The organism is Candidatus Filomicrobium marinum, from assembly GCF_000981545.1.
GTDB classification, from domain to species: domain Bacteria; phylum Pseudomonadota; class Alphaproteobacteria; order Rhizobiales; family Hyphomicrobiaceae; genus Filomicrobium; species Filomicrobium insigne.
This window is the reverse complement of the sequence record NZ_LN829119.1, coordinates 3,833,998-3,949,340: the sequence shown is the minus strand read 5'-3', so window position 1 is coordinate 3,949,340 and position 115,343 is coordinate 3,833,998. Positions and strand designations below refer to the sequence as shown.

General features: G+C 57.2%; 93 protein-coding genes, 1 tRNA gene and 2 other RNA genes (2 of these 96 only partly in view). 41 read left to right on the top strand and 55 right to left on the bottom strand.

The annotated features are described in order from the left end of the window. The 8 genes from YBN1229_RS18805 to YBN1229_RS18350 form a co-directional block, all read left to right on the top strand. Window positions 1-1,782: the 3' portion of an indolepyruvate ferredoxin oxidoreductase family protein gene (locus tag YBN1229_RS18805; protein ID WP_152025044.1), read on the top strand. 108 nt of this gene lie to the left of the window's left edge; 1,782 of the gene's 1,890 nt are visible here — the last part of the coding sequence; its start codon lies off the left edge, out of view; the stop codon is at window positions 1,780-1,782. After that, on the top strand, window positions 1,779-3,347 hold the full coding sequence (locus YBN1229_RS18800) for a DUF6537 domain-containing protein (RefSeq protein WP_160298739.1): 1,569 nt from the start codon (window positions 1,779-1,781) through the stop codon (window positions 3,345-3,347). The genes YBN1229_RS18805 and YBN1229_RS18800 overlap by 4 nt, the downstream gene beginning before the upstream one ends. Window positions 3,348-3,487: 140 nt before the next feature. Next, window positions 3,488-4,792, top strand: a complete 1,305-nt coding sequence (locus YBN1229_RS18375; RefSeq protein WP_046479669.1) for an MFS transporter — start codon at window positions 3,488-3,490, stop codon at window positions 4,790-4,792. A gap of 177 nt (window positions 4,793-4,969) precedes the next feature. Further along, complete coding sequence (locus YBN1229_RS18370; RefSeq protein ID WP_082101212.1) at window positions 4,970-6,019, top strand: Bug family tripartite tricarboxylate transporter substrate binding protein; 1,050 nt, start codon at window positions 4,970-4,972, stop codon at window positions 6,017-6,019. Window positions 6,020-6,076: 57 nt separating this feature from the next. Then, entirely contained in the window at window positions 6,077-6,574 is a 498-nt protein-coding gene (locus YBN1229_RS18365; RefSeq protein ID WP_046479666.1) for a tripartite tricarboxylate transporter TctB family protein, read from the top strand. Window positions 6,575-6,657: 83 nt separating this feature from the next. Continuing rightward, complete coding sequence (locus YBN1229_RS18360) at window positions 6,658-8,187, top strand: tripartite tricarboxylate transporter permease (RefSeq protein WP_046479663.1); 1,530 nt, start codon at window positions 6,658-6,660, stop codon at window positions 8,185-8,187. A 187-nt stretch (window positions 8,188-8,374) separates the two neighbouring features. Then, complete coding sequence (locus tag YBN1229_RS18355) at window positions 8,375-9,874, top strand: CoA-acylating methylmalonate-semialdehyde dehydrogenase (protein ID WP_046479660.1); 1,500 nt, start codon at window positions 8,375-8,377, stop codon at window positions 9,872-9,874. A 90-nt stretch (window positions 9,875-9,964) separates the two neighbouring features. Continuing rightward, entirely contained in the window at window positions 9,965-11,749 is a 1,785-nt protein-coding gene (locus YBN1229_RS18350; protein WP_046479656.1) for an SLC13 family permease, read from the top strand. A 91-nt stretch (window positions 11,750-11,840) separates the two neighbouring features. Here the strand turns inward: YBN1229_RS18350 and YBN1229_RS18345 are convergent, their stop codons facing one another. Then, entirely contained in the window at window positions 11,841-13,040 is a 1,200-nt protein-coding gene (locus tag YBN1229_RS18345) for a pyridoxal-phosphate-dependent aminotransferase family protein (RefSeq protein ID WP_152025042.1), read from the bottom strand. A 442-nt stretch (window positions 13,041-13,482) separates the two neighbouring features. Between YBN1229_RS18345 and YBN1229_RS18340 the strand changes: the two genes are divergently transcribed. The 5 genes from YBN1229_RS18340 to YBN1229_RS18320 all read left to right on the top strand — a co-directional run bounded on the left by YBN1229_RS18340 (window position 13,483) and on the right by YBN1229_RS18320 (window position 18,240). After that, a complete protein-coding gene (locus YBN1229_RS18340; RefSeq protein ID WP_046479651.1) occupies window positions 13,483-14,625 on the top strand; it encodes a TRAP transporter substrate-binding protein in 1,143 nt (380 codons plus the stop codon). Window positions 14,626-14,793: 168 nt separating this feature from the next. Continuing rightward, a complete protein-coding gene (locus YBN1229_RS18335) occupies window positions 14,794-15,330 on the top strand; it encodes a TRAP transporter small permease subunit (protein WP_425284155.1) in 537 nt (178 codons plus the stop codon). Next, on the top strand, window positions 15,327-16,682 hold the full coding sequence (locus tag YBN1229_RS18330) for a TRAP transporter large permease (RefSeq protein ID WP_046479645.1): 1,356 nt from the start codon (window positions 15,327-15,329) through the stop codon (window positions 16,680-16,682). The genes YBN1229_RS18335 and YBN1229_RS18330 overlap by 4 nt, the downstream gene beginning before the upstream one ends. Before the next feature lie 13 nt (window positions 16,683-16,695). Then, window positions 16,696-18,048, top strand: a complete 1,353-nt coding sequence (locus YBN1229_RS18325) for an amidase (RefSeq protein ID WP_046479643.1) — start codon at window positions 16,696-16,698, stop codon at window positions 18,046-18,048. Window positions 18,049-18,057: 9 nt separating this feature from the next. After that, complete coding sequence (locus YBN1229_RS18320; RefSeq protein ID WP_046479640.1) at window positions 18,058-18,240, top strand: hypothetical protein; 183 nt, start codon at window positions 18,058-18,060, stop codon at window positions 18,238-18,240. Between the two features lie 89 nt (window positions 18,241-18,329). Here YBN1229_RS18320 and YBN1229_RS18315 read toward each other — a convergent pair whose 3' ends face one another. After that, on the bottom strand, window positions 18,330-19,289 hold the full coding sequence (locus tag YBN1229_RS18315) for a 2-hydroxyacid dehydrogenase (protein WP_046479637.1): 960 nt from the start codon (window positions 19,287-19,289) through the stop codon (window positions 18,330-18,332). A 237-nt stretch (window positions 19,290-19,526) separates the two neighbouring features. Between YBN1229_RS18315 and YBN1229_RS18310 the strand changes: the two genes are divergently transcribed. Next, window positions 19,527-19,901: a hypothetical protein gene (locus tag YBN1229_RS18310; RefSeq protein WP_046479634.1), complete on the top strand. Its 375-nt coding sequence runs from the start codon at window positions 19,527-19,529 to the stop codon at window positions 19,899-19,901. Between the two features lie 252 nt (window positions 19,902-20,153). Next, the gene (locus YBN1229_RS18305) at window positions 20,154-21,176 is read left to right on the top strand and encodes a hypothetical protein (protein ID WP_160298738.1); all 1,023 of its coding nucleotides are present in this window, start codon (window positions 20,154-20,156) and stop codon (window positions 21,174-21,176) included. Here YBN1229_RS18305 and YBN1229_RS18300 read toward each other — a convergent pair. Continuing rightward, entirely contained in the window at window positions 21,148-22,080 is a 933-nt protein-coding gene (locus YBN1229_RS18300; protein WP_052744077.1) for a hypothetical protein, read from the bottom strand. The two genes, YBN1229_RS18305 and YBN1229_RS18300, sit on opposite strands and share 29 nt — an antisense overlap. Window positions 22,081-22,396: 316 nt before the next feature. On the opposite strand from YBN1229_RS18300, the gene YBN1229_RS18295 reads away from it, so the two are divergent. Beyond that, entirely contained in the window at window positions 22,397-23,257 is an 861-nt protein-coding gene (locus YBN1229_RS18295; protein ID WP_244464968.1) for a sensor histidine kinase, read from the top strand. 46 nt (window positions 23,258-23,303) lie between these two features. Then, complete coding sequence (locus YBN1229_RS18290) at window positions 23,304-25,283, top strand: ATP-binding protein (protein ID WP_046479622.1); 1,980 nt, start codon at window positions 23,304-23,306, stop codon at window positions 25,281-25,283. 43 nt (window positions 25,284-25,326) lie between these two features. Here the strand turns inward: YBN1229_RS18290 and YBN1229_RS18285 are convergent, their stop codons facing one another. From YBN1229_RS18285 to YBN1229_RS18250, 8 genes are all read right to left on the bottom strand, one after another. Beyond that, a complete protein-coding gene (locus tag YBN1229_RS18285) occupies window positions 25,327-26,040 on the bottom strand; it encodes a phosphatidylserine decarboxylase (RefSeq protein WP_046479618.1) in 714 nt (237 codons plus the stop codon). 159 nt (window positions 26,041-26,199) lie between these two features. Continuing rightward, window positions 26,200-27,690, bottom strand: a complete 1,491-nt coding sequence (locus YBN1229_RS18280; RefSeq protein WP_052744076.1) for a Do family serine endopeptidase — start codon at window positions 27,688-27,690, stop codon at window positions 26,200-26,202. 192 nt (window positions 27,691-27,882) lie between these two features. Next, window positions 27,883-28,071: a DUF2065 domain-containing protein gene (locus tag YBN1229_RS18275; protein ID WP_244464967.1), complete on the bottom strand. Its 189-nt coding sequence runs from the start codon at window positions 28,069-28,071 to the stop codon at window positions 27,883-27,885. A gap of 14 nt (window positions 28,072-28,085) precedes the next feature. After that, the gene (hflC, locus tag YBN1229_RS18270) at window positions 28,086-29,027 is read right to left on the bottom strand and encodes a protease modulator HflC (protein ID WP_046479613.1); all 942 of its coding nucleotides are present in this window, start codon (window positions 29,025-29,027) and stop codon (window positions 28,086-28,088) included. A gap of 5 nt (window positions 29,028-29,032) precedes the next feature. Continuing rightward, window positions 29,033-30,202, bottom strand: coding sequence for an FtsH protease activity modulator HflK (gene hflK / locus YBN1229_RS18265; protein WP_046479608.1), 1,170 nt, complete (start codon window positions 30,200-30,202; stop codon window positions 29,033-29,035). Window positions 30,203-30,451: 249 nt separating this feature from the next. Further along, the gene (locus tag YBN1229_RS18260) at window positions 30,452-30,961 is read right to left on the bottom strand and encodes a dihydrofolate reductase (protein WP_046480864.1); all 510 of its coding nucleotides are present in this window, start codon (window positions 30,959-30,961) and stop codon (window positions 30,452-30,454) included. Between the two features lie 51 nt (window positions 30,962-31,012). Further along, window positions 31,013-31,807: a thymidylate synthase gene (locus YBN1229_RS18255; RefSeq protein WP_046479606.1), complete on the bottom strand. Its 795-nt coding sequence runs from the start codon at window positions 31,805-31,807 to the stop codon at window positions 31,013-31,015. A gap of 60 nt (window positions 31,808-31,867) precedes the next feature. Further along, on the bottom strand, window positions 31,868-32,608 hold the full coding sequence (locus YBN1229_RS18250) for a CPBP family intramembrane glutamic endopeptidase (RefSeq protein WP_052744075.1): 741 nt from the start codon (window positions 32,606-32,608) through the stop codon (window positions 31,868-31,870). Window positions 32,609-32,814: 206 nt separating this feature from the next. Between YBN1229_RS18250 and ssrA the strand changes: the two genes are divergently transcribed. The 6 genes from ssrA to YBN1229_RS18215 all read left to right on the top strand — a co-directional run bounded on the left by ssrA (window position 32,815) and on the right by YBN1229_RS18215 (window position 37,784). Further along, window positions 32,815-33,206: a transfer-messenger RNA gene (ssrA, locus tag YBN1229_RS18245) on the top strand. A gap of 58 nt (window positions 33,207-33,264) precedes the next feature. Beyond that, window positions 33,265-33,951: an SspB family protein gene (locus YBN1229_RS18240; protein WP_046479602.1), complete on the top strand. Its 687-nt coding sequence runs from the start codon at window positions 33,265-33,267 to the stop codon at window positions 33,949-33,951. A 176-nt stretch (window positions 33,952-34,127) separates the two neighbouring features. After that, window positions 34,128-35,537, top strand: coding sequence for a class II fumarate hydratase (gene fumC / locus YBN1229_RS18235; protein WP_046479599.1), 1,410 nt, complete (start codon window positions 34,128-34,130; stop codon window positions 35,535-35,537). 641 nt (window positions 35,538-36,178) lie between these two features. Next, window positions 36,179-37,123 carry a CysB family HTH-type transcriptional regulator gene (locus YBN1229_RS18225; RefSeq protein ID WP_046479595.1) on the top strand — a complete coding sequence of 315 codons (945 nt, stop codon included), beginning with the start codon at window positions 36,179-36,181 and terminating at the stop codon, window positions 37,121-37,123. A gap of 134 nt (window positions 37,124-37,257) precedes the next feature. After that, window positions 37,258-37,509: a DUF4169 family protein gene (locus YBN1229_RS18220; protein WP_046479592.1), complete on the top strand. Its 252-nt coding sequence runs from the start codon at window positions 37,258-37,260 to the stop codon at window positions 37,507-37,509. After that, the gene (locus tag YBN1229_RS18215; protein WP_076605360.1) at window positions 37,509-37,784 is read left to right on the top strand and encodes a ribbon-helix-helix domain-containing protein; all 276 of its coding nucleotides are present in this window, start codon (window positions 37,509-37,511) and stop codon (window positions 37,782-37,784) included. Before YBN1229_RS18220 ends, YBN1229_RS18215 begins: the two co-directional genes overlap by 1 nt. Before the next feature lie 12 nt (window positions 37,785-37,796). Here the strand turns inward: YBN1229_RS18215 and YBN1229_RS18210 are convergent, their stop codons facing one another. Continuing rightward, complete coding sequence (locus tag YBN1229_RS18210) at window positions 37,797-41,786, bottom strand: AsmA family protein (RefSeq protein ID WP_046479591.1); 3,990 nt, start codon at window positions 41,784-41,786, stop codon at window positions 37,797-37,799. A 369-nt stretch (window positions 41,787-42,155) separates the two neighbouring features. On the opposite strand from YBN1229_RS18210, the gene YBN1229_RS18205 reads away from it, so the two are divergent. Continuing rightward, a complete protein-coding gene (locus YBN1229_RS18205; RefSeq protein WP_046479590.1) occupies window positions 42,156-44,636 on the top strand; it encodes an ATP-dependent helicase in 2,481 nt (826 codons plus the stop codon). Between the two features lie 38 nt (window positions 44,637-44,674). On the opposite strand, the gene YBN1229_RS18200 is transcribed toward YBN1229_RS18205, so the two are convergent. Further along, window positions 44,675-46,054, bottom strand: a complete 1,380-nt coding sequence (locus YBN1229_RS18200; RefSeq protein WP_152025041.1) for a J domain-containing protein — start codon at window positions 46,052-46,054, stop codon at window positions 44,675-44,677. Window positions 46,055-46,490: 436 nt separating this feature from the next. On the opposite strand from YBN1229_RS18200, the gene YBN1229_RS18195 reads away from it, so the two are divergent. The 3 genes from YBN1229_RS18195 (at window position 46,491) to YBN1229_RS18185 (ending at window position 50,873) form a co-directional block, all read left to right on the top strand. Next, window positions 46,491-47,987: a TMEM143 family protein gene (locus YBN1229_RS18195; RefSeq protein ID WP_052744074.1), complete on the top strand. Its 1,497-nt coding sequence runs from the start codon at window positions 46,491-46,493 to the stop codon at window positions 47,985-47,987. After that, window positions 47,987-48,940, top strand: coding sequence for a 50S ribosomal protein L11 methyltransferase (locus tag YBN1229_RS18190; RefSeq protein ID WP_082101211.1), 954 nt, complete (start codon window positions 47,987-47,989; stop codon window positions 48,938-48,940). Before YBN1229_RS18195 ends, YBN1229_RS18190 begins: the two co-directional genes overlap by 1 nt. A 118-nt stretch (window positions 48,941-49,058) precedes the next feature. Continuing rightward, on the top strand, window positions 49,059-50,873 hold the full coding sequence (locus YBN1229_RS18185; protein ID WP_046479584.1) for an aminopeptidase P family protein: 1,815 nt from the start codon (window positions 49,059-49,061) through the stop codon (window positions 50,871-50,873). Between the two features lie 27 nt (window positions 50,874-50,900). Here YBN1229_RS18185 and YBN1229_RS18180 read toward each other — a convergent pair whose 3' ends face one another. From YBN1229_RS18180 to dctP, 4 genes are all read right to left on the bottom strand, one after another. Then, window positions 50,901-52,070 (bottom strand): CaiB/BaiF CoA transferase family protein, encoded by a 1,170-nt coding sequence (locus YBN1229_RS18180; RefSeq protein ID WP_046479581.1) that lies wholly within the window; start codon window positions 52,068-52,070, stop codon window positions 50,901-50,903. A 75-nt stretch (window positions 52,071-52,145) separates the two neighbouring features. Beyond that, the gene (locus tag YBN1229_RS18175) at window positions 52,146-53,462 is read right to left on the bottom strand and encodes a TRAP transporter large permease (protein ID WP_046479578.1); all 1,317 of its coding nucleotides are present in this window, start codon (window positions 53,460-53,462) and stop codon (window positions 52,146-52,148) included. Then, window positions 53,462-53,989 carry a TRAP transporter small permease subunit gene (locus YBN1229_RS18170; RefSeq protein WP_244466781.1) on the bottom strand — a complete coding sequence of 176 codons (528 nt, stop codon included), beginning with the start codon at window positions 53,987-53,989 and terminating at the stop codon, window positions 53,462-53,464. Before YBN1229_RS18170 ends, YBN1229_RS18175 begins: the two co-directional genes overlap by 1 nt. Before the next feature lie 177 nt (window positions 53,990-54,166). Further along, window positions 54,167-55,165, bottom strand: a complete 999-nt coding sequence (gene dctP, locus YBN1229_RS18165; protein ID WP_046479572.1) for a TRAP transporter substrate-binding protein DctP — start codon at window positions 55,163-55,165, stop codon at window positions 54,167-54,169. 243 nt (window positions 55,166-55,408) lie between these two features. On the opposite strand from dctP, the gene YBN1229_RS18160 reads away from it, so the two are divergent. Then, a complete protein-coding gene (locus YBN1229_RS18160) occupies window positions 55,409-56,080 on the top strand; it encodes a GntR family transcriptional regulator (RefSeq protein ID WP_046479570.1) in 672 nt (223 codons plus the stop codon). 531 nt (window positions 56,081-56,611) lie between these two features. Here YBN1229_RS18160 and YBN1229_RS18155 read toward each other — a convergent pair. The 21 genes from YBN1229_RS18155 to YBN1229_RS18055 form a co-directional block, all read right to left on the bottom strand. Continuing rightward, the gene (locus YBN1229_RS18155; protein WP_052744073.1) at window positions 56,612-58,396 is read right to left on the bottom strand and encodes a histone deacetylase family protein; all 1,785 of its coding nucleotides are present in this window, start codon (window positions 58,394-58,396) and stop codon (window positions 56,612-56,614) included. A gap of 105 nt (window positions 58,397-58,501) precedes the next feature. Next, on the bottom strand, window positions 58,502-60,622 hold the full coding sequence (ligA, locus tag YBN1229_RS18150; protein ID WP_046479568.1) for an NAD-dependent DNA ligase LigA: 2,121 nt from the start codon (window positions 60,620-60,622) through the stop codon (window positions 58,502-58,504). A 59-nt stretch (window positions 60,623-60,681) separates the two neighbouring features. Then, window positions 60,682-61,164, bottom strand: coding sequence for a DUF962 domain-containing protein (locus tag YBN1229_RS18145; protein ID WP_046479565.1), 483 nt, complete (start codon window positions 61,162-61,164; stop codon window positions 60,682-60,684). A gap of 199 nt (window positions 61,165-61,363) precedes the next feature. After that, on the bottom strand, window positions 61,364-62,251 hold the full coding sequence (locus tag YBN1229_RS18140) for an outer membrane protein assembly factor BamD (protein WP_046479563.1): 888 nt from the start codon (window positions 62,249-62,251) through the stop codon (window positions 61,364-61,366). A 542-nt stretch (window positions 62,252-62,793) separates the two neighbouring features. Beyond that, window positions 62,794-63,738 (bottom strand): UDP-3-O-acyl-N-acetylglucosamine deacetylase, encoded by a 945-nt coding sequence (gene lpxC / locus YBN1229_RS18135; protein ID WP_046479560.1) that lies wholly within the window; start codon window positions 63,736-63,738, stop codon window positions 62,794-62,796. 322 nt (window positions 63,739-64,060) lie between these two features. Further along, complete coding sequence (ftsZ, locus tag YBN1229_RS18130) at window positions 64,061-65,695, bottom strand: cell division protein FtsZ (RefSeq protein ID WP_052744072.1); 1,635 nt, start codon at window positions 65,693-65,695, stop codon at window positions 64,061-64,063. A gap of 124 nt (window positions 65,696-65,819) precedes the next feature. Then, a complete protein-coding gene (ftsA, locus tag YBN1229_RS18125; RefSeq protein ID WP_160298737.1) occupies window positions 65,820-67,091 on the bottom strand; it encodes a cell division protein FtsA in 1,272 nt (423 codons plus the stop codon). Window positions 67,092-67,148: 57 nt separating this feature from the next. Further along, window positions 67,149-68,048 (bottom strand): cell division protein FtsQ/DivIB, encoded by a 900-nt coding sequence (locus tag YBN1229_RS18120; protein ID WP_152025040.1) that lies wholly within the window; start codon window positions 68,046-68,048, stop codon window positions 67,149-67,151. Window positions 68,049-68,062: 14 nt separating this feature from the next. Further along, window positions 68,063-69,010, bottom strand: a complete 948-nt coding sequence (locus tag YBN1229_RS18115) for a D-alanine--D-alanine ligase (protein WP_046479556.1) — start codon at window positions 69,008-69,010, stop codon at window positions 68,063-68,065. Window positions 69,011-69,127: 117 nt separating this feature from the next. Further along, window positions 69,128-70,108, bottom strand: a complete 981-nt coding sequence (gene murB, locus YBN1229_RS18110; protein WP_046479555.1) for a UDP-N-acetylmuramate dehydrogenase — start codon at window positions 70,106-70,108, stop codon at window positions 69,128-69,130. A 2-nt stretch (window positions 70,109-70,110) separates the two neighbouring features. Beyond that, the gene (murC, locus tag YBN1229_RS18105) at window positions 70,111-71,541 is read right to left on the bottom strand and encodes a UDP-N-acetylmuramate--L-alanine ligase (RefSeq protein WP_046479554.1); all 1,431 of its coding nucleotides are present in this window, start codon (window positions 71,539-71,541) and stop codon (window positions 70,111-70,113) included. Window positions 71,542-71,668: 127 nt separating this feature from the next. Then, on the bottom strand, window positions 71,669-72,793 hold the full coding sequence (gene murG, locus YBN1229_RS18100; protein ID WP_046479553.1) for an undecaprenyldiphospho-muramoylpentapeptide beta-N-acetylglucosaminyltransferase: 1,125 nt from the start codon (window positions 72,791-72,793) through the stop codon (window positions 71,669-71,671). Continuing rightward, on the bottom strand, window positions 72,793-73,977 hold the full coding sequence (locus YBN1229_RS18095; protein ID WP_046479552.1) for an FtsW/RodA/SpoVE family cell cycle protein: 1,185 nt from the start codon (window positions 73,975-73,977) through the stop codon (window positions 72,793-72,795). Before YBN1229_RS18095 ends, murG begins: the two co-directional genes overlap by 1 nt. After that, window positions 73,974-75,449: a UDP-N-acetylmuramoyl-L-alanine--D-glutamate ligase gene (murD, locus tag YBN1229_RS18090; RefSeq protein WP_046479551.1), complete on the bottom strand. Its 1,476-nt coding sequence runs from the start codon at window positions 75,447-75,449 to the stop codon at window positions 73,974-73,976. Before murD ends, YBN1229_RS18095 begins: the two co-directional genes overlap by 4 nt. Window positions 75,450-75,485: 36 nt before the next feature. Further along, a complete protein-coding gene (gene mraY / locus YBN1229_RS18085) occupies window positions 75,486-76,568 on the bottom strand; it encodes a phospho-N-acetylmuramoyl-pentapeptide-transferase (protein WP_046479550.1) in 1,083 nt (360 codons plus the stop codon). A 52-nt stretch (window positions 76,569-76,620) separates the two neighbouring features. Then, on the bottom strand, window positions 76,621-78,105 hold the full coding sequence (gene murF, locus YBN1229_RS18080; protein WP_244464966.1) for a UDP-N-acetylmuramoyl-tripeptide--D-alanyl-D-alanine ligase: 1,485 nt from the start codon (window positions 78,103-78,105) through the stop codon (window positions 76,621-76,623). Further along, complete coding sequence (locus YBN1229_RS18075; RefSeq protein ID WP_046479549.1) at window positions 78,071-79,564, bottom strand: UDP-N-acetylmuramoyl-L-alanyl-D-glutamate--2,6-diaminopimelate ligase; 1,494 nt, start codon at window positions 79,562-79,564, stop codon at window positions 78,071-78,073. Before YBN1229_RS18075 ends, murF begins: the two co-directional genes overlap by 35 nt. Before the next feature lie 131 nt (window positions 79,565-79,695). After that, entirely contained in the window at window positions 79,696-81,384 is a 1,689-nt protein-coding gene (locus tag YBN1229_RS18070) for a peptidoglycan D,D-transpeptidase FtsI family protein (RefSeq protein ID WP_052744071.1), read from the bottom strand. Next, entirely contained in the window at window positions 81,381-81,695 is a 315-nt protein-coding gene (locus YBN1229_RS18065) for a hypothetical protein (protein ID WP_046479548.1), read from the bottom strand. The genes YBN1229_RS18070 and YBN1229_RS18065 overlap by 4 nt, the downstream gene beginning before the upstream one ends. Window positions 81,696-81,720: 25 nt before the next feature. Beyond that, the gene (rsmH, locus tag YBN1229_RS18060; protein WP_046479547.1) at window positions 81,721-82,791 is read right to left on the bottom strand and encodes a 16S rRNA (cytosine(1402)-N(4))-methyltransferase RsmH; all 1,071 of its coding nucleotides are present in this window, start codon (window positions 82,789-82,791) and stop codon (window positions 81,721-81,723) included. Then, the gene (locus tag YBN1229_RS18055; RefSeq protein WP_046479546.1) at window positions 82,788-83,276 is read right to left on the bottom strand and encodes a division/cell wall cluster transcriptional repressor MraZ; all 489 of its coding nucleotides are present in this window, start codon (window positions 83,274-83,276) and stop codon (window positions 82,788-82,790) included. Before YBN1229_RS18055 ends, rsmH begins: the two co-directional genes overlap by 4 nt. 552 nt (window positions 83,277-83,828) lie before the next feature. Here YBN1229_RS18055 and YBN1229_RS18050 point away from each other — a divergent pair. Continuing rightward, window positions 83,829-84,617: an alpha/beta fold hydrolase gene (locus tag YBN1229_RS18050; protein ID WP_160298736.1), complete on the top strand. Its 789-nt coding sequence runs from the start codon at window positions 83,829-83,831 to the stop codon at window positions 84,615-84,617. A gap of 36 nt (window positions 84,618-84,653) precedes the next feature. Here YBN1229_RS18050 and rnpB read toward each other — a convergent pair. The 3 genes from rnpB to YBN1229_RS18035 all read right to left on the bottom strand — a co-directional run bounded on the left by rnpB (window position 84,654) and on the right by YBN1229_RS18035 (window position 86,599). After that, an RNA gene (gene rnpB / locus YBN1229_RS18045) (RNase P RNA component class A) lies at window positions 84,654-85,082 on the bottom strand. Between the two features lie 34 nt (window positions 85,083-85,116). Next, window positions 85,117-85,899 (bottom strand): N-acetylmuramoyl-L-alanine amidase, encoded by a 783-nt coding sequence (locus YBN1229_RS18040; protein WP_244464965.1) that lies wholly within the window; start codon window positions 85,897-85,899, stop codon window positions 85,117-85,119. Continuing rightward, window positions 85,892-86,599 carry a TerB family tellurite resistance protein gene (locus YBN1229_RS18035; RefSeq protein ID WP_046479545.1) on the bottom strand — a complete coding sequence of 236 codons (708 nt, stop codon included), beginning with the start codon at window positions 86,597-86,599 and terminating at the stop codon, window positions 85,892-85,894. Before YBN1229_RS18035 ends, YBN1229_RS18040 begins: the two co-directional genes overlap by 8 nt. A gap of 414 nt (window positions 86,600-87,013) precedes the next feature. Here YBN1229_RS18035 and YBN1229_RS18030 point away from each other — a divergent pair, with 414 nt between their 5' ends. Together YBN1229_RS18030 and YBN1229_RS18025 are read left to right on the top strand one after the other, a co-directional pair. Beyond that, window positions 87,014-90,667, top strand: coding sequence for a hydantoinase B/oxoprolinase family protein (locus YBN1229_RS18030; RefSeq protein WP_046479544.1), 3,654 nt, complete (start codon window positions 87,014-87,016; stop codon window positions 90,665-90,667). Between the two features lie 296 nt (window positions 90,668-90,963). Further along, window positions 90,964-92,409, top strand: a complete 1,446-nt coding sequence (locus YBN1229_RS18025) for a TrkH family potassium uptake protein (RefSeq protein ID WP_244464964.1) — start codon at window positions 90,964-90,966, stop codon at window positions 92,407-92,409. Here the strand turns inward: YBN1229_RS18025 and YBN1229_RS18020 are convergent. Both YBN1229_RS18020 and YBN1229_RS18015 read right to left on the bottom strand, forming a co-directional pair. Next, window positions 92,406-93,590, bottom strand: coding sequence for an FAD-dependent monooxygenase (locus YBN1229_RS18020; RefSeq protein WP_046479543.1), 1,185 nt, complete (start codon window positions 93,588-93,590; stop codon window positions 92,406-92,408). The genes YBN1229_RS18025 and YBN1229_RS18020 overlap by 4 nt on opposite strands. 91 nt (window positions 93,591-93,681) lie before the next feature. Continuing rightward, window positions 93,682-93,936, bottom strand: coding sequence for a zinc-finger domain-containing protein (locus YBN1229_RS18015; protein WP_046479542.1), 255 nt, complete (start codon window positions 93,934-93,936; stop codon window positions 93,682-93,684). 139 nt (window positions 93,937-94,075) lie between these two features. Between YBN1229_RS18015 and YBN1229_RS18010 the strand changes: the two genes are divergently transcribed. The 4 genes from YBN1229_RS18010 to YBN1229_RS17995 all read left to right on the top strand — a co-directional run bounded on the left by YBN1229_RS18010 (window position 94,076) and on the right by YBN1229_RS17995 (window position 97,228). Then, a complete protein-coding gene (locus tag YBN1229_RS18010) occupies window positions 94,076-94,828 on the top strand; it encodes an alpha/beta fold hydrolase (RefSeq protein ID WP_046479541.1) in 753 nt (250 codons plus the stop codon). A gap of 483 nt (window positions 94,829-95,311) precedes the next feature. Continuing rightward, complete coding sequence (locus YBN1229_RS18005; protein ID WP_076605359.1) at window positions 95,312-95,980, top strand: extensin-like domain-containing protein; 669 nt, start codon at window positions 95,312-95,314, stop codon at window positions 95,978-95,980. Window positions 95,981-96,096: 116 nt separating this feature from the next. Further along, window positions 96,097-96,648 carry a TIGR00645 family protein gene (locus YBN1229_RS18000; protein ID WP_076605358.1) on the top strand — a complete coding sequence of 184 codons (552 nt, stop codon included), beginning with the start codon at window positions 96,097-96,099 and terminating at the stop codon, window positions 96,646-96,648. A 37-nt stretch (window positions 96,649-96,685) separates the two neighbouring features. Further along, window positions 96,686-97,228 carry a hypothetical protein gene (locus YBN1229_RS17995; RefSeq protein WP_046479539.1) on the top strand — a complete coding sequence of 181 codons (543 nt, stop codon included), beginning with the start codon at window positions 96,686-96,688 and terminating at the stop codon, window positions 97,226-97,228. On the opposite strand, the gene sugE is transcribed toward YBN1229_RS17995, so the two are convergent. Both sugE and YBN1229_RS17985 read right to left on the bottom strand, forming a co-directional pair. After that, the gene (gene sugE, locus YBN1229_RS17990; protein ID WP_046479538.1) at window positions 97,197-97,529 is read right to left on the bottom strand and encodes a quaternary ammonium compound efflux SMR transporter SugE; all 333 of its coding nucleotides are present in this window, start codon (window positions 97,527-97,529) and stop codon (window positions 97,197-97,199) included. The genes YBN1229_RS17995 and sugE overlap by 32 nt on opposite strands. A gap of 188 nt (window positions 97,530-97,717) precedes the next feature. Then, the gene (locus tag YBN1229_RS17985; RefSeq protein WP_052744069.1) at window positions 97,718-100,114 is read right to left on the bottom strand and encodes an arylsulfatase; all 2,397 of its coding nucleotides are present in this window, start codon (window positions 100,112-100,114) and stop codon (window positions 97,718-97,720) included. A 362-nt stretch (window positions 100,115-100,476) separates the two neighbouring features. Between YBN1229_RS17985 and YBN1229_RS17980 the strand changes: the two genes are divergently transcribed. Next, complete coding sequence (locus tag YBN1229_RS17980; RefSeq protein ID WP_046479537.1) at window positions 100,477-100,767, top strand: GlsB/YeaQ/YmgE family stress response membrane protein; 291 nt, start codon at window positions 100,477-100,479, stop codon at window positions 100,765-100,767. 581 nt (window positions 100,768-101,348) lie between these two features. Beyond that, a complete protein-coding gene (locus YBN1229_RS17975; RefSeq protein ID WP_046479536.1) occupies window positions 101,349-102,578 on the top strand; it encodes an alanine--glyoxylate aminotransferase family protein in 1,230 nt (409 codons plus the stop codon). A gap of 78 nt (window positions 102,579-102,656) precedes the next feature. Here the strand turns inward: YBN1229_RS17975 and YBN1229_RS17970 are convergent, their stop codons facing one another. Genes YBN1229_RS17970 through YBN1229_RS17960 form a run of 3 tightly spaced genes read right to left on the bottom strand, consistent with a single transcriptional unit; the run spans window position 102,657 to window position 105,785 of the window. After that, on the bottom strand, window positions 102,657-103,835 hold the full coding sequence (locus tag YBN1229_RS17970) for an ABC-type transport auxiliary lipoprotein family protein (RefSeq protein WP_046479535.1): 1,179 nt from the start codon (window positions 103,833-103,835) through the stop codon (window positions 102,657-102,659). 9 nt (window positions 103,836-103,844) lie between these two features. Beyond that, window positions 103,845-104,621, bottom strand: coding sequence for an ABC transporter ATP-binding protein (locus tag YBN1229_RS17965; protein ID WP_046479534.1), 777 nt, complete (start codon window positions 104,619-104,621; stop codon window positions 103,845-103,847). Window positions 104,622-104,630: 9 nt separating this feature from the next. Beyond that, on the bottom strand, window positions 104,631-105,785 hold the full coding sequence (locus YBN1229_RS17960; protein WP_046479533.1) for an MlaE family ABC transporter permease: 1,155 nt from the start codon (window positions 105,783-105,785) through the stop codon (window positions 104,631-104,633). A 295-nt stretch (window positions 105,786-106,080) separates the two neighbouring features. Here YBN1229_RS17960 and YBN1229_RS17955 point away from each other — a divergent pair, with 295 nt between their 5' ends. After that, entirely contained in the window at window positions 106,081-107,013 is a 933-nt protein-coding gene (locus YBN1229_RS17955; protein ID WP_244464963.1) for a DMT family transporter, read from the top strand. Between the two features lie 14 nt (window positions 107,014-107,027). On the opposite strand, the gene YBN1229_RS17950 is transcribed toward YBN1229_RS17955, so the two are convergent. From YBN1229_RS17950 to yghU, 3 genes are all read right to left on the bottom strand, one after another. Further along, on the bottom strand, window positions 107,028-107,729 hold the full coding sequence (locus tag YBN1229_RS17950; protein WP_046479531.1) for a class I SAM-dependent methyltransferase: 702 nt from the start codon (window positions 107,727-107,729) through the stop codon (window positions 107,028-107,030). A 79-nt stretch (window positions 107,730-107,808) separates the two neighbouring features. Next, window positions 107,809-108,720: a hypothetical protein gene (locus YBN1229_RS17945; RefSeq protein ID WP_046479530.1), complete on the bottom strand. Its 912-nt coding sequence runs from the start codon at window positions 108,718-108,720 to the stop codon at window positions 107,809-107,811. A 158-nt stretch (window positions 108,721-108,878) separates the two neighbouring features. Beyond that, window positions 108,879-109,766, bottom strand: a complete 888-nt coding sequence (gene yghU / locus YBN1229_RS17940; protein WP_046479529.1) for a glutathione-dependent disulfide-bond oxidoreductase — start codon at window positions 109,764-109,766, stop codon at window positions 108,879-108,881. A 114-nt stretch (window positions 109,767-109,880) separates the two neighbouring features. Here yghU and YBN1229_RS17935 point away from each other — a divergent pair, with 114 nt between their 5' ends. Further along, on the top strand, window positions 109,881-110,468 hold the full coding sequence (locus YBN1229_RS17935) for a TetR/AcrR family transcriptional regulator (RefSeq protein WP_046479528.1): 588 nt from the start codon (window positions 109,881-109,883) through the stop codon (window positions 110,466-110,468). A gap of 46 nt (window positions 110,469-110,514) precedes the next feature. Here the strand turns inward: YBN1229_RS17935 and map are convergent, their stop codons facing one another. Beyond that, window positions 110,515-111,264 (bottom strand): type I methionyl aminopeptidase, encoded by a 750-nt coding sequence (map, locus tag YBN1229_RS17930; RefSeq protein ID WP_046479527.1) that lies wholly within the window; start codon window positions 111,262-111,264, stop codon window positions 110,515-110,517. Window positions 111,265-111,399: 135 nt separating this feature from the next. Here map and YBN1229_RS17925 point away from each other — a divergent pair, with 135 nt between their 5' ends. Next, on the top strand, window positions 111,400-111,609 hold the full coding sequence (locus YBN1229_RS17925; protein ID WP_046479526.1) for a hypothetical protein: 210 nt from the start codon (window positions 111,400-111,402) through the stop codon (window positions 111,607-111,609). Between the two features lie 72 nt (window positions 111,610-111,681). Here YBN1229_RS17925 and YBN1229_RS17920 read toward each other — a convergent pair. The 3 genes from YBN1229_RS17920 to aspS all read right to left on the bottom strand — a co-directional run bounded on the left by YBN1229_RS17920 (window position 111,682) and on the right by aspS (window position 114,486). Next, window positions 111,682-111,768, bottom strand: a tRNA-Leu gene (locus tag YBN1229_RS17920). An 83-nt stretch (window positions 111,769-111,851) separates the two neighbouring features. Further along, entirely contained in the window at window positions 111,852-112,613 is a 762-nt protein-coding gene (locus YBN1229_RS17915) for a ceramidase domain-containing protein (protein WP_046479525.1), read from the bottom strand. A 79-nt stretch (window positions 112,614-112,692) separates the two neighbouring features. Next, window positions 112,693-114,486: an aspartate--tRNA ligase gene (gene aspS / locus YBN1229_RS17910; RefSeq protein ID WP_046480833.1), complete on the bottom strand. Its 1,794-nt coding sequence runs from the start codon at window positions 114,484-114,486 to the stop codon at window positions 112,693-112,695. A 226-nt stretch (window positions 114,487-114,712) separates the two neighbouring features. On the opposite strand from aspS, the gene rnd reads away from it, so the two are divergent. Next, window positions 114,713-115,343 carry the 5' portion of a ribonuclease D gene (gene rnd / locus YBN1229_RS17905; protein WP_046479524.1) on the top strand. The gene runs 539 nt beyond the window's last position, so 631 of the gene's 1,170 nt are visible here — the first part of the coding sequence; it begins with the start codon at window positions 114,713-114,715; the stop codon falls past the right edge of the window.

Genomic DNA, 115,343 nt, shown 5'->3' with positions numbered 1-115,343 from the left:
AGAGATCAGGAAAACGGCCTGAACACAGCTGGTTATGTGACGGGCTATCGCGGCTCTCCCATCGCAACAATCGAACAAGCATTTGCGGCAGCAGGGCCGATCGTTCCCGCAAACGACATCGTCTTTCAGCCGAGCATTAATGAAGATCTTGCCGCGACGGCAATCTGGGGCTCGCAGCAGGCCGAGTTGCGCGGCGAAGGCCTCTTCGATGGCGTGTTCTCCATATGGTACGGAAAAGGCCCCGGCGTCGACCGCTCTGGGGACGCACTCCGTCACGCCAATCACGCAGGGACCTCCGCCAACGGCGGCGTGATCGCACTTATGGGCGACGACCATACGTGTGAAAGTTCCACCTCGGCGCACCAGTCCGAATTCGCTTTCGTCGACGCGATGATTCCGATCCTGGCACCGGCAAACGTTCAGGAGATTCTTGATTTCGGCCTGTTTGGATTTGCACTGTCTCGCTACGCAGGCGTCTGGGTCGGCCTGAAATGCGTAAAGGATAACGCCGAGAGCACCGCATGCGTCGACGGGCGACCCAATCGCGTTGTCATACGCCATCCAGCTCCAACCGAATTTGATATGCCGCCTGATGGCTTAAACATCAGGCTGGGCGATAGTCCGTTGGCGAAGGAGGCACGTCTTCACGAATTGAAACTCGATGCGGTGCGTGCGTTCGTCCGAACGAACGGACTAGATCGAATCATTTTTGAAGGGGGACCAGCTCCACGAATTGGTATCGTCACGGCAGGCAAAAGCTATCCTGAAGTCCGTCAGGCTCTCCACGATCTCGATATAGATGAAACGCGCGCTGAAGAGCTGGGCGTGGCTCTATATAAGGTCGCCATGACATGGCCCCTCGAACCCAAAGCCATGCTGAGATTTGCCGCCGATCTCGATCTCATCATCGTCGTCGAAGAAAAGCGCGCGCTCATAGAACCTCAAATAAAGGAGTTGCTTTATGGGCGCGACGCACGCCCCGTCATAATCGGCAAGCGGGATGAAGATGGCGCCCCCCTGTTCAAGTCATCCGGCGCCCTGGAAACACTGCAAATCGCGCTGGCCATCGGCGAACGTTTGTCAGAACGCACAGGCGACCGCCAGATCTGGAACCGCGTCGCTGAGCTCCATCGATTTGCCACCAACCGCGCGACAGAACCCGAAGCTTTTGAGCGCACGGCCTACTTCTGTGCCGGCTGCCCGCACAATACTTCGACACAAGTCCCTGACGGCGCGCGCGCTTATGCAGGTATCGGCTGCCACTACATGGCCCAGTGGATGGACCGTGCGACCGACGGCTTTACCCAAATGGGTGCCGAAGGAGCCAACTGGATCGGCGAAGCGCCCTTCTCAGCGAGAGACCACGTCTTCCAGAACATAGGCGACGGCACCTTCGTACACTCAGGTTCTCTTGCAATCCGTGCAGCCGTTGTCTCAGGCACAAATATCACTTTCAAGGTGCTCTATAACGATGCCGTCGCGATGACGGGCGGACAACCCCTCGAAGGCGGCATGACCGTCAGCCAGATGGCGGCTCTCGCTCTTGCCGAAGGTGTAGCACGCGTCGATGTCGTGACAGACGATCCGGCCCGCTACAGGTCCATTAACTTGCCGCCAGGCGTCGAGCTCCTTCAACGCAGCAAGCTCGACGCGACGCAGCGCGCGCTGGCCGAAACGCGCGGGGTCTCAGTCCTCATCTATGATCAGACGTGCGCCGCCGAAAAACGCCGCCGCCGGAAACGCGGAACGTTGCCTGCGAAGGCTGCGGGGATTGCGGCGTGAAATCAAACTGCGTCGCGATCGTTCCTCTCGAGACCGAACTTGGACGAAAGCGGGCCATAGACCAATCAGCCTGCAACAACGACTTTACGTGTCTTGAAGGCTTCTGCCCCAGCTTCGTGACACTGCACGGGGCAAAGCCCAAATCCCGGTCGTCGTCAGAAACAAAACAAACCGCGACGCCGACACTAAATCCGGTCGCTTTACCAGAACCGCAGCGGCCGAGCCTCGCCGAGCCCTACGCCATTCTCGCGACTGGAATCGGCGGCACGGGCGTCGTCACGATATCTGCTGTTCTTGGCCAAGCTGCGCATCTTGCAGGCCTTGGCTTCGGAGCCATCGACGCTACCGGCCTAGCTCAGAAAGGTGGCGCCGTCGTTTGCCACATGAGGTTCGCCGCTGAACCGGAGGCAATCAACGCCATCCGGGTGGGAACAGCGGACGCGGACCTGATCCTGGGTGGAGACCTCGTCGTAACGGCGTCAAACAAGGTTCTCGATTGTATTTATCCCAACCACACGGCCGTCGCTGTATCGAGCCATGAAGTTCTAACCGGTGCCTTCACACGCCGACCGGATTTGGCCATCCCCAGCCACCGCTTGATGGACCGCATTCGCCGCCGCTTGAATGGAGCGCCACTGATCAGCGTTGATGTGTACGACCTCGCCGTTCGCAACTTCGGCGACAGCATCTACGCCAACATGATGCTGCTCGGCATTGCCTACCAACATGGCTTCATCCCCGTGCCATCAAACTGCATCGAAGCTGCGATCCGGCTCAACGGCGCCAAGGCTGAAACAAACATTGCCGCGTTCCGGTTTGGACGCACCACGGCCACGAGAGATGAACTTCAAACGGAACATGAGGATCCCAATCCCGCACACAAAGCGCTAACGCTTCGCGAAGCCATTGCGCACCGCGCAGCGCACCTTGAAGCCTACCAGAATGTCACCCTCGCCGAGCGCTATCTCGAACGCGTCGACGCTATCGCCAATCTCGAACAGCATAGAATTCCAGGCTCCCAGACACTTACAAAAGCTGTGGCACACGCTTATTTCAACGTCCTCGCCATTAAGGACGAATACGAAGTCGCGCGCCTATTCACGCAGGGCAGCTTCCAAAACCTCATTGGGCAAAACTTCGACAATATCCGCGCAATGACGTTCCATATGGCTCCGCCCCTCCTTCCCCGCAGGGATCGTGCAACTGGCCATCCTCGGAAACTCGCAATTTCTGGCCGCTGGCTAATGCCGATACTGAAGGGACTAGCCAAGGCAAAACGTTTGCGAGGCACATGGGCTGACCCATTTGCCTACACTGTCGACCGTCGCCGGGAACGCGCCTGGATAACGCAGTATGAGGAGGATCTCGATCTTATCGCCCAACGTCTAAACCACGGCAATTATGCAGCCGCCATCGAACTCGCCGGTCTGCCGCAAACTGTGCGCGGCTTTGGCCATGTCAAAATGGCGGCTTTAGACAAAGCCGAACATCGCGCCAAAGAACTCAGGCAACAGCTACGAGATCGCTCACGGTCCGCAAATTTGGATCGCATCCCCGCGCAATAAAAATTCAAATCACTCATAGACAAAAGCCACGCCAACTAATCTGACGTCATAACTGCGCGCTTTTGGCCTGCCCCTCATTTCACAGAAACGACACTTTGAAGGTGGAACGCAGCGAATTATGGCACCTAGGGTTAGCATCAATGACCGGTTTAATACGTCCCATAACGGCTCTTCTCTGCGCGGCGGCAATCGCCATCATGGGTTCAGGCCTCATGGGCGTGCTCGTGCCCATGCGCGCCACCTTGGCGAACTTTTCCAATATTGAGATTGGTATCCTCGGCTCGTTCTATTGGATCGGCCTGACTCTGGGATGCTTCATTTCTCCTTTCGCCATCTTCCGCGTCGGCCATATTCGCGCATTTGTCGCTTTCACCGCGACCGTCACGATCACACCCTTAGTCATGTCATTGATCTCTGATCCGATGGTCTGGTCGGGACTACGCCTCGTCAACGGCATCTGCTTTGCCGGCATTCAGATGGTGATTGAAAGCTGGCTCGCAGCCGCTTCGACCGATACGACGCGGGGCCGCATTTTCGGGATCTATACGTTTTTAAACCTGACCGTCACCACGATCGGGATGCAATTGATCATCCTGGCGCCCCCCTTGGATTTTCAGCTGCTCATTCTCGTCGCAATCCTGTTCTCTCTCGCCGCCGTCCCCATCGCACTGTCATCGTCGATGGCGCCGTCAACGCCCAAGAGCGTAAAGCTTCATCTGCGGTGGTTGATGCAGATTTCCCCGGCATCTGTCGTGGGCTGTTTTTGCACGGGCGTCACCGGAGGCGCTTTTTGGGCCATGACCCCGCTCTATGCGCTTGAAACGGGCTTCACCCCCGTGGAAGGCGGTGCGCTCATGACCCTAGTCGTGCTCGCGGGCGCCATTGGACAGTTACCGATCGGTTGGCTGTCGGATCGCGTGGGGCGACGGCAGACGCTCGTCGCCGTCTCGTTTGCCGCAGCTCTCACTTGCTTTGCTGTTTTTTCTCTATCGACCAACGGCCGGGACTTGGTGTGGCCAGCTGCGGCCATCTTCGGCATGTTCGCCTTCGCCAGCTATCCGCTTGGCGTCGCCCACGCCAACGATCTGGTGGATAAGAGCGATGCCGTTGCCGTATCCGGCGGGCTTCTTCTGATCTATTCGATCGCGGCCATCAGCGGGCCCCTGTTCGCCTCCGCCGCTATGTACGTGTTTGGCCCACACGCACTCTTTCCATTTATGGCCGCTGTTTACGCACTAACTGCTGTTGTCATTCTGCTGCGGGTTCAAGTTCGCCCGGAATTGCCGGAAGAACATCAGGAAGTGTTCGTTCCCATTGCCCGGACGACACCCGCCGCCTTTGCCCTCGATCCACGCGTCGAGCCCGAAGAGGCCCTCGATGTCAGCGGGCCTGAACCCCCGAATCCGGCAGATTCTCTAGAGCTAGATTCCGCACCGCAGCATTGAGCACCTGATTGATTTTTCAGCACACGACGTGCTGATTTTTCATGTGGTATACCACATCCTCACTTGCGTTCGAGCCGTGGTATACCATAGACTGACCCTCGCGCTCTCCCGAAGAAGAGAGCCGCTCAATATACCCTAGCCGGCTATTTTATTCAGGCCCCACGGGAGGAAACTAAAGTGAAACCAAGTCTATCTGTAACTCTCGGTTACAGTGCCGCCATGGCCGGTGCTGTACTCATTGGAACTTCCGCGATGAGCCCCGCTCAGGCGTGGGAACCCAAGCGCCCAATCGAATTTGTCATCCAAACATCTCCGGGTGGTGGATCCGACGTATATGCGCGTCTGTGGATTGGCATCATCCAGAAATACAACCTCTCACCAGTGCCCATTACGCCGGTCAACATGCCCGGTGGCGGTGGTGCCGTAGCGCTCACCCATTTGAAGAGCAAGGCAGGCGATCCACACTACATGACACCAACCCTGAACAGCGTCGTGACCACGCCGCTGCAGCAGGAAATCCCGGTCATGTATCCCTCCGAGGATCTAACGCCGATCGCTCTGATGTCGATCGATCCTTTCTATCTCTGGACAAATCCCAGCAAGATCAAAACCTGGGCAGAGTTCCAAGAAAAATGTAAGGCTGATCGTCTCTCCTCAACGGGAACCGGTGCCCGCGCTGAAGATCAGATTCACATCAGCCTCCTGCAGCACGCAGCCGGTTGTAAGGATTTCCGCTACATTCCGGCCAAAGGCGGTGGTGAGGTGGCATCCAACGTCGCCGGTGGCCACCAGGACTTCAACGTCAACCAGCCGGCTGAGGCTATGCCTCACTACCCCGATCGCCTCATCCCGATCTTGGGCTTCAGCAAAGAACGCTCAACGGCCTTCCCCGACACCCCGACGCACTGGGAACTCAAAGTCGGAACCGACGGTGAGTATGCCGAGCTGATGGATCTGGAAAACGGCCTCCACCAGATGCGCGGTATCATCGGCCCGCCCGATATGCCGAAGGAAGCTGTCGAATGGTACGAGAACCTTTGGAAAAAGGTCTTCGAGACCGCTGAGTGGCAAGAGTTCATGAAGAACAATGCCCAGCAGCCGATCTTCAAAGGTGCTGACGAATATAAGAAGTGGCTTACGACGTTCGAAAACAATCACGTGAAGATGATGCGTGACGTTTTCAAATGGCCGCTGCGCTCGGATCTGCGTGACCGCAACGGTAAGTAACTGACACACACACGTCGTACAAACCACGAGCTAGAATAAGTCGAAAGAGGCCTCAACATGATGCCCAGCCTTCTAAAGATTAGTCACAGATCATTCGAGATCGGCGTTGCAATTATCTTGGTTGCCTTGGGTATCTTGGTCTTTTTCGAGTCACTTCGACTGAACCCGGGCCTAGGGGATATCGGCCCTGAGCCCGGGTTCTTTCCCTTCGTCTTGACCATAGCAATGTTATTCGGCGTTTTCGTCGTGTTGATTGGTGTGGTGAGACAGCCGGACTTACGCCCATTCTTTGAAGCACGCGAAGAGGTAGTAGACCTCCTCAAAGTCGGGTTACCCATCTTCTTCGCAGTACTCGCGCTGAAATGGCTCGGTCTTTACATCACGGCTGGTCTCTACATGGCTTTCTTCATGGCTTGGTATGGCCGCTTCAAGAGCTATTGGGCACTTGCGGGCGGGGTAATCTTTCCGGTTGCTCTTTGGCTGACCCTTGCCAAGGGTTTCAACATCCCCATGCCTCACAGCATCTTCTACGAAACCGGACTCCTACCCTTCTGACAGACAAAACCTGATCCGCAGCTCAAAAGCTAAGAACACCCTGCGTTCAAGCAACAAGAACGGATTTATAGGGACGATACGTCATGGAAGCCTTCGAACTACTCGCCGTAGGATTCGGCGCACTGGCTGATCCCGCACGCCTTGGGTTCATGATGCTGGGCGTTATCCTGGGCCTTCTCGTGGGCGTACTGCCCGGAGTCGGTGGCACGACCGGTGTCGCGATCCTTCTACCTGTCACCGTGTTCCTGGAGCCAATTTCAGCCCTTGTTATGCTGGCAGGCATCTATTGGGGCTCGATGTATGGCGGTCTGATCACCTCGATCCTCTTTGCCGTGCCAGGGAACCCTTGGTCTGTTGCAGTGATGTTCGACGGAAGACCCATGGCAAAACAAGGCAAAGCACAGCTTGCCATGTCCATCGGGTTCACCGTGTCATTCGTCGGTGCAATGATCGCATCGATCTTGTTCACGTTCTTCGCGGTCCCCTTCGCCGAAATGGCGCTGAAGTTCGGCCCGCCAGAAATGTTCGCCGTTTTGATGATCGCTTTCGGCACCTTCATCGGTATGGGAGGAGCACCAGCCAAGGCACTCATCATGATCGCAGCCGGCTTCCTCCTGTCGACTGTCGGCCTTGACGTCGTCACCGGCCAGCCACGGATGACCTTTGGTAGCATTGATATGCTGCAAGGCTTCCACTTCGTACCGATAACGATTGGTCTGTTTGGCCTTGGCGAAGTATTGAACAACGCTGCTGAGCGCTACAAAGTACAGATTGAGGACTTGACCAAAGCGGCCAAGCTTGGGCTCCACGATATCACCGAGTCCATCCGTCTGATTATGAAGCACTGGGTGCTTGCCCTCTCGTCAGCCCTCCTTGGCTTTATCACAGGGATCCTACCCGGTGCCGGTGCCACCCCAGCCTCGTTCATGGCCTATGGCATCGCACAGAAGACTTCGAAGCATCCCGAGAAGTTCGGCCACGGCGCTCCTGAAGGTGTGCTCGCGCCGGAAGCCGCCAACAATGCTGCCGGTACTGGCTCGATCCTGCCGATGCTTGTCCTCGGTATCCCAGGTTCACCTACGGCCGCCATCCTCATGGCCGGCGTCTTCATGTGGGGCTTCGTGCCAGGACCACGGCTGTTCACTGATCAGCCAGAGTTCGTCTGGTCCTTTATCGCAAGCCTCTATCTGGCAAACGTAGCTGCGGTCGTGATCTGCCTCGTCGCTACGCCGCTCCTGGCAATGATGCTGCGCACGCCTTACGCAATCATGACGCCGATCATTGTCGTGCTTTGCCTGGTTGGCGCTTATGCGATCCAAAACTCAATGCTCGACGTTTGGCTCGTCGTTATCTTCGGCATCCTCGGCTTCATCCTGCGGCGGCTTGAATACCCACTGGCCCCGCTTGTCGTCGCCTTGGTTCTCGGTGCGCCAACCGAAGATGCTTTGCGCCAGAGCCTGATCATGAGCGACGGGTCTCCGTGGATCTTCCTGGAGCGTCCGGTGTCAACGCCAATCGCAATCGTTGCGATCCTGCTATTCCTGTTGCCTCTGTTCCAGATGTTGCTGCGTCGGTTCCGCCGCGGCTCTCCTGAGCAGGCACCCGGAGAATAGTCCCCTTTAGACTACGGATCAGATCAGGGCGGCCTATAGGCCGCCCTTTTTTGTTATCATTTGCGTTAGCCAAATCTCGGTGGCATCCAGATTTCCGCCTATTGCGACGCCGTGGTAGAGAAAGAAATGAACGTTTTCTCCCACCTGTCCAAGCTCCACCAAGCCCATAAAACTACAGGCGTTTATCATGACCCGTGAACTCAGCCACTTCATCGGCGGCAACCATGTGCCCGGAACTTCAGGCCGCTTCGGCGATGTCTATTGGCCAATGACCGGCGAAATCGCAGCACGGGTGCCACTGGCAACCACCAAAGAAGTTCGCCAAGCCGTTGAGAATGCAAAAGAAGCCCAAGAGGGTTGGGCCGCAACTAATCCCCAGAGGCGCGCACGCGTCATGATGCGTTTCGTTGATCTCCTCAACCGGGATATGGACAAGCTCGCTGACGTCCTCGCGCGTGAGCACGGCAAGACAATTCCCGACGCTAAGGGCGACATTCAACGCGGCCTCGAAGTCGCTGAATTCGCTATCGGCATCCCACATCTCTTGAAGGGTGAGTATACCGATGGCGCCGGACCTGCCATCGACATGTATTCCATGCGCCAACCGCTCGGCGTCGTCGCTGGCATCACACCATTCAATTTTCCCGCAATGATCCCGCTCTGGAAGGCCGCCCCAGCTATCGCTTGCGGCAATGCCTTTATCCTCAAGCCGTCAGAACGCGATCCAAGCGTACCGATGATGCTAGCGGAACTGTTCATCGAAGCCGGCCTTCCGCCAGGTATTCTCAATGTCATCAACGGCGACAAAGAAGCCGTCGACGCCATCCTTGATGATCCCGACATCTCTGCAGTCGGTTTCGTCGGCTCCTCTGACATTGCCCAATATGTCTATGCGCGCGCGGCCGGCACCGGAAAACGCGTACAAGCATTCGGCGGCGCGAAGAACCACATGATCATCATGCCTGACGCCGACATGGATCAGGCCGCTGATGCACTGATCGGCGCCGGTTATGGTTCGGCCGGGGAACGCTGCATGGCCGTTTCTGTCGCCGTACCCGTAGGCGAACAAGCCGCATCCGCTCTGCTCGAACGCCTCGTTCCAAAAGTCGAAACACTTAAAGTCGGCCCATCAACAAGTGCCGACGCAGACTTCGGTCCGCTTATCTCCAGTGCTCACCTGACAAAGGTCAGAGCCTATGTAGACCTCGGTATCAAAGAAGGCGCCGACCTCCTCGTCGATGGCCGCGATTTCAAAATGCAGGGTTACGAGAACGGCTTCTATATGGGCGGTTGTCTGTTCGACCGAGTCACGCCGGAGATGCGTATCTATCGCGAAGAAATCTTCGGCCCCGTCCTCTCAATCGTCCGTGCAGGAACCTATGACGAAGCCCTGCGTTTGCCATCAGAACATGAGTACGGAAACGGGGTAGCTATATTCACGCGCGACGGTGATACGGCGAGGGATTTTGTCTCCAAGGTCAACATAGGCATGGTCGGCGTCAATGTTCCGATCCCTGTCCCGCTGGCCTACCACACCTTCGGCGGCTGGAAGCGGTCTGGATTTGGCGATCTCAATCAGCACGGTCCCGATTCAATCCGCTTTTACACAAAGACCAAAACGGTCACATCGCGCTGGCCTTCCGGTATCCGCAGCGGTTCGGAGTTCTCCATTCCGACCATGAAATAATCCGTTCGAGAAGTTGCATGGCCGTGTCAATGACACGGCCCCACACGGTCGAGGTGGGTAGATAAACCTAGAAAAACGCGGGGGGCTAGCATGCAGTTCACACCGGATCAGATCACTATCCTGGTCCTGCTTGCCGGCGTCTTCGTCCTTTTGGTATGGGGTCGCTGGCGCTACGATATCGTCGCGTTCGGCGCTTTGATCGTCGCCGTACTTCTCAACGTCGTCCCGGCCGGAAAAGCATTCGAAGGCTTCGGCCATCCGGCCACCGTCATCATCGCGCTTGTCCTCGTCGTTAGCCATGGCTTGGCGGCGTCCGGCGCTGTCGAGCTGCTAGCACGCCACATTACGAACGCCGGACGCTCGATCTCCACTCACATAGCTGTCATGGCCAGTGTGGGGGGCCTTCTCTCGAGCATTATGAACAACGTGGGTGCATTGGCCTTGCTGATGCCCGTCGATATCGAAGCTGCTCGTAAGGCGAAGCGGTCACCGGGACTGACGCTGATGCCGCTCTCGTTCGCAACATTGCTCGGTGGGTTGGTTACACTTATCGGAACACCACCCAACATCATCATTTCGACATTCCGCGAACGCACCGTCGATGCACCGTTTCAGATGTTCGACTTCGCACCGGTCGGCATCGTCCTTGCCGTGGTCGGCATTGCCTTCATCGCGCTGGTTGGCTGGCGTCTCATCCCCACGCCGTCCGACGATAGCAGCGCGTCGTTGAGCACCTTTAAGCTCGATGACTACATTGCTGAACTCACCGTCAATCAGGATTCAAGCATCGTAGGAATGCCACTCCTCGATCTTGAGAAGGCCTGTCAGGACGGAGACTTGACATTGCTCAACGTGATCCGTGGCAAAAATCGCTTACCGAGCGCATCCGGCTGGATACAGATTCAGGATGGCGATGTCCTGCTGGTCGAAACGGCTGCTGAAGCGCTCGATAAGTTCGTGTCCGAACACAAGCTCTCATACGTCGAAGCCGACCACCAACGCGAAAAAATCGAAGGCACCGGACTGGAACTCGTGGAAGCCGTTGTCCGCCCCGGCGCACGCATCGAAGGACGCACCAGCGCCAACCTCAGTCTCGTTGACAATTACGGCATCTGGCTCATCGGCATTCAACGAAACGGCCGCAGGATTGCCTCGCGCGTGCGCCGGACGCCGCTGTCCGCTGGCGATGTCCTGCTATTGCTCGGCCCTCAGCAACGCATCCATGCCTTTCTGGATGCGATGGGCCTTCTGCCCCTCGCTGAACGCGGCCTTGAGGTAAACGCATCCGGCAAAGCCGCCCTAGCGACGGGAATATTTGCAACGGCCATCGCAGCATCGAGCGTTGGCTGGGTCGACTTGTCTGTCGCACTCGCTCTGGTAAGCACGCTCTACGTACTTACAGGCATAGTCCCGATCAAGCAGCTCTATGACACGATTGAATGGCCTGTCGTCATCCTGATAGGCTCGCTCATACCCATCGGATTGGCGCTCGAAACTTCAGGCGCGACGAACGTCCTCGCAAGTGGCCTCGTCAACGCCGCAAGAGATCTTCCACCGTGGGCGATCCTCACAATCATCATGGCCCTGACGATGGCGTTGTCCGACGTCTTGAACAATACGGCTACTGCCCTCGTCGCGGCTCCCATCGCTGTCGATGTTGCCAGATCATTGGAAGTGAACCCAGATCCGTTCTTGATGGCGGTCGCGGTTTCCGCGAGTTGCGCATTCCTGACCCCCATAGGCCACAAGAACAATACGCTGATCATGGGACCGGGCGGCTATCGCTTCGGTGACTACTGGCGCCTGGGACTACCTCTGGAAATCATAATCCTGGCCGTCGGCGTACCGATGATATTGCTCGTCTGGCCACTCTGAGCATCCTCGACGCACGAGGTATCCTGAAAACAAAAAGACCGCCGACTGTTGTGAACCGGCGGTCCTTTTTTAGTTCGTTTTCCCGCACTCGTTACGCCGCGGCGCGCACCTGGTTGGTCGCGCGCGTGATCTCCGCCATAGCAGCCGTCACACCGCCCTTGGCGTGAGGAACGCCGGCGAGCTCAAGACCCATCTCAACGCCCGACAGAGCACCCATAATCGTCAGATCGTTAGTGTCGCCGAGATGACCAATGCGGAAGACCTTACCGGAAAGACGGTTCAATCCCGTGCCCAAGGACATATTGAAATTCTCCAGGACCAAGGCCCGGAACGTATCGGCGTTATAACCTTCAGGCATGAGCACACTCGTCACAGCTGGCGAGTAATACTTCGGATCGCGACAAAGGACTTCCAGCCCCCAAGTCTCAACCGCAGCCCGGGTCGCCCGGCCATGCCGTTCATGACGCGCGAACACATTGTCGAGCCCTTCCTCGTGCAGCATCGTGATCGCTGTTTCGAGGCCATAAAGCAGACCGGTAGCGGGCGTGAACGGGAAGAAGCCACTGGCGTTAGAAGCAATCATGTCCTGCCAGGACCAGTAGGACCGCTGCAGCGACGCAGACTTTGCCGCTTCCAATGCCTTCTCGCTCACAGCCGTGAACGAAAGACCCGGCGGCAACATCAAGCCCTTCTGCGACCCGGAGATGGAGACGTCGACGCCCCATTCGTCATGGCGATAGTCCAAGCAGCCGAGCGAAGAAATCGTATCGACCATGAGGAGCGCAGGATGGCCGGCGGCATCCATCGCCTTACGGATATCCTGAATCCACGAACGGCAGCCCGTTGCCGTCTCGTTGTGCACGACGCAAACGGCTTTAATCTCATGCGCGGTATCACGCTTCAGGGCGCTCTCAATCGCATCGGCTTCAGCGCCGGTACGCCAGTCGGTCGGCAGGAATTCGGGCACCAGACCGATCTTCGCCGCCATGTCCTTCCACAGCGTTGCGAACTGGCCCGTCTCGACCATCAGCACCTTATCGCCGGGCGACAATGTGTTAACGAGCGCCGCTTCCCACGCGCCGGTCCCGGATGAGGGATAAAGAATCACAGGCTGCTTCGTCTTGAAGATCGTCTTTATGCCATTGATGACGCGCAGCGAGAGATCGGCAAAAGCTTGGCTGCGATGATCGATGATCGTACGCGCCATCGCTTGAATAATACGCTCAGGTACGGGGGTAGGACCTGGAATCTGAAGGAAGTGACGTCCCGGCTGGCGCGTCGTATTCGACATGATATCATCCTAAAGTTTAATAGTGCGGCGCCCATGACAAGCCGCAACGGCAGCGCAGGTCCCTCCTAGACACAGCGCAAGCCGCAAAATCCGATGCGGCAAAATGCATGCTAAGGCCCAGAGCTATAGGATTTCCGGCAACTGCCAGTCAAGTTGGCGCCATGCGGCACAAAAACCAGGCACACGTAAGATACCCACCAAGCTCCCCGCACCCGCAGTGAAAAAGCCGTTTACGGGTTTGGCGACGAAGGCTAGGCTGCAAAGGCTCCATGCCTGCCAAATAGCTACTCTACGAATTGTCACATGTGCGCAATTGACTCATACAAAGCGCGCGGCAGGTTAGCTGAGCCGCAACCAGAGCCGAAAACGGCCGGTCGCATAACACCCCACCTTTGGCGTGGGCACTGTTGTCACTTTTTCCTTATGGGAGGAAAAAAATCCTATGACGTCCAAGACCGATACAAAGTCCGTCTCCCGTCGTCGCTTTCTGAAAGGCAGCGCCATTGCTGCTGGTACGGCCGCGGTTGGCACAGTAGCAATGCCCAACGTTTCCCGGGCAGAAACTATCACGCTGAAGATGCAATCCTCTTGGGGTGCATCCGACATCTTCCAGGAGATGGCAAAACAGTACACGGATCGCTGCGAAGCGATGTCCGGCAACCGTCTCAAATTTGACCTTCTGCCCGCCGGCGCCGTTGTTAAAGCGTTCCAGGTTCAGGATGCCTGCTCTGATGGCGTCATCGACGCGGCTCACACGGTTTCCGCATACTGGTACGGTAAAAACAAAGCTGCTTCGCTCTTCGGGACCGGCCCGGTCCTCGGTTGCGACGCGACACAGATGCTGGCCTGGATCCAGTCCAAGGATGGCCGCGAACTGTATCGAGAGCTGACCCAAGATATCCTAGGCCTCGACGTTGTCGGCTTCTTCGCTATGCCGATGCCCACACAGCCACTTGGCTGGTTCAAGAAGGAAATCAAAACCGCCGAAGACATGAACGGTGTGAAATACCGTACCGTCGGCTTGGCAACCGACATTATGCAAGGCATGGGCCTAGCTGTAACGCAGCTTCCCGGCGGCGAAATTGTTCCAGCTCTTGAACGCGGCGTTATCGACGCGTTCGAGTTCAACAATCCGACGTCCGACCGCCAGTTTGGTGCCCAGAACGTTTCCAAGCACTACATGCTGGGCTCCTATCACCAGGCCGCTGAATTCTTTGAGATCATTTTCTCGAAGAAGAAGTTCGACGGCTTGCCACAGGAAATCAAAGCGATCCTCGAATACGGCGCCGAAGCTGCCAACACGGCAAACTACGCGCTCGCACTCGATCGCTATTCTGCCGACCTGCAGGGCCTGATGAACGAAGACGGAGTTACCGTCGCGCGTACGCCAAAGGCGGTGATGGAAGCACAGCTTAAGAGCTGGGACAAAGTGCTCGAAAAGCTGGAACAGGATGCCTTCTTCAAGAAAGTTGTCGACAGCCAGCGCAAGTGGTCGGAACGTGTGGCGTTCTACTACCTGATGAATGCCGCTGACTATCGTTTGGCCTACGAGCACTATTTCCCAAACAAATTGAAGATGGGCTGACCCGTCTCGGACTGACTTAAACCGGAAGTCGGAAGCTACAGATGTGGCTTCCGACCTATACGTATCGGTCCAATTTTTTGGGGACGCTAAACGGTGCTTTCGTTTATCCGAGCCGTTGACAAATTGTCGACTTGGGTGGGCCACGCGTTTGCGTGGTGCATCATCGCAATGACCTTCGGGGTCAGCTACGAAGTCTTTGTTCGCTACATACTAAGAGCCCCGACCACATGGGCCTTCGACCTCAGCTACATGATGTATGGCGCCCTGTTCATGATGGGCGGCGCTTATACGCTCGCCCGTGACGCCCACGTACGAGGTGATGTCTTCTATCGCCTCTGGCCGAATAGGGTCCAGGCCACCATCGAGTTGGTGCTGTATGTGATCTTCTTCTTTCCAGGCGTTTTGGCATTGATCATCGCCGGTTGGAAATATGCCAGCAAATCCTTCCGTTGGCTCGAAGTCAGCTCCATGAGCCCAGCCAACATCCCCATCTGGCAATTCAAGTTCATCATACCTGCTGCAGGGATACTGCTTCTCATTCAAGGTTTCGCACAAGTCTGTCGCTGCATCATATGCCTGCAGACAGGCTCCTGGCCGGACAAACTGGCAGACGTGGAAGAAACAGAAACGGCCTTGCTCCATCAGGCCGAAGACCACGCAAAATTATCTCAGCAGCTCTCCGGCAACAAGGACGCGCCTAAATGACCGACCCGCAAGTTGCCATCATGATGCTGGCACTCTTCATCTTCGTTGTCATGCTCGGCTTTCCCATCGCCTTTACGTTGATGGCGATGGGCGTGATCTTTGGCTACTACGCCTACTATGATCCTGAACGGATGACGTCGATATTCGACAACCGAATATTCGATTTGTTCGTCAACCAGACGTACTCGGTGATGTCCAGCGACGTGCTGACCGCCGTCCCCCTCTTCCTGTTCATGGGTTACATCGTCGAACGCGCGAACATCGTCGACCGATTGTTCACAAGCTTGCGGATCGCCGCCAAAAACGTTCCGGGGTCGATGGCACTCGCATCTCTTCTAACATGCGCACTATTTGCGACCGCGACGGGCATCGTCGGTGCCGTGGTCACGCTCATGGGGCTTCTCGCCTATCCGCAGATGCTGAAAGCCAAATACGAGCCCAGCTACGCATCAGGTGTGATCTGCGCCGGCGGGTGCCTTGGCATCCTGATCCCGCCGTCGATCATGTTGATCGTTTATTCTGCAACCACCAACGTCTCAGTCGTAAAGCTATATGCCGGAGCGTTCCTACCCGGTTTCATGCTGGCGGGACTCTACATGATCTATGTTGTCACCCGCGCCGTACTGAACCCCAAAATTGCGCCGCCACCTTCCGAAGATGATACAGCCGATATCTCGGGCTGGGCCCTCTACTGGCTGATGCTGACGTCGTTCGTCCCTCTTGCGTTACTAATCCTATCCGTGCTTGGCGCAATTCTCTTCGGTCTCGCCACACCTTCCGAGGCCGCTGCCGTCGGATCGCTCGGAGGACTTGTTTTGGCCGCCGCCTACGGATCCTTGACGTGGGAACGGCTCAAAGAATCCGTTTATCTGACCGTCAGGACTTCAGCCATGGTGTGCTGGCTGTTCGTCGGTTCCTGGACCTTCGCGTCCGTCTTCTCCTACTTGGGTGGAGAAAACCTCGTCAAAGAGTTCGTGATCTCTCTCGACCTCTCGCCAATCATGTTCCTGATCCTGACGCAGATCATTATCTTCCTGCTCGGTTGGCCGCTCGAATGGTCGGAAATCATCATCATCTTCGTGCCGATCTTCCTACCACTGGTGACGCACTTCGGGATTGATCCGCTGTTCTTCGGCATTCTCATCGCCTTGAACTTGCAGACATCGTTCCTGACACCACCCATGGCCATGGCGGCCTACTATCTAAAGGGGATAGCGCCGCCGCACATACGTCTGACTCAGATCTTCGCGGGGTGTATGCCCTATCTGGGCATGGTTCTGTTGGCGATGGTGCTGTTGTATACGTTCCCAGGCATCGCCCTTTGGATGCCCGAATATTTCTACGGCCATTGATCGATGAGGTAACATGGCGGCAAACGCCGGTGGACTGAATGAGCTGACGGTGACCGAAGCGGCAAGAGCGATCCGCGACGGCACCGTCACGTCCGAAAAACTCACAGAAGCCTGCCTCGCACGGATCGACGAACGTGACGACGCCATTGGCGCCTTCGCGCACATCGACCACGAGTATGCGCTCAAACAAGCCACAGTTGCCGACCAAATCCGCGGCACCGGAAACGGCATAGGCCCCCTTCACGGTGTCCCAATTGCTGTGAAGGACATCATCGATGTCGCCGGTTATCCCAATGAGAACGGTTGCCCGATATTTTCGGGCAACCGACCCCAGCGCGATGCCACCTGCGTGGCCGCGTTACGCTCAGCAGGCGCCATAATTATCGGAAAAACGGTAACGACGGAACTTGCCCTGCTCACACCCTCGACAACAAAGAACCCACTCAACACATCCCATACACCGGGGGGATCATCCGCAGGATCGGCAGCCGCCGTTGCAGACCTAATGGTGCCCGGAGCAGTTGGTACGCAAACCGCCGGCTCAGTATTGCGGCCCGCATCCTACGTCGGCATCTACGGGTTCAAGCCCACATCCGGCCTCGTCTCGCGCACAGGCGTCCTGCAGCAGTCCCACACACTGGATACGGTCGGCTATTTTGGCCATTCGATTGAAGACCTAGCGCTCTTAACCGATTGCATGGCCGGGTACGACGCTACCGATCCCGCAAGTTATTTTGCAAGTGGCCCAAACGTCGTTGAGCTAGCTGCCAGCAAGCCACCCCTCACGCCAAGCTTCGCGTTTGTGAAAACGCCAGCCTGGGATCAGGCAGATCCTGAAATGCGAGAGGCGTTCACCGAACTGGCCGGCGAACTCGGCGCTCAATGCGACGAGATCGAACTCAACGGCCTCGCCCGCGTCATCGAATGGCAGCGCTTGGTACAGCTCGCGGAGAACGCCTCGTATTACGGACCGCTGCAAGACCGAGCACGCAACCTGTTGTCCGACGAACTGAACGTTCGGCTTGATGAAGGCGTCAAAGTTCCCGTGCGCGCCTATATCGAAGCGATCGCGTCACGGGAAAGGGCGTACGAAGCCATTGCCGAAATCTTCGAGCACTACTCCGTTATTCTCACTCCTGCGGCGCCCGGCCCAGCACCGCATCTCGACGAAGGCATTACAGGCAGCCCGATTTTCAATGGCCTGTGGACCTATCTCGGCATGCCCGCCGTCTCAGTCCCGATTATGGAAGTCAACGGCCTCCCCGTCGGTGTCCAACTCGTAGGACCGCGTCGCGACGACGGCCGCCTTCTCCGCACCGCCAAATGGCTAGTCGAGCATCTGGCTCAACAACCCGCCACCGCGTGAGGCTCTTTCATGTATGACAAGCTGCTCGCAATATTCTCCCTCGCTCTCTACCTCGCATTCATTGCGATCCTCGGATACGCAGTCGAGGGCTGGGATATCAAAATCGTTCTGATTATCACCGGCCTGATGGTGACATACGATTTCTGGCGGGAGGCATTCAGTAAAATCAAGAATGGTAGCAAAGGCCACTAGCCAGCTACCCCACCAAACAGTCAAAAACAAATTGGCCCGGAGATGATCCGGGCCAATTGGATTCAAAACACCTAACGTCTGTCAGCTGCTTAAGTAAGCGCGAACGGCATTTCCTTACCGGCAAACGCGGCATCGATATTATCGAGAGCCTCGAAACCCATCTGATTTCTGGCTTCGATAGCAGCAGAGCCAAGGTGCGGAAGAAGGAACGTGTTCTCCAGTCCGTAGTAAGCCTCATTGATCTTCGGCTCACCCGCGAACACATCGAGACCAGCATAGCCGAGACGGCCCGATTTGAGCGCCGCGATCACATCTTCGTCCTTCACAAGATCGCCGCGCGCCGTATTCACAACGATCGCACCCTGCGGCATCTTTTCGATGGCATCTTTGTTGAAGAAATAGCGCGTCTCGGGCGTCGATGGCGCGTTGATCGAGAAGAACTCCGACACGGCCAACAGGCTGTCCAGAGTGTCATGATAGATCGCACCTTGCTCAAGCTCGGGGCTGACGCGAACGATATCGTGATAGTGGATTTCCATATCGAAACCACGAGCACGCTGCGCCAGTGCGCGACCGATCTTGCCGAAACCGAAAATGCCCAGTTTCTTGTTGTCGAGGCGGCGACCGACAAGTTGCAGCGGCGCCCAGCCCGGCCACGACTTCGTGCGGATCATGTGCTCGCCTTCAGAAGCGCGGCGCGCGGAACCGAGCAACAGCAGCATCGCGATTTCAGCCGTCGCCACCGTTACACCATGCGGTGCGTTACCGATCTTAATGCCGCGTGCTTTGGCAGCGTTCAGATCGATATGGTCGAAACCGATCGAGAACGTCGACATGATCTTGATGTGCTCCGGCAGCGCCATAACCGCGGCCTCAGGCATCTTGTCCGTGATCGTGATCATCACAGCGTCGACGTCACGCGCCTTCTCGGCGATCTCCTCTGGAGTCATCTGATGATCGTCTTCATTGAGCACCACCTCATAGTCCCGGTGGGCCCGTTCTTCCACGGCGCTCGGCAGGCGGCGCGTAATTAGCAGGCGCTTCTTCATAGCCGTAACTCCTCCCTCAAATAAGGATTTTTAGTTCAACCAAGCAGCTTGTGCCGCATGCGGCAGGCCCTGACAAGTATTTCGGCTAACAGACGGCGGAAGGCCGCAGCTTGACGCTTTCTTTACCAAGAATTCGGAATCTTGCCTCTGAGCATTACGGAACACGCTCACCCGCTCTCGCAAGCCGGCGTCCGTCCCACCAAGACCCACGCCGGGCCAGCCAAGGGGATCAGACCGATGAAATATATTATCGCTGCCCTGGCGCTTCTGGCCGTTCTCAAGGTCTACGCCCAGGATCAGATTTATCGCTCTGCAACAGCCGATGCGCTGATCGCCGCTTACCGCAACAATGCCATCGCCGCGTGTCAACGCGACCGGCTCAACCAATCCGCCGAATTTGCCGGTCTCGCTTGGTCGAAACCATCATCAATTGCGTTGCAGATTGGTCGCGGCGATCTCGGGGTAAACCTCTGGGAGATCAGCGATACGCGTTGGGATGCGGCATACAAGCAGCCCTATCTGGTGCTCGCACCTGCGGACCCGCAAACCAATCTGAGATGTACCTATGACATCAATATCAACGTCGCGAGCGTGCGACGAAGCGGTGCTTGAAATCGTACACCTCAATAGAAGCGACCTTGGTTTCCCACCAGTTACCATGCATCTCGCGCACTTGCGCCGCTGGTTCACCTGTCAACCTGAATGACGAACTCATCTCGCCAGTGCCGAAACCCTAGGAACCTTCCGCGAAAAAGGTCAGGCCAACTGCTCCGCTGGCCCAACGCCAAATGGGGATCGCGCATCAAGGGGCGAAGACTTATTGTCATCGCGGCTCTCGCAACGGGCTTTTCGCTGACCCTTTTTTTGACAACGCCAACCCGTTACTCCGCAACAACGACGCTCCAGCTTGATCCAAAACACGGCACCCTTTCAAACGACGCCTCGTATGATGTCATCGAAGCCGACGATGCACTTGCCGCAAAAGCTCTCTCTGACATCCGTTCTCACGAACTGGCCTTGGCCGTCGTCGTCCATCTCAAATTACAGGAGAGACCGGAGTTTCTTGATGAGGCTCCGCTGTGGCAACGCATACCCTCCACCCTCATGTCTCTCCGCGGGCAAGAGACATCACAACGCGATAGCCCTCAGATTCAGCAAAAGAATTCGCGCTTCGATTTTATGGACGAAGCCAGAGAAAACGACGACGGCAAAACCTTCGCTATTGATCCGAAACTGAGCCGTTCTGCGGCCACTGTAGCGGCGCTCATCAAAACGCGACGCTTGCGGAATACCCTTTTGATAACAATCACAGCAAAAGCGAGCGATCCCGAACTGGCCGCCCGGATCGCTGATACTGCAGCCGACGTCTACATTTCCCGGAAGCTAGCCCGCAAGAAACGCCTCGCTCAAGAGCGCATGCGCGCCGCGGAAGACCGCATCGCGGAATTGCGTGCACAGATTGGAGCGGCCAAGGCCTCCCCTCAGCCTCAAGCAACGGTACTCGCAAATCCAATCGATGCGCCAGATCCCACATTAAAGATCAATGCGCTCACCCAGCAACTCAACGAAGAAATGGAAACCGGGCGGCAAGCCGACACGAGCTTTGGGTTGCACTTGCCGGATGCACGCATTGTCGAGCAGGCGGCAGATCGACCGGTTTCACGCACCTCACAAATGCGCGCAGCAATCGGTTCCTTGGTCACCGGGCTACTGTGTGCAATCGTTTTCGCGCTAGTCATTGCATTACTCTCGCCTCGAAAACGAAAGAGTATCTGGCCACCGGCCTATATCGATTTGGCGCTTACCCAACCACGCAATCTACCAATGTCTCACCAGATGCCGCCCACTGCGCGAAGGGTTAGAACTCGACCTCAACGCTCCACTTGAGCGTGGCTTCTGGCGTGTTCTGATTGAGCCCGGCGAGTAATCCGACCCCGATCGTAACGGTCGTGCCCTCGTCCTTCTCTTCACCAAATTCTGCATCTGTATCGATGTCTATTGCGTTGTTTTCGGAACGGTAGGTGTAATAGATCAACGGCCCCATGCGGTGTTGATCGAAGTCGCCAAACAGTACCCGTGTCTCATCCGGCGTCCCACTATTCCCGAGCCGGTCTACCGTACCGTAGGCCTCCAGAGCGAATGCCCAGTTTTCCGTGGCATCGTATTTAATCTGCGTCGCATAGGCGAAATCCCATTTCGGATCGCGTTCGTCAGGATCTCCACCAAAGAAGTGCACGAGCGTCAGGTTGGCTACCGCCGACCACGGTCCATACTGCGCCTCAATGATTGGACCAAACACGACCGAATTAGCGCTACCCGTTTCGAGAGGATGCTCGACTTCTGTCAGGGCTCCCAACCCAATCCCATGTTTGTTTTTGATCGGAATGAGTATCACCACGCCTTCGACGGCGATTTCGTCGAGCGTAAGCCCCCCAAAGTCATTAGCAAACACCGGCCCCTCAGGGTCGTCCAATCGCTCTTTTTCATATTCGATGCCGACACGCATCCGAAAGAAGTGGGTGAGCGTCATCTCAATTTCGAGCGCATGGCGCTGCTGCGCTACGCTATTGTCATCATACGCGAATTCACCAGGCGCCACTTCCTGATACTGGCGCTTTGGCAGCCCCCACGAATGAGCATTTTGACTTTGAAACTCGACGGTCCCCGGCTCAGCCTCAAGATCCTTGATCTCGAATTGCCCAATCGCCGGCCCGGCATGCACCCCGCCTGCACCCAAAAAGCATAGGCTGGCCATCAGGCCACCGACTAGCCAGCACGCTGACGCCTTCATCCCCCCCCCCCGGTTCAGCGAAGACCGGAAGACATCCAAGTCTTCCCGAATTTTTCTTACAAAAGATCCCGACGACCGGATCAAAGCGTATTTTCCACAACTCAGCCAGCGCAATAGTGCAACAAGTTCACAGAAAGCCAGCCATCTTGCACTTAATCTGAGCACAATATCTGGCATCCAAAGAAGATCTTGCCGCCGCGAAACTGTTAACCCGTAGTTATCGGTTAATACCTAGAGTTCATGACGGTTCATTCCGATCGAGACAAACCAGAACATGCTCAACGGCTCGTTTAACAATCAGAATACGAAGTCATTAATGTCTGAATACGCATCATTGCTTGGTGATGCGGTATTACGGCATAGAACGCGTGTGGCCGAACACTCGGCGCGTATCGAGACTGAGCTGGCGAATAAGGTCAAATCCGAGTTCATCTCGAATATGAGCCACGAGCTGCGCACGCCACTCAACACCGTAATCGGTTTCTCCAAAATCCTAGCTGAGAATAACCGAAGCAAACTGAGCGATGAGAATGTCGCCGAGTACGCGTCACTGATCCATGACGCCGCCGTGCATTTGCTATCTGTCATCAACGACATTCTCGACATTTCGAAAATGCAGAGTGGCAAGTACGCACTCAATGAGCACGAAATTGATCTCGCTGCTGTACTCGAGGAATGCGCAAAGTCGGCAAAACGGCTGGGCGATAGCAAGAACATCACGCTCGTGTTCCTGTCCCCCCCGAGCCTGACTACGATCCGCGGGGAAGAAAACAAGCTCGCGCAGATCTTTAACAACATCATCTCCAACGCCATCAAGTTCACGCCGCCCGGTGGCACGGTTGTTATTGAAGCACTGCGCAATCCTGACCAGAGCGTAACAGTCCTTGTCCGGGACACGGGCGTCGGCATGAGTGCAGAAGAACTTTCCGTAGCGCTGACCCCCTTTGGTCAGGTCGATGGATCACGAGCGCGCTGGCAAGAAGGAACCGGCCTCGGCCTCACGATCGCCAAGGCGCTAACAGAACTCCACGGTGGCCAACTGCAAATTGAAAGCGAGAAGGAGCGCGGCACCCAGGTCTCGGTGCACCTCCCCTCACCTCATCACGTTTCCATAGCTCAGGGACGCGGCGCCGCCCTCGGCACTTTTATGTCGGGCCCCGACCCTTCGAGCCGGTGACCGGAACAATGACGCCCGGTCTGAACAAAAACGCGGAGCATCTAAAATGCTGAACGGCGACAGCTCCATTGGACGCATCGTATCCGTTACCGGTGGCAAGGCGATCCTTATGCTCGATCCTCCGGCCGAAGGCAGCCCAGCTATGGCCGGCAATCGGCCCGAAATGGGCACATTGCTAGCTATCGACACCTCGAATACGATCGTGCTCGCCATCGTATCCGCATTAAGTGTGCCCGTCCCTGCACAACGGGACGGCGAAGGCGAGATTTGGATCGCTGAACTCAACCTCGTTGGAGAGCTCTCCAGAGATCGCCATAGCGAGACGAGGTTCAATCGTGGTGTTACGAGCTACCCTGCACTTGGTGATCGCGTTCGCGTTGCCGCAAAGAGTGAGTTGCAGCTCGCATTTTACGGCTTCGATTCAGACAGCGTTCGCGTCGGCACGCTCCGCCAGGACAGCACGATTCCGGCTATCATTAAGGTCGATGATTTGCTCGGAAAGCACTTTGCGATCCTCGGCACGACAGGTACCGGAAAATCTTGCGGCACAGCACTCATCCTGCGCGCAATTCTCGACAAACATCCCGCCGCCCATATTGTGCTGCTCGACCCACACAACGAATACGCGAGCGCGTTCCAGGGCCGGGCCGAGGTCATTTCTCCAAGAAATCTGCAACTTCCATTTTGGCTTCTGACATTCGAGGAAGCAGTCGAAGTTCTGATTGGTGACGTTACACGCAAAGCAGAAATCGAAATCCTTCAGGAACTGATCCCGCTCGCGAAAGCACGTTACGGCATCGGCCGAAGCCCGGACGCGGTGAACCAACGGCTACGACGCCCATCGATTGATCCCAGCCGCTACACAATCGACTCACCCGTTCCTTATCGTATTTCGGACCTCGTAAGTCTGATCGACGAACGCATGGGTAAACTCGAGAACAAGCGGGATCTTGCGCCCTATCGTCAGCTCAGAGCACACATTGAGAGCATATCCTCCGATGTCCGCTATGCCTTCATGTTCGGATCAGTCACCGTCTATGACGGAATGGCGCAAATCCTTGGCCGTATTTTCCGTGTACCGGTAGACAACAAGCCGATTACAATTCTGGAACTCACGGGCCTTCCGACCGAAATCATAAACGTGGTCGTTTCCGTCATCTGCCGTATGACGTTCGACTTCGCACTCTGGGGTGAAGGCCAAGTCCCCGTGACACTCGTATGCGAAGAAGCACATCGATACATTCCCGCAAACACCGACCTCGGCTTCGAACCGTGCAAACGCGCCATCGCCCGCATTGCCAAGGAAGGACGCAAGTACGGAGCCTCTCTCTGCATCGTCACTCAGCGCCCCGCCGAGATCGATCCCACGATCCTCTCTCAGTGCAACACCGTGTTCGCGTTGCGCATGTCCAATGATAGAGACCAGAATATCGTGAAGGCCGCAGTTTCCGATCCCGGTTCAGGCCTTCTCGAATTTCTACCCGCGTTGGGGCAGCGCGAAGCAATCGCATTTGGCGATGGTGTGTCGCTCCCCGTACGTATCCATTTTGATGAGCTGCCAGAAGATTGTCTGCCACGCTCAGCCGCCGCGCGGTTTACCCACTGCTGGCAGCAATCTATCGGAGATCAGAAACTTCTAGAGCACATCGTAGAGCGCTGGCGCTCATTGGGCAGCGGCCAAGTAACCGCGACAACCCACGAATTGTTTGCTGAAAGTCTAGCTGTTTCCGACATGGATGACAGGTCGGCAACGTCCCCCTCATACGCATCGACCAGCACCGACAATCTCGACGAAGTCCTTCCAGCGCTCGAAAACATCCACGAACTGCCCGAGCACGCCCCTTACGCACCACGCTTCGCGCAACCGGCCCCGGCGAGCACCGCCAAGCCTCTGCGGCCGCCGGAGCAGACGTCACCCCCACAGCTCCGCGCAGTCCCCCAACCACAGCGCGCCAATGCCCCGCCCGCCACGAGCGCAGCCCTGAAGTCATTGCGTGAACGCCTTATGCAACGCCCACAGCGTTGAAGCTTGCGAGATCTAATTCAAAGCTACGATAAGCTTGGCGGTTTCAGCTCCGCCGAGCTTCCATGGCTGGCGCATCCGAGCTCAAATCGGCGAGCAGCGTTTCGCCTGCGATCGACCTCTGGCCAACCGCAACCATCGTAGATTTTCCCGGGGGCAGATAAACGTCGACGCGAGATCCGAAGCGGATCAGTCCAAATCGCTGCCCGACCCCGACACTGTCGCCCTCATGAGCAAACGTAATGATGCGCCGAGAAACCATCCCCGCGATTTGCACGACCGCGATTTCATCTCCGGTTGGCATCTCGATGACCAGAGCGCGGCGTTCGTTGTCCTCGCTTGCCTTATCGGAAGTGATGTTGACGAATGCACCGGGAATATAAACGGAACGCTTCACGCGTCCGGCCACGGGCACCCGGTTGATGTGCACGTCGAACGGCGAAAGGTGTGTCTCGATCCGCACACGCTCACGATCACCAAGCGCAAGCTCAGGTGGCGGGCGAACCTTTTCGATCGAAGCGATCATGCCGTCTGCAGCCGCAACGACAAAACCATCACGGAGCGGCGTCACGCGGTCAGGGTCTCGAAAAAAATAGGCGATGAAAATCGTGGCAAGCACCGCCAACCAGCCAAGCGGCGACCAAATGAAAAACAGGATCAGAGCCAGGATTGCCGCGACAGCGATAAACTTATGTCCGTCGCGATGAACCGGAACGAAATGACCTGCCAAACTTTCCAAAAAGCTCGATTGCTCGCGCACGTGGCAAACTCCTCTCAGGTAATCACAACCCGAATACCCGTTGGAAAGCTGAAACGCTATTCAATTCGAAAACCGACAATCCGTTTGCGGATCCGCCGGCTTTCAAACCTGAACCTTGTCACGTGAGTTCTCCCGCGCGCCACAGATAAAACGTTAGCGCTACTTGATCGGAAGGGCCTCGAATCGCACCTCACCACGTTTACCTTCGATACGTAGCAACAACGCCTGCCGGCCGCTCGCCTGAACACGCTCAACACTTTCGGCAACTTCCCGCGGCGTGCGCACTTGTTCTTGGCCGGCCTCAACGATGACATCACCAGGTTTGATGTTTTTGCCCGCCGCCACGCTTTCTGGCGCAACCTCCGTGACGATCACGCCATCGACATGGGCATCGACGCTATATTTGGAGCGAAGGTCGTCAGTAAGTTCGCTCAGCGTCATACCCAGAATCGGCCCGGTTTCCCCATCCTCGGCACTTGGCTCATCACCTGACGGAAGGATGCCTGCGTCTCCGGTTTCCTCCGCAAGCTGCCCCACCTTGACCGAAAGCGACATGGCCTTGCCTTGCCGCCATATCTCGACCGGAACAGTCTTCCCAATCCGCGTCTGCGCTACGATCCGTGGAAGCCCGCGCATCGTCGAAACGTCTTTGCCATCGAACGACACAATCACATCTCGCGCTTGGAGGCCCGCCACCGCAGCTGGGCTATCCGGCTCAACGGCTGCAATGAGCGCGCCTTTATTGGGCGGAACGCCCAGGTCCTCCGCAATTTCGTCAGCCACGGTTTGGATACGCACGCCGAGCCAACCTCGCCGTGTCACACCATACAGCTTGAGCTGCTCAATAACATTCAGAGCCGTATCTGAGGGTACGGCAAAGCCAATACCAATGGATCCGCCGGTCGGAGAGATAATAGCCGTGTTCACTCCGATGACTTCACCATCCATGTTGAACAGAGGGCCGCCCGAGTTTCCTTTATTTATGGCTGCGTCAGTCTGCAGGTAATCATCATATGGGCCGGAATTTATGTCCCGCTCCTTGGCTGAAATGATTCCCACGGTGACCGAACCGCCCAAACCAAAGGGGTTCCCGATCGCCATCACCCAATCACCGACCTGAAGCGTCTCAGATGACCCAAACTTCACATCTTTCAGTGGCGTTTTCGGATTGACTTTGAGCAACGCCAAATCCGTTTGGGTATCCTTGCCAACGATCTTCTCGACCTTCAACTTCGACCCATTGGCGAAGTTTACATAGATCTCGTCCGCATCCGCAATCACGTGATTGTTCGTGACGACAAGACCTTCCTTACCGTCCACGACGAATCCCGAACCAAGGGACGAAACGCGTCGTTCGATCCCTTCGTCAGCACCTGGCTGATTGAAAAAATCGTCAAAAAACTCTTCGAACGGCGAGCCCTTAGGTACCTTTGGCAGCGGCACGCCGCGAGGTCCCTTTGCATGCTGGCTGGTGGAAATGTTTACGACTGCATCAATCAGGCGGCCCGCAATAGGCGCAACGCTCTTTGGACCATTCTGAGCTATCGCTCCTCGCCTTGCCCCATCAGCGGCAAGGACAGATAGGGCCGCGATAAAGACGGCAAGAACCATCAAACCACGCAAGGGCGAACAAAAACCAAAACCTCGCATACGGTTGACACTCCCAGGTTAGCGGCCCCAAGCGCAAGTGGCGGAGTACAGCTCTGCAGATATTGTTCACTCTGCCACTGGACCAAAAGAAGGTTTGGCTAACCTAGCGACCCTGTCAATCCGGAGAATTCACTCTTGGCCTGAAACGAGAAACGCCGCCACGAAACCTTCCGTGGCGGCGTCAAGATATGGTTAGAACGAACTCATCCCCGGATCAGCCAAACAATGGCAAAACCAATGGCAACCGCCACCCAGCCGCAACGACTTCTCCGGCGTCTGGGCAGCCCGGCTGAGCATCGACAGTGCAACCCCAGGAGCGACTGCCCACAATAGCCCTTCGATGACGAGGACAAGGCCTATCGCGACAGCAAGGTCCGTCATATTTCAAAACGCACTTATTGCGGAGCAGGCGATCTCGACGCCGGCCCACTTGGCTGCGCCCCTTGTGGGTTGTTGAAATATTCGAAGAACTGCGAGTCGGGCGAAATCAACATACGTGTATCACCCGGCGACATACCCTTCTCGTAAGCCTGCATCGATCGATAGAAGCCGAAGAAGTCTTCGTCTCTGCCGTAAGCTTCCGCAAAAATTCTGTTCCGCTCGGCATCGCCTTCACCTCGAGTGATCTCGGCCTTTTTCGTCGCTTCAGCCAGAATCACCGTTGCTTCACGATCAGCCGTCGCCCGAATGCGGTTCGCAGCGGCATTACCTTCCGATCGAATTTCCGTCGCCTCGCGCTGGCGTTCGGTCTGCATGCGCCGATAGACGGCTTCCGAGTTCGCTTCTGGCAGATCGGCACGCTTAATGCGCACATCCACGACGCTGATGCCGAGGTCCTTAGCCTCGCGATTCACACGCTCCAGAATCGACGTCATGAGCTCTTCGCGCTTATCGCGGACAAGCTCCTGGAATGTCGCGTTACCGAGCGTATTACGCAGCGAGGACTCGATCACGTTGCTGAGGCGTTGCCGTGCAATCCGCTCGTCCCGCACCGTTTGGTAGAACAGCAGCGGATTGATGATTCGAAAACGCGCAAAAGCATCAACGACAAGACGCTTCTGGTCCGAAGCGATAACTTCCAACGGCTCCGCCTCAAGGTCGAGGATACGCTTATCGTAGAACTCCACCGTCTGGACGACCGGAATTTTCCAATACAGGCCCGCGTCGTTCACTGGCTGACCATCCGGGCCAACCTCAAACTCATTGATCACGTTTACTGGCTTACCGAACTCGAGAACGATCGCCTGCTCGGTCTGCCGTACGATAAATGCCGACAGGTAAACGACGGCCGCGCTGAGACCTGCCAGAATGATCAGAATGGCTAATAGCGTGCGCATTGGCGTTATTCGCTCCCCTTAGCTGCAGTACCGGCGCGTTGGCGCAGCGGTTCAAGTGGCAGGTAGGGGACCACTCCAGAAGTGTTGCCCTTTGAATCCATGATGATTTTATCCGTACCTTGGTAGACCCGTTCCATGGTTTCCAAGAACAAGCGCCTGCGTGTCACGTCGGGAGCCTTGCGATATTCCTCGTAGACTTTTTCAAAGCGTGCAGCCTGACCAGTGGCTTCCTGAACAGCCTGCTGCTTGTAACCTTCCGCAGCCTGGAGAATACGCTCAGCCTGACCACGCGCCTCAGGCACAACCTTGTTTGCGTACCCGAAAGCTTCGTTCTGAATGCGTTCGTTGTCAGCTTTAGCCGCCTGGACGTCACGGAACGCGTCGATGACCTTCAGCGGCGGATCCACTTTCTGGAGCTGAACGCGCGTCACACGAATACCGGAACCATAGCTATCCAGCGTCTTCTGCATAAGCACGCGCACGTCATCTTCGGTTTTCTGACGTGCACCTGTCAGGATCGGCTGAATATCACTCTTGCCGACAACCTCGCGCATCGCTGCCTCGGCAACCTCTTTCACCGTCTCATCCGGGAATTGCAGGTTGAAAAGATATTGCTCGGCGCCTGTCTGTCCCGTGTTCGGATCCTTGTCCTCTGCCTTAATGCGCCAGAACACCACGAAATCCACGTCAACAATGTTCTCGTCGCCCGTAAGCATCAGGCTTTCTTCGGTGACGTCCCGCTTAGCGACCCCGCGCATGCTACTTACTGAGCGCATACCGATCTCAATGGAGTTCTCACGTGTCACCTTGGGCAACATCACTTCCTCAAGCGGATAAGGCAGACGGAAATGCAGACCTGGGCCTTCCTGACGATTGAACTGACCGAAGCGCAAAACGACGCCGAGTTCGTCTGGCCGCACCGTGAACGTGAAAGCAAAAAAACCAACGAACGCAGCAGCAATCGCCGCAATAAGCAACAAGAGCGGTCCAGGCACCCCACCTGAATGCATGACTTGCTTCATCCGGTCTTGGCCGCGCTTGAGCATTTCTTCCAGATCTGGCTGCTGACCGCCGCCGCCTGGACCATGCTGACCGCCGCCTCCAGGACCTTGTCCCCAGGGGCCGCCTCCGCTCTTCCAACCACCGCCGCCGCCATTTTGATTATTCCAGGGCATACGTCTTAAGCCTCATGTCTGTTGGAAGGCGTGGGCGCCAATTTCGCATAGCGATGGCAGCACCACGTGAGAAGTTCATGATCCGTGCGGACATCGGATCAAAAAATATTGTCCGCCCGCTTATAGGGCATCGAACCCTGCGCGCGCAAACAACCGCTTCGAATTTGGTGATGCAGGCGCTGCCGTCAAGACGATATTGCGACCTAAATCCATGCAAACAGTCAAAAAATACGGTTGCAGAGGCAGCAATTAGATCCGATCCATAATTTTTAAGGTCGCTGCGTACTGATCCCGCTCGGTCCTGGGAATGGGCTCCCGGCCAACCTCTCGCCATATTTCAGCATCGAGCGGAGGAAATATTGTGTCGCCTTCTGGCGTCCCGTGCACCTGCGTCCAGTAGATTCTGTCCGCATGATCCAACGTATCCTTATAAATCTGCGCACCTCCGATGACAGCAACCTCGTCTGCGCCGCGCGCCTCCGCCAACTCTCGCGCGAGAGCAAGCGCTGCGTCAACATTGGTAACGACATATGCGCCATCAGCCTTAAAATCAGCGCTGCGGGTTACAACGATATTGTCGCGTCCATCCAAGGGCCGTTTCGGTAGGGAATCCCACGTCCGGCGCCCCATGACGATGGGCTTACCCATCGTCAAACGACGAAACAGCTTCAGATCGGAAGAAAGACGCCAGGGTAGTTCCCCATCGCGGCCAATGACACCGTTCTCCGCAACGGCAACAACAAATGCGACTTTTACCATGAACTCCTCTGGCAATTCAGCCCCGATGGGCGTGTCTGACACGCGATGCGGCTAAACCGCTACGTCGGCCTTGATATGCGGATGCGGATCGTAGCCCTGGATCTCGAAGTCTTCATACGTGAAATCAAAAATGTCTCCGACGTCGGGATTGATCCACATTTGCGGAAGAGGCCGCGGACTGCGAGCCAATTGTTGGTCAGCCTGTTCCAGATGGTTCAGATAAAGGTGCGCATCTCCCAGCGTGTGAACGAAGTCGCCAGGCTGCAGCTCTGTGACTTGCGCCATCATCATAGTCAGCAAAGCATAAGACGCGATATTGAACGGAACCCCCAGGAAAATATCCGCCGAACGCTGATAAAGCTGACAGGATAAGCGTCCATCCGCGACATAGAACTGAAAGAGGCAATGGCACGGCGCCAAAGCCATATCCGGGACGTCCGCTGGATTCCATGCCGACACAATCAACCGGCGACTGTCGGGATTGGTCCGGATCTGATCGACAACATCGCTGATTTGATCGACCGCACGCCCATCGAGCGTCGCCCATGAACGCCACTGCTTACCATAGACCGGGCCGAGTTCGCCGTTTTCGTCAGCCCATTCATCCCAGATGGTTACGCCATGCTCGCGCAGGTATTTGACGTTCGTGTCGCCGGTTAAGAACCACAACAACTCATGGATGATCGACCTCACGTGCAGCTTTTTGGTCGTCACCAACGGAAAACCCTCGGAGAGATCGAAACGCATCTGGTGTCCGAACACGCTTAACGTGCCAGTTCCAGTACGATCGGTTTTCCGCGTGCCGTGCTGGAGCACACGCGCCAGCAAATCGAGATAATTCTGCATGAAGTCAGCCTAGCCCGATTCCCAGTAGGACCACATCGGTCCATCGGTTTCGATCAATCTCTACGCGGGCACGGGAAACGCCGCGAGATAGGAGATGATCACACCATTATAGACGCCGTGGCAAATGATCGGCACCCATAGGCTCCCCGTCTGCCACAGGAGCCAGCTCAGCACGAGTCCGACGAGAAACACTTCTCCCAGACCAGCCAGCGAATAGCCCGCGTGCAGTCCCGTCCAGGCGACCGTCGTAATCACCGCCGCATTCACAAATCCCAACCGCGATTTCGCCAGCGCCGACTGAAGGAACCCCCGAAACAACAGTTCTTCCGAGAGGGGAGCGCCAATCACGGCGACCAGCGCTAATGCCCACCCCCACGGGGACTGCATGATTTCCCACAACGGTCGGAGATCGCCGACCAGGTCGTCAGGAAAAATAAGAAAAGTCAGCAAAGTATAGACAAGCGTGACACCCGCTATGAACGCGAGGCCGTTCGCGACATCTCGCCACCCTCCCGCAGGCTGGCGCAACGCTAGAACATCGGCGCGCCGCCCCCCGAAGAAGCCGGCAGCGAGAACCGTAAGCCCTATAATAAGAAGCTGTACCAGAAGCTCGACCCAGAGCGATCGGCCTTGCGAATCAGGTTGGCCTTCATTGGCCAGCACAAGAATGCCAAACCCCGCCGCTGCAGCACCAATGAAGATCACGAACGTGGCCAATACCGCCAGAACTGGGCCCCACCCGGTGCGCGCGTGATAGGCCGGTGTATATGGAAAGGCGCGCGCCAAATATGCGAGAGGCATGCCCTGAAACCCTTCTTCTACCTATCCGTTATCCCTTAGGACGCCCAGATAACGGGCTAAAACGGACAAGCTTTATGGATCCGTGAAGACCCGGCGAATCATAATACCGGACGCTGAATTCTGAGGATAAAGCGAAGGCAGAAATGTCACCCTGAAGCATTCGCTCACACGAACTATCGCCTGTGTAGCGGTCCTGCCTTGCAACGACACTTTTTTTTCACTTGCAGCCGTCATATATTCAAATCGCTGGAGCGATCCAGCTATGGCGATAAACGCGGTCGTAATAAGCCGTTCGGACCCGGGGGCGGTACCCGGCGCCTCCACCACATGCCCACGCGCAAAATGCGAAAGAGCCGTTTGGCCGCGTGTGCGTGGGTATCTGATGGGGGCGAAATAGGATCGACGAAGGTGTAAAGGGCTTAGCTTTTGCTCGGCATGGTTCCGCCGTTATCGGGCCGATCATAATAGTTGCAAATGACAACTATGCTGAGGCCGCTGTCGCTGCGTAATGCAGTGCCAAAAGCCTGAACTTGAAGTCCTTATCCTAGCTGGGTAAGGCGCGGTATCGGAGGGCACCGGGCAACAGAAGCCCTCCACTAATTCTTGGCGCACCTTTGGCGAGCGGGGCGCAAAATAATAAGGTTGCGCGAGACGAGATGACGACCGAGCAAACGATCGACTACGAGACCCTGGCGCAGGAAGCCATGCGCGGCGTCGTGCGCACCGTTCTGCAAAAGGCGGCAAAATTCGGCTTGCCGGGCGATCATCACTTCTACATCTCCTTCGAGACACAAGCCGCCGGTGTCGCTCTCTCTAAGAGGCTGAAGGAGAAATATCCCAGCGAAATGACGATCGTTCTCCAGCACCGCTTCTGGGACTTGAACGTTTCGGACGACCGCTTCGAAGTGAAGCTCACGTTTGATGGCATTCCCGAGCGCCTCGTCGTGCCCTTCTCAGCCATCAAAGTCTTCTTCGACCCGAGTGTGCGCTACGGTCTGCAGTTCGAGGAACCGGATTTCACTGCGGACAGCGTGGACCAATCGGTAAGCTCGCTGGAGTCGAACTATTCCAGCCTCAACGGCGATTCAGATCCCGAGCACGCCGAGCCGACATCGCTTGCAAATGCCGCCAATCGGCGTTCGCACAACCGCCGCCGCGATGACAACGCAAAAGAACCGGCTGCTGATGTCGTGAAAAAGCACTCGCCGGCCCAAGAACGCGCATTGAACGGTAACGCAGAGCAATTAGACGGCCTCGAAGCCGAGGCGAATGAAGAAGAAGCAGAACTGCCTGCGACTGTCGGCGCTGAAATCGTAAGCCTCGACGCTTTCCGCAAAAAATAAGCCAGCTTACCCAAAACATGTTCGGCTCCGTGGCACCGCCCGCCGCGGCCGGATTTGTCCTGTCTGGCATAATACCAACGGCGGGGACCGCCTGAGGTGGCGCATCTCGTGCGTCCCAGTATAAATGCGCTTGCAAACAACTCTTTCCGACGAACGAAACCAGCAGTGAGCCGCCCATGACCGCCACAGCCCCCAAGGCAACGCCCCGCACCGAAACCGATACATTCGGCGCCATTGAAGTTCCTGGCGACAAATACTGGGGCGCACAAGCCCAGCGCTCACTCGGCAACTTCAAGATTGGCTGGGAGAAGCAGCCGGCGCCCATCGTTCGCGCTCTTGGCATTGTTAAGCGCGCCTGCGCCGAAGCGAATGTGGAGTTGGGACGCCTTAAGCCGGACGTCGGCAAAGCCATCGTCAACGCGGCCCAGGAAGTGATCGAAGGCAAGCTGGACGAGCACTTCCCATTGGTCGTTTGGCAAACGGGTTCGGGCACTCAGTCCAACATGAACGCCAACGAAGTGATCTCCAATCGCGCGATTGAGATGCTGGGTGGCGAGATGGGCACGAAGTCTCCAGTCCATCCCAATGATCATTGCAACATGAGCCAGTCGTCGAACGATACGTTCCCGACAGCCATGCACATCGCATGTGCCGAAGAAATCCAGCATCGCTTGCTGCCCGCGCTCCAACAGTTGCGCAATGCGCTGAACGACAAAGCGCAGGCCTGGAAGTCACTTATCAAGATCGGCCGCACCCACACGCAGGACGCAACGCCTCTCACTCTTGGTCAGGAGTTCTCCGGCTACGCACAACAAATAGAAAACGGTATCCAACGCATTGAAATGACGCTCCCGCGCCTCATGGAACTGGCTCAAGGCGGCACCGCCGTCGGTACGGGGCTCAATGCCCCCATCGGTTTTGCCGAAATGGTTGCGGAAAAGATTGCGGCAATCACCCAGATGCCGTTTACAACCGCGCCCAATAAGTTTGAAGCCCTAGCTGCGCACGACGCGATGGTCTTCAGTCACGGCGCCATCAACACCGTCGCCGCCTCACTCTTTAAGATCGCCAACGACATTCGCTTCCTCGGTAGTGGTCCGCGCTCCGGTCTGGGCGAACTGTCGCTCCCGGAGAATGAGCCGGGCTCATCCATCATGCCGGGCAAGGTCAATCCCACGCAGTGCGAGGCCATGACCCAAGTCTGCGTGCAGATCTTCGGCAACAACGCCGCAATCACGTTCGCAGGCAGCCAAGGCCACTTCGAATTGAACGTCTATAATCCGGTGATGGCTTACAATTTCCTGCAATCGGTACGTCTCATGGCCGATGCCACCGTATCGTTCACGGAAAACTGCGTGGTTGGCATCACGCCGCGCGAAGACAACATCAAGGCCGGCCTCGAGCGCTCGCTCATGCTCGTCACCGCCTTGGCGCCCAAGATCGGCTACGACAACGCAGCAAAGATTGCCAAGACGGCGCACAAAAACGGCACCACGTTACGTGAGGAAGCAGTCGGCGGCGGCTATGTGACGGATGCCGAATTCGACGAAATTGTCGACCCGTCCAAGATGATCGGCCCAAAGTGATCCTTAGGAGCCTAGGGGCCGCCCATGACAGGGGGCCCCTACGGATAGGCACCCAAACCATTATCTAATTTGCGGACATACGCGGCGTTGCACCAAAAAATATACTATTCCACACAGACCACTTCGCAAATGCAGCATCACCGCTCGATAAATTTTGGAAGAAGCCAAGTAATTCAGCGACACGTCTCGGAAAGTTATTTCGCACTAGCGAATTAACCTGTCGCCTTATGCACGCGGAGGAATAAGCACAGCAGAACTTCTTGGTTAGGATGAGCATGCGCGCTGGCTACAGTTTGCAAACACAAAATGAGCCAGACCGGAGGAACGCGCAATGACCACAACCCAGACACTGTCCTGGTTAGGTTTCTTTCTCTCCATCGCCGTCGTGATCGCGATCAGCATTTCGATCTGAGTTGTAGGATATGCGATGGCGCAGCAAACTGATGTGTTGCGTTTCGCTCTCTGAGCCATCGCCCCAACAATCTCAGCGCAAATTGCCAGAAATTATGTTGGCTTTCGCCTTTTGCACGCATTGAACTGACGTAGATCTCTGGCAAACCGGACGATCAAGCCTCTATCGTCGAAGCCGGGTTATAAAATACTAGATACGTCCGTCCCAGCCTCAATGCCGCGAGCCATACATGAACTTCCAACAGCTTCGGATCATCAGGGAAACCGCGCGGCGCGGCTTCAACCTGACAGAGGTTGCGGGCGCACTCTACACTTCTCAATCCGGCGTCAGTAAACACATCAAGGACCTCGAGGATGAGCTTGGCGTCGAGTTGTTTGTACGGCGCGGCAAGCGCCTGACCGGCCTGACTGGCCCTGGCGAAGAACTTTTAGAACTTGTCGAGCGGCTCCTGCTAGAAGCCGAGAATATCAAACGCATCGCTGATCAATATTCACAAACAGATCGCGGCGAACTCACTGTAGTGACCACGCATATGCAGGCTCGCTATGCGTTGCCCCCCATCGTCGCAAAGTTCAAGCAGACCTTTCCCGATGTGCATCTTGTACTTCACCAGGCCAGTCCGGCGGAAACGGCCTCGATGCTTCTTGATGGCTCAGCCGATGTTGGTGTCGCGACCGACGCTCTGATCGACAATCCCGACCTGATCTCATTCCCCTTCTATTCCTGGCACCATGCTGTCATCGCACCGAAGGGACACCCGCTCGAAAAAGTCACGCCGCTGACGTTGGAAGCGATCGCCGAATATCCGATCATCACGTATAATCCCGGCTTCACCGGCCGCGCCGGTATTGATGCAGCCTTCGCATCCGCAGGTCTCTCACCCGATATTGTCATGGCAGCCCTGGACGCAGACGTGATCAAGGCCTACGTCGAACTCGGCTTAGGCGTAGGGATCATTGCCTCGATGGCGTTCGATCCCACGCGCGATACCAAGTTGACGTTGCTCGATTCCACCCCCCTCTTTCAAAAGAACACCTCGCGGATCGCACTTCGCCGCGGCCGATATCTACGCGGCTTCGTCTACCGTTTCATCGAATTCTGCTCGCCCGAATTGACCGAAGGCCTCGTCCGCTCGGAAACCTCACCATCGGGCAGCAACACCTCCGGCGAATGAGCTAAAAGCAAAGTCTGAAGGTTCGAAATCCGTCGCCACCCCAAAGAGGGTGGACAGCATGTAACTTGGCAATCCCGGGTTTTACAGGCTATCAAAATTCCCAAGACGCCAGAATTGGGAACGGATCGACGCTCATGACCGCCGAAATCATCAATTTGCGCCAAGTCCGCAAAGCCCGTGAACGCGCGCGTAAAGAAGCGCAGGCTGAAGAAAATCGCGCAAAATTCGGACAGTCGAAAACCGAGCGCCAAAAACGCTCATTAGAAGCAGAACACGCGAACCGCCAACTCGACGGTGCTCAGCGTGTCGGATCGCCAGACCACCAACCCTCGACCCCACCCAGCAATCCCAAAGATGATATCCCACCATCAGGTGGTGCGGCCTGATGCGGCCTAAGAAGCGCTCTTTCTCAATTAAGGGGCACCGCACATCGCTTTCGCTGGAAGAGCCATTCTGGGCGGCATTGAAGGAGATCGCGGCCTCGGATGATCGGTCTCTCGCCGATATGGTCGGAAGCATCGACGCACAACGCGGCGACACAGGTTTATCGTCAGCCGTGCGGCTCTACGTCCTTGAGCGCTATCGCGAAGCAGCACGCACCAACAAGCCGAACGAAGAGCCGGCTCATTCAACTGAAAATATCGAACGTTCGCCCCACTGACGCTTTGGCTCGTCAGTTCGTGCCGAGCAATTGCTGGCGCATGATGTCCGACGGCGAGAGTTGGGGTATCTCCCGCGCGGGTCGCGGACGCGGAGCCCGCTGTACCTGAACGGATGGCGGTGGTGGTTCGTTGATGACTGCTTCCGGCGGCACGGGTTGACCTGCTCCCGGAGCAAATTCACCGGCATTGCTACCTTGCCCCGGAGCCGTCTCGATAGGTGGCAACGGTTCTGAAGTGATCACCCCGTTCATGCTGTTAGGCGTAATCGGATATTGAGGGCGCGCGGCGGCAGCGGCGGCCGCAGCCTTAGCCCGCTCTTCTTCAATCTTACGCTGCCGAGCGCGCTCACGCGCCGCCGCTTCTTCATCCAGGCGACGCAAGCGTTCCAGCTCGTTAACGTTGCGCTCCATACGCCGCACAGTCAGCTCGCGCTCCAAGGTATCCGCCGTCACCTTGGGCTCAAGCGACGCCAATTCCGCGACCGGACCGACAAACGTCACAGTTACCGGAGGCCAATCAGCCTCGCCATTGACAGCTGACTTCGCCTGAATGCGCCATTCACTATCAACAGCCAATGCGGCGATATCGAACGTCGTAATGATCTGCGTGCTTCCCTTCGGCGTATCAACCTTGATCGGACTAACCCGAACAGCACCGTCGATAATCTCAAGTGCGACGGAGCGCTTTCCTACCGGCAGTACGCCCTTACCCAGTTCCTGACGCAAAGTCCCCGCGAAGTTGTCGATCGGATCATCCGAGGCCACCAGGGACAGCGCTGAGCCGGTAACAAGAGCCGGATCAAGCCCGTGCACCTTGGCGTCGGTAAAAGTCAGTTCTCCCGAACCGACGAGTGCAGAAACAAGCCCGCGTGGCCCCAGCGCGCGCCCCGTGAACTTGGCATTCGCATCGACTGTGCCTGTTGCGAGCACACGGCCTCCGGCCTTCTGCGAAACGACCTCAGCCAAATTCCCACCTTGCAGAGCAACGTTGCCACTGGCGATCACCCCCGCCGGCGCACGCTCCAGTGACAGTTCACCGCTGACCCCGCCACCGAGCACCGTTGCTTCCTTGAGTGTGAGCTCAACACGCGATCCGCCAAACGAAACTGTCAGATCAGCATTCTCGGCATGCAGCTCTTCATTGAACATCAACCGGCTGGCCTTCAGCTTGAGCTGACCGGAGAGGTCCACGAGTGGGGACATGTCGAAAGCCTGATCTGAAAAGACCGCGGCATCCGTGACCAATCCTTCGGCCGCCTGCGCAACCTGTGGAAGGCCCGTCCCGCCTGCTGCTGAACGTTGTTGCCCGGGATCCGTGTCTTCAGGCGCCTCCGATCCCTGTCGGGGACGCGCCAGAACAGCGGACATGAGGCCGGGCAGATATGCTGCATCGGTCGTTAAGTCCGCTTCGAGCCGGCGACCGTCGCCTTTCTGGCGCGAAACGGCAATCGAACCCGCAAGCCGCGAGCCGGCAAAAATCATATCCCGCGGCGTAAACACGTAGCGCCCGTTGCTCCGGGTAAACTCAACAACACCCTGCGCCGGGCCCAACTCCGCGCCATCCGCCAGCTCAATGCCGACCAAGCCAAGCACATCGTTACTTTGCCGGGCGTTGACGACAAACTCTCCGGAGATCGCGCTCAGCATATCGCCAGCAACCCCGCTCTTGCCGTCGTAAATCAGCGAAAACCCATCGCCATCCAGCGTCGCCATCGTCAGCATGCCATCATTAGGAACGCCAACAGCCTTCAACAGCCCGCTACCCCCATTCAGCGCTGAATTGGATGTTTCAAAGCCCTCTGCTCCGCCAAGCCAATTTGCCACCCAACGCGCCGCCTTGCCATCCTTGACGCGCACAAGGATATCCGCGGACTTCTCACGCCAATGATCAATGCCGCCATCGAGCCGAAGCTGTGCCTCGACTGACCCTCCGCTGGCCATTCCATCAACGTCAATATCAGCGGCATTGGGCAGGCGTTGCGAAAGAGCGAGGTTGCCTGCAAGCCGAAACGGCGCAAGATCCGACAGCCGTTCGGTAAAGCGCCCCCGAGAAGCTTCTCCGCCTAGCGCGTTCGCAAGCATAGTCACCGCCTCTTGGTTTTGCGCTCCAATAACGAACCGCAAGGTCCCCTTCGGTGCTTTGGAAGGCTCGGCAATGCTGCCCTCCATGGAAACCGACAGGCCGGACGGAGTTTTAAAGTCCGCGGTGGCGATCTCTATGCGGTTATCCCGCAAGGCAATGTCGGCATTCACATCCTTCAGTTCGTTGGAACCGTTACGCAACGTGTCCGCACGCACACGCAAGCGCACGTCACCAAAATCTCCAGAGAGCCAAGCGGGAAGGACATTATCGCCCGAAGCAGTCTCAACGCTCTTGCTCAAGATGTCGACAATGGCAGGCATTTGAAAATCATTGAGCCCGACCCAGCGCGTATCAATCTCGCGGCCTTCGATCTCCACGGCGAGCCGCTTACCATTTTTGTTCTCACGCCAGCTCACGCTACCTCGGATGGGAACGCCGGAAAATTCGGCACGCGCGTTAGAAAGCTGGAGGCTGGAACCACCCAGCCGCATCTTTCCATCAACGGCAAAGGGCCCATCGCTACTGATGCCACTGGTTGCTCCAGGGCCAAGCGCCCAGGAAATCACGTGTGCCGCGCTCACGCCTCCGACATAGAGATCACCTGAAAAAACCGGCACACCCTCTGTCGCCTCAACCTGTCCGGAAAAATCAAACCGCGCGCCGCCCGGCAACACAGCGCGCATCGTCTTCATCTCAAGAGGACCACCGTTGCGCTGCATCTCTAACAAGACATCGCTCACGGCATCGCCGCCGAGATTGACCTGATCGACCCTAAGGTCCGCACTCACGTCGACGCGTTCAGGAAAGACGTCGATCAATCCTGCAAGAAGTGATTGAGCCGTTTGAACGGGGCCAGTAAAAGCTTGAGGTTTGGCACCGGTTGCTTCACCGTTTCCAGGTGCCCTTCCCGCAGGGGTTTCACCTGTAGGCATTGCCGATGCTTGCGACGGCGTCCCGCCTGCCAATCGGTCAAGATCAAGCCAGCGCGAACTGAGAGACAAATCAATCTGGTGTCGCCCGCCCCATTCCGCAGCCATCTGACCGACGACAATCTGCGGCTGCCCAGAATTTTCAAACGAAGCAACAATTTCGGATAATTGCGCGCCTTGGGGACTGCCTTTCATCTTCGCCTTGAGTTCGGCGAAAGCATCATCCCCCATTTTGTTGATCTGAACCCGCCCCGAGAGATCCCCCTCGATAGCCGGTTGTTCCCAGAGATTGCTCAGTCGAAGATCGACGGTGTAACGATCCTTGCTCGACGGTGTCCGGATTTGTCCATTCAGGCGGACGGTGCCAGCCTGATCCGGCTCAGATGTCGCCAGCCGGATCTCCCGCTCTGTCCCACTCAAGTCAACCGATCCGCGAAACGTATACGGTCCCGCGAGCTGCTTTGCGGCAAGTTCACCGTTAATCTTCGAAAGCCGCGCAACCTCGCCACCACGTTGCAGGTTCAGCGCAACGGTGCCATCGCTGATATGAACCGATTGGAGTTCGACGCCGGTCGGAACGAACGGCAAAGACCCGTAACCGGCGTTAAGTGAACGCCAATTCCCATATCCGTCTTCATTGACTGCAAGTGTGACGCTGGGCCGTTCCAACTCAATTCGCTTGGCCTCTAGCGCACCCTTCAGCAAGGGTGGCACAGACAGCCACATCGTAAAGCTTTCTGCGCTGAACAGCGGCGCACCAGCGATGCCCGTCGTATCGGAAATACGCAGCTTTTCAAACCGAACGTACGGCGCGGGCAACAACCGCAAATTGACATCCCCGCCAACCCGTACGTCCCGGCCGAGAATACGCGAAGCCTCTTCTTCGAAGACCCCACGATAAACGTTCCAATCAACGAAATGCGGACCGGCGAATAGAGCCGCAAGTGCCAGGATCAGGAGGCTACCGATCCACGTCAGTAATGCGTTCAAAATTTGCCTCCGCCTGCCTGCCTACGTGCCTGGAGCAATAACCACGCACGAACTGCTAACGCAAAATCTCAGCCCCGACATTCTCGCCGTCAACGAACACCATAGCTTATCCGTCCATATCGCGACATGTCACAGTCGGATGCCTGGACGGATTTGCCAAGTCTTACGCTGAGTTTTGGACTCTAAAATGGTGCAACGCCAATCAAGACTTCGACAATCAGCGCTCCGGAGTTTGCTTGATTTTGCGGCAGCGCGGCATAAATCGCTGGTCGCAACCCTTCCCAAATACCCACTGGGCGTCTCGTGACCTCTGTGGAACCGCCGCTCCGCCCGATTGCCGCCCAGCTGAGCGTGCTATATTGGCAAACAATGAGCACGAATCATAAGACGAACACAGCATCGGCTCATATGCCGATCGAACAGCAAGACGACCCACCCTTTGACCTCCCGCCGAACACAGAGTCCGGCGCAGGAACACCTGGGCAGGCCGCACCTGCGCACGCGCAAGGCTCCATATCGCAACGTGCGCTTGCAAAACGCCCGATGTCATCATCGGCAGCGCCATACCTCGATGCGCTCAATCCGGAACAACGTGCTGCGGTAGAAGCTCTTGAGGGACCCGTCCTCGTGCTTGCGGGGGCCGGCACCGGCAAAACACGTGTGCTCACCACCCGTATCGCCCACATCCTCGAAACCGGTCGCGCCTACCCATCCCAAATCCTCGCCGTAACATTTACGAACAAAGCAGCGCGGGAGATGAAAGAGCGCGTCGAGCGCTTTGTTGGCAGCAGCGTCGAAGGCATGCCATGGCTGGGCACCTTCCACTCGATAGGCGTGAAAATCCTGCGCCGCCACGCCGAACTCGTCGGTTTGAAGCAAGGCTTCACGATCCTGGACGTCGATGATCAGCTCCGCCTGATGAAGCAGGTGATCGAAGCTGAAGGCTTGGACAAGGATCGCTGGCCGGCCCGTCAGCTCGCCGCCTACATAGACCGCTGGAAAAACCGCGGCCTCACGCCAGAAAAGGTGCCCGCCGGCGAAGCTCACGCGTTTGCAGGCGGCAAAGGCCGCGAGCTTTACGCCGCCTACCAACGCCGCTTGAAGGAATTGAACGCCGCCGATTTTGGAGACCTCCTATTGGAAAGCCTCAGGCTTTTCATGGAGAACCCGGATATTCTGGCGCAGTATCACAACCGTTTCCGCTACATCCTCGTCGATGAATACCAGGACACCAACGTCGCCCAATATCTGTGGCTGCGTTTGTTGGCGCAGGGCTCTGAAAAACCGAACATCTGCTGTGTCGGCGATGACGATCAATCGATTTATGGCTGGCGCGGAGCCGAGGTCGACAACATCCTGCGGTTTGAACAGGACTTCCCCGGGGCAACCGTCATCCGGCTAGAACGGAATTACCGCTCGACCGCGCATATCCTGGCAACCGCCTCACATCTCATCACCGCCAACGAGAACCGCCTCGGCAAGACGCTCTTCACCGATGGCGCAGCCGGCAACAAAGTCACCGTGACCGGACTATGGGATGATGTAGAAGAAGCCCGCACCGTTACCGACAACATCGAAGCCCTGAGCAAGCAAGGGCACCAGCTGAACGAGATCGCGATCCTCGTACGCGCATCTTTCCAGATGCGTGTACTGGAAGACCGCTTCGTCACGACAGGTTTGCCCTACCGTGTCATCGGCGGCCCACGGTTTTATGAGCGAGCCGAAATCAAGGATGCAATCGCCTACCTGGAAGTCACGGCCAATCCGGCCAACGATCTTAAGTTCGAGCGCATCATCAACGTGCCCAAGCGCGGCCTGGGGGACACATCCGTCAAACGCGTTCGCGAATTGGCACGCGCAAGCGAGATCCCGCTTTTCGCCGCAGCGCAATCCATCATCGAAACCGAAGAGCTGTCCGGCAAAGCCCGACGCTCATTGAGCGACCTTGTCGGGCAGTTCGAGCGCTGGCGAGCAAACGCCGCAACCATGCCTCATACGGAGCTGGCCAAACTGATCCTGGACGAGTCGGGCTACACCCAGATGTGGCAGGCGGACAAAAGCCCGCAAGCCCAGTCCCGCTTGGAAAACCTCAAGGAACTCGTACACTTCATGGATGATTTCGATACTCTTCAGGGATTCCTTGAACACGTGTCCTTGGTGATGGATATCGACAACGCGAGCGACGGCGATCGCGTCTCCATCATGACGCTGCATGCCGCCAAGGGCCTGGAGTTTGATACCGTCTTTCTAACTGGCTGGGAGGAAGGCGTATTCCCGAGCCAGCGTACGCTCGATGAAAGCGGACAGGCCGGACTGGAGGAAGAGCGTCGTCTGGCTTATGTCGGCATCACCCGGGCCAAGGTCAGTGCACATATCTCCTTCACTCAGAACCGGCGCAATCGTGGTCTCTATCAATCCGCGATCCCCTCACGCTTCGTCGACGAACTCCCGGAAGCTCACGTCGAGGTTGTCGAAGCTAAAACACCGTTCGGTGGTGCGTATCAGAATTTTGGTGGGCGCTTCGGAGGCAACCCTTACGGCGCCAGCCGCTTCGATGAGGCCCCAGCGGCATTCCAATCGAGCTACGCGACGCCGGGCTGGCAGCGCGCGCAAAAACAGTGGCAATCAGATTCGACAACGCCCCCACGCCGTCGCGCAGCCCCACGCACGATTGAAGGCGAACTCGTCGCATCCTCAACGAGCGAGTCCTCATTTGAAATGGGAGAGCGGGTTTTCCATCAAAAGTTTGGCTATGGCCGGATCTCGGAAATCGACGGCAATAAGCTCACCATTGATTTTGAGAAATCGGGACGCAAGCGCGTCGTCGACTCTTTCGTCGAGCGCCACTGACACAGAAACAATGAAATCTCTTTGCGAGAAACGGCTCGTTAAGCCGCACGCTTGCCCGTGATCAGATCCCAAGCAATGTTGATGCACTTGGTGCGCTCTTCACGCAAATCGCGATCGGCGGCATCACGGGCGAGATCCGGATGCCAACTCATCCGCAACCCATCAACGATCTTTTTCAACGTAGCTTCAGACACGCTAGCGTTGATCCCGAGCAACTCGTAGGCTTCCGCGGCCGTCTTCGGCACCGCTCCCCGGCCGACACGCGCCCCTTTCGACATGCTGATTGCCGCACTATCGGCGATACGGCGAATGCGCTCGAGATCACGGACAATCGCACGAAGCCCGGCCGACGTGCGCGCTTCCGAAAGCTCGCCCTTATCCGCCTGTTTCAATGAAGCAAGCCGTTGCCGAATGCCCTTCAATTCACCGGAAAGCGTATCACGCAACGGCCCGGCAGATTTGAGGGAGTACACGAGGGACTCGACCTGAAGCAGGAGGGCCGCAACAGAATCGACACCGTTGAAAAAGGTCTGATTATCCGTCCGCGGAAGCTTCGCTGAAAGCTTTGATCGCCACCAACTGCGTGTTGCACTTCCACCAATTACAGTCCGCAACCGCGCAAAACTGAACGGAGTGCGCCACCGGTGGCGTCCCAGAAACCCAAACATTGCCGCCAGCAACGTCAGCGCCAAAGCACCTAACGTATAGGCATAAACCAGCCCGCCCGCCGCCGGGGAAACAGCCGCACCGACATCATGCTCGTAAACCACCGTCTGCCAAGCTTCTTCCGAAATCAGAGCCGTATCTGCCACCAAAATCGCGGAGCTGGCCGCCGAACGCGCGGCCATATCAGCTGCTGCAGCTATAGCAGCATCCGCCGCGTCCGCGGCGATGGCGTCAGGAGGTACGGAAACAGGGTTCGGAACCGTGGGGTGATCCACCAGATTTTGCGCAATATCTGAGAGATCATCGTGCGGATTGAGACGTGCGCCCACCTCTTCGATGGGGGCATACCCCCCGGGAATAATGAAACGCGCTGTCCGCTGCGCATTTCCCTTGTTGGTACGTATCAACAAGTTGAGCTGATCTGCCTCCAACCAGGAAGCGCCAATCGTTTCACTTCGTATCTTCGCGGCAATTTCAACCCACGAAACACTTTTTCCACCGCAAGGGATCGCGAAGCGATAGATCGTCATCGTTTTGCAATTAGGAGAGCCAGCCTCCCGGCATGCCGTATAAGTCCGCTGCTCTTTGTTGCCGAGAATTTCGTACAGCTGCGGTGCGCCTGCCTTAAGGACAATTTCGTTTGCCCGCGTCGTGCAGGAATAGGGCATCTCTAGGCGATCAGCCGCCGACGCGGGGAGGGCGCTCCACGCCGTCACCGACAAAATGCCACAGATTGTCAGAGAGCGACGCACCCAGACCCCCCTATCACTGGAACGCTTCCGCACCGCCGTTTCTGTGTTCCAACCTAGGCACGACTAAGGCAGTTTCACGCAAAATTGCATGAAGCTGTGAATCACTGTTCTGCCAAATACTACATGATCCGACGCCACAGGAATGCCGTCGAAGCAACGCTATGACACCATGAATCGTCTTTACACGCCAAATAAGTTCGACGGGAAAATCACGGAGTCTTGCATAACTACCGCGTTTATCCGATCAAACCATCACAGAGATCGCTTGTTTTAGGATGTATAGTCGCTCGCATAAACTCGACAGCAGCGGAGTTGCATCCTAAACACTACCCTCGTGGGAGAGGGAAACAGCGATAACAGTTGACGGTCCGGCCGAAGGAATCCCGTTCCGAACGTCATATTATTGCGTCTGAGACTTATCGGGAGGTTGTGTGTCATGTCCCCGGTCAACGCTGCGGCTCAGGAAGAACCGCAAATCGTCGTGCGTGAGGATTCGCCCTCGGGATCACCATTGACCCCGCCGACCAGCACCTACATGGCAACTGCGCTACCCCAAAACGGCGTAGACATCCTCAAACCCGATGACGAACGCCCGCGCGAACGTTTTATTCCGATCACGCGTTTCGCCCTCATCGACCGGCTGACATCACCACAGGCCTGGGGCGCGGAAGAAGCACGAGTGGCCCGTCGTTTCTTTCATTATCTCGACTACTGGCGTCATCAGCTTTACGGCGCGCGTCTGCTTGAGCTGGAGCAGACTTACGAACCGTTCAGCCCAGATACCGATCTGTTGCTGACACGCAAATACAGCCGCGATGAACTGCGACAGATGCAAAAACGCTTCGTCTCGGAAATGGAGTCGATTCTCGAACAAGCAAATTACGAGCGCCTTGACCCGTCCGTGATCACAGAAATCCTGAGCGAGGCGACCCACTACGGCCTCGACTTGCGGGTAGACTTTTCGTTGTTCGAAGAATGCTTGATCTATTATCGCGGCGCTTCAACACGCAAAGATCAACGCCGCAACCTGCGCAAATTCCTCCGCAAGGAAGAATTTCACGTGCCGATTTTTCAGCGACTGTTCCTGCTCTTCAAATTAAAGCCGCTCGACCGACACATCCGCGAGATTATGGAAAAGGAAAAGATCTCGCGGAAGGAAGCAGAACGCATGGCAAAACGTCTGCGCGCGAATCTGCCCTCCGCCGTCAATGAAGACGACATCTACATGAAGCTCTTCAAAAACATCCCGCGGTCGGATGTCGAAATGGTGTTTCCGAACACCACCGTAAAATTCCGTTTGATGGATAAAATTACTTTAGGTGGCACCGGCGCGTTTGGCGTCGGCATGAGCACGTTCGCCGCCGCCGGTAAAGTTGGGCTCCTACTCACCAACCCGATCGTTGCAGGCGGCGCGATCTTGGGGTTAGGTGCGGCCCTGTTCCGCCAGGTCAGCAACTTCTTCAATACAAAGCAGCGCTACATGGTCATCATGGCGCAGAACCTTTACTTCCACTCCATGGCCGACAACCGCGGCGTTATGATCAAGCTCGTCGACCGCGCCGCGGAGGAAGACGTAAAGGAAGAAATTTTATTGTATTGCGTCCTGGCCAAAGAACAGGCACATCGCAACGATCTGAAAGCTATCGATCTTGCGATAGAGCAATACCTCAATTCGAGCTTCGGCGTTGATGTCGATTTCGATCTGGAAGACGCCTTATCACGACTGATAGCAGACGGCCTCGTTACCGAGGACGCCGACGGTTACCTGCATACGCTGCAGCCGCGCGAAGCGGCCCAACACCTTGATGCCAAGTGGGACATGTTCTTGGATCTGCTCCCCGATATTGAGCATAACGAGGGTCGGGAAATCCGGACGGCGGACCCGGTCCCGGAACCAACTGCAACAGCCACGCCGGCGGAACAACACGCATAATGTACGCAAACGCGCCTACTGATACCGACACCTCTAACGACCTGACCCAACACCGCGCGACGACCCTTTCCGCGATCATCTCAGACCGGGATCTGGCTTATCGACTGGCCAGCGTACTGGAAAATCTGATCGAACCTCAACCCACCGCTCTGAGCCTCTTCGAAGAAGCCGGAAAGGGCTGGCGCATCGAGGCCTACTACGATAGCCAGAGCGACGCGGAAGCTGCGGCTGCCGGCGTCGAACCCGCTCTGGGAGCCCCTGCTCCACAATTTACCCTCGCGCCTGTGCCTGAAGCCAACTGGGTGGCGTTGTCCCAAGCAGCACTTCCCCCAGTCACAGCGGGTCGCTTCACGGTTCACGGCAGCCACGACACCCATCGCGTCGGACGGGGCCCTGGCGCCATCTTGATTGACGCGGGCGAAGCTTTCGGCACCGCGCATCATGCCACGACCTACGGCTGCCTTCTTGCGATCGACCGTCTGACCCGGCGGCGGCGATACGCCAACGTCCTGGATTTGGGATGTGGTTCCGGCGTGCTGTCCATTGCGGTGGCTCGTGCACTTCCCGCAACAAAGATCCTGGCGAGCGATCTCGATGCGCAGTCCGTCCACGTCGCCGCGGCCAACATCGCTGCAAATAGGGCTCACGATCGCATCTCAACAATCGTCGCCTCCGGACTGGAGCACCCGCGACTACGGGCCCCCCAAAACTTTGACCTGTTGATCGCGAATATTCTCGCAGCCCCGCTCATCATGCTGTCCGGATCAATTGCGCGCGCGACAAAACCCGGCGGCCATCTCATCCTCTCCGGCCTCCTCACGCATCAGGCTCCTGAAGTCATCGCAGCCTACCGGGCGCGCGGTTTCTATCTTGAGCAACACAGCCGCATCGCCGGGTGGTCAACCCTCGTCATGCGTCGCATCAACGACAGACCGATATCACCGCATCACTAAACCGGCGGGGTCGTAACGGCTCTTCGCCATGCGCGGATATTGCGATAGATGCGCATCTCGCTCTACCATCACGCTCCCCAAGCCAACGGCACTTGCGCCGTGAACTGAAGTGCCATCCATGTTCCAGACTTTTGAAACACGTAGCGATCCAACCTTAGCCGCGGCTCGCGTATCGCGGCTGCGTGAAGAGATGCAACGCCGTAAGCTGGACGCTTATCTCATTCCGCGCGCCGATGAACACCAAGGCGAATACGTCCCCCCGTGCGCCGAACGGCTGCACTGGCTGACGGGCTTTTCGGGAAGCGCCGGATCCGCTGTGGTGACGCACGACACCGCCACGGTTTTCGTAGATGGGCGCTATACGGTTCAGGCGCGGCAAGAGGTCGACACGAAAATCTTTGAGATCGTGCCTATGGCCAAAACACGGGCGGAAGATTGGATTCCGCAGAATTTATCGTTCGGCGCGCGCATTGGCTTCGATCCCAAACTGTTCACGATCGCGCAGATAGAACGTCTGCAAAGCCGACTAAAACCGCACGGCATCAAGGTGACACCCGTCGCGACCAACCTTATCGACAAGCTCTGGGGGAAGGATCGCCCCGCCCCGCCAGCCGGCCCCATCATTCCGCACCCTTTGGAATTCGCCGGAACGTCATCCGCAGACAAGGTCGAAGAAGTGCAGAAGCGCCTAGCTGATGATGAACAGGACGTCGTTGTTCTGACGAGTCCGGATTCCATCGCTTGGCTGCTCAACGCCCGCGGCAGCGATGTCGCGCACAACCCAGTCTTCCTGTCTTTCGCGATCGTGCCGCGTCGCGGCAAGGTCGAGCTGTTTGTCGACCCGAAGAAGGTAGACAAATCACTCCGCGAACACTTGCGTCCGGTAGCCAAGATATTGGCGCCCGACAAACTCGCCGAACGTCTCTCTGACCTCAAATCGCAAAAGAAACGGGTCCGGCTGGATCCCAATGCGGCAAGCTGGTTCTTTGCCCAAAAGCTTGGCGGTGCGCGACGGATAGCCCGCGGGTCCGATCCGTGCACTGCTTTGAAAGCCATCAAGAACGCTACGGAAATAGCAGGGATGCGGATGGCGCATGAACGCGACGGCGTTGCTGTCTCACAGTTCCTATGCTGGCTTGACCGAGAGGCGGCGAAGGGCTCCCTCGACGAAATCACGGCGGCTCAGACCCTGGAAGACTTCCGGCGTCAAACAAACCTGCTGCGCGAGATCAGCTTTGACACCATCTCCGGCAGCGGCCCCAATGGGGCTATCGTCCACTACCGCGTCAGCACGCAGAGCAACCGCCAGCTGAAACAGGGAGAACTGTTCCTCGTCGATTCCGGTGCACAATATCAAGACGGTACGACAGACATCACCCGCACGATCGCAATCGGAAAGCCAACCCGTGAGATGATCGAACGCTTCACCCGCGTCCTCAAGGGGCACATCGCCATCGCAACCGCGAGTTTCCCCAAGGGCACATGCGGCCGCGATCTTGACCCTATGGCCCGCCGCGCATTGTGGGAAGCCAGCCTCGACTACGACCACGGCACAGGCCACGGCGTGGGGAGCTTCCTCTCTGTGCACGAAGGCCCCGCTTCAATTTCTAAGGCCGGCGCAGTACCCCTGCAGCCCGGAATGATCCTCTCCAACGAGCCCGGTTATTATAAAGAAGGCGCCTACGGCATCCGTATTGAGAATTTGGTTCTTGTTCAGGAGCCGAAAAAAATCAGCAGCGGCGATCGTGAGATGTTGTCGTTCGAAACACTGACATTGGCGCCCATTGATCGGCGCCTCATCGATCCCGCGCTGCTGACGGACGAAGAAAGGGCTTGGCTCAATGCCTACCATGACAGAGTACGCAAAACTCTGTCTCCGTTGGTAGATCGTGAAACCAAGGCCTGGCTGAAAGCAGCCACAGCTGTCATTTGATACAGAACGTACGTCTATGCGACCAAGTTAACGCGCAGACGCATCAGCCATTCCGATCAACTCGAGCACCGCTTCACGGTCGCCATCAAGCTGTGGCGCCGGCCGCCGCTTACGTGGATCGTCGAACCCCGTGACCTTGATCGGGTTGCCAGCCATGCGAACCGTTCCCGCCACGGGATCGTCCGTACGAATAATCATATTCCGGGCTGCGATATGCGCATCGTTGACGACCTGTTCGACGTTGTTGATCGGCCCGCATGGTACGCCGGCATCCCCAATAACGCGAAGCCACTCCTCAGCGGAACGCGTGACGAGCGTCTTCTCCAACTCAACTTTCAAACGCTCGTGATTTTGCGTTCTGAGATCGTTAGTTTCAAAATCCGGATCAGCCATGATGTCCGGCCGCTCCAACGCTCCGCACAGCTTTTCAAACAGCGTCCGATTACCTGCAGCAACGATGATGTGGCTGTCCTTTGTCGCGAACGCCTCAAAGGGCGTTATGGAAGGATGGCGGGCACCCAGCGGCTGAGGAACAACCCCATCTGCGAGGTAGCGCCCAATGGCATTCTCTAGGATAGCGACTTGGCAATCGAGCATACCGACGTCGACCATCGCGCCCTTGCCCGTCCTCTCGCGATCGTACAACGCCGACATGATACCGGCGAAACCAAACAAACCGGCCGTGATATCACCGATGGAAGTCCCCACGCGCGTTGGGCCTGCCTCCGGATAGCCCGTAACGCTCATGATGCCGCCCATACCTTGGACAACCATGTCATAAGCCGCGCGCGCGCGATAAGGGCCCGTGTGTCCGAACCCGGAAATAGCAGCATAAATAAGCTTGGGGTTGATATCCTTCAGACGGTCCCATCCGTAACCGAGTTTCTCCATGGTTCCTGGACGGTAGTTCTCAACAAGCACGTCTGCCTTGGCGACAAGCTTCTCGAAAATCGCACGGTCATGATCATCTTTGAGATTAAGGGCAATGCTCTCCTTGCCGCGATTAAGCGACATGAAATAGGCCGACTTGCCGTTGATGAAAGGTCCAAATTCACGGGCGTCATCTGCGGTAGCAGGAGCTTCGACCTTGATAACCCGTGCACCCATGTCCGCCAGCACCATCGTCGCATAAGGGCCTGCGAGGACCCGCGTAAGATCAATTACCAACAGGCGGTCTAGTGGGCCGGTTCTGGTCATTCTTATTGTCTCCAATTCAAATGACGCACAGTTCACATATGAAGCGAACTGTGCGTCTCAGGTCGTGTGTCGTGTTTAAAGTTCCGGCCCCATGAGAAGGTCAGGCAGCCATGTCGCGATCTCAGGAAAGATGCAGAGAATGACGATTGCCAACACCATGCACACCACATAGGGCAGAGATCCACGCAGGATCGACGACAACGGTACGTCTGGTGCTATCCCATTGATGACGTAAAGGTTCAATCCTACGGGCGGCGTAATCAGACCGATTTCCATATTGATGGTGAGGATCACCGCGAACCAGTAGGGATCGAAACCAGCCGACGTGATGATCGGCAAAAGGATGGGCGCCGTCATAAGAATGATGGCGACCGGCGGCAGAAACATACCCGCAACGAGCAGGAACACGTTGACAGCCGCCAACAGCACCCACCGATTGACTTCGAGATCGCTGATCCATTGCGCAATCGTTTGCGTAACAAACGTTGACGACAAGGTGTAAGCAAACAGCTCCGCCGTCCCGATGATCATCATGATCATGACGGACTCGCGGACCGAACTCCGAAACATTGCGACGATAGGGCCTGCGCGCCACATTCGGTAGATGATCACCGCCAGCAGCAGACAGAACATAGCCCCCGCACCAGCAGCCTCCGAAGGCGTAGCGACACCGCCATACAAAACGAACAGCACACCTGCGATAATTGCCAGGAACGGCAACACGCGCGGCAAAGCCTCAAACTTTTGCTTCAACGTGAAGTTCTGCGTCAGATCGCGTAGGCCAAGTCCCTTCATGCGGCACGCAATCAGCGTCCAGATCATGAACAGGGCGGTTAGCATAAAGCCTGGAAGCAACCCGGCCAGGAACAATCGGCCGATAGATGTCTCGGTGGCGATACCGTAGACAATCATCGTCACGGACGGCGGAATAAGAATTCCAAGCGTACCGCCCGCCGCGATCGAACCGGTCGCAATGTCATCCGGATAGCCGCGTTTGCGCATCTCCGGGATGCCCATTTTGCCGATAGCAGCGCACGTCGCGGGCGACGAACCGGAGAGAGCGGCAAAGATTGAGCACGCGCCGATATTGGATAGCACCAAGCCGCCCGGAACACGATTGAGCCAACGGTCCAGCGCTTCGTAAAGATCCTTACCTGCCGGGCTCGACGCAACAGCCGCACCCATCAGGATGAACATCGGAATCGAGACGAGGCTGAACGAATTGAGGCCGCCAAAGAAGGTCTCGCCCAATATTCCGAGAGCCTGCGGACCTTCAACAATTAAGAGCGTGCCAATGGAGGCTGCTCCAAGCGCAAACGCGATCGGCATACCCGTCGAAATGAGAAACAGGAGCGCGAGAAGTATCAGGACGCCAATTTGAATCGGTTCCATCAAGAGGCCTCCCGCGTCGACGTTTCCAATTCCGAGCTTGTCAGCGATCGGCCATGGAACAGCTTAATCAGCTCAGAGATATACTGGAGGCACAAAAGACCAATGCCGAGAGGCAGCGGAGCCAGCGGAATCCACAACGGTAGAGCCCACACCGTATCTGTGCGCCAACCATGCGCCCAAGCTTCGTGAAAATAGGTCCACCCAGAATAGGCGAGCAAGGCGCAGAATATGAGACTGATAATCCCGCCAGTCAGCTCAAGCACAAATCTTGCCCGTCCACCCAGCATAGACGGTAGTAGATCGACACCAACATGGCCGCGCTCCAGCAACACATAGGGCGCTCCCAGGAACGTCGAGGCCATCAGCGAATAGATGACGAACTCTGTCTGCCAAACGGTGGACTCGTTGAACAGATATCGCAAGGTAATCAACTGGCACACGACGATCACCGCCGCTGCAAGAAGGAGCATCGACAGCGCGCCCATGAGGCGGGAAATTCCGTCGACGACGCGGGTGAACAGATTCAACTCATCCTCCGTGGGGCCGATCGCGGATAATCCCATCGGGACGACAGGAAATCTTTCAAGATGTTCGAGCCCGCCAAGCGACAATGACGTCTAGATTTAAGTTAGCCGGTGGGCCATCTGCCTGTGCCCACCGGCTAATATTTTGCATTGCAGAGTTTTTGTTCGGCAACGCCGTGCCTACTCGACGGCCAACGCCTTGTCGATCAGCTCTTTGCCACCTTCGACCTTCTCGGCAAATACCTTGTACGAGCTTTCCTTAGCCTTCTCGAGCCAAGCATCGTAGTCGCTCTTCGACATTTCGACGACCTCGACATTCGCTTTCTTGAAGGCCTCGATCATCTTGTCGTCGAGCTTCTTCGCCTCTCCAACGAAGTACTCTTCAGCCTTCTTGCCGGCGTCCATAACGGCCTTCTTCTGCGCATCATTGAGCTTGTCGAAGCTGCGCTTCGACATCAGGATCGGCTCATACATGAACCAAAGAGCATTCGCGCCCGGCGCCGTTAGGCACTTCACCTGCTCATAAAGGCGATAGGAAACGAACGAGCCCGATGACGTGTTCGTCGCATCCAAAACACCCGTTTGCATACCAGTGTAAATTTCAGACGAAGGCATGGACGAGATCGAAGCACCTGCAGCAACGAGCATCTGTTCAAACGCCGGACCTGCCGCGCGTGTTACCTGCCCCTTGATGCTGTCGGGATCCGTAATGCAATTTTTCTTTGAAGCAAAGGCGCCGGCCAGCCACGCATCCGAAATCACCACGACGCCAGCATCGTTGATGATCTTCTTGATGTCCTTCATGAAGTCGGAACTGTTCATGCGCTGCGCGCGCTCGTGGTTTCGGACGAGACCCGGCATAAGCGTCGCCGAGAACTGCGGATGACGGCCCGATGCATAGTCCAGCGGGAATGCGGACATATCGAGCTGGCCCTTCGTCAGCGCGCCCCACTGCTCTTTAGGCTTGTGCAGCGAAGCCCCCGGATAAATCTGAATCTTGAGCCCTACGTTCGCCTTTTCGACTTCACGCGCGATGATCTGAACCATCTCATCGCGGGGATCGCCCTTACCGCCCGGCCACTGATGGGAAGCTTTAAGAACGGTATCCGCCTGGGCAACAGTAGCGGCGGCTAGCAGAGTCGTGCCGGCAAGGCCAAGTACGGCCAGTGTGGATCTCATTGGTTCCTCCCTTGAGATACGCTTTTATTTATCGAAACCTTGAATGCGGTATAGTGCAGCGCATGGGTGGTATTCGTAGCGTCCGGGTGTATACATAGCAAGATAAAAGCCGATACATTGCAACAAAATTTCCAGACAAAGAAATATGGCAAAATAAAATACATTGAAAAATCAATATATTATGAGATGGGCGTGTCGGCACTCTGATATAAGACTTATGTATACAGACACGAAAGGCGCGCCATGCTTCACAAGAACGCCGATGATATAAGACAGACCCTGGAAGACGAGATCGCGAGCGGTGAGCACGCTCCGGGCACCCGCCTCGAAGAACTTGTTTTAGCCAAACGTTTTGGAGTCTCCCGAACACCCGTACGCGAAGCGTTGCGCATTCTGTCCGCTTCAGGGTTGATCGAACTGAAACCACGCAAAGGTGCAACCGTTGCACCACTCAGCTTGGAACGTCTTGTGGAGATGTTCGAGGTGATGGCGGAGATGGAAGGAGTATGCGGAACAATTGCCGCCCGCCGCATGACGACGTCCGAACTCACTTTCTTGCGTCATCAGCACTTCATCTGCGCGGAAGCCGCGCAGTCCGGTGATGCTGACCATTACTACGCGGAAAATGCTCGCTTCCATGCACTCATTTATGCCGGTTGCCACAACGAATTTTTGATCGAGGAAGTCCAACGACTGCGACGGCGGTTGCAACCCTATCGACGGCTGCAATTACGCCTGAAGGGACGTATTGCCGATTCATTCGCCGAGCATCAAGCAATCGTCGAAGCTCTCGACGCGGGAGAAGAAGAAGCCGCCGGACGACTACTCAAGGCGCATATATCCATCCAAAGCCATCGTTTCGCAGACTGGGTTTCTGGGCTGAACGCCACCCGCCTGGTGCCGGAAACGACGTAAGCCGCGCCACCTTTTCAGGTGGCGCGACCTCTCGAATATGCCTCATCATCCCATTCGCCCATCGGCTTACTTGGCGCCGTTAACTAGTTTATCGATTACTTAGCGCGCGAGCTTATTTCCAACTGTCGCGCCGGCCATCACGCCAACGGCGGTTGTCACCGTTCCAATAACGCCGATTATTCCAGTTTCTTCGCGCCGTGTATCCGTACACACGAGGTCTGTAGGCACGTTCCGTGTAACCATAGACCCGAGGCTCAACGACTCTAGCCGAGCGGTCTGCCCGGTTGCAGCCCCAAAAAGCATTATGTACGGGGGCCGAATATCCACTTGCTTGGCTTTGAATAGCCGACTGCGCAGGACTTGCGATTGAAGGACCAACGTAACCAATCGAGAGCATCAGACCGGCCACGGCACTAGCAACAATTGCACGCATCCTCGAACTCCTCACATGAGTTGGCGATGCGCCCATAACGAACTCACGGCCATAAGGATCCATACTTTCAAGAAAAAAGTGCTCTCGCCGCGCCCCGATCATCCGCGCGCTGGTTTTTTCTCCAGAGGAATAGGAGAACGCGCCGCTGCTCTATCCTGAAACCAAACGTCCTCTAGAGCACCGAAAAAGCTGCGCGCCCCGATCCTGAGATTTCGCACGGCATAACCACCTTCTTGCACGACCAATGTCGGCAAGTAGAGCTGGCCGATGCGCTCGGCAATACTTTTCAGACCCGCAGTAGAAACCTCGAACGAACCCGTCGGATCTCCCTTCATGATGTCGAGACCGAACGACACGACAAGATACGAAGGGCGGAACCGCAAAACCGCGCGAAGAGCTTCGTCAAGAACGCGTAAATACCGCGCATCATCGACGGGCGGCTCTAAGGGCCAATTGCGATTGAAACCTTCCCCTGCCCCCTCTCCGCGCTCATCGCCGTATCCTGAAAAGTTCGGATACGCGTGTCGCGGATGACCGTGAATCGAAAGTGTCAGCACATCTGCACGATTGTAAAAGATGTCCTGCGCCCCATTGCCGTGGTGATAGTCGATATCCAGAAGAGCGACGCGTTTCCCACCGGCAGCAAGATAATTGGCAGCGATTGCCGAATTATTCAGAAAACAAAAACCTCCAAAGATACGCCGCTCGGCATGGTGGCCCGGCGGCCGGCAAATCGCATAAGCAAAGCGCTCACCATCAGCGACCAACTCCGCCGCAGTCAACGCCACGTCGACAGCACGTCGTGCTGCTGGCCACGCGTTATGAGTCAATGGCGTAAACGTATCTGCACAGAAATACCCCGCCCGATCTTCAAGGGCCTTCGGAGCCCTTTCCGGTCTGCGAATAGGAAATACCTCGGGATAAACGATCGCCTTCTCATCGAGCCGCGCACAAACGGCCCGCAAGTAAGAAACGAGTTTCGGATCGTGCACAGCAAGGATATGCCGGTCCGGAAAATGTTTAACCGGTATCCGCTCGGTGGCCACGCCTTCCAGCCCACGCAAGATCTGGCGGACCCGCACAGGCCTCTCGACGTACCCCTTTTCTTTTAGATGATGGATTACGTGACCATCTGAAACGACGATCTTGATTGGTCGAATACGCCCCACCTTCGCGATGCGCTTGGGCGGGGAAACACGCTTAGGAATACGCAACCGAACCGGATCGTCGCGGAACGAATTTGCGACACGCTCGACGAAAGCATCGCCAGGCTCGTAGCCATACTGCGTCTGTAAAATCCGCCGGACGGCGCGTCGCGCCTGTGCACGCGAAAGTTTCGGCACACGTCCCAGCGGGTCAAGAACGAGCGTTGTCAGATAATAGGCATTGCGCGGGTTAGGTGTAACGTCCCATTCCGTTCCCTCGATAATCCGCGCGCCATAACGCTCGTAAAACTTCCAACGCTTACGATTGATTGGTAATCGAGAAACATCTTCCAGCTTGTCGGCATCCACCGGAGGAATATCAAGAAGAAGCCCGCGCGCGCCTTTCGCAATGAGCAGCTCCCGAATTGCTTCGTAAAGCGCTCCTCCGATACCACGCTGCGGTCGTTCAGGATCGCTTGCGATGTACTGGAGATAACCAAACCGGATCTCGCGAAAATAAAAAACGAAGCATAGCCCCGTGAGCGAGTTCTTGCGGTCAAGAGAAACAAGCAGGATCGGCTCAAAGTCGAGTTGCGCGCGATTCTCGAGAAATCGAACGATCCGATCAATTCCCTCGGGCTCGTAGGGAAAGGCATGACGAAAAAGAAGCCGAGCCGAACGAAGAATCTCTACATCGGCGGGACTGGTCGTCTCGACCACATGACGAAAGCGGATCATTTCAGGATGTGCGACCGCAATGAATGAAAAACAAGTATTGCACGACGCGCCAGTCCATCCAAACGGCCGCTGAATTTAAGGGAGCAGGATAAACGGGCAACCACACTAGCCGCCCGTCAAACCGAGCCAATCATCTTCCGAAAGCACGGTAACGCCAAGCTCTCGTGCTTTGTTCAACTTAGAGCCCGCATCCGCACCGGCAACGACATAGTCGGTCTTCTTAGACACCGATCCCGCCACTTTAGCTCCGAGACGTTCCGCCTGTGCTTTCGCCTCGCTGCGAGTCATTTTCTCGAGGCTTCCAGTAAAGACGACAGTCTTGCCTGCAACGGCGGTATCGCTCGCGACGGTCTCGACCGGTACGGTCCGCACTTCTTTGTGGAGCTCCCGTAAAACCTCAATGTTGTGAGGTTCCGCAAAGAACTCGGCAATCGCTTCGGCAACGACCTTGCCGATGCCATTGATATTGACGAGATCGGCAAACGCCTCGCCGGCCTCGTCCTGCCCGGCGGCACGCATCTGCGCTTCAAAATTTTCTAGGGTGCCGTAGCTGCGCGCGAGAACCTTGGCTGTCGTTTCCCCCACGTGCCGGATACCTAGCGCATAAATGAAACGATCCAATCCAATTTCACGGCGCGCTTCGATGGAGGCGAACAACTTTTGCGCCGATTGCGGCCCCCAGCCTTCCCGTTCTTCGATCTTCAGATCAGCTTGCGTATCTTTGTGCTGCAGTCGGAAAATATCGGCAGGAGACTGAATTAAACCGTCACGATGAAAAGCCGCGATCGTCTTTTCCCCGAGCCCTTCGATATCGAAGGCGTTGCGGGAAACGAAGTGCTTCAACCTCTCGACTTGCTGCGCCTCGCAGATGAGCCCTCCTGTGCACCGCCGGACAACGTCTCGGCGCCCGGATTTCTCATCCGTTTCCCGCACAGCATGGCTGCCGCACACGGGGCAGACTTTCGGGAATTGATAGGCTTCAGCACCTTCCGGCCGCTTCTCTAAAACGACCGATACGATCTGCGGGATCACGTCACCGGCCCGCTGCACGACTACGGTATCGCCAATACGGATATCCTTACGCGCGATTTCATCCTCGTTATGCAGCGTGGCGTTTGAAACAACCACCCCACCAACCGTAACCGGCTCAAGTTTGGCAACAGGCGTGAGTGCGCCTGTGCGACCCACCTGAATATCAATGTCCCGCAGGATCGTCATCGCCTGCTCGGCGGGGAATTTGTGAGCCGTTGCCCATCGCGGTGACCGCGAAATGAACCCCAGGCGCAATTGATAATCGAGCCGATTGACCTTGTAGACGACACCGTCGATATCGTAATCGAGTCGCGCACGATCCATGGCCAGTTGCTGATAGTAAGCTAGGAGTTCTTCCGCACCGGCACACAGCGTCATGCGCGGATTGATCGGCAATCCCCAGCGTCCCATAGCCTCAACGACGCCGGACTGCGTCTCCGTAGGTAGACTGCTCGCCTCGCCCCATCCATAAGCGAAAAACCGCAACGGTCGCTTCGCGGTAAGCTTCGGATCGAGTTGCCGTAGGGACCCTGCCGCCGCATTGCGCGGATTCGCAAAAATCTTAGCCCCGGAAGCCGCCTGCTGTACGTTGAGATTTTGAAAGTCGGCGTGATCCATAAATATCTCGCCGCGGATATCGATGGTCTCCGGGACATCCTTGCCCTTCAGCACATGCGGAATACTTTTGATGGTCAACACGTTGGCTGTTACGTTTTCACCTTGGGTCCCGTCACCACGTGTTGCCGCTTCGACAAACCGGCCCCGATCATAACGCAACGATATCGACAAACCATCGATCTTAGGCTCTGCCACAAGTTCGAGCGGCGCGTCCTCTACCAAGCCCAAAAAACGGCGAACCCGGCCAACAAATTCAACAACATCCTCATCCTCGAACGCATTATCGAGCGAGAGCATCGCCACACGATGGCGAATCTTTCCAAAACCCTCAGACGGCGCCATACCGACTCTCTCTGAGGGAGAGTCGGCGCGCCGGAGTTCAGGAAATCGCGCTTCGATAGCTTCGTTCCGGCGACGCAAGGCATCATAGGCCGCGTCCGATATTTCTGGATTATCCTGCGCATAATAAAGCGCATCGTGGTGGGCGATCTCTCGCGCAAGCCGCTCCAACTCGCTAGCCGCTTGCCCCGGCGTCAGCGCCTCAACATCGATTTTGCGCAAGTCCTCGTCAGCCATGCTTACCGCCCGATGTGTTCGATTCAGTGCCGGTCCGCGCACGGCACCACCATCTGACGTCAGTAGCGAAAACCGAACGGCCGCAATAGCTTATCGAACACCCAGACGGGGCCGATCAACAGAAATTGCGCATCCTTGAAAAAAGAAGGCCGTCGGCCCTCAATTTTATGGCCGACATACTGGACCACCCAAAGGATGACGAACAGTCCCAGTGCGATCAGCCAAACCGGAACGGGAACATAGGCGTGCAATAACTCTACGACGCCCAGGCAAAGCAACGTAAACACAACCATCACAAGCCCTGCCGACACTGAACGCCTAAAATAATAGATAGCCGCCGGTATCGCGGCAAACAGAAGCCATCCGCCTGGAAGCCGTTTCAACGCATCCGGAACGGGTAATTCCGTCACGAGCGCTACGACACAAAAGAAGATGAGCGGTACTGCAAGATAGTGAAGACGACGATTTGTCGGGTCACGATGATCGCGTTCGTATTCGGCAAGCAGCCGATCGATACGACGCTCTGTCTGCGGTGAGGACACGGGACAAGCACCTCCCAAAAGCGAGCCTCTCTACGCACGTCGCTCTGAATCTGGCTCCCGCAAATGACCGGGAAAACCCAGAACGCATCGCGCCATGATAGACTCATTACCATTGCCGCCCAGAGCCAAACTCTGGCGCGACATCGGCAGGTTCGCTTTTAGTAGATTTGGTCTTCCGACACGGCAGTCAATGGGCGCGTCAACCGCCCAACGACAGCTTAGGAAGGCTCTTCCACGCTTGTGATAGCCAGGAGCCGCTATCCTCACGCGGCGCAAGACCATCCGAAGCGAGCAACGCATAAGCGTCCTTGTACCACTTCGAATTCGGGAAGTTGTGGCCAAGAACAGCAGCCGCTGTCTGCGCTTCCTGCTTAATACCCAACGCCATATAGGCTTCCGTCAAACGCATCAAAGCTTCTTCAACGTGTGCGGTCGTCTGGTAATCCGTCACAACGGTTTTAAAGCGATTGATGGCCGCGATGTAGTTATTACGCTTGAGATAATAGCGTCCGACCTCCATCTCCGCGCCAGCCAAAGTATCTTGGGCGACGCGAATGCGGTTCTCCGCATCCTTGGCATAGGGACTGTCGGGATAGCGTGTTCGCAATGTCTGAAGTTCGGCCAGCGCCTTCCGAGTAGCGGACTGATCCCGGTTTGGCCCCTTCATCTCGTCGAAGTAGGACGACGCGATAATGTGGTGGGCCAACGCCGCTTCTTTCGTACCGGGATGCATGGTCGTGTAGCGCTGTGCCGAAGCAACCGCCTCAGGCGCCTTACCGGCCTTGTAATAAGCATAGGCGGCCATCACAATCGCCCGCCGGGCTTCCGGGGCATAAGGGTGATCGCGATCCAGATCTTCGAACTTCTTAGCCGCGCGTTCGTACTTGCCGCGCGACAATAGCGAGTCGGCCTCCGCGTACATCTTTCCCGGAGGATCAGGATTGAGCGCCTTTGAGATATCATTGGACGATGCACATCCAGCCAGCGCCAGGACGAGACCAATTACGGCGCCCCCTGTCAGCTGCCGCAGGCGTACAACGCTGGCCCCGCGGACGTGAACTGGACTTTGCCGATTATGCAAGATCATCCCTGCCCTACCTCGCGGCCTTGAAAGTCCCGCGATCCAAGGGAAAGCCCAAAGCCTCACCCAAGACCGGAAGTTTCAAAAAACTGCGCCTCTTTTCAAATTCTTCCCAGCCAGCCCGCATGACGCCGTGACGCGACATGCCAAGCGCCTAATCGAGGTCATTTAAAGGGCATTCTGCTCCGAAGCAAAGCATTTACCCCGTACCCATCACGTTATCCAGTGGACCCGGGTCGCGCCCCAGAACAACGATTATCCTATGTCAATTGAGACGATCCCAAAGCAGCAACACTATGGCAACGCGTAAAAAATCGCGTTGAAAGTAAAATTCACGCGTCCCTTGATGCATCCTGGAAACAGCTCCGGCGACGAAAAACGAGCCTCAAAGCCAATCAAAGCGCGCACGACGTTGGCTCATCTTGAAAGCCTGCCACAGAGGACGAAACCGCCCACAAACAAAAACCGCCTCCCAGTGGGAGGCGGCTAAGTAAATCAAGAGACCTGGATTGCCACGTAGCGACACGCCGGCGCTTTGAAAGCCGGGTTTAATGCGTACCTTCGGCAAAAACTTCAGGGAAGCTGACATTGACAGGGACAACATCGCGGACGCGCGGAGCGTGAACGATGGTCCATGCATATTCGTCTGCGAGAAGCGCCTGCAAAACGGAAGCGTTCAGGCGGTGACCACCACGAACTGAACGGTATTTGCAGAGCAGCGGATGGCCAGCTAACGAAAGATCACCAACCGCATCGAGCATTTTGTGACGCACGAACTCTTCAGGATATCGAAGCCCCTCAGGGTTCATCACCTTATCGTCGCCGATCGCCACCGTGTTGTTGAGGTTGGCACCCAGAGCCAAACCGTTCTTCCAGAGCCTTTCGACATCACTCATGAAACCGAACGTACGTGCCCGCGACAGCTCATTGCGGAACACACCCGGCGTCATTTCGTAAGCGAGGCGCTGACGGCCAATAAGCGGCGTGTCGAAATCAATCTCGATGTCGAGATGGAAGCCCGAGTGCGGCATAATTTCGCCGAAACAATCACCATCTTCGACTCGGATAGGCTTCAAGACTTTGATGTAGGTCCGTGGAGTCTGAAGCTCAGTTACCCCAACCTCATCGATCGCCTCGACGAACATGGCGGAACTACCGTCCATGATCGGCACTTCCTTGCTATCGATCTCGATGTAGCAGTTGTCGATGGAAAGTCCGCGAAGAGCGGCAAGAAGATGTTCGACGGTACTCACAGTATTGCCGTGATCGTCGCCGATAACCGTACATAAGGTTAGATTTTTAACTTGCTGCACGCTAGCGGGGATGTCTGCGATGACTCTACCGCGTTTCGTGACTAAGAAACGGAGGCCAGTATCAGCTTCTGCTGGATGAAGCGAAACCGATACTGGCGCTCCACTGTGCACCCCCGTGCCTGTGAGCTCGATCTCGCGCGCAATTGTAGTCTGACGCGCGCCGATGAATCGATTCGACATGTCTGTCGTCCCTCGTATCTGCCCCGGCAAAGGTCGCCACTTCCCAGCCCCGGCGACCTGCCACCCCCGGTCGAAATTCCCTGCCTAAACCCTTTGGTGTTGGTTCTTGATTGGCGCTTCCCGGCGCTGCTCAAGAAGGTTCAGGAAGAGTGAACTTGACCGTTAACAATTGAACGATACCCGCCAGCCACAGCCCGCACAAATCACGCTTTCTTACACTGTGTTACCTAATCGTTTCAGCGTGGATTGAGGGACAGAAAAGCTCTCTGCATCACCGGAGAGAGCGCCGGCGAGCGTTAAATTACCGTGACATTACAGAATGTTACGACCGCCTACGCGTATCAGAACGCGACTGTCCGGATACTGAAGGTAATTCACTTCCAGCGACCAAATCATCCCGATCGCCAGCATCCTGAAAGCTTTCTTCGCTTGCCTGTGCGTCGTCAGAAAACGAATCACCTTGCCGCCAGCCCAAATTTGTCAGCCGTCCGAACAACGAGCTCATCCGCGCCGCTGCAGGTGAGCGCGCCTCTTCATCTCCGGCCCCCCCACGTTTAGCTCGATATTCGCGCTGTCCGACGATTGGAAAATCCTCGACTTGCGGCATCCGTGGCCCGCGTCGAATCTCTCTCGGGCGCTGCGGTGTGAATTGCCCCTGCGCCGCGGAGTTCTGGTGCCCACCGTCAGGCTGCCCCTGTTTGGGAGCACCACCAGGGAAAGGTGGCAACCCCTCTTCGATGACGACATTCCCAGGAGCCGTCCAAGCTCCCCGCTCACCCCGCTGTCCGCCACTGTTCGCAGGTGCGGAAAGTGTTTGCTGCATAGCCGCAGCGAGCTCACGCTCGAAATCTTTTTGCCCCTGCTCGGGCAAGGGCGGCGGATTGAATGCACCAGATCCGAACACACCACCGGACCTATCCGGGACCGGTGGCGGCATCTGATATTGATCGGAATATTGGTCGCCGTAATCGCCTTCACCCGATTGGCCAACCCTATTGACCATGCCTGAAGCGACAATCGAAACTCTCACGCGATCACCAAGGCTTTCATCGAAGGTCGCGCCGACGATGATATTCGCGTCGGGATCAACCTCTTTGCGAACCCGTGTCGCTGCTTCGTCGACTTCATAAAGCGTGAGATTCGGCCCGCCACTGATCGAAAGCAGCAACCCCTTGGCGCCCTGAAGGCTGACATCATCGAGCAGCGGATTATGGATAGCCTCTTCGGCCGCGGTTATCGCCCTGCTCTCGCCTTCAGCTTCGCCCGTTCCCATCATAGCAGCGCCCATGCCACTCATGACAGCGCGAACATCCGCGAAATCAAGATTTATGAGGCCTTCCTTGACGATCAGATCGACGATGCAGGCAACACCGGAATAAAGAACCTGGTCCGCCAGCAAAAACGCTTCTGCGAACGTCGTTTTCTCATTCGCGATGCGGAACAAATTCTGGTTCGGAATGACGATCAGCGTATCGACGTTCTCGCGCAGCTCAGCGATACCCGTCTCGGCCATCCGCGCGCGGCGACTTCCCTCGAATTGGAAGGGTTTTGTAACGACGCCAACGGTCAAAATACCAAGTTCACGCGAGATGCGCGCAATCACGGAGGCTGCACCGGTGCCCGTACCACCACCCATACCGGCAGCGAGAAACACCATATGGGAACCGGTAATCTGCGCGCGAATCTCATCAATCGCTTCTTCCGCAGCAGCTTGGCCGATCTCGGGACGCGCGCCGGCACCCAAACCTTCCGTAAGGTTTGTGCCAAGTTGTATACGGTGTTCTGCACTGGAGGCAGCCAAAGCCTGCGCGTCGGTATTCGCCGCCACGAAATCGACGCCGGTCAACCCCGCCGCGATCATGTTATTGATCGCGTTGCAGCCCGCACCGCCGATACCAATCACGGTTAGCCTGGGTCTCAGATCCGTGAGCTTTGGCAGTTGCAGATCAATGCTCATCGCGTTCCCGCCTTGCCTGAAGCGGCCGCCCGGTCAAATGACGACCGGCCTCGTTGTTTATGTCTACAGCCCACGGCTTACCCCGCGCTAACGTCACAAGCCCGGCACTCCTGTAGAGAGCGCCTCACAAGGCCTCCATGAGCCACTGACCGACACGCCCCAGATAGCTCTTTGGCGGCGCTGATTTCGGAACATCATAGGCCATCGTCTCTGCCCCAGAGACCGTGCTGGCCATAAGCAAACCAGCCACGGTGGAAAAAGCAGGTGTCGACACGTTCTGCGGCAATCCTGAAATGGCCATAGGCCGGCCAACACGAACCGGTGCGCCAAAAATATTTGCTGCATAGGGACCAATTCCGACAAGTTCGCTGCCGCCGCCGGTGAGAACGATTCGCCCGCAGGCATACGGACGCATGCCACTACGGTCGAGCTGCGTGGCCACGCGGGCCAGCAACGCCTCAACCCTGGGCGCCACGACACGGGCGAGTTGCGCCTTCGTCGCCTGATACAGCCCCCCGTCCTCCTCGTCCGCGAGCGCGTAAGAAAACGTCTCGTGCTCGTCCGATTGTGCTCCGATCATTGAACCATAAAGCGCCTTGATTCGCTCGGCCTCTGCAAGTGGCGTCTGCAATGCGCGAGCGATATCGTAAGTAATCAGGTCGGCTCCGAGCGGAATGACGCTCGCGTGCAGAAACTGGCCATTTGCGAAACAGGCGATCTTGGTTGTGCCGCCGCCGATATCAATGCACGTCACGCCCTGCCGCTGTTCTTCTTCGGTCGTGACAGCCAAAGCGCTTGCATAGGGCGACGCGACGACGCCGGAAATCGACAGATAGCAACGTTCGATCATGACCATCAGGTTGCGAAGAGGTGCCTCTTCCGCAGTCACCGTATGCAGATCGGCCGTCACACGGCGCGCCGCCATTCCGCGGGGATCGCTGGCACCCGTGTTGCCATCGAGGCGATAACCGATGGTGTTCATATGCACGAGGCGCCGTCCGTCACGTTCTGCGAACGAGCGTCCTCCAGCCATCAGGCGGCCTATGTCCCCCGCCTCAACGACACCGCTCTCGATCTCCGCATTAGCTGCAAACGTCTGAGACTTGAGCTCACCACAACCAACGCTGACGTGCACACCTTCCAGGGTGACGCCCGCCATGCGCTCAGCTTTGCCGATTGCCGCACGCGCGCAACGCTCTGCTTCGTCTAGATCCGTGATGATTCCCGCTTGAGTGCCGCGCGCAGGCTGCACACCCAGGCCAACGATCCGTATATTTGCTGGCCCGGCCTCTCCGGGAGATATAGCCGCTATGAGACAAACGGTTTTGGAGCTGCCGACATCGACGACGCCGATGACACCGCGCCCTCTTACTTGTTGACGATCTGCTCTCAGCACGTTCCACCTCAATGATCTGAGCACGCTGGGACGCCTATCAGCCTCGCGCCCTCTGCTTTAGCCTGCCCGCATGATCAACTCACGAATACTCCGCGGCTCGACATCCGTACCGGCTTCTTTCACGAGAGTCCGAACAGCGATACGGCCAGAGGTCCGCACATCGATCACGGAATGCCCCGCGGCCAACACCGCGGCAAAGTCCGGCCACGCTTTGAGATCCACCAGAGCCGTGGCTTCGCCAGTTGCAGGCAACTCAATTTGATTCCCATCCACCAGATGCAACCGCCATCTACGGCCGGCGACACGCTCCGCCTGTTGCAGCGCTCCGGAAAGATCGGCATGCGCCGATAAAAGCGCCATGAGTGCCGAGGCTTCCTTCGCCGCACCCTCCCCGGCAATTTGAACAAGGCCGGATGGAGCGGTATGCCGCTCGGCAGCCGACAAGACCCGTCCCTCGCGATCAACGATCAACAGATCCTTTCCATGCTGCCACAACGCATACGGAACCCGTTCTGTTATCTCGACAATCATTTGATCCGGGTAAACGCGCGTGATCGACGCCCGCTCCACCCAGGACAACTCTTCAACCGCACGACGCGCCGCCGCAAAATCGAAGCTCAGAACAGATCGGGCCTTATCGAGTCCCAAGGCATCAAAGACATCGCCATCTGGCGTAAAACGATGACCCTTAAGCGTGACCTGATCGATGCCGAATCCACTCCAACCGACAACGCGATCCAACTCAGCACTGACTGAAGACATCGTCCGAGTCTGTTCTCCGCCTTGCGTCAGGATCCAGAACAAACCGATCCCGACGAGCCCCGCAATGGCGATGCTTGTGACACGGAAAGCCACAGAAACCCGGCGTGGACGCGCCCGCTCGTTGGGCCAGTCATAATCAGGAAGGAAACCAGCATCATCCGAATGAGGCGACGCTGCGCGAGCGCTCCTAAACAATCCGGAAAACGCACCTACCTGTTGCAACTTGCGTCCTCGATAATCCAGCGAACCAACTCACCGAACGACCATCCTGCGTGGGCCGCGAGCTCCGGCACCAAAGAAGTCGTCGTCATACCTGGCTGGGTGTTAACCTCGAGGCACACCAGTTCACCGGTACCGCCGGGCGTATCGTCAAAGCGGAAATCAGCTCTGCTCACGCCGCGGCACCCCAGCGCCTGATGCGCCGCCAATGTGCATTTCCGTATAGATTGGTAAATATCTGGTGAAAGCTTTGCAGGAACTTGATGGCGAGACCCGCCAGCCCCGTATTTTGCCTGATAATCATAAAATTGGAGACCTTCGGCAGGCAAAATGTCGGTGACGTCGGTCACGAAATCACCAATGACCGCACACGTCAGTTCCCGACCGGCCACATAACGCTCGACCATCACCACGTCGTCCAGGTCGCCATCCTCACCGATCCGAACGGGAGGCGGTTCGTCGGCCTTCTGCACGATAACGACGCCGACGCTGGAGCCCTCCGTCAGCGGCTTGACCACGTATGGCGGCGGTAGCGCATGTTCTGCCATGGCTTGCCGTCGTGTGACGATGACTGCGTTCGCAACAGGGATGCCGGCCGGCTTCATCACGGCTTTGGCCCGCTCTTTGTGCATAGCGAGTGCCGAGGAAAGAACGCCCGAATGAGTATAAGGAATTTCAAGGCATTCAAGAACGCCTTGCACGCAGCCGTCTTCACCGAACTTTCCGTGAAGCGCGTTGAAACAAGCTTGCGGCTTCACCTCGACGAGCCGCTGAGCGATGTTACGCGTGACATCGATCCGTGTGACCCGGTAGCCTTCGCCCTCCAACGCATCAGCCACCGCTGCACCCGAATTAAGGCTGACCTCCCGTTCGGCCGACCATCCGCCCATGAGAACGGCAATATGCTCAAACGTACGCGCTGGCGCTGGCCCGATCATTTGGTCTCCGCATTCGTTATCTGAGTGGAAGCTGCTACAGCTCTTTTAAACTGGGAACGGGACGGAGGAACAGCCCGCCCCTGAGAGGTCGCCGAGAACAATCGAGCTGCAGCGTGATTACTGTTTCCCAGCGCCCGTGTTGGAAAGCTCAGCTAACGCCTCACCGGTAGGGCGCCCTTCAACGGGCTCACCAAGCCGAATAATTTCCCAGTTGAGCGTCACTCCCGACGTCGCCTTCACACGTGCCCGGACGGTTTCGCCAAGACGTTCGACATCTTCCGCGGTCGCTTCGGCGTCATTGATGAGGAAGTTGCAGTGCATTTCGGAGACCTTTGCCCCGCCGACACGTAGCCCGCGACACCCCGCCTGATCGACCAGCTTCCACGCCGAATGACCATTCGGGTTTTTGAAGGTCGATCCCCCCGTCCGTTCACGGATCGGCTGATTCTGCTCGCGATAGTTTGCGACCTCTTCCATCTGCTTAAGGATTTCGGATGGCTCTCCCGGCTGGCCACGGAACGTTGCTTGCGTGAAAATATAGTCGGCCGGAACACTACAATGGCGATAGGTGTACCCCATGTCCGCGACGCTGAGCTCATGAACGTTTCCGGCCCGATCCACGGCGCGAACGTATTCCAGAACATCCTTCGTTTCGACACCATGCGCACCGGCATTCATCCGCAAGGCCCCGCCAATTGAACCGGGGATGCCACGGTAGAAATGTAGCCCCGCAATCCCAGCTTCTCCGGCCGCGCGCGCAACTTTGACATCCGGCACCGCAGTCCCGACTCGTAGGCGATCCGGCCCGAGAACCTCAATGGTTCCAAATCCCCGGCCAAGCCTAATGACAACACCGCGAACGCCGCCATCGCGAACAAGGAGATTGGAACCGAGGCCCATCGTAAAAACCGGAACGTCGGCCGGAATAGATTTCAGGAAATAGACGAGATCGGCTTCATCTGCAGGCGTGAACAAAACCTGAGCCGGCCCACCCACGCGAAACCACGTGATGTCCGATAACATCGCATTCGCGGATAGCCGACCGCGCAGATCTGGCAGGCTTTGCAGCCAATCTGAAGTGGGATCGGCAAAGGCCACGATTACTCTCCAGCCAAACGCGGCGCCTCACCCAGCCAGTCAGGCAAGGCATTGGCCCACTCAGTCGAATTCCCCGCACCCAGACAAACCACCATGTCTCCGGCGCGCCCATTGCGCTGGATCATCGGCACAAGCTCTCTGGGCGAATCAATAGCCAGAACGGCCTTATGCCCCCGGCTACGGATACCTTCCGCCAACGTGTGCTGGTTGATCCCGTCGATTGGAGCTTCGCCCGCCGTATAGAGCGGCGCGACCACCACCGTATCAGCGTTGTAAAAGCAGCCACAGAAGTCATCGAACAGGTCGCGGACCCGCGTATAACGGTGCGGCTCGACGACCGCGATGACCCGTCCTCGCGCTCCAGCGCGCGCTGCTTCCAGAACAGCCGCGATTTCCGCCGGATGGTGTCCGTAGTCATCAAAGATCGAGACACCGTTCCATTCGCCCATGAACTGAAACCGCCGTTTAACGCCCGCGAAGGTTAGCAGAGCAGCACGAATTTCATCGTCGCTCGCACCTGCCGCTGCGGCGACCACAATCGAAGCCAGTGCGTTGAGCGCGTTGTGACGTCCGGGTGCCGGAACCCGAAGACCTTTAAGCGTTCGCGCACCACCCGGTACGCGCGCATTGAAAGCAACATCGAACACGCTGGAATGACCATCACTGGCAAGCGTCAACATCCGCGCATCGGCATCCTCGCCGCACCCGTACGTAACGATAGGTCGCCCATCGTGCTGCAAATTGAGACGCCTCAGCATGTCGGCGACAACCCCATGGTCGACGCATGCAACAAGCAGTCCGTAGAACGGCACTTGCCGTATAAACGTCTCATAGGCCGCGTGCATGGCTTCAACGCTGCCGAAAAAGTCTAGATGTTCCGGGTCGATATTCGTAATGACGCCAATCTGGCTCGGCAGTCGCGTGAACGTACCGTCTGACTCGTCAGCCTCCACGATCATCCAGGGCCCACTACCGAGCCGGGCGTTCGACCCCCAGTTGTTGACGATACCCCCGGTGATGACAGTCGGATCAAGCCCAGTCTCCGCAAAGATGTGCGCGATGAGCGACGTCGTGGACGTTTTTCCGTGCGTGCCCGTCACCGACACCGTCGAATAGAGCCGCATAAGCTCAGCGAGCATCTCAGCGCGCCTGATAATCGTCAGTCCCTTGGCGCGCGCCGCTTCCAATTCCGGATTACCAGCTTTGACAGCGCTAGAGATAACGACGTTCTTGGCGCCGACGAGATTGATCGCATCATGGCCGATAAAGACCCGGACGCCTTTGTCCCGCAAACGTTTGACGTTCGGACTATCTTTCTGATCGCTACCCTGGACCGAATAGCCCATGGCGACCAGAATTTCGGCGATGGCGCTCATCCCGATGCCGCCAATGCCGATAATATGAAAAGTCCCGAACTCACGGGGCATCTGCATGTCTTTGACTTTCCCCTCAGTATGATCCGAATCGCGCCCCCTGCGTTTCAGACTCTCATGAAATACTTCTGATCCGCTGGCAAATCCCGGTGCAGATTGCACCGCAATCCGGCCGAATTATTTCCTATCACGCCCCATGCGCCAGATTTTCGCGATGTGCGGCCAATTCCTCGACCACGTCCGCCAACCTGGCAACGGCGTCCGGCCGTCCAAGCTCTTTGGCCGCATTCGCCGCCTGAACAAGATGGGTCGGCGAAGCAATCAACGTACCAATTTCTCGGGCCCAAATCTCAGGCGTCAACTTATCCTGCTCGAAACACCAGGAAGCCCCCGCCTCAACCAACCGTGTCGCATTGTACAACTGGTCGTTGTCGACGGCATGCGGCAAGGGGACCAGAATCGAGGGACGGCCGATGACGGTCACTTCGGCGACAGTAGAGGCACCGGCCCGGGCGATCACAAGGTGCGATCGTGCCATAAGATCAGGCAAAGCCCCAAAAAAACTGGCAACCTCCGCAGCAATTCCGCTCTCCTGATACGCAGCGCGAACCCGGTCGACATCTTCCTCACGCGCCTGCTGCACAACGGACAACCGTGCTCGCAGTTCCTGAGGCAACAACGCCAGAGCAGATGGAAGTACATCGGAGAAATAACGCGCACCCTGCGAACCACCGAATATCAAAACCTGAATCACGTCACCGGCCATCGGCGCCCAGTAAGGGCGCTCGGCAGCCTGAAGAACTTGATCGCGCACGGGATTACCCGTCAGCCGGACTTTGTCCGCGTTGCGCTCATCGATATATTTCACACGCTCAAACGACGTCGCGACAATGTCGACACGGCGCGCGAGGAGTCGGTTGGCCCGCCCTAGAACAGCGTTTTGCTCATGCACCATCGTACGAACGCCGCGCAGTTTCGCCGCCACAAGAGGTGGGAACGCCGGATAACCGCCAAAGCCAACGACAACGTCGGGCGAGATCTCCCCAAGCAGCTTGAGCGCTGAACCTATGCCTTTCGACAGCATCCAGCCTGTCCGGGCAATTTCGGTCGGCGCCTTGCTCACCAACGTTGCGGACGAAATCTGATGAATAGACCGCGCAGGGAAATCGGTGCCGTAGCGATCCCCCCTCATATCGGTCACGAGATCGACAACGATGTTCCGGCGGCCTAATTCCTGGGCCAGCGCATAAGCCGGAAACAAATGCCCCCCGGTTCCTCCGGCGGCTAACAGCACGCGTAGCTCCTGAGCCATTACGCTTCTCTCCGCCTCTCGTTGCCCATATCAAACCCCTCCACGCGCGCAACGACCTTGGGCATCGTCAAGCGTGCCGGATCGGCCCGTCGCCGCGTTAGCGCCAGCAACATGCCCAGGGTGACGGAAATCGCAAGGATAGAAGAGCCTCCCGACGAAATGAAAGGCAGCGTCATACCTTTCGCCGGCAGCATTCCCGCGTTTACACCCATATTGATCAAGGCCTGCAAGCCAAACATCAGCGCCAGTCCTTGGATGGCCAACCGATCCCCGCCCCGCGGCTCCCGTCCAGCAACCGAAAGCGCCTTGATAACGATGAAGCCGAACAAAGCGAGTAGGGCAAGACACGCGAGCACTCCGTACTCCTCGGCAACAACCGAAAAAATGAAATCGGTGTGTGCATCTGGGAACTTTGTCTTGATTGTCCCTTCACCCGGTCCGCGACCAAAGAACCCGCCTTCCGTGAAGGACTGCATTGCACGCGCCAGCTGAGAATTCTCCTCGGGCGACGGCGCAAGAAAACGTTCGATACGCACACGCACGTGGTCAAATAACACATATCCGCTAGCTGCAACCGCGAGACCAACACCAGCAAGCACTCCCGCGCCGATCGCCGGAAGCCCAGCCAGCAGGTACATCAGCCCCCAGACCAGACCGATCAAGAGAGTTTGCCCGAAATCAGGCTGCAGCATCAGCAGCCCTGCGAGGATAACCAGAAGCACAATCGCCAATGGTAACGCCGGCATATCCGAACGTTTGTGCGCTTCTGCCAGCAGCCATCCGGACACGACAACGAAAGCGGGCTTAGCGATTTCTGACGGCTGCATCGAGAAACCACCGACGAATAGCCATCGACGCGCTCCGTTGATAAGCGGACTTTGAAAATAGACCCACACCAACGTACAAAACGAGATGAACAGGAGAGCGACGGCCAGTCGCCGTATGGTCTCTGGTTTAAGAAAAGACAGAAACAGGATGATCCCGAGCCCGGCTGCCGAAAAAATGAGATGACGATTGAAAAAGTAGAACGTTGGCAGGTTCTTCTTGATCGCAACAGCCGGACTAGCCGCCAGAGACAGCATCAACCCAATCAACATCAACGCGAGAATCGCTGACAAGAGCACCCGGTCGACAGTAAACCACCACGCGGCAAGCTTGCTTCGGTCTGCCCGCGAGAAGCTCATACCGTTCCTCGGCTTTTGCTCACCCCTGGTAGCATCTCGACGATCCTGCGAAAGGCATCTCCGCGTTCCTCGAAGTTCCGGAACTGATCAAAAGACGCACACGCCGGTGAAAACAGGACAACCGTCTCACACCCACGCTCAAGCCCAGCATCATGGGCCGCCGCCGTCACGGCCGCTTCCAGAGAACCACAACGGACGTAATCGACCTGCCCCTCCAAAGTCTGAGCGAACGCGTTCTCTGCTTCACCAATCAGATAGGCGCGTCTAATTCGCCCGAAATGCGGCGCGAGCGACGTAATTCCCCCGCTTTTTGCGCGTCCCCCGGCAATCCAATAGATATCACCTTGAAACGACGACAACGCCTTATCTGTCGAGTCAGCATTGGTCGCTTTGGAATCGTTGATGAAAAGAACCTGGTCCGTCTGTCCGACCTGCTCCATGCGATGCGCAAGACCTGGAAAACTCTTCAGCGCTTGAGCGATTCTCTCGATATCCCAGATCCGGTGCGGAACCCCATTCACGGTGAGTTCGACCTCACCTCGATCCGCCAGTTCCTGCAGAGCCCGCAATGCCCCCAAAGCGGCCAGCGCATTTTGCACATTGTGTGCGCCCCGCAATGACGGGATGCCATCGAGCTGCACCACCTCCTCGCTGGTGGCGTAGGAACCTGATTTCTCGTGCACAAAAAGGCTTGAGCCAATGGCGTAGAGCCTGGGCACCAGAACCGCCCCCCGACCTACGGTGATCGGATAAAGCCGGCCGCTGTCTTCCAGACGCGCTGCCACCTGCCCCGTCCATTTGTCGTCAATCGCGACGACAGCGGCGTCAGCTGCGGAGACCAGGCGCTCCTTAACGCTGGCGTAGTGCTCTATCGTTCCATGGCGATCGAGATGATCCGGCGTCACGTTCAGGAGCACACCAACGCTCGGATGAACCGAGGGTGTCAGATCAATTTGATAAGATGACATTTCAACGACGTGCACACGATCCTGCGCGGGCGGCTCTAACGTGAGGATCGCCTTACCGATATTGCCACCCATCTGAGTGTCGAAACCAAGTTCGCGAAGCAGATGTGCGATGAGAGCCGTTGTCGTCGATTTTCCGTTCGTGCCGGTGATCGCGATAAAAGCAGATTTCGGCGCAACCATCGCACGCGCGCGGCAGAACAATTCAACATCGCCGATGACCTCAACACCCGCTTCGCGTGCCTTCACGACGGTCCAATGCGGCTCCGGATGTGTCAGAGGTACGCCCGGCGCCAGAATGAACGCTGCAAATGTTGTCCAGTCAGCTGAGGAAAGATCGACAACCTTGAAGCCCGAAGCTGCCGCCGCCTCGCGCGCAGCAACGCCATCGTCCCAGACCGCGACGTCAGCGCCGCCCGCAACCAGCGACTGCGCAGCCGCCACGCCCGAACCGCCCAGCCCGAAGACGGCAACCGTCTTGCCCGCAAACGTCGTCGCGCGAATCATAAGAGCATTTTATCCGATTTCCGCTGGAACCCTGGGTTAGCGCAATTTCAGCGTCGCAAGCCCGATCAAGGCCAGAACAACAGAAATAATCCAGAAGCGAACGACCACCGTCGATTCCTTCCAGCCCTTCTGCTCGTAGTGGTGATGCAGTGGGGCCATGCGGAACACGCGCTTGCCGGTCATCTTGAACGAAGCCACCTGGATAATCACCGACAGTGTTTCCAAGACGAACAACCCGCCGACGATAGCCAGAACGATTTCATGCTTGGTGATAACCGCGATCGACCCCAGCGCGCCCCCGAGAGCCAAAGAGCCGGTGTCCCCCATGAAGATCATTGCTGGCGGGGCATTGAACCACAAGAACCCAAGGCCCGCCCCGATCAACGCCCCGCAGATAATTGCGAGCTCACCCGTACCATTGATGAAATGGATCTGGAGATAGCCGGCGAACTTCGCATTGCCAGAAAGGTAAGCGATCAAACCGAACGTCGCGGCAGCGATCATCACCGGCACGATGGCGAGACCATCAAGACCATCAGTGAGATTGACAGCGTTGCCAGCTCCCGCGATGACCAGCACGCCGAGCAAAATAAAGAACGGCCCCAACTCAACGAGCACGTTCTTAAAGAACGGCACTGCAAGGCTCGTTGCGAACTCAGGCGCGGCGATCTGAGTAAAGGCATAGGCCGCAACAGCCGCGACGAGCAATTCCGCACCGAGCCGGACCCGCCCCGAAAAGCCGGATGCCGTTTGCTTGGTGACCTTGAGATAGTCGTCATAAAAGCCGATGGCGCCGAAAGCCATCGTCACTCCGAGCACGATCCAGACGTAGCCATTCTGCAGGTTCGCCCACAATAAGGTGGATACCAGCACCCCCGAAAGGATCATCAGGCCGCCCATGGTCGGCGTACCACGTTTGGCAAGGTGGCTTTGCGGACCATCTTCTCGGATCGGCTGACCCTTGCCCTGTTTGACGCGCAGCATGTCAATGATGCCGGGCCCGAACAACATCACAAAGACCAACGCGGTGAAGATCGCCCCACCGGTTCGGAATGTGATGTAACGAAAGACGTTGAGCGGACCGATATTGTCCGAGAAGTTCACCAGTTCATAGAGCATCCCGGCCTCACATCCCTGCCCGCTTCATTCCGTATTCAGTCCTACCTATCTGTCAGACGTCGTCTGCCACAGTGGCATGGTGCTGCTTCAGCGCCCCCACGAGAGGAACCATCGCCGACCCGTTGGACCCTTTCACCATCACGATGTCGCCAGCCTGCAAGGTCTCCAGCAAAGGCTCCCGCAATCCGTCCGACGTCGCCGCCCACTGGCCCTGCATATCTGCAGGCAGATCGTAATACAGAGCTGCCATGTTCGATCCGCACGCAAAAACCAGATCAGCCTTAGCCGCGTCAATGATCTCCTTCAGGCCTCGGTGCAATTCTTCGGCTTTATCACCTAGTTCCAGCATATCGCCCAACACCAGAACCAGCCGGCCGTGCTCATCGCTGCGCGCTTGCCCTGCCGTCGTTATAGCCGCGGCCATAGAAGCCGGGTTCGCGTTGTAGCTCTCATCAATCAGCAGGATGTTTCCTCTGGAGAGGGAAAGAAGCGTTCGCTCACCACGCCCATGCAGAGCCGGAAGCTCTGCCAGTCCCTTCGCAGCCGACGCGACATCTCCACCCAGAGCATCCACCGCAAGAAGGGCGGCGAGCGAGTTCTCTGCTATATGCCGACCGGCGAGCGCAATCTGATAAGTCACGGTATCGCTCGACGGAAACTCCGCGAGGATCCTCTGTCCTTCCATGCCATCACGCGCTCGCCGCCCGCAATCAATCAGCGCCGCATCGGGCTCCCCCTCAGCATCCCCAAATGTCAGGATTCGGCTGGCGCTGGACTGAGCCCGTGTACGCAGCCGCTCGAAATGCAGATTATCTTGATTGAGGATAGCAACGCCATCAGGTTCAAGCCCGGCGAAGATTTCTCCCTTCGCGTCTGCGATTTCCTCTTCGCTCACGAAGTTACCCAGATGCGCCGGAAGCACATTCAGAACAATCGCAACATGAGGCCGCACCAACTTAGTCAGCGGCGTGATTTCACCCCCATGGCTCATGCCGATCTCGAACACCCCAAAACGGGTATCTGCAGGCATTCGCGCCAGGGTCAACGGCACCCCCCAATGATTATTGAATGACTTATCGCCGGCATGAGTAACACCGAGCCGGCCAAACGCAGCGCGCAACATATCCTTGGTGGTCGTCTTGCCGGAACTACCCGTCACCGCGACAACGCGCGCTTCCGGAGCTAGCCGTGAACGAGCCGCACGACCGATATTCTCCAGTGCCACCAACGTGTCAGCGACCCGGATCAGCGGACCGTCGCCCGCTTTGCGCTGATACTGCGTCTCGACAATTGCCCCAGCAGCTCCAGCTGCAAAGGCCTTGGAGACAAAGTCATGGCCATCGCGCTTGTCTTTCAGCGCAACGAAAACATCACCCGGTGAAATTTCCCGGCTATCCAACGAAAAACCAAAGACGTCCTTCTCGGGCGTACCGTCAAGTTCGCCGCCCGCGGCCAAGACCAGCGCGTCCCAATCCCAAAGCGGCCCGCGCTCGTTTCGCACATCAACTTCCACGCGGTATCCTTCTGACTTCGCCAAAATTGTTTTCGATCGCCCCCTCCGCGACGTCATGATCAGAGAACGGCAGAACGCAATCACCGATGATCTGGCCGGTTTCGTGACCCTTGCCCGCAATCACGACAATATCGCCGCGTCCAAGATCCGTGATGGCCGCCTCGATGGCCTCGCGGCGATCCCCGATCTCCCTGACGATCGCGCTTGATGAGGTCCCGACGCCTACGAGCACAGCAGCACGGATGGCCACTGCCGATTCACTACGCGGGTTGTCGTCTGTCACGATCACAACATCAGCCTTCTCCGCTGCAATCGCCCCCATGATGGGCCGCTTTCCAGCATCCCGGTCCCCACCGCAACCGAAAACACATACCACACGACCGGCAGCCATGGGTCGCACCGCATCGAGCGCCGCTGCAAGGGCCTCTGGCTTGTGCGCATAGTCAACGACCACCAAACCACCTCGGACTTCACCCACGATGTCGAGGCGCCCTTTCACACCCGTCAAACCCTCAAGCGCCTGTGCGCAAGCCTTAATGTCGAGACCTGTCGCAGCCGCAAGCCCCGCCGCCACCAAGGCATTCTCGACCTGATAACCACCGACCAGAGGCAACCGAATCGAAACCTCCTCACCACCAACAGCCAGATGGAGACGTTGCGCAAATCCCTCCGGGATCGCCTCAAGCAAACGGATCGTCTCCCCGTCGCGGCCAACCGTACGCACATCGAGCCCGCATGCACGCGCAACATCGCGAACGTCGCCGCTACGGGCGCCATCCATATTGATGACGACAGGCTGCCCCTTGGCCAAAAGCTCTGTGAAAAGACGCATCTTGGCTACGAAATAAGCTTCGGTATCAGTGTGATAATCGAGATGATCCCGCCCCAGATTTGTGAACGCAGCGGCAGTCAGCTTCACACCATCGAGGCGATGCTGATCAAGACCATGCGAAGACGCCTCGAAGGCGATATGCGTGACGCCCTCGTCCGCAAGCCCCGCGAGGCTTTGATGCAGGCTTAGAGGGTCTGGCGTCGTCAAAGACCCATAAACACCGCCATCCGGCTTCACGAGGCCAATCGTGCCCAGCGACGCTGCCTTGAGGCCTTGCGACGCAAAAATCTGGCGCGTGAATTCCACAACGGAGGTTTTGCCGCTGGTTCCTGTAACCGCGACGGCCACATCTGGCTGCGCGCCATAGAACCGCGCTGCTATCCTCGCAAGGGTACGCCGCGGGTTATCCGTGCGGAGGACCGGCACACTCAACTCACCGACATCCGCTCCAGTCCCGACAAGAACCGCAGCCGCCCCCGCTTCCACCGCCTTGCCGACAAACTGCGCGCCATCGGCACGCGCACCGGGCAACGCCGCGAACAGAAAGCCCGGAGAAACCGTCCGGCTATCCAGGCTCAATCCGCGAATAAAGATCTCTTTCGCGCCAGGCGGCACGGAAATTTCAGGTTCGAGAAGATGGGAGAGCTGCATCAGCGTCGATCAAAAACCCGTTGGGGCGCTTCGAGCCGCTCTCGACAAGCGACCGGTTTACGGCGGCAATCAATCTCTTATTGTGGCGCGCCTGAGGCGTCAAACGCGCCACGATACTTCAAAACATCATTTTAGGGCGTTTCTGAGCGCGACATGACGTCAAGCTGCGGCGCAATCCGGGCAATGATCTTAGCCGTGACCGGAGCAGCGTTCCGTCCGGCAGTAATCTGCATGGACGTCTTCTTTATTGGCTGCGGCTCGAACAAGGAGACCAACGTCACGTATTTCGGATTGCTCATCGGAAAAGCAGCGAAGAAAGAAGAGATTACCGACTTCTCCTTATAACCGCCCTTGCCCGGTAGCTCCGCGGTCCCCGTCTTACCTCCAACTTCCAAACCAGGCACGTTGGCGCGCCGCCCGGTCCCATCCCTTTCCGTCACGTTACTGCGCATCAACGCATTGAATTTTCTACTTGTTTCTTCGGAAATTACGCGTTCTCCATCGCTTTCGCTCCCAGTCGGACGGCGCAGATAGGTCGGCTGAATGCGTTTGCCACCATTGACGAGAGAAGCAGCTGCCGCCGCAAACTGTAGAGGCGTAACCGCAATCCCATGACCATAGGAGCGAGTGACGGTCTCTACAGCTTCCCAACGCTCGGGCAACTGGACATCCGCGACACTTCCAGCCTCCGTTTTCATCGCACCTGTAAGACCAATGCGCTGGAAGAATTCCTTTTGCCGCCCGGCGCCAAGATCAAGCGCCAGCATACCAGCCCCCACATTCGATGACCGCCGGAACACCTCGGCAACACTTAGGATTCGTCCAATAGGATGACTATCCGTAATCGTAAAACCACCAACACTCAGCGGCTTACGGACGTCAACGGGCGTATCCAGCGTGAACTCTCCCGAGTCCATCGCCATCGCCACCGTGAACATCTTGAATATAGATCCAAGTTCGAAAGTACCACCACTCAGACGATCCATCGTTTCACGCTCCAGCGATGGAACGAGCGGATCGACACCGGGCAGCGAGGCTGCCGCCAGGATCTCCCCACTTTTGGCATCCATCACCAGTCCAACGGCAGCCCGCGCTTCATACGTTGCCATTGCCGCAGCGAGTTCCTCCTCAACCGCGTGTTGAACGCCAATATCAAGGGATAGCTGCACCGGCGGCCGGTTCGAGAGGTTGGGCGTATGAACGGGATCGACCTGTCCATTTTCGTCTAGAAAACGTTCAATTCCGGCAATGCCTTTATTGTCGATATCGACATAGCCAAGCACATGCCCCGCAAGCGTTCCGCTAGGATAAGCGCGCTTGAGCTCATTCCTGAATTCGATGCCCGGCAGACCCAGATTGTGAATAGCCTCCGCTTGCCGCGTGGAGGTTCCTCGCCGTATCCAAACGAAGCGCTTGTCGCGATCCGCAAGGCTTTTGCGCAGTTCTGCCTGATTAAGTCCTGGCAAAACATGCCCAAGCTTTTCCGCCAGTTCGTCCTTATCGACCACCAGAGCCGGATCAGCGAACAATGAAGGCATAATGAGATCGCTGGCCAGCAATTGACCATTGCGATCGACAATGTCAGGCCGCGCAAAGGCAATCGCCATTGGCTGGCTCATTGAGACAGAAACCTCGCCCTGTCCCAGGATCGCCAGACGAACGAGTTGACCAGCGACGAGTGCAAAAGCCAGCATGACGCCCGCGATGGCCGCGACAGCGCGAATCCGCACCAGATACGCCTCGCTTACACGCTCTCTCTTCGCGTTCGCGGCAAGAGCACGGTCCGGCAAGCCGGGCGTGATGATGATCCCGCTCGTCATCGCGATGACCCTGCAGCCTCCCGCGTCTCATTTGGCAGCGCTGCCAAATGGTTCTCAACGTCAGGCTCCGTGAATTGGTCTTCGCGTGCCGGTGCGAGCCCCATGGCGCGCGCTGCCGGCCCGATAACCTCGGGTCTTGCTGCGAGTGCCCGGTCGGCTTTGAGAATTGCAATGTCTTGCCGGATCTTCTCGAGACACCGCTCTTGCGCCTGAACCTGCTCGGCAAAATCGCGCGTATCGTAATTGATGGCATACAAACGGAAGGCGCTAATCAGCATAAGCGCCGCTGCGCCAATCATCAAAATACGCATGGCGGTACCCTCGCCGTTACAAACGCTACTTGGCGAGCCCCGGAACGCCGAGATCGGCAAACTCGATTTCCCACGGCTCAGCCGCTGTCCGCACGCCCGCCCTCAAACGCGCCGATCTGGCACGCGGATTGACCTGCGTTTCACCTTTAGAAGAGGTTAACGGCCGAGGGTTAACAATTCGAAAACTCGGAGCGCGCAATTCGATTGAACTTTGCGGAATGTGCCGCGAGCCCTGGCCGGACCTGCCGCCACGTGATGCTAAAAATCGTTTAACGATCCGGTCTTCCAGGGAATGAAAGGTTACCAACACGAGCCTGCCGCCCGGTTTGAGCAAGCGTTCAGCTCCGAAGAGCCCCCTCAGGAGCTGCCCCAGTTCATCGTTCACAAAAATTCTCAGTGCCTGAAACGTGCGCGTTGCGGGGTGCCGGCCATCGGGCTTACCGCCCCCCAAAACCTTCGCAACCACATCTGCCAGATCGAGGGTGCGCGTGAACGGCTCCTGCACCCGCCGCGCAACAATTGCCCGCGCGATTGCCCGGGAGCGCCTCTCTTCTCCGTATTGAAAGAGAATGTCCGCAATGCGCGCTTCATCGAACGTGTTGACGACATCCGCCGCTGACAACCCTTCTTCCGCGAGGCCCTCGCCCGGCGCGCTAAACATGCGCATGTCGAGAGGACCTTCTGATTGGAAAGAAAAGCCGCGCTCGGCTTCATCGAGCTGCATGGACGAAACGCCGAGATCAAAAACCACCCCGTCGAACTGGCCCACGAAGCGATCTTGTGTCTCCGGATCTTCTGCCCAATCGAGAAGCTGGCCAAACGGTGCCAGGCGAAGCTCCAAGGCTCCGCCGCGAGAAGCCACCAGATCAGCTCCGGCCGCTACCGCGGAAGGATCGCGGTCGAACGCCAACACTTGGCAATCGGCCGCGTCCAGAATTGCTGAAGTATAGCCGCCGGCCCCAAAGGTGGCGTCGATGTAGCGCTCGCCGCTCTTAGGCTGAAGAGCCTCGAGGACTTCCGAGAGAAGCACGGGAATGTGCCGATCCCGATTTGGATCGCCCTTTCCCCGCTGGTCCGACCCGCGTCGCGGCGTCATTCCCGTGCTCCCTCGTCCCCGCCGTCGTCTGCCCCTGGCTTGCGCCCGAATAGCTTGCGAGTTTCTCTAACTTTTGCGCGGGCGCGATTGCGCCGCTCTTCGAATTGGCCCGGTTCCCACATTTGAAACTTCTCGCCAAGACCGACAAAGGCGACGTGGCTCGTGAGGCCCGCGTGCGCCCTAAGCCCCTCAGGAAGGACGATGCGTCCGTCGCCGTCGATCGAGAGAACCTGGACGTCGCCGTAAAGCGCGACAGATAGCTCGTCCCGCTCATCTGAATAGTCCGGCAGATCCGCGAGCAGACCATCGATCTTCTTCGCAAGTCTCTCGCCGCCTGCATCGAGTGCCGGAGCATCAAGTGAAGGATAACAGTAGATGCCGCCGGCGTAGCCGTCACGTTCAAGTACTGCGCGGAAGGGAGCAGGAATCGAGACCCGTCCCTTGCTGTCGATCTTATTGACGAATGTCGAGACAAAACGGTCCATCCCCTGATTGCCGACCTCAACCTCGACGCATCACTTAAACTCCTGAAGCCACCTCACATGCCCGTCACCGGCCCGCTTGATGACCCGCGCACCGGCCGGAGACCGTGGCGGTCGCGAGTGCCTTGGCCCTCTCTCAAGGTACGCGCCCTGCCACGGCCCTTGCCCGGTGCGGACGGGCATATATGGGATCACATGGAATTTTATGGGTGTCAATGGTTTCTTAAGCAATTTACACGGGCCAAAGCGGGCTATCGCGCTTTCAACCTGAGCGTCGCAGAAAAGCCGCACACTGTTCACGGCAACCGCAAGAATGCTGCAGCCGTTAAGGGCTTGGCATGAATTCCTCGCGTAAATCGCAATGGGACAGGGAAAGGCTGTTGCGTGGCGTTGGGGTTGGGAATGCCGACTACGATGGGGCGCCGGTTCACGGGGAGCACCCTCGTGAGGTTGGTGTGCATAATTATTTGCGCTGGAATGCTATGGACGGCGCCGGATGCGTCCGCCGGCCCGCGACGATATATGGTCGCGCTATCGGTGCCCGGGCAAGAACAGGTGGCCCTATACGCCGAGGAGTATGGCAAAGGTCGTCCGCTGCTGCTGTTACACGGCCTCGGTGCATCCACCTACACGTGGCGCAATCTCATTCCGAGCCTTGCACAAAAGCATCGCGTCATTGCCATCGACTTGAAGGGCTTTGGCCGCTCGCAAAAACCTTACAATAATGCCTATTCCATCCATGACCACGCCGCATTGGTGAGCGCCTTCATTCGCAAACGCGGCCTGCGTGATGTCACGCTTATCGGGCATTCCTTCGGCGGCGCAGTCGCTTTGATGGTCACGCTGGAATTCAACCGGAAAGACCCCGGCCGCATTCGCGATCTCATCCTCATGAGCGCACCGGCCTACAATCAGCCATCGACTGAGTTTGTCCGCTTCATGCAAACACCGGTGTTGCCTTACGCAGCGCTAACGCTCATACCGCCAGAACTCTCCATCTGGCTCTCGCTCGACGCGACCGAAGCACAGCACATAAGCATGGATGATATCAGCGCGTATGCGGAACCCTTTTATGATCCCGCAGCCCGGCACGCTCTGATCACGACAGCCCGTCAAATAGTCCCTCGAGACCTCAAACGACTAACCGCACGCTACCCCACAATAAAACAGCGCACTTTGATCATCTGGTGCGATGGAGATACGACCGTCCCGCTCGCAACAGGCAAACATCTCGCCAAGGCCCTGCCCAACGCGAAACTGCAGGTACTGAACGGCTGCAGCCATGCCCCGCAACATGATCGCCCCCGCGCCGTATGGAACCTGATGCGCCGCTTTCTCTATTGAGGCGGCCCGAATAGCTTATCAAGAGGTGAAGATAATTCTGCCAGTCGGCCTGTAAGCCGGGTTCTGTCTGGAGGTCACCCTCCGCGACGACCATTCATCTGGGACGTCTGTCACCAGACGCCTCAAGCAGCCAACCCGGGCGACGAACCTGAAAACGGGCCTGAGATCGCACGTCGCTTGCGCGCCACACATCTCCGGTCGCCCCTATTTGGCCTTGCTCCCGGTGGGGTTTACCATGCCGCGACTGTTACCAGCCGCGCGGTGCGCTCTTACCGCACCCTTTCACCCTTACCGTACCTCGCAAAGCGAGCAGCGGCGGTTTGCTTTCTGTGGCACTTTCCCTGGGGTCACCCCCGGCGGCCGTTAGCCGCCACCGTGTTTCCATGGAGCCCGGACTTTCCTCCATTCCGACATTTTGACGGGCCACAAAGCCCATGCCGGAACAGCGGCCGTCCAGCCGACTGGCAGAAATCACATAAGGGACCGTGACGCGGCAACGTCAAGACACAATCGGCTCGCCGAGCGCTGCGATCAGGCGCTGTAAAGTAATAAATGTCGATACGTCGACCAGCCCATCGACACGTTCCTGTCGAAAATGACGTTGAAATGCAGCTACGACCGTTCGGGATTGCTTGTCGCTCTCGCCCGTAACCTCGATCCCATACCCGTAGCGTCTAAGAAGCGTCTGCGCCTGGGCAATACGATCCGCGTGCGCAGGGTTAGAGACGGCCTCCAAAACGGGCCCGACAGGCTCCGGATCGACCCAATGACCAATTCCAGCACGCGCCAATCGCGCCCAATCGAACTTTTCGCCGGGGTCAATCTTCCGTCCCGGCGCAATATCCGAGTGCGCCAACACCCGTTCCGGCGGAATGCCATTGCGCCCAATGATGTCGGCCGAAAGCGCCTCGACCGCACGCATCTGCGCTTCGGGAAACTCTGGATAGCCGCCGTCATGTCCGGGATTGTGGATCTCAATGCCGATCGACGCCGAATTAATATCGCAATCGCCCTGCCATGAGCCGACGCCTGCATGCCAGGCCCGTTGCGACTCCGCCACCATCTGCCAGACCGTCCCGTCGGTATCGATGACGTAGTGACAGGACACTTTGCTCTCAGGCCGCGAGAGCCAATCGATTGCCCGCGGACATGACGCGAGCCCTGTATAATGCATCAGCAGGATCGAGGCGCGCACCCCATGGCGGCGCGCCTCGAAGTTCGGTGAAGGATGGATACAGGTAACAAGCGGACTATCGCAATCCGCAAGGCGCAATTCACTCACACGCCGCCTCCAGCTCGCGTGCCTTTACGATCGAATCGTAGGCAGCATTGATGGCGGCCAACTTGCGGTCTGCAAGAACAAGAAATTCCTGAGGTACACCCTCGGAAGCGAGCTTGTCGGGATGCGTCTCGCGCACAAGCGCTCTGTAACGCGCCTTCAAGTCCTCGTCGGAAACATCCGGCGCGACACCGAGCACGCTATAGGGCGACTGCTCATCACGTACAAACAGGCTCCGGATAGCCAGATACTCACGTTCGCTGAAGGAGAACTTCTCCGCCACAGTACGCAGGAACTGCTCCTCCGCCTTGTGCAGAACACCGTCGGCAGCAGCGATATTGAAAAGACATTCGAACACATCCCGAAGAAGTGCCCGGTCGTCGGCGAGCATATGCGCGATCCGTTCCGCATAGGCGTCATATCCAGCGACGTCGCGCGACGCCAGCTCAAACACCCGCATCACGTTGCGCCGCTCTTCCGGCGGCACATAAAAACAGCGCTCAAAGGCCTGCGACTCTACGCTGACCGCCACCCCATCCGCCTTTGCCATTTTCGCAGCAAGCCCGACGAGAGCGATCGTGAAGGCAACTTGCTTGCCGCCAGTGGCGGGCGTCAACCAGGAATCAACGCGGGCCCGCAGCCCTGCCCAAAGGCCGCGTAGCCAGCCTGTCCGGCCACCACCAATCAACGTACTCCAGTTCATTGCCTGTTGATAACCCGTTTTCCCAATGCCCTCAAAGTGAACATGTTTCCCTCAGAACAAATGGATGTGAAGCTTTATGTCACAATTTCGCTCTTCGTGATTTGACCGTGATCGTCTTCAACAATCACCATGCCGGTTAGGAATTATTAAGGGTTCAGCGCAAGCTTGTCTTCCAAGCGTGCGTTGAGTGGAGGGTAATGATGAAGGGGCTTTTTCTGGCAGTAGCCTTTGCGGCGGTTGTAGCGATCTGGACTCTGAATGCTCGCGCCCAATTTCCAGCCTCAGATTTGAGCACCCCAAAAGGGGAGATCACTCAATTCACGACCATCAAGGCGCCCCCTCAACGTTGACTGTCATACCGTCACCAGCTAGCTGGTCTTCAGCAGATTGGCATGATGGGATGGCGGCTAGATAATGACGAACACTGCATCGAGCCGCACCTCCAGATGGCAGTTCTGGATTGATCGCGGCGGAACGTTCACAGATATCGTCGCATATGGCCCGGAAGGCCGGATCGAGACACGCAAAGTCCTCTCCGAAAACCCTGGCGCTTATTCAGACGCAGCACTTGAAGGCGTCCGCCAAATTCTCGGCTTGAGCTCGGAATCCGCGATTCCCTCCGATCGCATCCGCAGCGTCAAGATGGGAACAACGGTCGCGACAAACGCTCTGTTGGAGCGCAAAGGCGAACCGACAGTATTGGTCATCTCCGCCGGGCTCGAAGATCATCTCGAAATCGGGTATCAAGCCCGCCCCCAGATTTTCGCCAAATCCATCGTCAAGCCGTCGATGCTGTATGCGCGAGCCATCGGCGCGCACGAACGCATCCTCCCTAACGGGTCTGTACTAACCCCACTCAATGAAGAGCGCCTCAAACAAGACCTCACGCAGGCTCGCGAAGACGGTTTCACCTCCGTCGCCATCGCCTTCATGCACGCATATGCGCATCCAGACCACGAAACCCGAGCCGTAAAAATTGCCCGCGAATTAGGCTTCACCCAGATTTCAGCGAGTCACGAGGTTTCACCGCTCATCAAGTTCATCGCCCGTGGCGACACCACCGTGGCTGACGCTTATCTGAGCCCAATACTCCGCCGTTACGTAGATCTCGTGGCCGGCGCCTTGCTATCCGACAACGATGATGACGGCGCCACGTCAGAAGCCTCACGCTTGATGTTCATGGCTTCATCCGGCGGCCTCAAGGCTGCAGACCGCTTCCAGGGCCGTGACGCCATCTTGTCAGGACCCGCAGGCGGCATCGTCGGCATGGCGGAAACCGCACGACTGGCGGGTTTCGAACACGTCATTGGTTTCGACATGGGCGGAACCTCGACCGATGTGTCCCACTTTGCCGGCGAATACGAACGTACGTTCGAAACGGAAGTTGCCGGTGTGCGTATGCGCGCACCCATGTTGCTGATCCATACCGTCGCGGCAGGCGGCGGCTCGATACTGCATTTCGACGGCCAGCGCTTCCAGGTCGGCCCCGATAGCGCCGGCGCCGATCCCGGCCCCAAAAGCTATCGCCGCGGCGGCCCCCTCACGGTGACTGATGCCAACGTCATGCTGGGCAAGCTAATCCCGGACCTCTTTCCCGCGATCTTCGGACCTGGCCGTAACGAACGACTCGACCACAATGCCGTTAAAGCCGCCTTCACGGCGCTGGCAGACGAAGTAGGCGATGGCCGCTCTCCTGAACAGGTGGCCGACGGCTTCATCCGCATCGCCATCGAGAACATGGCGAATGCCGTCAAAAAGATCTCGGTCGAACGCGGCCACGACGTCAGCCGCTACGCGCTCAATTGCTTCGGCGCTGCCGGAGGCCAACATGCATGCCTCATCGCCGATAATCTCGGGATCGACACCGTCCTCGTTCATCCGCTGTCGGGTCTTTTATCCGCTTACGGCATCGGCCTAGCCAAGGTCCGCGCCAGTCGCGAGCAATCATTGGAAAAACTGCTCGAACCAGCCGCCATGCACGATGTCGAAAACATCGCTTGGCGTCTCGGCAATGACGTCACCGAAGAACTTCTCGATGAAGATGTCGAGCATGATGACATCGCTATTAGCACATTCGCTCATCTGAGATACGAAGGCTCCGACACCTCTTTCGCGGTGCCGCTCTCCGAACCTGGCATCATGCGCGACGACTTCGAAGCGGCCCACAAACAGCGTTTCGGATTTCTTTCCCCGGAAAAGCGCCTGTTCATCGCGGCTATTGAAGTGGAAGCCGTCGGCGGCGGCAACGATCCTGAAACCATAGAAGCAAATGCCGGAACAAACACTGGGACGGCATCGCCGGTGATCACACGCAAATCGCGCTTCTTTTCAAATGGCGCGTGGCACGATGCGAACGTCTTCACCCGCGCCGACCTCGCACCCGGCCACCACCTCATTGGCCCCGCAATCGTCATCGAACCGCACCAGACAGTCGTCATTGAACCCGGCTGGCGCCTCGATGTCACGGCAAGGTCGCATCTTGTACTTGCGCGCCAGGAAGCCCGCGGTCGTCAAGCAGCGGATGCGAACGTCGATCCGGTACTCCTTGAGGTGTTCAGCAACCTGTTCATGGCTGTGGCCGAGCAGATGGGAGAAGCTCTCCGCCTGACCGCGCAATCCGTGAACATCAAGGAACGTCTCGACTTTTCCTGCGCCGTATTCTCACCCGAAGGCGCACTCGTCGCCAACGCACCGCACGTACCGGTGCACCTCGGCTCGATGGATGCCTCCGTCGAAACAGTCATCCGTCGGCAAGGAGCTAACATGCGTCCCGGTGACGTCTATATGTTGAACGCACCTTACGATGGCGGCACGCACCTGCCCGATATCACCGTCATCACGCCGGTGTTCGACGACGCGGGTTCCGAAATCTTGTTCTTTGTTGCAAGCCGGGGCCACCATGAGGACATCGGTGGCCTATCCCCCGGTTCCATGACCCCACGCGCCAAGACAATTGAGGAAGAAGGCGTGCTGATCGACTGCGTAAAGCTTGTTGACGATGGCCGCTTCCTCGAAGCCGAAGTCATAGCGCTCCTGACGGAAGTCAAGTATCCAGCCCGCCGGCCCGACAAAAATATCGCCGATCTGAAAGCACAAATTGCCGCCAACGCCCGTGGGGCCGCCGAGATCGGAAAACTGCTCGCCCTCTACGGTCGCGAAGTTGTCCAGGCCTATATGGGTCACGTGCAGGACAATGCGGAGGAAAGCATCCGCCGCCTGATTTCACGACTAAGCGACGGGCACCACCGGGTCGAAACAGATTCTGGTTCTGTCGTAGAGGTGACAATTAAAATCAATCGCGAAGCGCGCGAAGCCACAATCGACTTCACCGGCACATCTCCCGCACGCGATGATAATTTTAATGCCCCCGAACCCGTGACACGGGCTGCTGTTCTCTATGCCTTCCGCGTTATGGTCGATGAGCCCATACCTCTGAATGCAGGCTGCTTACGGCCGTTGAAAATTGTCGTACCGGAAGGCTCCATGTTGAAGCCGCGCTATCCGGCCGCCGTCGTTGCAGGCAACGTAGAGACCAGTCAGGTCGTAACCAATTGCCTGTTCGCGGCCTTACGCGGTTTGGGATCTTCGCAAGGCACAATGAACAACCTAACCTTCGGTGACGAAAATCGTCAGTACTACGAAACCATCTGTTCTGGCGCCCCAGCAGGACCTGATTTCGATGGAGCCGCCGCTGTCCAGGTCCACATGACCAATACACGGTTGACCGATCCGGAAATTCTGGAACTACGCTATCCAGTCGTTCTTGAAGAGTTTTCAATCCGGCGCGGATCTGGAGGTGTTGGACGCCATCGCGCCGGCGATGGCACTCGCCGTGTGATCCGTTTTCTAGAATCAATGCACAGCGCAATCTTGTCGGGCTACCGTCGCGTGCACCCGTTCGGTCTTGAAGGAGGTGAACCCGGCCAGATCGGCGCAAATAGCGTGCGACGAGTCGACGGAAACATCGAACATCTTAAGGGATGTGACGAAGCGGCTCTGAACCCCGGTGACGCCATCATCATTGAAACGCCAACAGGCGGTGGCTTCGGCCCGGCGAGCAGCGCTTGACATCCTGACTTGCATGTCCTCTTCAATCCAAGCGCGGCAATAGATTGTTAACCTTCCTCTTGACGGGCGCTTTACCAATATCCGAGACACTGCACGGGGCGCGCCGGATGCAAGTTAAACCGTCGCCAATGGGCAACTTCCCCTCATCAGATATGGCTTTAGGGGGCAAACGCTTTGCCGGAGATCGAGCAGCGGATAGAAAACATGCTTGATATCAGCGGCGTAAACCACGCTATTGACGTTCAGCAAACGGACCTCGCAGGTTCTGGGCCGTTGCGCCGATATGGGGTCCTGATTTGATCCAATTTCGTCCGATTCTTTTCGCACTGGGCCTGATCCTGTGCACCATTGCCGCCGCGATGGTGCTCCCGGCCGTCGTGGACGTGGCCGATGGCCACGAGGATTGGCGCGTCTTTTTCACCTCAGCCGTAGCGACGTTCTTCATCGGAGGTCTCCTGATCCTCGTCGCTTACGAGGACCAGCCCGCCCCTCTTGGCATCAAGGAAGGCTTCCTTCTGACGACGCTATGCTGGGTAACGGTGGCTGCTTTCGCCGCTGCACCTTTTGCCGGGCTCGGACTCGGATTCGCCGATGCATATTTCGAAGCGATGTCCGGACTGACAACCACGGGTTCAACAGTCCTGACCCAGCTCGACCAGCTTCCACGGGGTATCCTTCTCTGGCGAGCCATTCTCCAGGGACTTGGCGGCATCGGTATCATTCTGACCGCGATCATCATGCTGCCGTTCCTGCGGGTCGGCGGCATGCAGTTGTTCCAGATGGAGAGCTCAGATAAATCCGAAAAAGTTCTCCCGCGTGCCATCGAGCTGACATTGGCGATCGCCGGCGTTTACGTCGGGCTCATCGTCGCGTGCATCGCGGTCTACATGGCACTCGGCATGACGCCATTCGATGCCATCTGTCATGGCCTTTCGACAGTCTCGACCGCGGGCTTCTCAACCCACGATGAGAGTTTCGGATTTTTCCGCTCGCCAGCGCTCGAGTGGGCTTGTGTCCTCTTCATGATTCTCGGCGCGCTGCCGTTCGTCGTTTACGTCAAAGCGATGCGCAATCACCCTGAAGCGCTGTGGCGCGACACGCAGGTTCGCGGCTTCCTGATGTTTCTCATTGGGCTGTGGCTGATCATGACATTCTGGCTGATCACGGCACGCGGCCTTGAGCCGACAACTGCGCTACGCATGTCGGCGTTCAACCTCACCTCCATCATGACGACCACGGGCTACGCCAGCTCCGACTACATGCAGTGGGGCCCCTTCGCCGTTGGCTTGTTCTTCCTCGTAACCTTTATCGGCGGCTGCGCTGGCTCTTCGGCAGGCGGCATTAAGATTTATCGGCTTCAGGTCACCGCGCTTTTGACGCGAAGCCACTTCGTCCACCTCATGAGTCCCAACCGGGTCGTCACTCTCGTCTACAATGGCAAACGATTGCCAGCCGACGTGCCCTTCTCCGTCGTCGCGTTTTTGACAATCTACATGTCGACCGTCGGCATCTTCACCGTCGTCCTGTCGGCTATGGGCCTCGACTTCGTGACCGCCATGTCGTCGTCCGCCCAGGCTATTGGTAACGTCGGCCCCGGTCTCGGCGATATCGTCGGTCCAGCAGGCAACTTCTCAAGCCTGCCTGCCGCAGCAAAATGGGTCTTATCCTTCGCGATGCTGCTCGGCCGGCTCGAACTGTTCACCGTGCTCGTTCTATTCCGGATTGAATTTTGGCGGGGCTAGCCCTCATCGGGGTGCCAGCCGTAAAGCCAATCATATTGAGACAAAAGCATACCGGGAGGCGCAGCCTTCAGCGTAAGGTTACGCGCCGTCGCCAAGGCCCCTTGCAAATGATAGATGCGGCCGTTCTTCCGTGAGGCCCCCTGCACCCGAAGGACACGCTGTCGGCGAGCGAACTGATAGGCCGAAAACGCCGCGCTAACGTCCTCATGTGCCGCCACGCACTGAGCGAGCACGAAACCATCCTCGAGCGCCATCACACCACCCTGCGCCAAAAATGGCAGAACCGGATGCGCTGCATCACCAAGCAACGCCACACGCCCATTCACGAACGCGGGAGGTTCGGGCAAATCATAAAGTCCCCACTTCCGCCAATCTGAGACAGCAGAGACAAGATCCTGAAGAACAGGCGCAAAACTTCGCACACCCTCCCGCACCCACATCGGCAACACGTCCGCGCTCCAACCCGGTGCGGAGGACTCATCGTGCCGAACGACAACCAGTGCGAGTTCGCTTCCACCGCGCACGGGATAATGAACGACATGAGCCTTGTCCGAGAGCCAAAGCCCAACGTCGCTACTGGAAATCCCTGAGGGTACGTCCTCGATCCGCAGGACCGCGCGCGCCGCGCTACGATTTGAGAACACCAGCCTTCGTTCACCGAAAAATTGCGATCTCAAACCGGACCACAGGCCGTCCGCTGCAACCAGGCTCGCACCCTCTAGCCGGCTCCCATCTGCTGTTTCGGCACACACCGTGTCCGCACCCTGGGAGAGACCCGTGACCTCCGCGCCGGAGCTCAACGTGATCAATGGGCAATCACGTGCCGCGTCGAGTAACGCAGCATGAAGATCGCCACGATGAAAGACCCAGTAGGGCGCTCCGTAGCGCCGTGCGATGTGATCACCCAGTGGTATCCGGCAAAGCACCCCACCGCTACGTCCATCATGGACACGAACAGCGTGTGGAATTCCAGCCTTGGATCGCAGCGCTTCCCGAAGCCCGAGAAGAGCGAGCACATGCCCACCGTTAGGACCAATCTGAATGCCGGCGCCTTCGGTTGAAAATACCGTTCGCTTTTCGAAGACATGCGAAGCGAAACCACGCCGAGCCAGGGCTAAAGCCGTTGCCAACCCACCAATACCGCCACCGGCGATGAGTAAGACACTATCAAATTTGCTCATCGGGGCTGCACAACATCACGAGCGGCGGTTTCCAACGCACCGCGCAGCTCTTGATCCATCACCGCTCCCTACCGCGACGTCACTCGAATGCTCAGGCCGCGCGACCGGCGGCCTCGTGTACAATAGCACCAGCCGGAACGCTCTCTTCAGGCCCGAGTTGTGCATCATAAACGTAAAGCGTCGAGCAGTAGGGACAGATGATCTCGTTGTCTGTGCCCATATCGAGATAGACGTGAGGATGATCGTACGGGTCCCGCGCACCCATGCAGTTAAATTCCTTTACGCCGATGGAGATTCTCTCAACACCCTCATCGTTAGCGAAATGTGGAATGATATTGCCAGCCATGTCTCTCGCTGCTCTCGAAATTTTTGCGTCCAATACACGATAGCCGCCAGGCGATCGCGATGGTAGGGGAACACATGCGCCGCTACGTCGCCGGGAACCATAACATCCCATCGTTCTCAACCAAAAAGGCCCGAGATTTATGCAGACCTTCCAGTCCGATGGTGTCGAAATCGCCTATCTCGACGAAGGGCACGGACCACCAATACTGCTCGTACACGGTTTTGCATCCAATGTCGCCATGAACTGGGCCGCAACGAATTGGCTCACGACCCTCACAAAGGCCGGAAGGCGCGTTATCGCCATCGACAATCGTGGCCACGGACAGAGCGAAAAGCTCTACGACACAGCACAATACGGGGCTCCCCTGATGGCGGAGGATTGCCGCCGTCTGCTCGACCATCTCCAGATCGAACGCGCTGATGTTATGGGATATTCGATGGGCGCACGCATATGTGCGTTCCTGGCCCTGGCGCATCCAACGCGGGTCCGCACCGCCATCTTCGCCGGATTGGGCTTCAACATGGTCCGCGGGATGGCCGGAACCGGGCCGATCGCCCATGCGCTCGAAGCTGACAGCATTGACGACGTTGCAAACCCGACGGCACGAACCTTCCGTGCATTCGCCGAGCAGACGAAAAGCGACCTGAAGGCGCTCGCCGCCTGCATTCGCTCAAGTCGCGACCCCATAACACGAGAGGATATCGCACGGATTTCGTGTCCCGTCCTCGTGGCCGTCGGCAGTGACGATGTAATCGGTGGTTCCGCAGTTGAATTAGCTAAGCTGATCCCAGGGGCCGAAGCTTACGAAATTGCAGGGCGCGACCATATGAAGGCCGTCGGGGACGCGGGTTACAAAAAAGCTGTCTTGGAATTTCTTTCGCGCAACGACTGACAAACCGGGGCAGCAACACCCTCGACAGACTGGCTCCTGCACAAACGAACGCAGTAAAGGCCCCAGCCAAGCCACCATGGGGATCCGTCAAAGACAAACGCGGGGAATGTCGACAGATCATCCGGTAGCAAAACAGCCGGAGCCTTTACACCATTCGCTCACACATTACGCGATACCTGCAACGCAATACGAGTGTGTTAGCCATCCAGTGGAACCCTGCGAACGCCGCACCCTAATCGCAAGCCTGGACAAGAGAAAAAATAGCACAAGCGGTCCCCAGAGTCCTGAGCTGCGAACACCACGCCACATTCGGCTGTGGATAAGCGGCGCTCTCGCGTTGCCAAACAATATATTTGATGAATGCGGCATACTGATTCATGCCGCCGTAAGGCCGAAGTAAAGCCGGATTTTTAGGTCATTTCATCGTTTGGGGAAGGTGGGCGTTCACCGGATATTTAGCAGATTTCAGTAAACTCCCCACCGATGTCAGTCCGTATACAAAGCGTAAACATATCAGCCTGCCTTCTCGTTGCGTTTCTCGCAGCCAGCTGTGGCACATCCACGAACTTCGTCGCCAAATACGAACCTTGGCGCGCGGAGAGCGAAAGAGCGTGTCTGGCTGCCGGCGTCGTGCGCGAAAGTCCCTTTATTCGGACACGCTCAGCATTGGGCGGACCGAGTGTCTGCGGAGCGGAGCGTCCCTTTGAGATGTCGGCTGCCGATAACGGGCGCGTCGCAATGAGACCCGCTGCCCTCTTGCGATGCCCGATGATCAACCCAGTCGACGATTGGGTCCGCCGATCGGTTATTCCGGCCGCGCGTCACTATTTCAACGCCGACCTAGTGAGCATAAAAGTCGCCGCCTCTTACGGCTGTCGCCCCATGAACCACGTTTCAGGTGCCAAGCTTTCAGAACACGGCCACGCCAACGCTTTGGATGTATCGGGCTTCGAGCTTTCCAATGGCCGTACCATCAGCGTCACGCGTGGCTGGGGAGGGAGACCTGACGAAAGAGATTTCCTTCGCGTTGTACATCAAGGCGCCTGCCAGCGTTTCACAACAGTGCTCGGGCCCAACTACGACAGCAATCACCACGATCATTTCCACATGGACCTCGCCCGTCGCGGCGGCACGCGAAAAGTCTGCCGCTAGCAGAATGAACGGCGCCAGAAATATAACGCAGTGCGAGCGCGCCGCGCTGCCGCACCCTGCTTGTTTGGAAAAAAGCAGCAAGCTATTAGGGCGGGCTGTTGTTTCCGGAGAAGCGCATGAGCGACCCCACCCCTGAGACGCCTCGCAAAACGGGCGACCTCATAGAGGCATTTATCGAGAACTCACTGCTAGCGAGCCGATGGATCCTTGTCGTATTCTATCTCGGCCTAGCCATTTCTCTTGGTGTCTACGCGATCTCCTTCATCGCAAAGTCCGCGAAAGTCGCGACGAAAATATTTGTACTCAACGACAACGAAATCATCCTTGCGATGCTGGGATTGATCGACGCCTGCCTCGTTGCAAGCCTCATGGTGATGGTGATGCTGTCCGGCTATGAGAACTTTGTCAGCCGCCTCGATAAAGCGAGCAACAACGAACTCGGATGGCTTGGCAAGATCGATACCGGCAGCTTGAAGGTCAAAATCGCGTCCGCGATCGTTGCGATCTCATCCATTCATCTGCTGCAGGTGTTTCTCAACGCGCCTCAGTATGAGGACAGCAAAATTATGTGGTCGACGCTCATCCACTTGGCCTTCGTCGCCAGTGCCATTGCTCTAGCAATCGTCGATCGCATCGCCCTCACCGCAAAACCCGCGAAGAAAAACTGATCGTGGAACGCAGACATCCACAGGACGTTCTTCGCCCATGCACGTTCATGGGATACGGCGCCGTTCGATAAGCTGTGACGTCGCGCTTTTCTTCGCTCTGCTTGCAACAGCCATCGCACTCGGGGCGGCACTCGCTCATGCGTTGGAATTACCCAACAAAATCGGCCTATCGGTCAGCGAGTACTTCACGGTCCAGCAAACCTATCGCGGCTGGAACCAGCTCGCTTACGTGCTGTTTCTCCAACTTATCGCGATAATGTCGGTCATCATCTTGGCGCGACACGCTCCCTATGTGCGCGGCTTCGCTATTCTCGCTCTGTTATGTCTGATTGCCGCCCAGGCCCTATTTTGGATCTATACTTACCCGGCCAACGTAGCGACCGTGAACTGGACGAGCATTCCGCCGAACTGGGAGACATTGCGCCGGCAATGGGAATACTCCCACCTAGCCGGTGCAGCTTTCCAGCTTCTGGCAATGAGCGCCTTGATCATAGCGGCCCTCGCGCGCGAACGCGACCGGCAGGCTGAAAGCACGCATCACGTAACCATCAACTACGCGAAAACGTCTTCAGACCAATGACGCCGATCACAATCAAAGCAAGGCAAGCCAGTCTGATCGGATCGCGAGACTCACCGAAAAGAAACATTCCGAGGATTGCTGCGCCAAGAGCGCCAATACCCACCCACACGGCGTAAGCCGTACCGATAGGAAGATGCCGCGCGGCGATCGACAGCAGGTACATACTGATCACCATCGCCGATATCGTCAGAAGCGAAGGAACGAGTCGGCTAAAGCCCTCGGTGTACTTCAACCCGATCGCCCAACCGATCTCGATAACGCCGGCAATGATAAGGATAATCCACGCCGTTTGCTGAGCCATGACTGACCTCTACTGTCAGCCAGGTCGTCCCGGCTAAAGCGCCCAGAAAAACGCGAGGTCGTCCTCGCGGGCACACCAAGCTAGATAACCACCTTATTCGCAGGGTCAAGACAAACGAGCCCACACCGACATAATGCCGCCGGTGTGGACCAACTCTCCCAGTTGAAGAGTGCGTTTCGAACCCAAACCTATTTTATTGCGCGTTCCAAAACACTCTCCGGCTGACGCTCTACAGTGACGCCTTTGATCATCCCAGTGAATGCAAACGGTGACTGGTACTCGTCGCTGTCTACGGGGGATACGGTATCCATCCCAACGTCAAAACCTTCAACCCCATAGGCAAAGGGAACGGTTCGCTCCACCCGCCCTTCTCCAACGTGCTGGCCATTCATCCGAAGCGTGACGTCCGCCGGTTTGCCTGCGCCAGCTTCAGTCGGCACAACGTCCACCTCGATTGTTGCCGCGCCAGCCGGAAGGGCTTCCGATGCCTGAACGGAATATTTCTCAACATCGAAAAAGTTGTACGTGAAGACCGGCTTTCCATCGGCCACATAAAGTGACCAGCCCGAAGTGATACCGCCGATAGCGGCAATTACTCCCTCGGCATCCGAGTCATTCGCCTCCACATTCGCTGTAATCTTGAATGGAACACCATGCGTATTTAGGAACGCGGCTTCATTTATCCCGGTCACACCCGCTCCGTATTCAACCGAATTAAGATGAGCCAACGGATTAGGTCGCAACGTCACATCGAACCGTTCCGACATTCTGTCATCGAGGGGCAGAACATTATATTTGCGGGCCTCTTCCATGAACGCGGACTTCAAGGCTTCGACCTTATCTGGGAACTGCTGCGCCAAATCATTCGCCTGTGTAAAGTCATCATTCAAATTGTAGAGTTCCCATTTGTCGGAATCGAAGTTTCCCTGAGCTCCTGCCGTTTCCCATGGCAGGCGCCCGTGTCGTGTGGTCGCCATCCAACCGTCCTTATAGATTCCTCGGTTCCCAAGCATTTCAAAATACTGCACCGTACGGTGAGATGGTGCGGCCTCGTCATCGAAGGCGTATTTCATGCTGACACCTTCAATGGGTTTCTGCTCAACGCCATTGACGATGGTGGGCTCCGGAATACCCGCGGCTTCAAGAATTGTCGGAGCAATATCGATGACGTGATGAAATTGCGTGCGTAACCCATCCTTGCTTTTCATGCCCTTAGGCCAGTGAACAATCAGTCCGTTGCGGGTCCCCCCAAAATGAGAAGCTACCTGCTTCGTCCATTTAAAAGGGGCATCCGCAGCCCAGGCCCAACCGACGGGAACATGCGGTTCCGTTTCCGGCCCGCCAATTTCGTCGAATTTTTCCTTCAAGCCCTCAAGCCCAAGTTGAATGCCGTTTATGCTCGCAATTTCGTTGACCGTTCCTTCTAATCCGCCTTCAGCAGAAGCTCCGTTGTCCCCGACAATGAAGAAGATGAGCGTGTTATCGAGTTCACCCGCAGCCCGGACTGTATCAATCAGGCGTCCGACCTGAACATCGGTGTGCTCCAGAAATCCGGAGTAATTTTCCATCAAACGCTCATAGATGCGTTTGGCATCTGCAGATTGATCGTCCCACGCTGGAATTTCATCAGGACGTGGTGTCAACTTTGCGTTTTCCGGAATGACGCCGAGCTGCTTTTGCCGTGCGAAGGTTTCTTCGCGGTACTTATCCCATCCCGCATCGAACTTGCCGCGGTACTTCTCCCGATACTCTTTGGGCACGTGGTGCGGCGCATGAATCGCCCCCGTCGAATAATAGAGAAACCACGGCTTTTGAGGGTTTGTTGCATTGATCCGGTTAAGCCAACCGATGGCCTGATCGGTCATATCCTCAGTGAAATGGTATCCCTGATCGGGCTGCTTCGGTTGCGCGACGGGTGACGTATTTTGATAAAGAACAGGATAAAACTGGCTCGTCTCGCCATTCATGAAGCCGTAGAAATTCTCAAATCCCCATGTTCGTCCCGTGGGCCAACGGTCGAAAGGCCCGGCCGGCGAAATTTCGTTTGCAGGCGTATTATGCCATTTTCCAAAGGCGGCAGTCGCGTACCCGTTGAGCCGCAAAACCTCCGGCAATCCGGCAGCAGAAGGTGGAACAATGCCGGTATAGCCGGGGTACCCTGTCCCCATCTCGATAATAACGCCCGTTCCAACGCTGTGATGATTGCGCCCCGTTAAAAGCGCCGCGCGTGTAGGGGAGCAAAGGGCCGTGGTATGAAATTGGTTAAACACGATGCCGTCGCGTGCGAGGCGATCCATCGTCGCGGTCTTCACCGCACCTCCGAGCGTTCCGGCATGACCGAAACCCACATCGTCGAGCAAAATTACAAGGACGTTCGGAGCCCCCTCCGGTGCATGCACTTGGCGCGGAAAGTCAGGCGTCGAGTCCTTATACGTTTCGCCGATCTTCCCTTTGAAAGGCGCCTCAGGTCGAGGCAATACCGTGTCGGTACCAGCACCCGACGTCTGGGCAGAAGCAGGAAAAAAGAGAGCCGATAAGGCGAGGGTCGCAGCTCCAGCCAGGAGAGCCGAAAACTTTTCACGCATGGGAAAACTCCGCTCGAAGCGGTAGCGCCCATCCCCTTCCCTGCCGCCCCAACGCCGTTCGAGTTCAAGGGTTCCGCAAAAATCACGCGTCTGATGAAACAAATTATATACGCAATAGACTGCAGTTACGACGTCGACTTAAAAAGCCATAGCAATAGCGTGCGAACACCCTCATACCCACCACGTAAAACTGGTGGACATCCTCTGAACGTCAATCTGAATACGAAAGTGTCCGACAAGCCTGCCGAAGATTTAGGAAAATTAGATCGGCTAACTAATTTCAAATACGGAGAATTGACCGCGTCAAAATCGCGAGCGAAATTACTTTACGTCCAGCTCAATCAGCTTATCGGAAAACAACCATGTCCATTTCCATCGACCAAATCATCGTCTGGGTGATCATCGGGATCATCGGCGGAAGCCTTGCAGGCCTGATTGTGCGTTGGGACAAGAAGGGATTCGGCCTAGCCTCGAATATCGCCCTGGGCCTCGTGGGCGCACTGGTCGGAGGAATGCTGTTCCGCCTCTTTGGCATCTGGCCAGACCTCGACAGAATCTCGATCTCACTGCGCGACATACTCGCGGCTGTCCTAGGCTCTCTCCTAGTGCTCTTGGCGAAATGGCTCTACGATCGCTACAAATCCACTCCGTGACATAGAGCAAAAGGACATGTCACGGCCTCTGTCCCTTGACCACATTTAGCCATAAGCCGCCCCAGATTAGATGTAGATGATAGACATGGCACATCTTACCGGCGCTTGGCTCTCGACGCACTGACAGGCCACGCCACAGTAGCCCGACGGTCGAGTTACCCAGACCTGGCGCGGCCCCTACGAGAGCGGGAATCAAGCGACCCGCGCCCCTGCCTACATCAGCGTAATCGGCCGAAACCCCGACAATCGCACGCATACGATCAGCAACTGGAACAGCAGGTTGTATGGGGCGCGAAAACGCGTCTGCGGGCATCGCTATCGGCCAAAATGTCACGATCTACTGGGATAACTGAGGGTTATTTCCCTGGGTACCGCGCCATTCGGACCAAGCAGCTGTCAATGGGTCGCGCGTTATTCCCGAGAATTGCACTTGTGCAACTCATCTCATTAGGCTTTCGTAGTATGAGCGGCCCGATGGCCATCCGCATTTCAAGGCTCTTCTGGGTTGCGCAGCTGAAGAGATCGGATGATCGCGGACAGCCTCAGACCTACTGTCGAACGAAATGCAACCAGAGGTTATTATGACGATATACCCATCCCTCGAGATTCCGGCAACACTCGCCGCCGGGCCGGGCCCGGGCAATACCGATCCACGCGTGCTCGAACGCTTCGCCAAGACGGGCATTGCCGACCACATGCAAAAAGACGTTGTGCGCGGCATGATCGAAGCCAAAGAGATGTTGCGCGACCTCTGGGGAACCAAGAACGTCTACACGTATGGCGTCGCCGGCACCGGCTTCTCCGGTCTCGATTGCGTGCTCTCGATGATCCTGCCAGGCGACAAGGTCGTAGCGTTCCCGAACGGTACGTTCTCCGGCATCGACAGCCTGACCATTCGCATGAAGGCTGCGACTGCCGAAGAATTGGCCGCCGACCCGCTCAATCCAAAGCCGGCGAGCGTCAGCATCATTGAAACGCCACATGGCCAGTCCGTGACGGGCGCAACCGTCGATGCGGCATTGGCTGAGCATAAGCCGATGTGGGCCTTCATGGCGCACTGGGAAACAGGCTCCGGCCGCATCAACGACCTCAAAGGTTTCTCAGATGCCTGCCTTAAGCATGGCGTAATGGGCATCGTTGACGCCGTCTCCAGCCTCGGCGTCGCCGACTTCAACATCGATGACTATCCTGGCGTTGTCGCTTGGGCGTCGTGTCCGCAAAAGGGGGTTCTGTCCCTGCCGCTCACCTACGCGCCAGTGAGCTTCACCGACAAGGCCATCGATATGGTCAAGAAGCGCGGCTGCCGCACTTACGTGCACCACCCAATCCTCGACGCGCGTCACTGGGGCATCGTCGATGGTAAGGACGTGCCGAATGCCGTCTATCACCAGACGCATTCGTGCTACGCGATCGCCGCGTTCCATGAAGCGCTGCGCATTATCCTCGGCTACGGACGTCGTCGGAAGGCTTCCGACTACGCCTACCACGAGAAAGCGCTGCGCCAGGCCGTTGAGAGCATGGGCTGCGAAGTAACCTCCGACATGACGAGCCTCGTCGTTCTGAACCTCCCAGACAAGCTGCGGGGCAAAGAAAAGGACCTCGTCGCGAATGCACGCGCCAAAGGCTTCGGCATCTGGCCAACTCTGTCTGAGCCTGTCCAGGTACGCATTGGCATCCTGAACCAGCTTTCAGCAGAGCAAATCGCGGAAATCGTCAACCGCTTCGCTGACGAAATGCTCGAAATGGGCGCAAATTTCGACAAGCAGAACGTTTTGAACGGTCTCAAGTCCTACTACGCACAAGCCGCTTAAGCGCTGAAGGGCCGGGCGTTGACGCGCCCGGCCTGCCACTCAAAACCCGCAGACGACCACTCACCCACCAAACACCTATCAGCGTTCACCTGCCTTCGACGAAGGCAACGGCTCCGCGTTCGCATGAGCAGAACGCGCCAAGCCCGTCGCCCAAGGGATCAAAACCCTCAGCGCCTTCCCGAATGCACCATCCAGCGCTGCGACAGCGTCCGATGCGTCCGGCGCTGTTAGACCTGCCATCTCATGGATAACTCGCGATCCTAGAACCTTGCCGTCACTCGAAACGAGATTGGCGGAGATGTCGACATCGGCCTTGAGATCCGGTCCGGCGAGTATCGCGAAGGTCCGAATATCCAGGACCAACTGCAGGTCACTTTCCAACGCGTCTATCGGCCGGGTCACAGACCGAAAGCACTTCGTATTCTCAAGACTTTCGATGACCTTGGCCTGAACAATAGCCGGAATAGCGTCCGCTAGCTCTCCATTGTCGAACGCATGAGGATCGGACAAAGCCCCCTTCACGGGAATCTTATTGTTGCTAAGGGACATCAACGCACTCGGATCAGGAACGACAAGCTGCTTGTCGATCGTCTGTGTGCAGGGCGGCAGGTCACGTACACCAGTCAAACTGTAGACGGGGACAGGCGGCTTACCAGCCGTGCCACCCGTCATCCGCTCCAACCCCGCCAATATCCCATCAACCTTGTCGGAGTTTCGCGCCAAAGCCTGCGAGAACGTGCTGATATTACTGATAGCGTCGTGCAGAGGCGCCGAATTGTCAGAAAGAATTTTGTCAAGGTTCGACAAGGTGTCGCGTGCCGACTGAGTCAGCGTCTCACCGACGTTGGGCGCCGCCAGAAGAAGTGGTGTCTTACCATCAGACGCCGTCAAGACTGAAGCTTCAGCGCTCCCCCCGGAAAGAGCAACCACAGGCGCTCCCGTCAATCCTTGAAAGTCGATACCGACCGTGGTGTCGCGCTTAACCGGTGTGAACGGATCAACAGCGATCGTTGCCATAACCTGCTTAGGTTGTTTGGGGTCGAGATCGAGAGACGTCACTTCACCAACCCGTATGCCATTGAACAGAACATTCGAACCGACGAGCAAACCTGAAACCGGACTTTCAAAGCGAATTTGGTAGGTCGCTCGTTGTCGAATGCCACCTGCACCCTGCAGCCAATACACGAAACCAAATCCAGCAATGATCACACCGAGTGCGAACAAACCGATCAGCGCGTATCGTGCTCTTGTTTCCATTTTCAGATCTCAACTGGCTGCATCGGAGACATGACTGCCAAGCTCACGCGTCCGACGTCCACGGAAGTAAGACTTCACCCAGGGATGCGGCGATTCCAAAATGCTCTGGATCGACCCCGACGCCACGACCTTGCCGTCAGCAATGACACCAACACGGTCACAAACCGTATAGAGGCTGTCGAGATCATGGGTGATCATAAAAACGGTAAGCCCTAGCGTCTTCTGAAGCGTTCGGATCAGACTGTCGAAATCTCCAGCAGAGATGGGGTCGAGACCCGACGTCGGCTCATCGAGAAATACAAGTTCAGGGTCCATAGCAAGGGCGCGCGCCAACGCGGCACGCTTGATCATCCCCCCCGAAAGCTCGGAAGGGAGCTTGTCGTGATCGGTGGACTTGAGCCCCACCATTTCGAGCTTCACCCGCGCGATGTCATTCAACATGTCAGGCGTGAGATTCAGATACTCGCGCATGGGAAACTGAACGTTCTGACGAACGCTCAAAGAGGAGAACAGCGCACCCTGCTGAAACAGAACCCCCCATCGTCGATTGATGGCTCGACGCTGGGTTTCCGTTGCCCCATTCAAGCGTACGCCCAAAACTTCAATCGTTCCCTGCCGCGCGTATAAAAGACCAATGATCGTTCGCAATAAGACAGACTTTCCGCTGCCCGAACCGCCCACCAGTCCATAAATCTCACCGCGGTTCACATCCAAGTCTACGTGATCAAGGACGGTGCGATCACCGAAGCCCACCACAAGATCCCGTATCCTGATGATTGGATCCATGCGCTTGGCTCACATATCGATTGACGCAAAGAAGATGGCAAAAAGCCCATCAAGCACGATGACCAAGAAGATGGCCTTCACAACAGAGGCCGTAGTCTGCAATCCTAGCGATTCCGCACTGCCTTTAACCTGAAGGCCTTGAGCGCACGCCACAATCCCTATGACCAGTGCCATGAACGGCGCTTTGATCATTCCAACCTTGAAGTGCGTAACCGAGATTGCCTCCTTGAGCCGCGTAAGAAAAATTTCGGGGCTCATTCCGCCGTAGAGCCACGCCACCAACTGCGCGCCGTACAGTGCCGACATCGAACCGAGAAAGGTCAGGATCGGCAGCGCAATGACCAACGCAACGACACGCGGCAGAACCAACACCTCGACCGGATCGAGCCCCATAGTCTCTAGGGCATCGATTTCCTCACGCATCTTCATCGAGCCAAGCTCAGCTGTGTAGGAGCTTCCCGAACGCCCTGCGACCATGATCGCAACAATCAGAACGCCGATCTCACGCAACACAAGAATGCCGACCATGTCCACGACGTAGACGTCGGCACCGAACTTGCGAAAGTGAAAGATCCCCTGTTGGGCGATAATCCCGCCAATAAGAAATGTTATAAGAAGTATGATTGGCACAGCTTGCCAACCCACGCGATCAAGATGATGAACGGCAGACGTCAATCGAAAACGCAATGGATGCAAAACAATGCGCCACACCGATGCACAGATCGCGCCAAGCATCGCAGCAAGCGCGACGAGGTCACTCCAGATTCCCGTTATGGCTCTTCCGACATTTGACAGGTAGTCGACGAGGGCGTTGCCGCGAACATTGACGGCCTGCGGCGCCACTATGGAACTGTCTACCTCTTCAAAAAGAGGGCGAAGGCGCTCAGCGAGGCCATTGACTGGGATATTCTTTTCAAGCCTACCACCCTGGTGCCGCAACCGCTCTAGAAAGACGGCGCCAAAGGTGTCGAGTTCCGCGACCGCGTTCAGGTCCAAAGCGGAAAGTGGTTCCTCAGCAATCCGGGCCGAGGCTCCTTCAACAAGGTCTTCAAGAGCATCGGCGTACGCGGCGGTCCAGTTGCCTGCCGCGACAAACACCACGCGTCCTTCCCGTCGCGAAAAGGTTAGGGTCGGAGAACTGCTCGATACCAGCGCAGAGTCCATGCGCGCTCTATTCCGTGTACAAGATATGCGGACGACGAATGATCTTATCGCTAGACAGCGCAGCGCCCTAGGTGGGGCGAGAGTAACATTAAAAAAGCGCCGTAATCTGCTCACGTCTTCGTGCGGCCAACCTAGGACCCGGCCTCGACGTAGAGGTCCTCCCCCTATCGGCTGACACGCGCCTGGCTCCTAGGATGCAGAAGCAGTCGCCGAACTGTTCCTGCGGCTGTACAGTCAGCCCAAAGAATCATGGACGGTCGAGCAAACGTTCACCCCGTCGCTCTGAGGATCATGAGTGGTGACTTCACAGATGTTGATGCGCGTCGCGCCCTTAGTGTTCGTGGTTCTCTGGTCGACCGGTTTCATCGGCTCTCGGCTTGGCGCGCCGGACGCAGAGCCGTTCACATTCCTCTCGCTTCGATTCTTGCTCGTGCTGGGATTATTGCTGCCCGTTGCACTATTTTTTCAGCAGCGAGCTGGCGGCTGGCACGAACGCGGGCACGCAATCGTCGTAGGCGCCCTCATACACGGCTTCTACCTCGGCGGAGTATTCTGGGCCATCCATCGGGAAATGCCTGCCGGGGTTGCCGCCCTCATCGTATCGCTACAGCCCATTATGACCTCGGTTCTTGCTGGGCCACTGCTCGGCGAACGTGTTTCGGCACAGAACTGGTTCGGTCTGGCGATCGGTCTTGTCGGGGCGATCCTAATCCTCGCCCCAAAGTTTGATCTCGCAACTTCTGCGGGCACGGGCATCAACGGTTACACGATCCTGGCGAGCGTGATTGCCCTCTGTGCCATCACCATGGGAACGCTCTACCAAAAGCGTTTCGCTACGCGCATCGATCTTTTGGTCGGTGCCGTGTGGCAGTACATCGGAGCCCTTATCATCGTTAGCGCTGGCGCGCTGTTATTCGAAACGCGCGAAGTGAACTGGACGCCGAACTTCATCTTCGCACTCGCGTGGCTGGTCCTCGTCCTTTCGATCGGGGCCATCTCGCTTTTGATGCTGCTCATCCGCCAAAACGCGGTAGCGACCGTCGCCGGCCTGTTCTACCTCGTACCGGGTGTCACTGCACTCATTGCTCATTTCATGTTCGGCGAAACGCTGGACCTGATGCAAATTTTCGGTCTCGTGCTCGCGACATTCGCTGTCTTGCTGACGACTCTCCGGAAAGAGAATCTCCGCTTCCTGCAACGGCGCCGCCCTGCACCACCTGCCCCCTAGCCGCCGAACACCCGTCAAGCGTAGGCAACCCAGCCACGCCAGGTAAACGCCGCGTAGAAGAGCGTCACGTTCGAAAAGCCCGCCTCGCGCAGAAGCGCCTCGTCCTGCTCCGGGGAGAACAGGGAAAGGCTAGCCTCGACCTTGGAACGTCCCTGCTCCACCTTCTCCGGATCTGCGCCCGAGGCAACCGCATAAGCAGCATATCGCGACAGCCACCGGCCGCGCTCACCATCGCCCTGGGGGAAACTCGAATGCGCAGCGACGAAGGGCGCACCGGGCTTGAGCCTGCGCTGAATCTCGGCCTCTGTACGCCGCCGCTCGTCGGCATCGAGAAAATGCAAAGTCAGCAGGCACGTCGCGGCGTCGAAAGGCCCATCCGGCGCGTCGTCGATATATCCCTGTATCAGATGCACACGCGGTGAATGGTCTTTCAGCATGTGTTCGGCCAGTTTCAGCATCTCTGCCGACGGATCGACCCCGACGAATGACCAACCCGGCTGTTCCTCAGCCAGTGCTTTGATCTCAAGACCACCCCCAGCACCAAGGACGAGCACACGCGCATCCGCGGGAGCCTTCTCCGCAAGCATGATCCCGGTCATGCGATGAAGGGAGCTGTAGCCCGGCACAAAACGCGGCGGCCCTTCTGCGTATGTCGCCACATGCTCCGGATCGGAGAACGTTTCCAGTATCGCTTTAACGGAATCGTCGGCTCGCATACATGACCTCTCGAGTTCCAAATCATGTAACATTTGATATTACATGATCTGGAAGCGGTCAATGCGATGCAACAGTCGCTCAATTAACCTGACAGGTTTCCTCGTACTTACGGCAGGCATTACCATTGCCCTTATTGCATTGAGCCTGCCAGGTTTTGCAGCCCGGCTTCTTCCACGGCGCGACTTCAAAGCCCTGCTTATCCTGCGGCCAGACGCATTTGCCATTCCGCAGCTGGTAGCCTTTCTTGCAATAGCAATCACCCTCCGCACTGCGATAAGCGTTCTTTCCGCAATTCTGGAGCAGCACACACTCACCGTTCCGGAGTTTGTAGTTCTTGCCGCACACGAGGGGCTTCTTCTTTGCCTCCGTCGGCTTGGCTCTTGGCGGTGTTGAAGGCTTTGGGTTATCCGCATCGAGACGGAACAACTCTACCGTGGCCGGCTCGGCTGCAGGCAGGAAGATCTGCAGACAGTCTCCCGGACCGGTGGCGACCATCCAGGGATGAGTGCGATACGTATCGAACGTAATTTGCTCGCCGGGGTTCAGGCCGCCGTAGTCCTGCAGATTGCCCTCGAAGTCGATCCACAGGAAGGCGCGATACATCCCGGACTTGTTGACGAATGTGATCTTGGTTGGCTCGCTGGAGCTTTGCGAGCGCAACTCCGCGCGCTCAGAACATTGGCGTTCGGACGCTTTACCTGACGACACGACGGGGACGGCGGCAGGTTCCGATTGCCCGCCCGCCTTCTTCAAATAAGCGCGCGCCATATCGGCGTAGAAGCCGGTCGGATAGCTTGCTAGGAACGCGTTCCAGGCATCTGCCGTGCCAAGCTCCTTTGCGACTTCGAATGCTTCTTTCGCGGCAACGGCGTCCGCATCCTGCGCAAACGCCGAACCGCGACCCAAATCCTGGCCTGCGCTCCAGGGCTGAGAAACCATTGCTGAAAAAAACAGCAGGAACAAAACAGAACGCGAGAAAAACCACTGCATTATTGAATATCCTGACTATGGCCACGCCATATGTGACCATAGTCAGCATAAGAACGATCAACAACGCGGTGGTGTCTCCACAGCATCGTCGACGAACTCATTTTCGCAAAAAATTCCCGAAAGGGGTGCCTTCAATCCGTTCGCACGTTCGTTGCTGATCAGGACGCGCTTGCTTCCTGCCCTGCAATCTTGTCCTGCGTCTTCGTATTGAAGTCATCAGCATCGTGCCGCTCGTGGAGCTGGCTCGACAGGCTTCCGGAGATGCGGTTGACCTTACGTCCGCGCGTCACGGCCGGGCGCTCAAGGATTGCATCAGCCCAACGCATCACGTTTTTGTACTCATGGACCGATAAGAACTCGGCTCCATCGTAGAGCCAGCCCTTCACAAGTCCGCCGTACCAAGGAAACACCGCGATATCGGCAATCGTATAATTGTCGCCGGCAAGGTACGGGCTTTCGCCGAGGCGGCGGTCGAGCACGTCCAGCTGACGTTTCGTTTCCATGGCGAAGCGGTCGATGGCGTACTCAATCTTGATGGGTGCATACGCGTAAAAGTGACCGAAGCCGCCGCCAAGATAAGGCGCGCTCCCCATCTGCCAGAACAGCCAGGACAGGCATTCCGTTCGCTCGCGCAGCTCTGTCGGTAAAAACGCACCGAACTTCTCCGCGAGATAAAGCAAGATGGCACCGGACTCGAAAACACGAATAGGCTCCGGACCCGAGCGATCCATCAACGCGGGAATTTTCGAGTTCGGATTGACCTCAACGAACCCGCTTCCAAATTGGTCACCGTCACCAATCCGAATAAGCCACGCATCATATTCAGCGCCGCTGTGGCCAAGCGCGAGCAACTCCTCCAGCATGATCGTGATCTTTTGACCGTTCGGCGTCGCCTGCGAATAGAGCTGGAGCGGATGTCGCCCGACAGGCAGCGCCTTCTCATGTGTGGGTCCAGCGATCGGCCGATTGGTGCTTGCGAACTTGCCGCCATTTGGCTTGTTCCAGGTCCAGACCTTCGGAGGTACATATTCGGGAGCGTTTGCCATGGTTCGCTTCTTGTGTGCTGCCTGTAGCTTGTGTTTTAGTTCTATCGTTCTAAAATGCAATGCAACGAGCCTTCTGACAAGACTCTGATAGCGCAAATGTGAGCAGGCGACGAAATGGCAAGACCGCGACAGTTTGACGAAGAGGCTGTCCTCGACGCGGCAATCGAATGTTTCTGGAGCCGGGGCTATGAAGCAACCTCGGTCCGCGATCTGATCGAGACCACGGGCTTGACCGGCGCAAGCCTTTACAATGCCTTCGGCGACAAGCGCGCGCTCTATCAAAGGGCGCTCGACTACTACATCGAGGAGAGCATCGCAAACCGGATACAGCGTTGTGAAGCTCTCCCACCACGCGAAGCGATCGGCGCATTCTTCGAAGAAATATTGAAACGCTCGCTGAACGACCGTCAGCACAAGGGATGCATGGTGGTAAACGCGGCCCTCGAAGTCGCCCCACACGATCCGGAATTCCGCAAAGTCGTCGCCACAGCCATGAAACGCGTCGAAACCTTCTTTCTCGACTGCGTGAAAGCCGGCCAAGAAAGCGGCACGATTACACGGTCAAGCGAGGCCGAAGATCTCGCAAGGCACCTCCTCGGCGTCCTGATGGGCATCCGCGTTCTCGCCCGCGCCCGCCCCGAACGCGCCCTCCTCGAAGGCGTCCTAGCCCCAACCCTCGCGTTGTTGGATTCCCGCGACTGAAGCTGAGGGACCTCCCGTCATTGCTCGGCCGCCCGAGGGGCGACCATTACCCCGGTGTTGTAACGACCAACGGGCCGTTTCGCGTCACGACGATGGTGTGTTCGTACTGAACTGTCGGGGCCTGGGGATTGCTGTAAAGCGTCCAGTCATCATGACCGTCTTCGGCCCATTCGGCACCCAAGGACAGGAACGGCTCGACCGTGAACACAAGCCCGTCACCCATGATACGACGCTCGGAAGGGTTCGGCCACGTTGCGATCTCCGTCGGCTCTTCATGCAACGACAGGCCGACGCCGTGGCTCGCAAGGTTCCTCACGAGGGTGTACCGGTTCTTGCGTGCAAAATTGCCAATGGCTTGCCCAATCCCAGCGATCGGTTTGCCGGTTCCCACCTGCCGCAACCCCGTCCACATGGCCCGTCGCCCGTCTCGGCACAGACGTTCAATTGAGCGCGTAACGGGCGGCACGGCAAAGGAGGCACCGGTGTCTGCATAGAAGCCGCCCTTTTCAGCGGAAACGTCTATGTTGACGAGATCACCTTCCGCGATACGGCGCGGCCCCGGGATACCGTGGGCGATCTCCTCGTTCACGCTGATGCAGGTCGCTCCCGGAAATGCGTAGTCGAGTTCCGGAGCTGACCGTGCACCCTCAACGTCCAACAGACGACGGCCAATTTGATCAAGCTCAGCCGTCGTCATGCCTGGCTCGATAGCCTTCCCCATGGCCTCAAGGGTATTGGCGACGATCCGTCCAATCTCCTTGAGCCGCGCCAAGCTGTCGTCGTCTGAAATGGTCAAGTCTGTAGTCCTATGAGCGTACGCAAGATATCTCCCCGCACAAAACGTCGAAGATTCCCGACGAAATCCAAGCTCACCGATCGCAAATCGTACTAAAGTTCTGACGAGAACGTAGCGATCGAGGATGAGGGAGCAATGGTCGGACTTGGATGGTTCCTCTTTGCATTAGGCTGGCTGGCAATAGTGTCAGTACTCGCCTTAATTTTTGTTGCTGTCCTCAACGCATATGGCTACCTGCTTAAAGATCACTGGATACAGATTAAGATCACTCCAATGATCGGCATTCTTATCTTTGGAGCGCTTCTAGTGCTTATAGGTAGCATACTCAGCCGCAATCCAAGCTGAGCTACGGCCTTATGCGCTGCCTATCGTGATACCGATGCGTGTCGTGCTGACGGGAGCTAAAGCGGGAAGATTTGGTGCGGACGGCGGGAGTCGAACCCGCACGGCGGTTAAGCCTCAGGATTTTAAGTCCTGTGTGTCTACCAGTTCCACCACGTCCGCTAAGCTCGGCACGCAAAGCCGAAGCGTTATCCGATACTCATCCTGCGCCACCGACACAAGAGTGTCCGCGAGAGCCGCGCAAACTATACCGTTGACTTACGTTCGTCGACATCCTTCGTGCCGCCATAAAGCACCGCCGCGCGCAACAGCAGATAAAGCAGCGTCGCGTTGAGCACGTGCCACATGAAATGCGTCCCCACCCGTCCGTAGCCTTGCAGATACGTCGAAGCGCAAAGCGAGCGATCCACCGACCTCAAAGTGAGGGAAAGGGCGAAAACGACACCGCCGAAAAAGATCGGCCGCCAAGCTGGATGACGCTTCCAGGCCAAAGCCAGACCAAGTCCCAGCAACGCCACGAGAGCCGGCAGATACCCCACCGAAGCGCTCCAACACGGACCGTTGCCACACCGTAGCGTCAGCGTCTGCCAGATAATCCCGGCAAACAGCGCCATGCCCAGCAGAGACAAGAACCAGTTCAACCGGAAAAAGCGATTCAGAACGTAGCCGAAGTAGAGCAGCATAAAGAGGCCGATCGGCGCGGTATCGGAGATCGCAGACCAGCGGTTCGCCAGCGTGTGGAACAGAAAACTTCCTGTTCCGATGACGAACACAAGAACGATCAGCACCAGATCGACAATGCGGTGCTGTCCACCGGCCCCACGGAGCCACAGAAAGAGCGCCGCTAAAGCCGCCACATAGAACGCACCATTCGTGACGGCATTAATGGGCTCAGCCCAGAACTGCGCGTCAGTTCCGCGCTCACAATACGAAAAGATCGACTGATGCCAATGTCCCGGCGGGACCGCATCATCAAGCGCGCGCGCAAGTGTCTCGATCGCGTCCATATCCGGTTCTTCGCTTGCCCCTCACTTCGCACCTACGGCTGCGGCCGGCAAAGAGCTGCCGCAGCCGAGGTTTCGTAGGCTAGTTCGCTTTCGGCGGCACTGCGACGCGAAGTGAAAGCTCACGGAGTTGCTTGGCATCCACGTCGCCCGGAGCGCCCATCAACAGATCTTGCGCCTGCTGGTTCATTGGGAACAACGAGACTTCACGCAGGTTCTTCGCGTCAACCAATAGCATCACCATGCGATCGACACCCGCGGCCATGCCACCGTGCGGAGGCGCACCGTACTGGAACGCACGATAAAGACCGCCGAACCGCTGCTCGACGACTTCCGGCCCCAGCCCCGCGATGGAGAACGCCTTGACCATCGCCGCAGGCAGATGGTTGCGGATGCCGCCGGACGCGATCTCAAAGCCGTTGCAGACGATGTCGTACTGATAAGCCTTGAGCGCCAGCAGATCCTCGTCCGAGGTCGCCGCTTCCAGCGCCGCCAATCCACCCTGAGGCATCGAAAACGGGTTGTGCGAAAACTCGATCCGCTTTTCGTCTTCGTTCCACTCGTACATCGGGAAATCGACGATCCAGGCAAGGGCAAAGCGATCCTCATCGATCAGCTTCAACTCCTGACCGATCCGGTCTCTGGCTGCGCCCGCGAACTTGTAGAACTTCGACGGCGTGCCGGCAGCGAAAAACACCGCATCACCCGACTTCAAACCAAGCTGCATGCGAATGGCTTCCGACCGTTCCGGTCCAATGTTCTTGCCGATCGGCCCGGCCGCTTCCTCGTCACGGTAGAAGATGTAGCCAAGGCCGGGTTGACCCTCGCCTTGCGCCCACGAATTCATCCGGTCACAGAACGCACGCGAGCCGCCCGTCGGCGCCGGAATAGCCCAAACGCGAACCTTCGGATCCTTCTCGATCATCCCCGCGAAGACTTTGAAACCAGAACCGCGGAAATGCTCCGTCACGTCCTGCATCTCGATCGGATTGCGCAAGTCGGGCTTGTCACTGCCGTATTTGGCGATGGCGTCGTCGTACGCGATCCTCGGGAATGTCTCAGTGACCTTACGACCCTCAGCGAATTCCTCGAACACACCGCGGATGATCGGCTCCATCGTGGAGAAGATTTCTTCTTGCTCAACGAAGCTCATCTCGACGTCGAGCTGATAGAACTCGCCTGGGAGCCGGTCCGCGCGCGGGTCTTCATCGCGGAAACAGGGCGCAATCTGGAAATACCGGTCGAAGCCCGAAACCATCAACAGCTGCTTGTAGATCTGCGGCGCCTGCGGAAGCGCGTAGAACTTGCCGACATGGAGACGCGACGGCACCAGGAAGTCGCGCGCCCCTTCCGGCGAAGAGGCTGTCAAAATAGGCGTTGAGAACTCGAAGAAACCGGCATCTTCCATGCGCCGCCGCATCGACTTGATGACAGCAAGACGGCGCATGATGTTTTCATGCAACGTCTCGCGGCGCAGATCGAGGAAGCGGTACTGCAAACGCAGGTCTTCGGGATAGTCCGGCTCACCGAAAACCGGCACCGGAAGCTCCTTGGCTGCCGACAAAACTTCGATCTCGGTCGCATAAAGCTCGATCTCGCCGGTCGGTAGCTCGGCATTGACGGTTCCCTCTGGCCGTGCCCGCACGCGGGCGTCCACCCGAATAACCCATTCAGAGCGAACTGATTCGGCAACCTTGAACGCTGCGCTGTCAGGATCGGCGACAACCTGCGTAAGCCCGTAGTGGTCACGCAAATCGATGAACAGCACGCCGCCGTGGTCGCGTACGCGGTGAACCCAGCCCGAAAGCCGCACATCAGCCCCGATATCGGCGGCACGCAACGCGCCGCATGTATGCGTACGATAGCGATGTGTCATCGCTTGAAATTCCTCTAACTTGGTGGAATCCGCCTCAGCCTCTGAGGCGGCCTTGAACCCGGACCGCGACATGGTGTGTCGACACATGAAATCCGGCGCGGAACAGCGCATGTAGGTGGCCGAAAGTCAAGGCCGATGGAGGCTCTTAACTGAAACCCATCCCCGTGGGAAAATAACGCGTTCAGCCCGCGACAAACCGATTTCCTTGGTATATATGCCACATTGCATGAAACTCATCACGACGCCCTCCGCCCTTCACGAACTCTGCCACACGCTCTCGTCCGCCGATTTCATCACGGTCGACACGGAATTTATGCGTGAACAGACCTATTGGCCCAAGCTGTGCCTGATTCAGGTCGCCAGCGACGATGTCGAGGCGATCATTGATCCGTTGGCGCCGGACTTGGATCTGACGCCGCTCTGGTCGCTTATGACCGACAGCAAGATCATGAAGGTTTTTCATGCGGCGCGTCAGGACATCGAGATTGTCCACATCGCGGCTGGCCGCGTGCCGAGCCCTGTGTTTGATACGCAGGTCGCTGCCATGGTCTGTGGCTTCGGAGAATCAATCAGCTACATCAACCTGACCAAGAAGATTACCGGCGCTGACCTCGACAAATCCTCGCGCTTCACCGATTGGTCTCGACGGCCACTCAGCGAAAAACAGCTTAACTACGCGCTTGGAGACGTCACGCACCTGCGGGATATCTATCGGCATCTGAAAAACGAGCTTGAGACGACAGGCAGGGCGTCTTGGCTGGATGAGGAAATGGGGACCCTCACCGCTTCCGAAACCTATGAGCAGAACCCGGAAACCGCTTGGCGGCGCCTAAAACTCAAGGTCCGTAACCGCAAGG

Excerpts from the sequence above, each read along its gene's own strand:
- YBN1229_RS18365 (WP_046479666.1), top strand. The coding sequence starts at position 6,077 with ATGATGCCCAGCCTTCTAAAGATTAGTCACAGATCATTCGAGATCGGC.
- YBN1229_RS17925 (WP_046479526.1), top strand. The coding sequence starts at position 111,400 with ATGGTCGGACTTGGATGGTTCCTCTTTGCATTAGGCTGGCTGGCAATA.
- rsmH (WP_046479547.1), bottom strand. The coding sequence starts at position 82,791 with ATGACGCCGCGACGCGGGTCGGACCAGCGGGGAAAGGGCGATCCAAAT.
- YBN1229_RS18355 (WP_046479660.1), top strand. The coding sequence starts at position 8,375 with ATGACCCGTGAACTCAGCCACTTCATCGGCGGCAACCATGTGCCCGGA.
- lpxC (WP_046479560.1), bottom strand. The coding sequence starts at position 63,738 with ATGTCGAATCGATTCATCGGCGCGCGTCAGACTACAATTGCGCGCGAG.
- dctP (WP_046479572.1), bottom strand. The coding sequence starts at position 55,165 with ATGAGATCCACACTGGCCGTACTTGGCCTTGCCGGCACGACTCTGCTA.
- fumC (WP_046479599.1), top strand. The coding sequence starts at position 34,128 with ATGACCGCCACAGCCCCCAAGGCAACGCCCCGCACCGAAACCGATACA.
- murD (WP_046479551.1), bottom strand. The coding sequence starts at position 75,449 with ATGATTCGCGCGACGACGTTTGCGGGCAAGACGGTTGCCGTCTTCGGG.
- YBN1229_RS18345 (WP_152025042.1), bottom strand. The coding sequence starts at position 13,040 with ATGTCGAATACGACGCGCCAGCCGGGACGTCACTTCCTTCAGATTCCA.
- hflK (WP_046479608.1), bottom strand. The coding sequence starts at position 30,202 with ATGCCCTGGAATAATCAAAATGGCGGCGGCGGTGGTTGGAAGAGCGGA.
- YBN1229_RS18300 (WP_052744077.1), bottom strand. The coding sequence starts at position 22,080 with ATGAAGGCGTCAGCGTGCTGGCTAGTCGGTGGCCTGATGGCCAGCCTA.
- YBN1229_RS18000 (WP_076605358.1), top strand. The coding sequence starts at position 96,097 with ATGAGCGACCCCACCCCTGAGACGCCTCGCAAAACGGGCGACCTCATA.
- YBN1229_RS18215 (WP_076605360.1), top strand. The coding sequence starts at position 37,509 with ATGCGGCCTAAGAAGCGCTCTTTCTCAATTAAGGGGCACCGCACATCG.
- mraY (WP_046479550.1), bottom strand. The coding sequence starts at position 76,568 with ATGCTCTATGAACTGGTGAACTTCTCGGACAATATCGGTCCGCTCAAC.
- YBN1229_RS18320 (WP_046479640.1), top strand. The coding sequence starts at position 18,058 with ATGTATGACAAGCTGCTCGCAATATTCTCCCTCGCTCTCTACCTCGCA.
- YBN1229_RS18010 (WP_046479541.1), top strand. The coding sequence starts at position 94,076 with ATGCAGACCTTCCAGTCCGATGGTGTCGAAATCGCCTATCTCGACGAA.
- murC (WP_046479554.1), bottom strand. The coding sequence starts at position 71,541 with ATGCAGATGCCCCGTGAGTTCGGGACTTTTCATATTATCGGCATTGGC.
- YBN1229_RS18350 (WP_046479656.1), top strand. The coding sequence starts at position 9,965 with ATGCAGTTCACACCGGATCAGATCACTATCCTGGTCCTGCTTGCCGGC.
- YBN1229_RS18375 (WP_046479669.1), top strand. The coding sequence starts at position 3,488 with ATGACCGGTTTAATACGTCCCATAACGGCTCTTCTCTGCGCGGCGGCA.
- YBN1229_RS17915 (WP_046479525.1), bottom strand. The coding sequence starts at position 112,613 with ATGGACGCGATCGAGACACTTGCGCGCGCGCTTGATGATGCGGTCCCG.
- YBN1229_RS18310 (WP_046479634.1), top strand. The coding sequence starts at position 19,527 with ATGAAATATATTATCGCTGCCCTGGCGCTTCTGGCCGTTCTCAAGGTC.
- YBN1229_RS17970 (WP_046479535.1), bottom strand. The coding sequence starts at position 103,835 with ATGGAAACAAGAGCACGATACGCGCTGATCGGTTTGTTCGCACTCGGT.
- YBN1229_RS17995 (WP_046479539.1), top strand. The coding sequence starts at position 96,686 with ATGCACGTTCATGGGATACGGCGCCGTTCGATAAGCTGTGACGTCGCG.
- YBN1229_RS18055 (WP_046479546.1), bottom strand. The coding sequence starts at position 83,276 with ATGGACCGTTTTGTCTCGACATTCGTCAATAAGATCGACAGCAAGGGA.
- YBN1229_RS18325 (WP_046479643.1), top strand. The coding sequence starts at position 16,696 with ATGGCGGCAAACGCCGGTGGACTGAATGAGCTGACGGTGACCGAAGCG.
- YBN1229_RS17935 (WP_046479528.1), top strand. The coding sequence starts at position 109,881 with ATGGCAAGACCGCGACAGTTTGACGAAGAGGCTGTCCTCGACGCGGCA.
- YBN1229_RS18290 (WP_046479622.1), top strand. The coding sequence starts at position 23,304 with ATGCTGAACGGCGACAGCTCCATTGGACGCATCGTATCCGTTACCGGT.
- hflC (WP_046479613.1), bottom strand. The coding sequence starts at position 29,027 with ATGCGCACGCTATTAGCCATTCTGATCATTCTGGCAGGTCTCAGCGCG.
- YBN1229_RS18160 (WP_046479570.1), top strand. The coding sequence starts at position 55,409 with ATGCTTCACAAGAACGCCGATGATATAAGACAGACCCTGGAAGACGAG.
- YBN1229_RS18075 (WP_046479549.1), bottom strand. The coding sequence starts at position 79,564 with ATGCAGCTCTCCCATCTTCTCGAACCTGAAATTTCCGTGCCGCCTGGC.
- yghU (WP_046479529.1), bottom strand. The coding sequence starts at position 109,766 with ATGGCAAACGCTCCCGAATATGTACCTCCGAAGGTCTGGACCTGGAAC.
- YBN1229_RS18020 (WP_046479543.1), bottom strand. The coding sequence starts at position 93,590 with ATGAGCAAATTTGATAGTGTCTTACTCATCGCCGGTGGCGGTATTGGT.
- YBN1229_RS17975 (WP_046479536.1), top strand. The coding sequence starts at position 101,349 with ATGACGATATACCCATCCCTCGAGATTCCGGCAACACTCGCCGCCGGG.
- YBN1229_RS18255 (WP_046479606.1), bottom strand. The coding sequence starts at position 31,807 with ATGCAGAATTATCTCGATTTGCTGGCGCGTGTGCTCCAGCACGGCACG.
- sugE (WP_046479538.1), bottom strand. The coding sequence starts at position 97,529 with ATGGCTCAGCAAACGGCGTGGATTATCCTTATCATTGCCGGCGTTATC.
- YBN1229_RS17960 (WP_046479533.1), bottom strand. The coding sequence starts at position 105,785 with ATGGACTCTGCGCTGGTATCGAGCAGTTCTCCGACCCTAACCTTTTCG.
- YBN1229_RS17980 (WP_046479537.1), top strand. The coding sequence starts at position 100,477 with ATGTCCATTTCCATCGACCAAATCATCGTCTGGGTGATCATCGGGATC.
- YBN1229_RS18250 (WP_052744075.1), bottom strand. The coding sequence starts at position 32,608 with ATGCCTCTCGCATATTTGGCGCGCGCCTTTCCATATACACCGGCCTAT.
- YBN1229_RS18065 (WP_046479548.1), bottom strand. The coding sequence starts at position 81,695 with ATGCGTATTTTGATGATTGGCGCAGCGGCGCTTATGCTGATTAGCGCC.
- YBN1229_RS18115 (WP_046479556.1), bottom strand. The coding sequence starts at position 69,010 with ATGATCGGGCCAGCGCCAGCGCGTACGTTTGAGCATATTGCCGTTCTC.
- aspS (WP_046480833.1), bottom strand. The coding sequence starts at position 114,486 with ATGACACATCGCTATCGTACGCATACATGCGGCGCGTTGCGTGCCGCC.
- YBN1229_RS17950 (WP_046479531.1), bottom strand. The coding sequence starts at position 107,729 with ATGCGAGCCGACGATTCCGTTAAAGCGATACTGGAAACGTTCTCCGAT.
- YBN1229_RS18220 (WP_046479592.1), top strand. The coding sequence starts at position 37,258 with ATGACCGCCGAAATCATCAATTTGCGCCAAGTCCGCAAAGCCCGTGAA.
- YBN1229_RS18240 (WP_046479602.1), top strand. The coding sequence starts at position 33,265 with ATGACGACCGAGCAAACGATCGACTACGAGACCCTGGCGCAGGAAGCC.
- YBN1229_RS18275 (WP_244464967.1), bottom strand. The coding sequence starts at position 28,071 with ATGACGGACCTTGCTGTCGCGATAGGCCTTGTCCTCGTCATCGAAGGG.
- YBN1229_RS18260 (WP_046480864.1), bottom strand. The coding sequence starts at position 30,961 with ATGGTAAAAGTCGCATTTGTTGTTGCCGTTGCGGAGAACGGTGTCATT.
- murG (WP_046479553.1), bottom strand. The coding sequence starts at position 72,793 with ATGGCTCAGGAGCTACGCGTGCTGTTAGCCGCCGGAGGAACCGGGGGG.
- YBN1229_RS18205 (WP_046479590.1), top strand. The coding sequence starts at position 42,156 with ATGAGCACGAATCATAAGACGAACACAGCATCGGCTCATATGCCGATC.
- YBN1229_RS18070 (WP_052744071.1), bottom strand. The coding sequence starts at position 81,384 with ATGACGAGCGGGATCATCATCACGCCCGGCTTGCCGGACCGTGCTCTT.
- YBN1229_RS18225 (WP_046479595.1), top strand. The coding sequence starts at position 36,179 with ATGAACTTCCAACAGCTTCGGATCATCAGGGAAACCGCGCGGCGCGGC.
- YBN1229_RS18175 (WP_046479578.1), bottom strand. The coding sequence starts at position 53,462 with ATGGAACCGATTCAAATTGGCGTCCTGATACTTCTCGCGCTCCTGTTT.
- YBN1229_RS18185 (WP_046479584.1), top strand. The coding sequence starts at position 49,059 with ATGTTCCAGACTTTTGAAACACGTAGCGATCCAACCTTAGCCGCGGCT.
- YBN1229_RS18190 (WP_082101211.1), top strand. The coding sequence starts at position 47,987 with ATGTACGCAAACGCGCCTACTGATACCGACACCTCTAACGACCTGACC.
- ftsZ (WP_052744072.1), bottom strand. The coding sequence starts at position 65,695 with ATGAGCATTGATCTGCAACTGCCAAAGCTCACGGATCTGAGACCCAGG.
- YBN1229_RS18155 (WP_052744073.1), bottom strand. The coding sequence starts at position 58,396 with ATGATCCGCTTTCGTCATGTGGTCGAGACGACCAGTCCCGCCGATGTA.
- YBN1229_RS18030 (WP_046479544.1), top strand. The coding sequence starts at position 87,014 with ATGACGAACACTGCATCGAGCCGCACCTCCAGATGGCAGTTCTGGATT.
- YBN1229_RS18315 (WP_046479637.1), bottom strand. The coding sequence starts at position 19,289 with ATGAAGAAGCGCCTGCTAATTACGCGCCGCCTGCCGAGCGCCGTGGAA.
- ligA (WP_046479568.1), bottom strand. The coding sequence starts at position 60,622 with ATGGCTGACGAGGACTTGCGCAAAATCGATGTTGAGGCGCTGACGCCG.
- YBN1229_RS18335 (WP_425284155.1), top strand. The coding sequence starts at position 14,794 with ATGACCTTCGGGGTCAGCTACGAAGTCTTTGTTCGCTACATACTAAGA.
- YBN1229_RS18330 (WP_046479645.1), top strand. The coding sequence starts at position 15,327 with ATGACCGACCCGCAAGTTGCCATCATGATGCTGGCACTCTTCATCTTC.
- YBN1229_RS18295 (WP_244464968.1), top strand. The coding sequence starts at position 22,397 with ATGTCTGAATACGCATCATTGCTTGGTGATGCGGTATTACGGCATAGA.
- YBN1229_RS17945 (WP_046479530.1), bottom strand. The coding sequence starts at position 108,720 with ATGCAGTGGTTTTTCTCGCGTTCTGTTTTGTTCCTGCTGTTTTTTTCA.
- YBN1229_RS17965 (WP_046479534.1), bottom strand. The coding sequence starts at position 104,621 with ATGGATCCAATCATCAGGATACGGGATCTTGTGGTGGGCTTCGGTGAT.
- YBN1229_RS18015 (WP_046479542.1), bottom strand. The coding sequence starts at position 93,936 with ATGGCTGGCAATATCATTCCACATTTCGCTAACGATGAGGGTGTTGAG.
- YBN1229_RS18340 (WP_046479651.1), top strand. The coding sequence starts at position 13,483 with ATGACGTCCAAGACCGATACAAAGTCCGTCTCCCGTCGTCGCTTTCTG.
- YBN1229_RS17985 (WP_052744069.1), bottom strand. The coding sequence starts at position 100,114 with ATGCGTGAAAAGTTTTCGGCTCTCCTGGCTGGAGCTGCGACCCTCGCC.
- YBN1229_RS18005 (WP_076605359.1), top strand. The coding sequence starts at position 95,312 with ATGTCAGTCCGTATACAAAGCGTAAACATATCAGCCTGCCTTCTCGTT.
- YBN1229_RS18035 (WP_046479545.1), bottom strand. The coding sequence starts at position 86,599 with ATGAACTGGAGTACGTTGATTGGTGGTGGCCGGACAGGCTGGCTACGC.
- YBN1229_RS18095 (WP_046479552.1), bottom strand. The coding sequence starts at position 73,977 with ATGAGCTTCTCGCGGGCAGACCGAAGCAAGCTTGCCGCGTGGTGGTTT.
- YBN1229_RS18360 (WP_046479663.1), top strand. The coding sequence starts at position 6,658 with ATGGAAGCCTTCGAACTACTCGCCGTAGGATTCGGCGCACTGGCTGAT.
- YBN1229_RS18280 (WP_052744076.1), bottom strand. The coding sequence starts at position 27,690 with ATGCGAGGTTTTGGTTTTTGTTCGCCCTTGCGTGGTTTGATGGTTCTT.
- YBN1229_RS18180 (WP_046479581.1), bottom strand. The coding sequence starts at position 52,070 with ATGACCAGAACCGGCCCACTAGACCGCCTGTTGGTAATTGATCTTACG.
- YBN1229_RS18195 (WP_052744074.1), top strand. The coding sequence starts at position 46,491 with ATGTCCCCGGTCAACGCTGCGGCTCAGGAAGAACCGCAAATCGTCGTG.
- YBN1229_RS18140 (WP_046479563.1), bottom strand. The coding sequence starts at position 62,251 with ATGATCTTGCATAATCGGCAAAGTCCAGTTCACGTCCGCGGGGCCAGC.